Here is a 112,927-nt window from a genome sequence, read left to right as displayed (position 1 = left end):
AAGCAGGAAAGTGCACCCAAAATAGGGCGACTTGCCAGCAAAAATGGCCAGCACCTGCCGCAGCCTGGATCGTTTTACCGGTCCCAGCAAACGATACTCGCCGACCGAGACGCCCTGGTCGTTGATGAGGTCGAAGTTGCTGGCTACCAGCGCCACGCTTGCGTCACGCTGCATCTGTCCGAGCATTTCCTGGACCCGCCCCGGCAGCCACACGTCGTCCTGGTCCGACAGAAAAATATAGTCGCCGCGCGACAGCGAAATAGCCTTCTCAAAGTTCCTGACATGGCCGAGATTCGTTTCATTGCGATGCACATGAATCCGGGGGTCGTGATAAGCCTCGATGAGCTCGAGAGTCTTGTCGCTCGAGCGGTCATCGCATACCACAACTTCATCATCCGGACCGAGTTGCATCAGAATCGAATCCAGTTGTTCCCGAATATATTTTTCGCCGTTGTATGTGGCAATGCATACACTAATCATTTTCTGCTCCTCTCATTACATACGAAAACTCATAGAGAACAAACAGCAGAAAGAAGGTGCCAAAGAATCCAAAAATATAAGGATTGTAAAAACAGCTAATCACGAAGGAGCAATACAGCGCATAAAGCGCCGCCACTTCCCGTGCTGCGCGGGTGTTCCCAGGCGACCTGAAGGTGTCCAGCACGCCGGCCCAGATCGCACAGGCCGCCAGCAGACCCACCGTGCCGACCTTCATCAACAATCCCACAATACTCAATTCGTACGCGTACGGGGTATCCTGCGCCCGGATAAAGGTGGCATTCGAACCGAAACCGAGACCGAACAACGGGCTGTTCTTGAAGGCATCAAATAACGAAGCGAACTGCACCGAACGCACGTCATCGCTAACGTTGCGCCCCAAGCCGATCAGTTGCAAAGTGGTCGGGTCCACCGTCGGAACAAGCAGGAAGCTGCAAACGATTGGCAGCGCGAGCAGCAGAAAAATCGACCAATAGCTTTGCTCCACCTTCTTTACAAAGAGTAGGCAAAATGGATACAAGGCGATAAACGTGGCGGCTCCGAGCATGAGGCTTCGGGTATTCGTGGCCCATAGCGCTCCGAGGATCAACAGCGCCATTACATATTCAAGACGGAGCCAGCCGATCCGCACATTCGTCGGGCGGGTAACGGAAAAATACAATCCGATTAGCAATAAAAACGACGAACCGAAATAGATTCGATAAACTCCGTTATCCAGCGAAGGCGTGAAGAATACGAAGCGCGCGTCGTCGCCAGAGCCGACGTCCAATGCGTATTGGAACAGGTCCGAGACACTGCCTTGCATCTGGGGATACAATAGCAAAAACACATACAACGCTATGTGCAGAAGAGCAAAGGCACACAGAAAAGTCATCATCAACCGGCGCACCCAGATCCAGCCAACTGTATATCGGGTGAATTCGGTAGAGATCAGGAAAATTGCCAATGCCGCCAAAGGCGTCGCATCGGTGACCGCGTATGAAATGTTTCCGTGCGTCAGCGCCGGAATCAAAACCACCCATACGAGCAGAAAAATAGCCGCTCCGCAAAAGAGAGCGGCGTCCGTCAAGCGGCGGCTCGAATACTCGGCGACAAACACCACGATCGAGATCATGGCAAAAAGCGCAAAGAAAACCTTCCGCGAGCTTATGCCGAGCGCGGGCAGATCCTTCCCTGCTCCCAGCAGCAGCAGATCCAGAGTAAATAGCAAGAAAATTCCGTAGCGAATCTTCTTGTCAAGTAAGACTGAAATCATCTCGCTCATGACTATCGATAGGCTCCCATTCGGCCAACCAGGCCGTGCGCCGCACCGCGCATGCACTGCCAGACTGATTGCAGCGGTCGCTCATCCGAGATCACAGATGAGAGGAACACGACTATCATCGCCCGCAGCACATACAGGCGCTGAGCCAATGACAAAGACTCGTGAGCGAGGTGATAAACGCCATTTCTCATCTGGAAATAGCGTCGAATCCACCCGTACTTGTTCAATGAAATATAGCTCGACTCTTTGATTTCTTCAGAAAGCTCGTGCGGCATGCGGGCTCTCGAAGTCCCCAGGACCAGATATTTCTTGCGGGTCATTCGCCAGCACCAATTGTTATCGACATAATCGATAAACAATTCGTCATTAAACCGGTTTTCAGTGCCCCACACACTCAGATCCACCATGCATCCAGAAGTGATCAGCTGGGAAACCGGCTCGGTACCGTCACCGCTCCATTTAGAGATGCCAATTTTCCCGAAACGGACGAAAGGCGAAATCATTTCCTTCCCATCGCGCACATCGACCAGTTGCGGACCAATCGCGATGGCACGCGCATTTTTCGCCTGGTAGGCGAGCAACTCGCGCTCCAGAATCGGGATCATTTCGGCGGGCGGGGTGCTGTCCTGATCGAAGGAAATCAGGAAGCGATAGCCATTCTTCGCGCCATACTCACAGGCGAAGTTCAGCGCGGTCGCCAGGCCGACGTTCTCACCAGGGGATTCGACCTGGATCTTTTCTGCACCGGTGCAGGCCAGCTTCGCGACGTCCAGTCCACCGTTGTCGAACAGGACAATGCGCCCTACGCTGCCGCTGATGGCGTCAATCAACCCGCGCAGGCGCTCATGGTTGGGCTTGAAACAGATGATGATCGCAAGGATGTCACGAGTCATATCACTCATCGCTTCGCAAGAACACTCGCGCAACCACCATGAGCGCAATCAGATCAATTAGCACGCGGAACGTCCAGGCCATGGCGGCGCCGGGCACCCCCCAAAGCTTAAGGAGCCCGATGAGCACCGGCACATAAATGACCAGTTCGGTCATATGCAGAATAGCGGTCGGCCGGGCATTGCCCGTGGCTTGCACGGCAGCAAACGGCACCGCCGCGATGCCATTGAATAATAATCCGATTGCGAGAATCGAAACGGTCAGCCAGGCGTGCGATGCAAAACCCTTCCCAAGCCACAACCCCAAGCCGAATTTGGAACCCGCGCAAATCACAAGGCATATCGGCAGCAGCACAACCAACATCAGCTTCAGGCTGTTCGAATAGAGCCGGCGTGCGGTTGGCCGGTCGCTCGTCAGCGTGGCTGTCAGCCGGGGAAACAAGGCAGCAGTCAACGCTCCGGGGATCACCAGCACGCGAATGAGCGCCTCAAACGGCACCGTGTAGTAGGCAACCACGCCTGCCCCGAGCACGGCTGAAATGACGAAGCGGTCGGCCGTCACCATCAGCGGGCTGATGATATTCGACACAGTCATCCATGCGCCAAAGGAAAGCAGGCGCCGCATATTCTCTCTGCTGAACGGCGCGGTCAGCCAGCCTTCCGGCAGTCTGAGGTGAACGACCCAAGCATGGGCCAGCAGCACGATCACTCGGGCGAGGATCAAACTGGCGACCATCCAGACCAGCGAATTGCCCAACAGCAGCACGCTGAGCGCCGGCAGGCCGAAATTGGCGGCGCCAAGACCCATGCGCAGTATATTCACGGCGCCGAAGTCTTCGTACGCCTCAAGGATGCCGCGAAATCCTGTGGTCACGGTCGTCAACGGTATGCCAACTGCTGCGATCAGCAACGACACTAATGTGCTGGGCTGCAGGGCCGCGCTCACCTTCAGCCAGTGCGACGCCATTGGGCTCGCAAGACACGCGAGAATCAGACCACCCAGCACGCCGGTCACGGCGGTAAATCCGAGGCCGGTTTTGACGAGGCTTGGCAGTTGGGCGTGATCTCCCGCCGACCGGACGGCCGCAACCTGCTGGGTCAGCGCACGCCCTAGACCGAAGTCAAAAAGACTGAAATAGCCGATCAACGCCCAAATGAGCGTAAGCACTCCAAATGACTCGATCCCCACCCGGTGGATGAGAAAAGGAATCGTCACGGCCCCTAGCAATAGAGGCAGTCCCGTTCCGGCCAGATTCCAAAGTGTATTGCGCTTAAGAGACATCCCTACTCACCGCAGGCTTGACTCAGGCTCATGCCGAGCAGGTCTTTGGCGGAGAGTTTGGGTTCCGCAATGCCGTACTGTGCCAAGGGCCAATCGATAGCAACCTCGGCATCGTTCCATGCAATGCTCCGTTCATGCTGCGGGGCGTAATAGTCCGTGGTCTTGTAGAGGAAGTCCGCGGTTTCGGTGAGCACCAGGAAGCCGTGCGCAAGGCCCGGCGGCACCCAGAGTTGCCGATGATTTTCCTCGGTCAGCTCCACCCCCACCCACTTGCCGAACGTGGGCGAATTCTTGCGGATATCCACGGCAACATCAAAAGCCGCCCCTTGCGCCACACGCACCAGCTTGCCCTGTGGCTGTTCAATCTGATAATGCAGTCCGCGAAGCACGCCCTTGCTGCTGCGACTGTGGTTATCCTGAACAAAAGTCAGGTCGACCCCGGTCGCTTCAGCAAACGCTTTCTGGTTAAAGCTTTCAAAGAAAAATCCCCGCGAGTCGCCGAACACTTTGGGTTCGATGATCAATACGTCGGGAATCTCCGTGCGAATCACATTCAAGCTCATTTGACCGCTTCCGAAATAATTTGCCGCAGGTATTTGCCGTATCCGCTCTTCGACAGCGGTGCCGCCAGCTTCTCCACCTGTTCCGCGCTGATCCACTTGCTGCGATAAGCGATCTCCTCCGGACACGCCACCATCAGCCCCTGACGGTTCTGCAGCGTGGCGATGAAGCTGGCCGCTTCCAGCAGCGAGTCGTGCGTGCCGGTATCGAGCCAGGCATAGCCGCGGCCCATGATTTCGACTTCGAGCTGCGCCATTTCGAGGTAGCGGTTGTTGAGATCAGTGATCTCAAGCTCGCCGCGCGCGGACGGCTTGATGTCGGCTGCAATGTCGCAGACCTGACGATCGTAGAAATACAGCCCGGTCACCGCATAATGCGAACGCGGATTCGCCGGCTTTTCCTCGAGTGACAGCGCGCGGAAATTGTCGTCGAACTCCACCACGCCATAACGCTCGGGATCTTGCACGCGATAGGCGAATACCGTTGCGCCCGCATCCTTCGCGGCAGCCCGCTCGAGTTGCCGGACCAGATCGTGGCCGTGGAAAACGTTGTCGCCGAGGATCAGCGTAGACGGATCGTTGCCGATAAAGTCGCGGCCAATGATAAAAGCCTGCGCCAGTCCGTCCGGCGAGGGCTGCACTGCGTACTGAAGGTTGATACCCCAGTCGCTGCCGTCGCCAAGCATGCTGGCAAAACGGGGGGTGTCCTCCGGCGTGGAGATGACCAGAATGTCGCGAATCCCTGCCAGCATCAGTGTGGACAGCGGATAGTAGATCATCGGCTTGTCGTACACGGGCAGCAGTTGCTTGGACACCGAGCGGGTAATCGGATAAAGCCGCGTGCCGGAACCGCCGGCAAGGATGATGCCTTTGCGCATGGTACGAATGATCAGGAAAGGATCTGGTCGAGCAGGAAATGAATGCCCTGCTGCCAGTCCGGAAGGTGAATGTCGAAAGTCTCGCGCAGCTTCTCAGTATTCAGGCGCGAGTTGGCCGGACGCGGTGCGGGGAGCGGGTAGGCGGTAGCCGGAATCGCCTCGATGCGAGCCGGGTCCACCTTCAGTTCGATTCCGCGTGCCGCCGCGCAGCGCAGTACTTCAGTCGCATAGCCGTGCCAGGTGGTTTCGCCGGCGGCAGCCAGATGGTAGACGCCGGCGGGGAACGCTTCGCGCCGGCCGCGCAGCCAGTGGCGCGAGATAATCTGGGCAGTCACGTCGGCAATCAGGGCGGCGGTAGTCGGCGCGCCGAACTGGTCGGCAATCACGCGCAGGCTGTCGCGCTCGCGGCCCAGCTTGAGCATGGTCTTGGCGAAGTTGCCGCCGTGGGCGCCGGCCACCCAGCAGGTACGCAACACCAGCGCGGTCGCGCCGGACGCCGCAATGGCCTGTTCGCCGGCGAGCTTGCTCTTGCCGTAGACGGATTGCGGATCCACCGCATCCGCTTCGACATACGCACCGTCCTTGCGTCCATCGAACACGTAGTCCGTCGAATAGTGCACCAGCAGGCTGCCCAGCGCCTTGGCCTCGTCGGCAAGCACACCGGGCGCTACGCCGTTGATGGCGTAGGCGAGTTCAGCCTCGGTCTCGGCCTTGTCGACGGCGGTATAAGCGGCCGGATTGACGATGACGTCCGGACGCAATTCGCGCACGACACGGCGCAACTCGTCCGGCCGGGTCAGATCGCAGCCGGCACGGTCCACAGCCATCACGCGGCCGAGCGGCGCGAGGCTGCGCCGCAACTCGAAGCCGACCTGGCCGTTGCTTCCGGTGACAAGCAACGTGGGGATGCGCGTCACCTTAGGCTGCATATTGTTTCGCTACCCAGTTCCGGTAGTCACCGGACATCACATCCTGCACCCAGGGCTGGTTGTCCAGATACCATTGCACCGTCTTACGCAGACCCGTCTCGAAGGTTTCAGCCGGCTTCCAGCCGAGCTCCCGCTCGAGCTTGCGGGCGTCGATGGCATAACGCCTGTCGTGACCAGGGCGGTCCTTGACGAACGTAATCTGGTCGCGGTACGAACCGGAGGCCTTGGGACGCAGATCGTCGAGCAGATCGCACAGCGTGTGCACCACGTCGAGATTGGTCTTTTCGTTCCAGCCGCCCACGTTGTAGGTTTCGCCCAACGTGCCGCGCGCCAGCACTTCACGAATCGCTGCGCAGTGGTCGCCGACGTATAGCCAGTCGCGCACGTTCAGACCGTCGCCATAGACCGGCAGCGGCTTGCCGCCCAGCGCATTGGCGATCATCAGGGGGATCAGCTTCTCGGGGAAGTGATACGGGCCATAGTTGTTCGAGCAATTCGTGGTCAGCGTCGGCAGGCCATATGTATGGTGGTAGGCGCGCACCAGATGATCCGCAGCAGCTTTCGTTGCCGAGTACGGGCTATTCGGCGCGTACGGCGTCGTTTCGGAGAACTGCGGGTCCGTGGCCGACAGCGAGCCGAACACTTCGTCGGTCGACACATGCAGGAAACGGAACGCGGCCTTGTCGGCCTCGCCGAGACCATTCCAGTAGCTGCGGGCGGCTTCGAGCAAGGTGAACGTACCGACCACGTTGGTCTGCACGAAATCGGCCGGGCCATGGATCGAACGGTCAACGTGGCTTTCAGCGGCGAAATGCACCACCGCACGCGGCTTGTGCTCCGCGAACAAGGCATCCAGCGCCGAGCGGTCGCAAATGTCGGTCTGCGAGAAAATGTGCTTCGGGTTGCCCTGCAACGAACTGAGCGTATGCAAATTACCCGCATAGGTCAGCTTGTCGACGTTCAGGATCGCCTCATCCGACTGGCTCAGCCAGTCAAGCACAAAATTGGCGCCGATAAAGCCAGCACCGCCCGTTACCAGGACCATGGGGTTCCCTCTAGAAGTTCGTGATCGGTCGATTTTTCGTTCATACGAAATCGATCGCCGGATTTGGCAGCGAGTCGGCGCCGGCAATTCTGAGCGCCGAATCGTATCCGTCTCGATTTTTTACGAGGCCTCAATTATACGGCCGGATGGGGCGAAAACCAGAGCCCTAACAACTTGAAACAGCTTGACAAAGCTCGCTTCTGAAGGTCAAAAACAGACAAAAACACGCCCGAATGGCCGGCATTTTGCGCCGCAACAATACCTTACGCCGCCAACATCCACCCCAACGTCTCCCGAAACCCAATCGCCTCCACCCCCGGCACCAGCCCACGCAGCCTAGCGGGCGACCCCACCAACACCTTCACGTCGGTCTGCCTCACAAACGCCGGATTGACACGAATTTCCAGTTCATGCCCGGTGATTTCGCTGGCCATCGCCAGAATCTCGCGCAGGGTGTAAGGCTGACCCGTACAAACATTGACAATTTCGCCAGCCGCCGAGCTATCCAACAGCGCCTCATAGGCCCGCACCACGTACCGCACGTCCGAAAAATCCCGCGCCACGTCGATATTGCCCAGCGAGATCTCAGGTTCGCGCCGCGCGAAATGCTCCACGATCTTCGGCACCAGGAAGTTCGAGCTCTGGCCGCGGCCGGTATAGTTGAACGGCCTGACGACCAGGATCGGCAGCCGGTCGAACCATGTGCGCACCATCGATTCCATCGCCGCCTTGCTCGCCGCATAGTGGTTGACGGGCGCCACCGGGAAGCTCTCGTCAATCGCGTCGCTGGTGACGTTGCCGTACACATTCGCACTGCTCGCCACGAGCACTTTGCGTGGCGTATGGCCGACGTCCGCGCAGGCCTGCAGCAGATTCAGCGTACCCAGCACGTTGACGCGGTAGAAACCGAGCGGATCGTCGTGTCCGACAAAGCTGATCGCCGCCAGGTGCACGATGTAATCGGGCCGCACTTCGTCGATCACGCGCCGGCACTGTTCGAGCGAGGTGATATCCAGCCGGCGCCGCGATGGCGTCTCCGGCGCGCCCTCTCCGGCCACGGTTTCCGTGACTGCATGGCCGCTGGCAAGCAGATTGCTGATCAGCCAGCTGCCGGTAAAGCCGCTGGCTCCGGTAACGAGTGTTCGCGTCAGGCGCTCAGCATGTTTCGCTGGTTTCGTCGTTTGTTCGCTCACTCACATTCTCCGTTATGTAGCACGTCGCAATACCGTCGCATCAAACGGGCTATTATGTCACGCTACCATGTAGCTTCCTCCGCCTGTGCGTACCTGATTCCGCCCCAGATGACCGTTTCCAGTCCGTCGCATTCCGTACCCCTTGCCTTCGGTGACCTGCAAGGTTGCCGCACCCAGTTCCAACAGCTGCTCGCGAAGGCCGCGCCGTCGCCCGACACGCCGTTGTGGTTCGCCGGCGATCTCATTAATCGCGGCGGCGAGTCGCTCGCCACGCTGCGCGACATCATCGCATTTGGCGAACGTGCCAAGCCGGTGCTGGGTAATCACGACCTGCATCTGCTGTCGGTTTCTGCCGGCATCCGCAAATCGAAAAAGGGCGACACGATCAACGAGATTCTCGCCGCGCCGGACGCGGAAGACCTGCTGCACTGGATCCGTCACCGGCCGCTGGTGCATGTCGAGAACGGCATGCTGCTGGTGCATGCGGGCGTGCTGCCGCAATGGGATGCCACGCTGACGCTGGAACTCGCCGATGAACTGCAGCGCGCGCTGCGGGCGCCGAACTGGAAGGAAACCCTGGCGGGTCTGTACGGCAATGAGCCGAATCGCTGGAAGCCTGGCCTGAAGGGTATCGACCGTCTGCGGCTCACCTGCACCGCCCTCACGCGCATGCGCTTCTGCAATCTGGATGGCGTGATGGACTTCAGTACGAGCGGCGGTCTCAATTCGGCGCCGCCGGGTTTCATGCCGTGGTTCGACGTGCCGTCGCGCAAGACGGCCGACATCACGGTGGTGTTCGGTCACTGGGCCGCGCTCGGCCTGATGATGCGCGACAACCTGATCGGCCTCGATTCAGGCTGTGTTTGGGGTGAAAAGCTGTCCGCGGTGCGGCTCGCGGCCAACCCGGCTGAACGCACCCTCACCCAGGTCGAATGCTCGGGCTGCCGCGCCGTCATGGAATAAGCCGGTCAGGCTGAGTGCCCGCGCTGCTCGACGCCCTCGTCGAGCAGCGTCCGGTCCTGAGACTGAGACGCTACGACAGCCCGCAAACCCGCTGGGGTAGCGGCTCCGCTTTCAGACGCGGGCGCCGCGGCAGGAGCCAAGGTCGGCGCCACGACCGGTGCAGCGCCTTGCAGGCTGCGCAAAGCCGCCCCGATCGTCTGCTCCGCCTGCGCCGCCAGCATGCGCCGGTCGGCGCCCGGCGCCAGCGCCTCGCCCACATACACATGCGCCGTCAGCGGGGCGCCGCGCAGCAGCGCGTCGAGCGACTGGCCGAGCGACAGATCGCCGATATACGCGGGCGCCGTCGATTGCCGGCCCTGCGCGTCTTCATACATCAGGCAGACCGGCTGCACAGGACTGCCCGCCGAGACCGCCGCCTGAAACATATTGGCGTGGAACGGCAACAGCGTCAGACCGTCCGAGGTGGTGCCCTCCGGAAACACGCACATCAGCTCGCCCGCGCTCAGCCGGTCGGATAGCTCATGCATGATCCGCTTGGCGTCGCTGCGCTTCTCGCGCTGGATGAACACCGTACCCAGTTGCTGCGCGAGCCACCCCACCACCGGCCATTTGCGGATCTCGGCCTTCGAGACGAACGGCGTCGGCCGCCACGCGTTGATGACGTAGATATCGATCCACGAAATGTGGTTCGCCACCACCAGCGCGCCGGCATCGAGCCGCGCGCTGTCGTTGTGGACCACCAGACGCATGCCGCACAAACGCAGCATCTTTAGCGACCACGCGCGGTTGAGCGCTTCCCGCTCGGCGACGCTAGCGCGCGGAAAGCGCGTCGCCACTGTCAACATGCCGTGCAGCAGGTGCACGATCAGCCGGGCCTTGCGAAATGCGAGCTTCATGGTTGGAGCTTTCCGTGTCTGTCGGTAACGAGCGGGTTAGCTGGAATATCGGCAAGCGGCGCGGTCGCTGCAGAAAATCAACGCTGTTCGAACGCGACGTGCCCGGAGACGAGCGTCGCCCGCACGCGCGCCGGCAACTCGTAGCCGAGGAACGGCGTGTTGTGCCCCTGACTCTTCAATGCACGCGGCTCGACGCGCCAGTGGGCGTTGCGATCGAACACGCACAGATCGGCCGTTGCGCCCACCTCGATGCGTCCTGCGTCCAGCTTCAGCACGCCAGCGGGCGCGGCAGTGATGCGCTTGAGCGCCTGGGCCAGCGGCACGCCCGCCTCTTGCGCCCACTTCACCGTCAGCGACAGGAACAGCTCCAGCCCAGTCGCGCCCGGCGTCGCTTCGGCGAACGGCAGCAGCTTTTCGTCATCGTCGACGGGGGTGTGGTCCGAGCAGATCGCATCGATCGTACCGTCGGCGAGACCCACGCGGATCGCTTCGCGGTCGCGCTGCGAGCGCAGCGGCGGATCGAGGCGGAACTGCGCGTCGAAGTAGCCGATATCGAGGTCGATCAGGTGGATATGGTTCACCGTCACATCGCACGTGACCGGCAGGCCCTCGGCCTTCGCCGCGCGCATCAGTTCGACGCCCGCCGCCGAGGACAGATGCGACAGGTGCACACGCGCTCCGGTCACGCGGACCAGTTCGAAGATCGTGTGCAGCGCGATGGTCTCGGCCGCAACCGGTACGCCAGACAGCCCCAGCCGCGACGCCAGCGCACCGCTGGCAGCCACACCGCCCTGGCCGAGGTAGGCATCCACCGGGCGCAGCCAGACGGTGTAGCCGTAGGTGTTGGCGTACTGCAGCGCGCGCAGCAGCACCTTGGTGTCCCCCACGGGCACATCCGCCTGCGAAAAGCCGATGCAGCCGGCTTCGGTCAATGCAACCATCTCGGTGATGACCTGGCCTTTGAGGCCCACCGTGAGCGCGCCGAGCGGATAGACATGCGCCTGGTTCAGATTGTGCGCGCGGAACTTGAGCATTTCGACAAGCCCGGGTTCGTCGAGCACCGGATCGGTATCCGGCAGGCAGACGAGGCTCGTCACGCCGCCCGCGAGTGCGGCGGCCATTTCCGATTTGAGCGTCGCCTTGTGTTCGTAGCCCGGTTCGCGCAGCCGCGCGGCGAGGTCAACGAGGCCCGGCGCGATCATGAGTCCAGTGGCGTCGATCGTCTTCTCCGCCTGGAAATCCGCCGGTGCGGTGCCGAGCGCGACGATCTTCCCTGCCGCAATGAAAACGTCCTGCTGCTGTTCGGTGCCGGCTGCCGGGTCGATCAGCGTGCCGCCTTGAATATGAATCTTCATTGTTTTACTCAGTCGTTGTTGCCGGCCACGATGCCCATCACCGCCATCCGCACCGCAATGCCGAATGTCACCTGGTTCAGGATCACCGATTGCGGACCGTCCGCCACCTGCGAGTCGATTTCGACGCCGCGGTTCATCGGACCCGGGTGCATCACGATCGCGTCGGGCTTCGCCAGCGCGAGGCGCTCCGGCGTCAGCCCCCAGCTCTTGAAGTACTCCTGCGCCGACGGCAGCAACGCGCCGCTCATCCGCTCGTTCTGCAGACGCAGCATGATGATCACGTCGACGTCCTTCAGGCCTTCGTCGAGGTTGTGGAACACGCGCACGCCCATCTGCTCCAGACCGCCCGGCAGCAAGGTGCGCGGCCCGATCGCGCGCACTTCCGGCACGCCGAGCGTGGTCAGCGCGTGGATGTCCGAACGCGCCACCCGCGAGTGCAGGATGTCGCCGACAATCGCCACCCGCAGATTGGTGAAGTCCTTCTTGTAGTGGCGGATCGTGTACATGTCGAGCAGACCCTGGGTCGGGTGTGCATGACGGCCGTCGCCAGCGTTGATCACGTGCACGTGCGGCGCGCAATGCTCGGCGATCAGATATGGCGCGCCGCTCGAGGCATGGCGCACCACGAACATGTCGGCATGCATCGCGGACAGGTTGTTGATCGTGTCCAGCAGCGACTCGCCCTTGCTGGTCGACGACGCGTTGATGTTCAGATTGAGCACGTCCGCCGACAGGCGCTTCGCCGCGATCTCGAAGGTGGTGCGGGTGCGCGTCGAGTTCTCGAAGAACAGGTTGAACACCGATTTGCCGCGCAACAGCGGCACCTTCTTGACCTCGCGGTCCGTCACGCTGACGAACTGCTCGGCGGTATCGAGAATGTGCGTGACGATCTTGCGCGGCAAGCCTTCGATGGTCAGCAGATGCTTGAGCTCACCGTTCCTGGTGAGCTGCGGGTTGCCCTTCAGGAAGCCGTAGCGAAAGCGGTCCGGCGACGGGGTCGCGCCGGTGGTGTCCTGAGGAACCTGGGGATCCTGGGTAGAGGTATTCATGAAGGGGTACCTGATTCAATTTTAGTGCGCGCGCCGTAGCAAGCATTGCGCGCACCTCGCGCTCAATCGGCGCGTGCTTCGGTGTGAAACGTGAAACGCTCGCCGCCGCTGCTTTCGTCGCGCGCAAGCACGAGCGTCGCGTCGGCCGGTACGTCCACCACGCCGCCGACAAAGCGCGCCGCCACCGGCAACTCGCGGCCGCCGCGATCGGCGAGCACGGCGAGTTCCACCAAAGCCGGCCGGCCGTAGTCGTACAGTTCATTGAGCGCGGCGCGCACGGTGCGGCCGGTGTACAGCACGTCGTCGACCAGCACGATGCGGCGGTTATCCACTTCGAACGGCAACGAGGTCGGGCTCGCCTGCGCGTGCAGACCCTTCTTCGCATAGTCGTCGCGATGCAGCGCCACATTGACCACGCCGAAGCTGCCGACGTTCAGGTCGCGCGCCAGACGCTGCGCGAGCCACGCGCCGCCGCTATGGATGCCGGCCAGCACGGCGCCGTCCGGGCCGCCGAACTGGTCGCCATAAGCGGCACGAATCTGTTCGAGGACGGCGCGATACAGCGCCTCGGCGTCAATGGAACTCATGATCGTCGGAAAGTCCGTCTAGATATTGCTGGAGGATGATGCAGGCGGCTTCGGCGTCGAGCATGTCGGCGCGGCCGTTACCGGCGCGAATCTCGGCCTTCGCCTCGACCGACGAATAGCGCTCGTCGACCCACGTCACCGGCAGATTGAAGCGGCCGTTGAGCTGGTTGCCGAAGCGTTTAGCGAGTTGGGTCATTTCGTGGGGCGCGCCGTCGGGATGCATCGGCAAACCGACCACCAGCGCATCCGGCTTCCATTCGGCGATCAGCTTGCCGAGCGCCTCGAAGCGATACTCGCGGTTGCGGTTTTGCACCACCACGAGCGGACGCGCGCTTTTGGTCAGCGAATTGCCGACCGCCACGCCAATGCGTTTTTCACCATAGTCGAACGCCAGCAGCGTTGCCGCCCGTCCGGCCGGACTGCTCATGCGTGACCTGCTTCGCCCGAGAGCATGGAGAGGGAAATGCCGAGCAGCGCGAGGGCCGCTTCGAGACGCTCTTCAGCGGGCACGTCGAAGACGATCTTCGGATCGGCTTCGACAGTCAGCCAGCCGTTCTTCGAAATCTCTTCCTCGAGCTGGCCGGCGCCCCAGCCTGCGTGGCCGAGCGTGAGCAGGAAACGTTCCGGGCCGGTGCCGCTTGCCACCGCTTCGAGCACGTCTTTGGAGGTGGTCATTTCCAGACCGCCGGGCACCGACATCGACGAGGTGTACGGGCTGCCGTCCTTCGGGTAGTGCAGCACGAAGCCGCGCTCGGTTTGCACCGGGCCGCCGAAGTAAACAGGGACATGCAACAGGGGTTCGATCTCGAGCTTCAGATCGATGCGATTGAAGAGCGCCTCCAGATCGATATCGGTCGGCCGGTTGATCACCAGGCCGAGCGCACCGCGCTCGCTGTGATCGCAAAGGTAGACCACCGTTCCTGAAAACGTGGGGTCCGCCATGTTGGGCATGGCGATCAGGAACTGGTTGGTCAGATTGATGCGATCGGTACTCTTGGACATAGTTCGGATTTTAGCAAAGACGATGCGGAATGGCGGGCTTTGAGCGTGGGCAGATAAGGTTTGCCGCGATCCATGGACAGCGGATCATGTTGCCACTCTATCACGCGCTTACACGTTGCCGACGACGCGTATTCGGGTGCGCATTCAGGCATGCATCGGGTGGGCGTCCGCATAGGTATTCCGCAAGCGGGCGCGGCGCGCTCAACCTTGCTCGACCGCCCGCGTCAGCGCGGCTAGCGCGGGGCCGGCGGGCGGCGGCGCCACTCCCGCGGCAATCGTATGCAGCATGGCCCGCAGGGCTTCGGCGCCTTGCTCGAGCGCCCCCACATCGGGCACCCCGCCGCCCGGCGTCGCAATGCCGGCGTAGGCGCGCCGCCGCCATGCCAGCCCGAGCGCATCCGCCAGCAGCGCGACATGGCCGAGGCCCAGCGCACACGCCGCCGCGCCGAGCCGGTAGGCGGCGTCGCCCGCCTGCAGGGCTTCGCCCGGATCGGCCTTGTCGGGATGGCTGGTGTCGCGCGCGTGCTCGCCGAGCGCGACGATGGCCGCATCCCCAGTTTGGAGGAAATCTTCATACGCATGCGCATTGACGGTCAGCACGCCCAGTTCGCGCGTGCGCGCATCGCGCAAACCGGCGCCGAACCCCGGCTCCTGAGCCGCCCCCTCCTCCCACAGCGCCTCCGATTCCTGGGTGCCGGCCACGTGCCAGTCCACCGTCAAACCATAGTCGCGCAGCAACGCGACCGGTTCGGCGTCTTCAGCCGCCGCCCCGAACAAGGCATAGTCGCGCCACAGCAACGCCAGCGTCGAACGCACCAGTGAGCGCGAGGCCAACGGCAAGCCGCGTGCATGGTCCGCCAGCGCGAGGTTGCAACGGGCATGAAAGCGCCGTGCATCTGTGTCACCGACTAAGTGACCGCTCACCCGCAGCGAGTTGGCGCAGGCCGAGGCGAGACGCCAGAAGTCGTAAGGATCGGGGCCGGCGAGTTCGGCCAGGCAGGCATCGAGTTCATCGAGCGCGGCACGGGTCAGGGCAGCGACCGCAGCGCTAGCGGTGCCATCGCTCGAATGCGCCCGCAGGACCGGCAGCAAGGCGCGCTCGTAGCGGGCCCGCAAGTGCGCGAGGCGCTGCGCAGGTTGCGGGCTGAACGACACCGGCGGCAACGGCCTTGAGGCCAGCGCGAGATCTTCGAAGGTAACGGTGTAGCCGGGGGTGTGCCGGGAAATCAGCGCGTTGAGTGCGTGGTAATGCGCGAAGAGGCTCGGTGAGCAGGACAGCTCACGCAGGTTGTGCCGCCCGATTGCCGCCCGCAAATCGTTGAGGGCCGCGGCGAACAGGCCCCGCGCGTCGGACTCGTCGGGCGGCTCGGCGGCCGTCAGCGGCGACACCAGCAGCAGCGCATCCGCCAGCCGCTGCGCGCCGAGCCAGCCCGCTTCGCGCAACGCATGCACCGCCCGCAGCAGTGACGCCGCCGGGTTGGTGCGCTGCTCGAGCGCCAGTTGCGCTTCGGCGAGCGCAAGTTCCGCGGGACGGACCGACCCGCCACGCGGGTTCGGCAGTGCATCGAAAGAGCCGGGGGATGCGGATCGAGGGATCATGGGCAAGCGGCACGAACACTGACAGGCCGGCGCACGGCCGTGCGCGCCAAGAGGCGCCCGAGCCCGCGACAGTACGATGACGAACTACCGTTGCGACAGCGCACGGGCCGTTTTGCTCCGCGCTGCCGCGCCGCACGGCCGACGAGCGCGCTCACGCCGCCGTCGAAACGCGCGACTTTCCCGATGGTCAGATCTGGACCATCTCGAAGTCTTCCTTGCGGGCGCCGCATTCCGGGCAAGTCCAGTTAATGGGAACATCTTCCCAACGCGTGCCCGGCGCGATCCCTTCATCTGGCAAACCGGCTTCTTCGTCGTAGATCCAGCCGCAGATCAGGCACATCCAGCTTCTATATTCCATTCTTGTGTCGCGTCAAAAAGGGCGTTCAAACGAGAGCCATGATGGTACCGTGTTGCCGCCCCAATGCCTAGCAATCGAAAGTCGCCATGGTAGCGCGTTCGCGAGGCGCCGCATGCGACTCAGGACAAGGCGCCGCACAAGATACGGCACGATGCCCCCGTTCTGGGCATAAAGCCCCTTCGCGGATGCGAAAAAACGCCCCGGCCGCGCTTTAGGCCGCATAATTGAGCCGACTGCGCGCCCACAGTGCGCGCTTACATTCGCTCCTTTCCTGCCCACCATCTTCATGCCCAGCGACACTCCTCCGATCGTTCTCACCTTCGGCCTCTCCGATCCGACGGGCGCTTCCGGCCTGCAAGCCGACCTGATGACGCTAGCCAGCATGGGCTGCCACGGCGTCAGCGTGCTGACGGGCTACACTGTGCGCGATTCGGCGAGCTGCGACGAAGTCACCGGGCTGGACCCGGAAGTCGTCGCTACCCAGGCACGCATGCTGCTCGAAGATATGCCCATTGCCGCCTTCAAGGTGGGCGCCGCCACACGAGCGGAAGTGGTGAGCGCGATCGCCGAGGTCGTGGCCGACTACGACGACATCCCGCTGATTCTCGCCCCCGACTTCACGCTCGACGACGAGCACGTGCTTGCGGCGGACGAACTGCGCGAAGCGATTGCCGACCTGCTGGCGCCGCAGACCACCCTGCTGGTGGCCGATCACGCCACCCTGCTCGCGCTCGCCCAGCCGGACGGGGACGCCGAGGCGCCCAGCCTCGATGCCGCGATTTCGCATCTGCTGTCGCAAGGCTGCGAGTACATCCTGTCCACGGAAACCGGCACGCACCGCCTCGTCAATACGCTGTTCAGCGACGACGGCCAGTTGCGCCAGGATATGTGGGACCGCGGCCCGCACCGCATCATGGGCTTGACCGACACGCTCGGCGCGGCGATTGCCGCGTTGCTCGCGAATGGGCAGGATCCGGCCGAAGCCGTGCGCGAAGCGCAGGAGTATCTGTATCAGGCAATGCGCAGTGCATTTCGCCCTGGTATGGGTGCTTATTTGCCCGACCGGTTTTTCTGGGCGCGCAGCAGCGAAGAAGACACGCCGCTCGGCAGCGCCAAGGATGCGCCGCCCGGAGAAGCGCGGCATTGATAAACGCAAAAAACCCGCATCGCTGCGGGTTTTTTGTTTTGGAAAGCACGCCTTGCAGCGCGCTTCCCCATGCGTTTCGCCTGAAGCCTCGCGAGCGAGGCTCCCGCGAAATTACATGTCCATGCCCATGCCGCCCATGCCGCCGGGCATGCCGCCAGCCATCGGAGCATCTTCCTTCGGCAGTTCGCAAACCGCTGCGTCGGTCGTCAGCAGGAGACCTGCCACCGATGCTGCGTTTTGCAGTGCCGTGCGCGTGACCTTCGTCGGGTCCACGACACCAGCGTCAACCAGGTCGACGTACTCGCCGGTTGCTGCGTTGTAGCCGAAGTTGCCCTTGCCTGCTGCAACTGCTGCCACCACGACGCTGGCTTCTTCGCCGCCGTTCGTGACGATCTGGCGCAGCGGTTCTTCCATTGCGCGCAGAACGATCTTGATACCTGCGTCTTGATCGGCGTTAGCGCCCTTCAGACCAGCGATTGCCGTGCGAGCGCGGATCAGTGCAACACCGCCGCCAGCCACGATGCCTTCTTCCACTGCTGCGCGCGTTGCGTGCAGTGCGTCTTCGACACGTGCCTTCTTTTCCTTCATTTCGACTTCGGTCGCAGCGCCGACCTTGATCACTGCAACACCGCCAGCCAGCTTGGCCACGCGCTCTTGCAGTTTTTCACGGTCGTAGTCCGACGTAGCTTCTTCGATTTGCGTGCGAACTTGCTTCACACGTGCTTCGATGTTGGCAGCTTCGCCTGCGCCGTCGATGATCGTGGTGTTTTCCTTGCCCACTTCGATACGCTTCGCCTGGCCCAGTTCAGCCAGCGTTGCCTTTTCGAGCGTCAGGCCGGTTTCTTCAGCGATAACTTGACCGCCAGTCAGGATCGCGATGTCTTCCAGCATGGCCTTACGACGATCGCCGAAGCCCGGAGCCTTGACAGCAACCGTCTTCAGGATGCCGCGGATGTTGTTCACAACCAGCGTAGCCAGCGCTTCGCCTTCGACGTCTTCTGCGATGATCAGCAGCGGACGGCCAGCCTTGGCGACTTGTTCCAGGACCGGGAGGAGGTCACGAATGTTCGACACCTTCTTGTCGTGCAGCAGCACGAACGGGTTGTCGAGCACAGCAACTTGCTTGTCCGGGTTGTTGATGAAGTACGGCGACAGGTAGCCGCGGTCGAACTGCATGCCTTCAACCACGTCCAGCTCGTCTTGCAGCGACTTGCCGTCTTCAACCGTGATGACGCCTTCCTTGCCAACCTTGTCCATCGCTTCAGCGATACGGTCGCCGATCGACGAATCGCTGTTCGCCGAGATCGCGCCGACTTGAGCGATTTCCTTGTTGGTCGTGCAGGGCTTGCTGATCTTGCGCAGTTCTTCGATAGCGGCCGTCACAGCCTTGTCGATACCGCGCTTCAGGTCCATCGGGTTCATGCCCGATGCGACGTACTTCATGCCTTCGCGGACGATGGACTGAGCCAGAACCGTTGCGGTCGTGGTGCCGTCACCTGCGTTGTCGCTGGTCTTGGAAGCGACTTCCTTGACCATTTGTGCGCCCATGTTCTGGAGCTTGTCTTTCAGCTCGATTTCCTTCGCGACCGACACACCGTCCTTGGTGACCGTCGGGCCGCCGAAGCTGCGTTCCAGGACAACGTTGCGACCCTTCGGGCCCAGCGTGACCTTCACAGCGTTCGCGAGGATGTTCACGCCTTCAACCATCTTGGCACGGGCGGAATCACCGAATACGACGTCTTTAGCTGCCATCTTCTAACTCCTTGAATTCTTGGGATATAACCGGGTAAGTAGCGATTTTTCGCTTACTTCTGCACCACGGCCATGATGTCTTCTTCGCGCATCACGAGCAGTTCGTTGCCGTCGACCTTAACGGTCTGGCCTGCGTACTTGCCGAACAGGACGCGGTCACCAACCTTCACGTCGAGGGCGATTTGTGCGCCCTTGTCGTCACGCTTGCCCGGGCCGACTGCCAGAATTTCGCCTTGATCCGGCTTTTCTGCTGCGGCTTCGGGGATCACGATGCCCGACGCAGTCTTGGTTTCTTGATCCAGACGTTTGACGATCACGCGATCATGCAAAGGACGAAGGTTCATACATACTCCTCTCTTGATTGAGACTGAAGAACGCTGAGAAAACCCGGCTGGCAAAGCCAACCGGCGATGTTGTTAGCACTCTCGTGCAGCGAGTGCTAATTATATGGACGGGTGGTGACAAATTCAAGAAGGAAGGGGGGAGGAAATTTTTGCGGGGGTGTGGGGGGCTCGCGGGCGGCGGCTTCGGGGCCGAGCGAGCCGAATCGTCTGCGCAATCGCCTGACCAGGGTAATCCCTTAACACGCCCGGTTTTCGCTCACGACTCTGGATGGTCTGGGTCTGATTGTTATTGCGTGGATAAGTTCGATGCGCCTGCGGATCGCTTAATGATTCATCGTAGCCGTGGCGAACATCGCCCGGTAGTACGCCCGCCCTTGCTGCAAATGCCTGTCGAACGCGAAGCCGCGGGACAACATCTCGTCCATGTCTGCCCGCGTGATCTTCATCACATAGCCATGCTCGGTCACGACAAGCCGGCAATCGCCGTGTACCTCCGAAGCGCTGAACCATTTGCCCGGGTCAGCGTGACCAGACGGATAAACCTCGCCGTCACGTTCAACTTGCCAACGGCCATCAAGCAGAATCCAGAAGTCGCCGCCGTCCCGCTCGTGCTGCCCTGCTGACGCGCAATCCGCAACCACGGTGCCAGCCTGCGCCTCCCACTCGCGCGAGTGCTCAATCGTCCACTGCAACTGCTGCTTATCCAGACCCGTGAAAAACGGTGTCTTCCTGAGCAGGTACAAGTAAGTCGTCGATGCTTTCATGATGTTGCCCTCATCTCCAGCGTGGCCAGACTGGCCGCACCCGGCGGCCAGCATCAGCAACGCGAGCCAGGCGCTGCGAACCATGCGCCTGGCGTCCATCACGCGCTCACCTTAGCCGTGAGCAGATCGCCCATGCCGATCCGTTTCGCGAACTCGATCCGCACACGCTCCGAAACTTCCAACACTTCTTTCGCGCCGTCCCCAACAAAGTCGATCACCGAGCGCATCGGACGCAAGCCTTTGTCCAGCCCAACAATCCGTACCACCTCATCCGCGACGGCTTGAGGATCGGCGTGAGGTGGAGTGAGCTCAGTCAGACGGGCGCCGATCTGATCCATCACACCGTCGTAGCGGCTGTACTGTGCGGTCGTCGCGACGTCCGCAGGCTTGCCGGCACTCGGAAAGTGATCCGTGCCGCTCGTGAACGCACCTGGCACGACGATCGAAGTCTCCACACCGAAGCGCGCCAGTTCATACGACAAGGTCACCGCCAGCGAATCCATCGCGGCCTTGGCTGCACCATACGGGCCCATGAACGGAGGAAAACCGCCCTTGGTCGTCGTGCTGCTGATCCACAGTACAAGTCCGGACTCCTGAGCACGCATGTAGGGCAGCACCGCACGATTGACGCGCTGCGCGCCGAACAGATTGGTATCGAACACCTTCATCATTTCTTCAGGGGTGAACGCCTCCGACGGACCGACGACGAGGTGCCCCGCGTTCTGCATCACGACGTCGATACGGCCTTGTTCGCGAACGATCGTTGCAGTGGCGGCATCGGCCGATTCCTGCGAGAGGACATCCAGTTCCAGCGGATGCAGCTGGATGCCCTTTTCTTCGGCGAGCGCCCGCAGCGCGTCAGCGCGCGCCTTGTTGCGGCCTTCAACATCGCGCATCGTCGCGTACACGATATGCCCTGCTTCGGCTAGCGCCTGCGCGCTCAGCTTGCCAATACCCGTTCCTGCGCCTGTGACCAGAATGACTGATTTCATGATATTTCTCCGACTGTTTTCAGGTTCGTTCAAGAGAGTTTTCAGCTTCAGGCCACGCCGCCATTCGCACGCAGAATCTGGCCGTTGACCCAACCGGCGTCGGCGCTGGCGAGGAACGAGACCACCGCCGCGATGTCTTCCGGCTGGCCGAGGCGCTGCAACGGCGGCATGTTCGCGAAGGTCTTGATCTGCTCTTCCGTCTTGCCGTCGAGAAACAGCGAGGTCGCGACCGGGCCCGGCGCAACCGCGTTCACCGTGATATGACGGCCGCGCAATTCCTTCGCGAAGACATGCGTGAATGCCTCGACAGCGGCCTTGGTCGCGTTGTAGACCGCGTAGCCCGGCATGTTCAGCGCGAGCGTCGTGCTCGAGAAGTTCACGATGCGGCCGCCTTCGTTCATCCGCGCGGCGGCTTCGCGCAGCGTGTTGAAAGTGCCGCGCACATTGATGTTGAAGGTCTGGTCGTACAGCGCGTCGGACGTATCGGCGAGCGGCACGGTTTTCAGCACGCCGGCGTTGTTCACCAGCACGTCGATCTTGCCGAGTTGCTGTTCGGTCGCCTCGAACATCGCGCGGACTTCGGCGGCGTTCGCGACGTCTGCCTTCACAGCAATCGCCTTCGCGCCTTGCGCCGAGAGTTCGGCGACCAGCGCCTCGGCTTCCTTCGAACTCGACGCATAGTTGATGGCGACGGCAAATCCATCGCTGGCGAGGCGCCGCGCAACTTCTGCGCCGATCCCGCGTGATGCGCCCGTGACGATGGCAACCTGGCTGTTTTTGGTGATGGTCATGATGTGCTCCTTGTGGATGATTCAAGTGGTGAGTGGGTGAAACGAATACTCGACCATTCGAGGGCAAAGATAATTAGGATCAAACTGCTATCATCATTCCATTTACTTTAACAATAGGCGGGAGCGACCTGAGATGGACCGTTTCCAGGAGATGCAGGTGTTTATCCGGATCGCCGAGCGCGGCAGTTTTACCCGTGCGGCCGACGATCTGCAGATTCCCCGTGCCACGGTCACCAATCTGATGAAGCGGATGGAGGAGCGGCTCGGCGCGCGTCTACTGGAGCGCACCACGCGCACTGTCCGCCTGACGCATGACGGCGAGGCGTTCTATCGCCGCTGTGTGCGCCTCGTGGCCGATATGGAGGAAGCGGAGGGCTCGTTTCACAACGTCGCCCCGAAGGGACTGCTGCGCGTCAATGTGCAGGGGACGCTGGCGAAGCACTTTGTCGTGCCCGCCTTGCCGGATTTCGTCGCGCAGTATCCGGGCATCGAGCTTCACATCGGCGAGGATGACCGCCTCGTCGACCTGGTGCGTGAGGGCATCGATTGCGTGCTGCGGGCGGGGACACTGCAGGACTCGTCGATGGTCGGGCGGCGCGTCGCTTCCATGGCTCAGGTCACTGTGGCCAGTCCCGCCTATCTCGCGAAATTCGGCGAACCGGTAACGCTCCAGGCGCTCGAGGCCCATCAAGCGGTGAACTACATCTCGAGCGCCTCAGGACGGGCGTTGCCGATGGAATTCACAGTCGCCGGAGAAGTGGTCGAGATGCAGCTCCCGTCGATCGTCTCGGTCACCGGAGCGGATTTATACACGGGCGCCGCCGTGGCGGGTCTGGGCATGGTGCAGGTGCCCCGATACCGGGTGGCGAGTGAACTGTCTGCCGGAACCCTGAGGGTTGTGCTCGGCGATTTTCCGCCGCCGCCGATGCCCGTGTCGGTGCTGTATCCGCAAAACCGTCAGCTTTCGTCGCGGGTCAGAGTATTCGCGCAGTGGCTGCGCGATATCTTCGAAGCAGCGGGCTGAATGCGGGGAGATGCACCAGGTCACTGCGGCGGCCGTCACCTGGTGACTCGATCATGCCGCCAAACCCCTTACAGCGCGGCGGTGACGATCACTTCGACGCGAATCTCCGGCGCAGCCAACGCGGCTTCGCAAGTCGCACGCGCCGGCGTCGCGTCGCTAGGCACCCAGGCTTCCCATGCGGCATTCATCGGACCGAAGTCGCGAGCCATATCGGCCACCCAGATCTGCACGGACAACAGTCGGGTTTTATCCGTGCCTGCCGTTTTCAGATGCCCGTCCAGTTTGCTCAGGATCTCCTCGGTTTGCGCCTTCGCGTCGCCGTCGCGCGAGGTCGCCGTCAGGCCGGCAACGTATACGGTGCCGTTGTGGATCACGATGCGCGAGAGGCGTGGATTGGTTTCGAAACGTTGAATATCGCTCATTGCTGGTGTCTTTAAGGTGGGTGAAGAAACTCTACGGAGCCTGCTGTGCCTCGACTTGATTCCCCGCCTCTGCCGCTGCCGTTGCCGCGAAGCGTCCAATCCAGAATGCGTCGATATCGTGCGTGCTGCGGCCATCGCACACCAGCTCGGCCACCACGCTGCCGACAATCGGCCCAAGCTCGAACCCATGCGCGGAGAAGCCGAATGCGTGTACCAGCCCGTCATGGGTGGCGCTGCGGGAGATCACCGGAATGCCATCGGGCATGAAACCCTCGATACCGGCCCATGCGCGGTTGACTACCACATGCTGCGCCGCGAGCCGCAACGCCGTGACCGCGCGAAACGGCAATGCGTGGCCATCGCGCTCGGCCCATACGCCGCCCACCACGTGCCGCGCAAGACTCGGGACGAGCTCGCGCACGGTAGAGGCATCGACCATGACTTCGTGTGTGAAGCCGAGCGTTTGCAGATGCGCAACCCGTGCACGGCACGCCGCAAGTTCCGCCTCGCTCTCCGCCACTTTCAACTGGCCGGACGGGACGAAACCAGCGTCGTCGCCAATCAGTTCGGGTAACCGCCCGCATACGTCGCGCTCGAGCACGACCAGGCTGGCGCCGCGCCGTGCCAGATGCAGCGCACTCGACAAACCATGCAAGCCGCCGCCGATCACCACGACATCGGCCCCTGCGGCTCCGCTCGGGCTGTTCATCGTGCAGCGGCGTCGTGGGTTTCGGCGGACGTCTCGGCTGGCTGCGCCGCGCCCTGCAGCGCCGCTTCATGCGCGGCCGCGAGTTCGGCGAGCGTGACTGGCTTGATTGGCGGACGCACGCGGTAATACCCGACCTCGGCGGGCGACACGCCCCGCGCATCCGCGATCACCTCGGTCACGGTCAGTCCGCAAAGGCGGCCCTGACACGGGCCCATGCCGCAGCGGCCGAACGACTTCGCCTGATTCGGGCCGAGGCAGCCGAGCTTCACGAAGCTGCGCAACTGTCCTGCAGTCACTTCTTCGCAGCGGCAAATAGTGACCTCGTCCTCAGGAATACGATTGGCGTCCTTCGGCCGGTAAAGCGCATCGAGAAATGGGCGGATCTGCAGCGCCTCACGCAACGCCCGTGTGACCGGTGCGGCCAGCGAGTCACGTGTCGCGCGGCCGATGCGGCCGGCCCGATGCACGATCTCCAGTGCCGCGAGCCGCCCCTGTTCGGCAGCGGCCTGCGCACCGCCAATGCCGCGGCTGTCGCCCGCGACGTAAATGCCGGGCACATCGAGCTCGCCCCATGCGTCGGTGACGGGTACCCAGCACAATTGCGCATCGTCCCACTTATGTTGCGCGCGCAACGACCAGCTGATCTGCGTATTCGGCACGACGCCCTGATGCAGCAGCGCGACCTCCGCGGGAATGCGCTGCGCGTCGCCTTCGACAGTAAAGCGGACCGCGGCAAGCGCATCCGTGCCTTCGAGCGCGAGGTTCGTCGCGCCCTGATAAAACGGCACGCCGGCGCGTTTTAACGCGCGCATCAGCTTCAGCCCTTTCGCAAGCTGCCGCCACCCCTTCAGCGCGCTGCCCAGATGGGCGAGCGCACGGCGATAGTCGGCACTCGAGGTCGTATCGACGATGGCGCGGATCGGCACACCCGCGCGCAGATACTGCCAGCCGAGCAGATACAGCAGCGGCCCGCAGCCCGCCAGCACCACCGGCTGCGACGGCACGACTTCGGCGCTCTTCAGCAGAATTTGCGCAGCGCCGGCCGTCAGCACACCCGGCAGCGTCCAGCCCGGAATCGGAAACGGCCGCTCCATCGCACCACTGCACAGGATGATCGAGCCGGCTTGCAACGATTTCACCACGCCGTCCTGTACGTAATCGACGCTGTGCTCCGCGCTCACCTGCCATACCGCTGCGCCGCGTTCGTGTTTCGCACCGCTCGCGGCAAAGGCGCGTGCCAACTCGCTGCCCGCGGCATAATCAGGACCGAGAATGTCCAGGCGCCGCGCATTGGTCTGCGTGATGGCGCGATAGATTTGCCCGCCGGGGCCGGCCTGCTCGTCGAGCACGGTCACACTCAAACCACGTTGCGCCGCGACGGTTGCGGCGGCCATGCCGGCCGGTCCCGCTCCGACGATCACCAGGTCCACGTGATTAGCGTTCATCGCGCGCGCCTCCTGCCGACGTAACGAGGTCGTTCAATTCGCGCATGCCGAGTTGCGAACGAACCGCCATGCCTTCGGCGACCGGCACGAGACAGCTCTGCCGGTTCGCCACGCCGTCGATTTCGACCAGACATTCGAAGCACACGCCCATCATGCAATACGGTGCGCGTGCCGCGCCGCTCACCGGTGTCGTGCGAAAACGTTCGATCCCGGCCGCCAGCAAGGCCGCGGCGACGCTCACCCCTTGCGGTACCCGCAGCGCCTTTCCGTCGAACGAGATGTTGACGGTGCCGGTTGTGCCGTCTTTGGCCTCCCGGGGCAGCACTTTGAAAAGACTGTCAGTGGCCATGTGTGAATACCTTGTCGGTCTGCAAAAAGCGCTCGCCGGAGAAATGCTCGATGCCGGCAGGCGCGAGGTCTTTCGCGATCCACGGCGCAACGCGCAATGCATGCGCGGCCGCGAGCGTGACGCCGCTATGGCAGGTCACGACGTACGCACCGGGACAAGTGGATGACTGTTGATAGATCGGAAAGCCATCGGGGCTGAGCACGCGCAATGCTCCCCATGCGCGCACCAGCTTCACTTCGCCCAGCGCGGGGAAACTGCGCACGCCGCGCCATGCGATGTGGCTCACGACATCGGTGGTCACACCATCGTTGAAGCCGACGTCTTCCATCGAATCGCCGATCTGCACAGTTCCTTCGTCGGTTTGCCGCACATAGGTGGTGGGAAAATCGAGGAAATGCGCGACCCGCTCGGCGATCAGCACCTGCCCGCGGTTCGGTGCGACCGGCGCATGAATGCCTACCTGCTGAGCCAGCGCCCGATTGCCGAGTCCCGCGGCCAGCACCACCCGTCCCGCGTGAAAACGCTGTCCGCCCGCTTCGACGACAAAGCCGCTGCCATCGCGCTCGATACGCTGCGCCCGCACACCCGAGGTCATCTGCACGCCTCGCTTGCTGCATGCGGTATGCAGCGCGCGCAGCAACTTGAGCGGATTGACGTGACCGTCCATCGGCGAATAGCTCGCGCCGACCACCTGCGGACCCACGGCCGGCAAACGGCGTTTCAATTCGGCGTGACCGATCATCTCGAACGGATAGTCGCCGTCCAGATCGTCGCGAATCGCCTGCAGACGGGCCGCGCGTTCCTGCCACTCCGTGTCGCTGAAACAGAAATGGAAGCCGCCGGGTTGCTGCAGTTGCACGTCGATATCGGTTTCGTTGAGCAGGGCTTCGCGCAAGATCGGCCAGCGCGTCGCCGAGCCCCGCGTCCATGTCGCGTACGGCGACATGCCATAGCCCTTGCCCTGCACCCACACGAGGCCGAAATTGCCGCGTGAAGCCCGGAACGCGTCGTCGCCTTCGTCGAGTACGCCGACCTTCAGCCCTTCGCGGGCGAGTCCATAGGCGACGGCCGTACCGACCAGGCCGCCGCCAATCACCAGTACCTCGGAGGAGTTCATCATCTGTTTCAGTTTTTGCCGATCAGCACGCGATCGAGGCCGACAATGCGGTCCATCACCACCATCAGAATCCCGGTGCCGACGATCAGCACCGTCGACACCGAGGCGACCAGCGGATCGATAGTTTGCGCAATCTGGTTGTACATCGCCACCGGCAGCGTGGTGGTGCCGGGCGTCGCAACGAACACGGTCATTGTTAGTTCGTCGAAGCTCTGGATGAAGGCGAGCATCCAGCCGGCCGCGACACCGGGGAGGATCATCGGCAGAATCACGCGGCGAAAGGTGGTGAAGCGTTTCGCGCCGAGCGAGAGCGCCGCGCGTTCCGCGTCACGATCGAGGCCGGTGGCCGCCGCCAGCGTGAGACGCAGCGCGTAAGGAAAGATCACCGCCACGTGCGTGAGCGTCAGCAAAAAGAACGAGCCGGACATGCCCACCGTGGTGAAGAAGCGCAGGAACGCCACGCCGAGCACCACGTTCGGAATCATCAGCGGCGACAGGAAGAACGCCGACAACGCCCCACGCCCGGGGAAACGATAGCGCGTCAATGCCAACGCACTCGGCACCGCGAACAGCACTGCAACGCTTGCCGAGGCGAGGCCGAGACGCAGCGACAGCCAGAACGCGTCGATGATATCCGAGGCATCGGCGATCGCGCGAAACCAGCGCAGCGACAGACCCGTAGTGGGCATCGAAATGTAGCCCTTGTCGGTGAACGACACGGCGATCACCACCAGCAGCGGCGCGACGATAAAGAGCACGAAGAGCGTGTGATAACAGAGCGCGAGCCAGTTGTTTTTGCGCATGACGTCAGCCCTCGAAAACCGCGCGGAAGCGCCGCTCGATCCAGCGGTTGCAGCCGAGAATGATGACGACGTTCGCAATCAGCAACAACACCGCGATGGTCGCGCCGAGGGGCCAGTTCAGCGTGTTGAGGAACTCGTCGTAGGCTGCGGTGGCGGCAACTTTCAGGCGCCGGCCGCCCAGTAGCGCGGGCGTAGCGAACGCGGAGGCCGCCAGCGCGAACACGATGATCGAACCGGACAGCACGCCTGGCAGCAATTGCGGGAACACCACCCGGCGAAACACCGCGAATGGTTGCGCTCCCAACGAACGCGCGGCGTTTTCGACTTGCAGATCGAGCTTTTGCAGCGTGGCCCACACGGCGATCACCATGAACGGCACCAGCACGTGTGTGAGACCGATAATCACGCCGGTCATGGTGAACACCAGCTTGACCGGTTCGCTGGTGATGCCGAGCGCCTGCAGCGCCTCGTTAAGCAAGCCGTTATTGCCGAGCAGGATCGCCCAGCCCAGTGTGCGTACCACCACCGAAATCAACAGCGGCCCCAGGATCACAATCAGGAAGATCGAACGCCATGGGCTTTTCATCCGCGCGAGAATGATGGTCTCCGGCACGCCGAGCACCACGCACAGCAGCGTCACCGCCAGCGCCATGCCGCCTGTGCGCAGAAAAATCTCGTGGTAATAGCCGTCGCTCAATACCTCAACGTAGTTCGACAGCGTGAAAGTCGGCAACACGCCTTGGGTGCCGTCGAATGCGTGGAAGGACAGCACGGTCGTCAACAGCAACGGCACCAGCAGCAATCCGCAGAACAGCAACAATGCCGGGCCGGCGAGCAGCCATGGCGCGGCGTCGGCCCGACCGGCGTGCGAGCGCGGCGCGGCCTGTGCCGGCGCGGGGAGCGGGGAAGGCGAGGAATCAGCCATGGGTGGACTCCGCGAGGATGCGCACGGCGTCGTCGGACCAGTGCACGCCCACCGTTTCGCCTTCGCGCGGCGGCACGGTGCCGAGATTCGGCAGGCTCGCGCGCACCGTGCCGAGTGGCGTCTCGATCTGCAGCATCCAGTGGTTGCCGAGGAACAGACACGTCGTCACGCGGCCTTGCAGCGTCGCATCGGCGGTGGACGAATCGGTAAGCGCCACGCGTTCGGGCCGCACATAAAGCTGCACGTCGCCCTCGAAGCGGCGGCCGCCATGCGGCACCTTTATCACGTTGGCGCCGACCCGGACCACCGCGCAACGGTCGTTCATCTGCTCGACCGTACCGCGCAATGCATTCGTTTTGCCGAGAAAACCCGAAGCGAACACCGATTCCGGCTTCTCGTACGCATCGAACGGCGAGCCGGTCTGTACGATACGGCCGCCGTGCATGACTGCGATGCGATCGCTCATCGTCATCGCTTCCACCTGATCGTGGGTGACCAGGATCGTTGTAATACCGAGCTTCTTCTGGATCGCGCGCAGCTCCACGTGCATGTCTTCGCGCAGCTTCGCGTCGAGGTTCGACATCGGTTCGTCGAGCAACAGCACTTGCGGCTGAATCGCCAGCGCGCGGGCAATCGCGACGCGCTGGCGCTGTCCGCCGGACAGCTCACGCGGGTAGCGCTTGTCGAGGCCGGTGAGCCGCACCATCTCGAGCACTTCGGCAATGCGCGTGGCGCGTTCGCCGCGCGTCACGTTGCGCATGTCCAGACCAAAGCCGACGTTGTTGCCGACCGTCATATGCGGAAACAGCGCGTAGCTCTGGAACACGATGCCCATGCCGCGCTTTTCCGGCCGCTCACGCGTAATATCGGCGCCGTTCAGCAGAATCCGACCACGGGTGGGGTCGACAAAACCCGCGACCATCTGCAACGTCGTGGTCTTGCCGCAACCCGACGGGCCGAGCAACGAGACGAATTCGCCGCGTTCGATCAACAGATTGATACTGTCCACCGCATTGAAGTCGCCGTAGGCCTTGCCGAGGCCATCGAGAGTGAGGAAGCTCATGGTGTCATGCCTTACCGTTCGACGGTGCGATTCCAGCGATTGGTCCAGTCGACGCGCTTCTCGTTGACGTAAGTCCAGTCGGTCTTCACCAGCTTGTCGATCTGCTCCGGCGTATAGGGCACGGTCGCAGCAACCTGAGGCGTGAGCTTGGTGTTCTTGTTGACCGGGCCCCAGCCTTGCCCTTCGGCGAGCCAGGCTTGCACCTGAGGGGTCAGCAGGAACTGGACGAACTGTTGCGAGAGTGCCGCGATGTCGCTGTGTACGACCGGGCATGCCGCAATGAACATCGCGGGGGCGCCTTCTTTCGGATAGACGAATTCAACCGGGAAGCCGGTGGCCTTCAGCGCCGCGACGCGGCCGCTGCCCCATACGGCAAGGGTAATGTCGCCGTCCTGGAACATCTCCGTCATCTTGCCCGGCGACGGTTCCCATGCCAGCACGTTCGGACCGACTTCCTTCACGAGCGCCGTCATACCCGGATCGATGTCGTGATCGCTGCCTTTGCGCAAGCGCGCATAGGTGAGCAGGGTCTGCAAGCCGTAGGTGTTATTGATCGGCGGAATCGCGATTTTCTGGTGCAGGCGTTTGTCGGTCAGCACTTCCCACGAGTCGGGCTTGGGCAGGCCGGCCTTCTTAAAGGCTTCCGTGTTGTAGACGAGGCCGGTTGCGACGACGCCCACCGACGTCGCATTCGCATTCATTCTGGCGATGTCGTAAAGGTCCTTGTAGACCGGTGCATCTTGCAGCTTGTCGCAGAAGCCGAATTGCGTGGCCTGATACATCGGGCCGTCGTCCAACAGCACGACGTCGAGTTCTTCCTTGGACTTTTGCGCCTGCAGCTTGGCGAGCGTATCGGTCGAATTGCCGGGCACGTAGACAATCTTGACGTCGTGATTGGCTTCGAACGCCGGGATGATCTTTTTCTGAAACAGATCCTGCGTGGAACCGCCGTATGAACCGAGATACAGCGTCGGCGTCGCCAGCGCGGGCACCGAGCAAGCGGCGATCAGGGCAGCGGTTGCACCTCGCGCCCACCTCAAACGTGTAGCCATCTTTTTCTCCTCAGCAGCGCCCGTAGCGCACCAACTCAATCAGGGAAAGCACCCAGTTATCGCTCCGCCGTGTCGCGAATACGCTACCCAGCCAGCAGTCAAGTCAGGTTATTGAGAAAAAAAAGCAGCGGGAAATCGAATTTTTTCTGTGTCGTATAACATTCATGTATACATTTTCGAGCGGCAGCCCTGATGAAGATCCGGCAGTTGGAAGCGTTCAATGCAGTCATGGTGTGCCGTACCGTCACGCGCGCAGCGGAAATGCTGCACGTGTCGCAGCCCGCCGTGACACGGCTCATAAGCGATCTGGAAGAGAGCGCCGGATTTGTGCTGTTCGATCGCGCGCACGGCCGTTTGCAGCCAACACCGGAGGCGTTCGCCTTGCATGAAGAGGTGCAGCGTTCGCTGGTCGGCGTGGAGCGAATCGAGCGCGCCGCGCTGGAGATTCGTGCGTCGCAGCGCGGCATGCTGCAAATCGCGAGTGCGCCGGCGCTCGCCCTATCGTTTCTGCCTCGCGCGATAGCTGAATTCAGCACGTTACACACCGGCGTGGAGATTTCGCTCGCCGCGCACGCCTCGCACGCCGTGCTCGACATGGTGGTCGAACATCGCTGCGACGTCGGCTTTGTGATTCTCGCGATCAGTACGCCGAGTGCCCACGGCGAACTATTGATGTCGACCCGCATGGTCTGCGCTCTGCCCGCAACCCATCCACTCGCTGCGAAAGCCACTCTGGTGCCTGAAGATTTACGCAACGAGCCGTTCGTGTCGCACTGGCGAGGCCTGCAATCGCGCTATCAGATCGACGCGCTGTTCGCCTCGCATGGTGTCGAGCGCAAGCTGATAGTGGAAACGCAGACGTCCGCGGCCATCTGTTCCTTTGTCGCAGCGGGGATGGGGGTCGCGATTATCGATCCGGTCGCGGCGCTCGAGTATCGCGGCACGGATATCGTGTTCCGGCGCTTCGAGCCGGCGATCGGCACGGACTTCTCCGTGCTGTTGCCGTCGCAACGGCCGCCATCGTTGCTGGTGAAGAAGTTTCTGGCACATGTCCGGGCGTTTGCACACGCCCAGTTGCCACAGGATGCGTTGCTCTAGTATCTCGGTGGAAGCATCGCCTTAGAAGCCCGCGTCGATGACGATTTTCGTGCCGTCGCTGAAACGGTTGAGTCGAAACGCGTGCGGATCGACCAGCGGCGTGTCGTTGGTCACCAGATCCGCCATCAGCTTTCCAGCCGCCGGGCCGATGCCGAATCCGTGCCCCGAAAAGCCCGTGCCGATAAAGAGACCCGGTACGGTATCGACAGCGGAGATCACCGGAATCGCGTCTGGCGTCACATCCATGTAGCCTGCCCAGCGCTGCGCAATTCGCGCGTGCGCCAGATGTGGGAAGACCTTGATGAACTCGCGCAAGCCGGCGTCGGTGTACTGGGTGATCGGTTCGGGATCGAGCGTGCGCACCTGTTCGAAGGCGGTGGCTCGATCGAGCGCCCAGTGACGCGGACGGCGCAACTCATCGAAGAAGCGCGCTCCGATGCCGACACGCAGAGAACCCAACTGGCTTTTCAGCGCTTCGATGTATTTGAAGAACAGGCGAAATGAATCAGGCGTGAGATCGCTGTAGGTACGAAAGCCGAACGCTACCGTGTAGCCGCCGTCGGCACGCTTGCGAAACGCGAATTTCTTGTTGCTCGCGCTAACGGTCGGGCCGCCGTCGAGCGGCTCAGTGCGCAACACCGAAGCCTTGACCAGCAGTTGCGGCACGTCGACATCCAGGTTGCCGCAAAAGAGCCGCGACCAGGCTCCGCCCGCGACGACGGCACTATTGCAGCGAATCGTACCGTGCTCGGTAACGACCGCGCTGACGCGCCCCGCGCTCGTTTCGATGCCGCGTGCAGCACATGGCGTCAGAATCTTGACGCCGCGTTTGCGCAACGCATTGGCGATCGCCGGCGCCGCTTTTTGCGGCTCAGCGCGGCCGTCGCCCGCTGTGTAGAGTCCGCCTTTGAACGCTTTCGCCGCACCGGGCAGCAGCTCGGCAACGGATCGCCCGTCGATCTCGCGCGTGTCGAACGCGTCGCCCGCCAGGTTGCGCGCCTTCTCGAGCCAGACGCGATGATTGTTCATCATGCTGTCTTCGGCGGTCATGTAAAGGATGCCGCATTGATTGAAGCCGGTGTCGATACCCAACGCCGCGTCCATCTCCCGCCACAGCTTGAGGCTTTCGATGCTCAGCTGGAATTCGCGCATATCGCGGTGCGTGACGCGTACCCAGCCCCAGTTGCGGCTCGACTGCTCGCCCGCAATATGGCCTTTCTCGCAGAGCGCGACCCGCGCGCCTTTCTCGCTCAGATAAAGGGCGGTGCTCACGCCGATAATGCCACCGCCGATGACGACGACATCGACTTGCTCGGGCAAGGTGGTGTCGTCAGCGACAGTCTCTACTTTAGGTCCCATTATGTGTGGCGTCCTGCCTGTGAAGACTAGTTATGTTGATCGGCAATGCCGGTCCTGACCGAGGCGGCCGAATTGGACGAGACCTGTGCCCGGCGTTGCCGGCGCGCCCAACCCGCTTTGGAATCGCCGCGCGATGGATTCGCATGACGGTTGGTCCAGCGGTCAATGTGGTTGATCGCATGCGTAAGCGGCACGGTCAGGAGCAAATACACCACACCTGCCGCCACCAGCGGTGACAGGTTCGCAGTGTTGACCGAGGTGTTCTGGCCGATCGTGAACAGATCGCGTTGCGAGGTCAGAAGGCCGAGAAAATAGACCAGGCTCGAATCCTTGACGATCGAAATAAACTGGTTCGCAAGCGCCGGCAAGATGCGCCGCACGCCTTGCGGCACGATCACATGACGCATGCTGCTCCAGTACGTCATGCCGAGCGCCTGACAGGCGGACAGTTGCCCGCGTCCCACGCTTTGAATGCCGGAGCGGAAAATCTCCGCGATATACGCGGATGAAATCAGCCCAAGCGCGACAATTGCCAGCGGATAGGGATTGGGTCCGAAGATTGCCAGTCCCACAGGCGCGAGCCCTTGGCCGACCAGCAGGATCACGAGCGCTGCCGGCAGGCCGCGAAATACGTCGACGAACACCTGCGCGGGCAGCATCAACCAGCGCGTATGCGACACCGCCATCAAGGCAAGCACCATGCCCGCGACGATCCCCAGCACGGTCGAAAACACCGACAGCATCAGCGTGTTGACGAGGCCCGTGCACAGCAGCGACGGCAGCGACGAGATCAGCAACGGCCAGTCGAGAAAGTTCTGCAAGAAAGCATTCATGGTGCGCTCCTTGGTTGAGCGGCGGCGGATCAGGCCACCGGTCTTCGAGCGGTGAGCGGTGAGCGGCGAGCGGCCAGACTCGATCAGTTGCCGGACTTCATCGCGTAAGGCGGCAGGTTAGCGGGCTTAGGATAGCCCGGGTGGAACTGCAGGTACAGCTTGAGCCAGGTGCCGTCCGCGACCAGTTCGTCGATGGTCTTGTTCAGCGCTGCCTCGAGCTTCGTGTTGCCCTTGTGCACCGGGAAGCCGGCGGGCAGATTGACGGCGGAGATATCGAGCTTGTCCGCGATGTTCATTTGCGGATACTTGCCCTGCAAGCCTTCTGCGAGCGTTTTATCCACAAAGTAGCCGTCGATGTATTTCGAGCGCAGCGACAGGAAACCCGCGTTCAGGTTTGGAAAGCGCACGATCTGGGCACCCGGCAGGTAGCTGTCCGAATACGTGTCTTCGATGGTGCCCTGCACGACGCCGATCCGCTTGCCCTTCACCGATGACGGATCGCTCGTGATCGGGCTGTCCGGCAGCGTTGCGACGCTCAGCAGGCCGGTCAGATAGCCCTCCGAGAAATCGACCATCTTCAGACGCTCCTTCGTAATCGAAATCGAACCGGCGGCCAGATCGATCTGCTGGTTCGCCACGCTAGGCAGCAGTCCGCTGAAATCCTGCGCGCGGAACTCGGTGCTCAGGCCGAGCTTCGCCGCAATGGCGCGCAGCAATTCGACGTCGAAGCCCGTCATGTTGCCGTTGTCGATATACGAATATGGTTTGTTGTTCGCGTCCACACCGGCGACCAGCTTGCCGGGCGTCAGCGTGCCGACGTCATCGGCACGCGCGTTGCCTGCCAACGCGAGCGACAAGGGCACGACAACTGCAATGAGGCTGAGAAGATGGCGAAAACGCATGATGATGGGCTCCGTCGAAAAGACCTGCGATGAATACGTCAGGAAAGCGCGGCGCGCACGCGGCCGCTCCAGAGATCGTCGAATGTATAAAGCGCCGTGCCGACTGGCACGCTCAGACGGCTCGCCATGCCGGCCACACTGACCGGAAACGCGCCTTCGCCGAAGGCGCCCGGCATCGCATCGAGTCCGAGCATAGGCTTCACGACCCGCGCGCCCAGATAGCTCATCAGCGCCACGCCGTTGCCGTTGCAACCCAGCGCGTAATGAATGCCGTCCTGTGCGCCGATATGCGCGAGCTTGTCGCCCGTCATCGCGACATAACCCTTCCACGCGTGCGTGATGCGCACGTCGCGCAAGGCGGGCCACAGTTCGATCATCTTCGCGTGCAGCATCCTTGCCGCATCACGTTCGCTTACTTCGCGGATCGCCGGGCGCGAGCCGAACAGCATCCGCGTGCCGTCGGGCGACGGCCGCGTGTAGAACAGATTGCGCTTCGAATCGCTGATCATCCGCCGTCCCGGATTCAGCACGGCCATCAATCCGGGCGGCAGGGGTTCCGTCGCAATCTGGTAGCTCGCGACCGGCAGCACCCGCCGCGAGAAAAACGGCAGCAGACGTCCGGTGTAGCCGTTGGTCGCGACCAGCACATGCTTCGCTTCGATCTTGCCCCGCGTCGCATGAACCGTGAACCCCGCCGCGCCATTGCGCTCGATCCGTTCCACGCCCGCATGCGAATGCAAACTGGCGCCGCGCCGCCGGGCGAGTTCGCGCAGCGCCCGATGATATTTGGCTGTATGCAGCCCCCCGTATTCATCGACGAGAATCCCGCCGTAGTAGTAGTCGGAGCCGATTACCGCGTGCTGATCTGCGCGCGGCACGACACGCACCGTTACCCCGGTCTTGTCGTGCAACAGATCGCCCTGGCGGCGCAAACGCTCGAAGTGTCGCGGGGTGAAGGCGCCAAAGAAGCGGCCGGTGATCTGCAGATCGGCGTCAAGCGATTCGTCGGCAATCAGGCGTTTCAGATAGTCGAAGCTCGCCATCGATTCGCGCATCAGCCGTCCCAAACGTTCTGCCGGCACCCCACGGATCGCATTGGTCAGCGCGAGCTTCTGCCCGCTCGACACCATGCCGCCGCTGCGCGTGCTGCCACCGGCACCGATCTGCGCGGCATCGAGCACAGCGACACTCGCGCCGAGCCGCGCTGCTTCCGCCGCCGCCGACAAGCCGCAATAGCCGCTCCCGACGATCAGCACATCGACCTCGGAGGGCAACGCGTCACGAACCGTCTCGGGCGGCGCGGCGTCCCACCAGTACGGGGCCACGCGAAAATCGTCATGAAACAGCAAGGTATCGGAACGCATCGTGCACCGCCGGTGACAGGATGCAAGCCAGTCTAGGTTTTCGTCGCCCATCCGGTCAAATACCGCCAAAAACGCCTGCCATTCAATTTTGATATGGCAAGCTGAGGACCGGAGCAACCAAAGCCCCCGGGGCGAGCGGATGAATCAACGGCAAATCGAAGCGTTCAGGCTGGTCATGTTGCGCGGCTCGATGACCGCCGCCGCCGAGGAACTCGGCACGTCGCAACCGAGCGTCAGCCGCTTGATCGCGGAGCTGGAGGCGTCGACGGGACTGGCGCTATTCACCCGCAACGGCGGGCGAATTCAGGCCACCGACGCCGGCAGCGCGTTCTATCGTGAAGTGGACCGTAGTTTTGTGGGCCTCGAAAAACTCGCCCATTCCGCACGTGAAATCCGCCAGTTCGGCAGCGGCCGTCTGCGGCTCGTCGCGGCGCCGGTGCTGGCGTTGTCATTCGTGCCGATGGTGATCGAGCGTTTTCTTGCCGCGTATCCGCGCATTGCGATATCGCTGGAAATGCGCAGCGAAGGCACCATCCAGCGGTGGGCTTCGTCGGCGTATTGCGACATCGGCTTCGCCACGACGACACCCGATGCGTTCGGTGTGACGAGCGCGGAGTTATACCGCCTGCCCGGTGTATGTGCGCTGCCGGCCGGACACCGGCTGGTAGCGCACAAACGTATCCACGCACGCGACCTGCGCGGCGAAAGCCTGATCCTGCCGTCGTATGCGGACGACACGCGCTCGTCGCTGGATCGCGTATTGCGTCAGGCGGAAGTCAATCAGGTGCCGACGATCGAAACGCCTTACGGGGCGACCATTTGCGCAATCGTGTCGCGCGGCTTGGGGGTCGGCATCGTGAATCCGCTTGCGACCTTCGACGCCAATCCCACCAGGATCCAGTTCCGGCCGTTTTCCCCGGATATTGTGTTTCGTGGGTTCACAGTGTGTCCCCAGCGCCAACATACGACTCCTATCGTCGACAGTTTTCTGGAGATAGCAAACGACACGATGGCGCTGGAGGCAAAACGCTGGACGACATAGTGTGATTGCAGGAGGAGCACCAAGATCGCCGAACCCTTCGGGCGACCGCGGACCGGGCCACAGCAATTCGTGGCCCTCCTCCTGTTCGGTTAAAGACGGGCGACATCGACGATGGCATCGGCAAATGCCTTTGGCGCTTCCTGCGGCAAGTTATGTCCGATACCCCCATCGATATTCCGGTGTTGATACTTGCCGGTGAACTTCTTCGCGTAGGCGGCCGGCTCGGGATGCGGTGCGCCGTTGGCGTCGCCCTCCATGGTGATGGCCGGAACCGAAATGGCCGGCGCGCTCGCCAGATGCGCTTCGAGCGCGTCGTATTGCGGCTCGCCCTTAGCCAGCCCCAGCCGCCAGCGATAGTTGTGAATCACCACCGCAACGTGATCCGGATTGTTGAACGACTCGGCTGAGCGCTCGTACGTCGCATCGTCGAAATTCCATTTAGGCGATGCGAGACGCCAGATCAGTTTGTTGAAATCGTGGCGATTCGCTGCATAGCCCGCCTCGCCACGCTCGGTCGCGAAATAGAACTGATACCACCACGCCAGTTCTGCCTTCGGCGGCAATGGCGCCTTGTTGGCTTGCTGGCTGCCAATCAGATAGCCGCTCACCGACACCATCGCCTTGCAGCGCTGCGGCCACAGGGCAGCAATGATATCGACGGTGCGTGCGCCCCAATCGAAACCGCCAAAGATCGCCTGGTCGATTTTCAAGGCGTCCATCAAGGCAATGATGTCGACCGCGACCACAGCCTGTTGTCCGTTGCGCGGCGTATCCGCGGACAGAAACCGCGTCGAGCCATAGCCACGCAGATACGGCACGATGACCCGATAACCAGCGGACGCAAGCATGGGCGTCACCTCCGCGAAGCTATAGATATCGTACGGCCATCCGTGCAGCAAAATGACGACCGGTCCGTTCTGCGGGCCGGCTTCCGCATACCCGATGCTGAGTGTCCCCGCGTCGATCTGGCGAATGTTATCGAACGAAGCAACGCGCGCTCCAGACTGCACGCTGACCGCAGTGGGATTCGACTGCGCCTGCGCGAGTCCGCTCAGGCCCAACTCAAGCAAACTGATACCCGCTACTGTCGTCCCAAGCAGACGGCGACGTCGAATATTGATCTGATCCTTCATAGATAGTTATCCTTAAATATTAGTCAAACAGATGCCGTTCCTGATTAGCACATGCTCTTGAACAATTTTTCTCAGACTGACTTTTGTCTGATGCCTTTCAACACCAGCCTGGCTTCCAGCCCCCCACCCTGACGGTTATGCAGCGACAGCGTTGCATCCATCGCCAAGGCGAGTTGCCGCGCAATTGCGAGACCCAGCCCGGTGCCGCCCGTTCCGCGGTTGCGCGATCCTTCCAGCCGGTAGAACGGCTCGAACACCGCTTCGAGCGACTCGGCCGGAATCCCCGGCCCGCGATCGAGCACGCAAACCGTGACCTGTCCGTCCTGCCCGGCGGCAACGTTGATTTCCGCCTCCCCACCAAATTTCAGCGCGTTATCGACCAGATTGCCCACGATCCGCCGTAACGCCTGCGGGCGCGTCACCAGAGCAGCGTCGATTCGCCCATGCAGCGAAACGTCCTTGCCGGCATCTACATAGTCGAGCACGAGACTGTCGAACAGCGCATCCGGATCGATACGCAGCGGCGCCTCACTGGCGCCGTGCATGGTGCGCGCGTAGGTGACGCCTTCCTTGACCATCGTTTCCATTTCCTGCAGGTCCTGCTGCAGCTTGGCGCCCTGTGGGTTGTCGTCCATCACGTCGACGCGCAAACGCATGCGGGTAATCGGCGTTTGCAGGTCGTGCGAAATCGCCGCGAGGATTTGCAGGCGCTCGGTCATATACAACCTGATGCGGTCCTGCATGGCGTTAAAGGCCCGCGCCGCACGCGCCACTTCGTCCGGCCCGTCTTCGGGCAAGCGCGCCGCCTTCAGGTCGGGGCCTAGCGTATCGGCCGCGCGCGCCAACTGGCTCAACGGACGCGTCGCCAGCCGCACCGCCACCCAACAGCACGCGGCCAGCACCACCAGTTGCAGCACCAGCACCCACGACAACCACGGCGACAGCGGCGCGCCCGGCATGGGGTGGTAGTCGATCGTCAGCGGCGTACCGTCGCTCAACTGCAGATGAACCTGCAGGCGATCCGGGTCGCCCGGCACGGCGTTGGCGGTGAGCGGATAGCGCTTGCCGATGCCATCCGCGATGGATTGCGCCACCCTCGCCGAGAGCTTCGCATCCGGCGGCGCGCCAGCGACCCCGGGGCTCAGATTGAAGGTGTAGGTGCGCCGCGCCAGCCGCGGCAGCCATTCGGCCCGTTCGTTGGCCGGCAAATGATCGAGCAGCGCAACCGAACTGGTGACCTCGCGTTCGATGTAACCCATCATCACGTTCGTCATGGTCTGGTCCCGTTCGGTCATGGTGAGCCAGACCGACAGCGTTTGCACCAGCGCAAGGCTGACAAAGAGAATCAGCGCGAGCCTCGCGAACAGCGTGCGCGGCCAATGCAGCAATGCATTCAGCTTCATGAGTCACCTTCGATCATGGTCACGGCCGCGGAAAATACATAGCCTTCGCTGCGCAGCGTCTTGATGTAACGCGGCTCGCGCGCTACATCCTGCAGGCGCTGCCGCAAGCGGCTCACCAGTAGATCGATCGAGCGGTCGAACGGATCGGCCTGGCGGCCCTGGGTCAGATTGAGCAACTGATCGCGCGTGAGCACGCGCTGGGGATGATCGAGGAACACACGCAACAAGCGGTACTCTGCGCCGCTCAGAGCCACCATGGTGCCCTCGGCGTCGAGCAGATGGCGCGCGGTAGTATCGAGCCGCCAGTCGCCGAAGCCGATCATCGACGCCGTTTCCGTCACCTGCATGCCGGGCGGCAGCATCCGCGTGCGGCGCAACACCGAGCGGATGCGCGCCAGCAGTTCGCGCACCGCAAACGGTTTGGCGAGGTAGTCGTCGGCGCCCATTTCCAGCCCGACGATGCGATCTGTCTCTTCGCTGCGCGCGGTCAGCATCAAGACCGGCACCGCGCGAAACTTGCCAGCACGCAATTCCCGGCACAGCACGAGGCCGTCTTCGCCGGGCATCATCAGGTCGAGCACGATCAGGTCCGGCGCGCCCTGCTCGAGGACGCCGCGCATCTGCCGGCCGTTGGCGGCCAGCGAGACGCGCATGCCGTTCTTCTCGAGATAGGTGGCAATCAGCTCGCGAATTCCGCGATCGTCATCGACGATCAGCACATGGTCGGTGTTTTCCATCGATCGCTCAATCCTTCCGACGATTCACACGCACCCGGTTCACGTTGACCAGCGAACAGTGCACGGGGTGCGCCATTTCCGCTGCCAGGCCGCCTGCGAGAAAAGCGAGGATCGACATGAACCGTCTCATGCGTCCTCCACGACGGACAGGACTTGCAGCAGTTCCGGTACTCATAGCGCTCTCCGCGGTAGCAATGGCTGCTTTATAGCCCAGTCCGCACGGCGCTTTGTATCTCAGTGTATCTGGGCGCTCCGCTGACACAAAACATTGCACCCGGGCCGCCCCGGCGACACAAGCCAGATACGAACGGGCGTTCCAATGCATCCATGCCAGGCAATGGAATGCCCGCGCTCTTCCCTCCCTGAAAGGACACTGACATGCTCTCCCGACTCAAACCCATCGCTACCGTGGCCCTGCTCGCTGCAACCGTGGCTAGCGGCGCCGCGCTGATCGCCAGTCTCGTTGCAAGTCCTGCGGCCGATGCTGCCGCCAGTCCGGTTTCAAACCCGGCAAGCAACAGCAATACTGCACCCGAATTCACCGGCATCGATACATGGATCAATAGCAATCCTCTGACCATGCAGCAACTGCGCGGCAAGGTTGTGCTGGTCGATTTCTGGACCTACACCTGCATCAACTGCATTCACGTCATCCCCTACGTGAAGAGCTGGAATCAGAAATATAAGGACCAGGGTCTGGTGGTGGTCGGCGTCCACACGCCCGAGTACCCGTTCGAGCGCAACACCGACAACGTCAAGGAGGCCATCAAGCGCTTCGACATTACGTTCCCGGTAGCCCAGGACAACCGCTATGCAACGTGGAACGCCTACAGCAACCAGTATTGGCCTGCGTTCTATCTGGTCGACAAGAAAGGGCACGTGGTCTATACGCACTTCGGCGAAGGCGACTACGACGAGACCGAGGCAAAGATCAAGGCCTTGCTGGCGGAAAACCCGTGATTCGTATCGCAATGTATCTGCACATCGAGACGACACACAACATTGCAATTGCGTCGTTTCTCGACACAAGCCAGATACGTTCGCGGGTTTTAATGCATCAACGCCGGATGCGAGATGCAAGCAACACCGCAGAGTCTGCCTGGATTGCCGCTCTTGCTCCCCAAAACCCCGGCGCCTTCCTTCTAATTGTTTAGTTTACGGAGTACGACATGAAAACCTCAATGTTCGCTTTGGCCTTTGCTGCATTCGCTACGGCTGGCCTCGCTCACGCTTCCGATGTCGCGGCAACGACCGGTTCTCAAGCGGCCACCGCGCAGATTCAGTCATGGAACCCGAGCCAAACCGGCGCAACGCAGAAGACCCGCGCCGAGGTCCGCCATGAACTGGTGCAGGCCGAGCAGGATGGCGAACTCGCCAGTCTGCGCAAGCTGTATCAGGGCGGTTGATCATCCTGACGCCACGGGATGGATCCCGTTTCCCATATGTTAAGCAATCCTTATTCTTTTGTTTTGTGAAACCTTGAACTTTGAATGGAGTATGACCATGAAGCTGTTTCGATTGCTCGCCGTTGCCGCTGTTTTCGCCACCCCCATCGCTTCTTTCGCACAGTCGAATTCACCTGTGACGCGCCAGAGCGTACGCGAAGAACTCGTCCAGCTGGAGCAGGCCGGGTACAACCAGGCCAGCGATCAAACCCAATACCCGCGCAATATCGAAGCGGCCGAGGCACGCCTCCATGCTCAGGATCAAGCAGTGGTGAATTCCTCGTATGGTGCTGTGGCCGCAGGCACTTCCGACGCTGGCGCGCCCAACGCCGCGAAGGTCAGCCCCGGCCTCGGTTCCCTGTACGCGCATCGCTGAGAGCGGCGGCGCGGCGTGGGAACAGCCGCAATAGTTTGCCGAGGAGGTTCGCGCGGGTTTGACACCGCTACATGCATAGCGGCGCGCCGTGCGCATTTCCTCATCCATCACGCATGAAAAGCACACCAGAATTGCAGCGTGGCAGACTGCGTGGCATTCTGCGCGTTTTCTTCTGCACAACGTCCGGATAGATGCCGCCGCCCGCCAAGTCACGCACGAAAGAAGTTCAAGCTGCACCGGCCGATCCGCTACCGGTTACGGCGGCCGAGCGCCCAGACAAAGAACTGAGCGCTGAAACCTCCGCCCGCTTGCGCAACGCAAAGATTGTCGCGCTAGAAGGAGAGATATCGGATTTAACGGAAACCGAGATCACCGTGACGACCGGCGTCCAGCAGTCCGGCGGTGCGAACCACGCCACTTTCAAGGTGTTACGGTTCAAAGTATCGGGTGCATCGGTTGTACTGTACGCGGCGCAGCGCGGTGTCAATAATTTTGGTTTTACACCCGCGCCGATGCTTCTCTCGAACGGCGACCATGTTCGACTGGCGGTCGCTTCGGAGGCATTTTCGGGTGAGCAGTTTGTCTACGGACTTCTCGATCTCCGGAGCAAGCAGGTGTACGTCTCGTTCGCCCTGCGCAACATTGAGTCGCAACGCGGGATTGATTTCCAGGCAATTGACTGTCTGCCCCGGCTGCCTCGCGTGTGGAAAAGCAGCCGTTGGCGCGAAGGGGCCAAGGTCATCGCCTTCGCCGCAATGGCTATCGTTATCTGGACCTACATCGGACTGAACGACCCACGCGGCGGCGGCGAAACGACTATCGAACTGGACGGCTTCGTTGTTCTGGCTTGCGCGATCTATTTCGGCATCGCCGCAAACGCCGCGATCCGCTGGCATTACGGCTGGTTCACGCAACGTCAGCGAAATCTTGCCGCGGTGTTCGACGCGATGGGGGTGATCGCGCGAGGCCGGGACCGGGTTAGTGTGTTGCAGATCTGATCCCTGCCACTCCACGAACAATCAGCAGCACAGCCAGTCCGACGAGAACCACTCCAACGATTCGCGCGGCCCGTTCGCGGCCAGGCGCCAGACGCTCGGCGGTAATGCCTGCGGTCACGCCCGCCATCACCCGTAGGTCCATGACGCCAAGGACCAGAAGGGTCGCCGTCAAGCCGACACAGGCATAGTTGCAACGTAGGCCGAGACGGCAACCGTATCGCCATGCCGAGGCCATGCAACAAGACAACGCCGCGCCGCGCCCCAGCGCTTCATGACAGCGTGCCAGACAGCGAGCCTTCCACCTGGTGAACTGGAACGCTCCCGCGCCCAGGACAAGCAAACCGGTCGCCACCGGCACGGCGCGCGCCACCGCCGGCAGCCGCATCTCAAGCGTCATCAGGACGGCCCCCAACGCAAAGGCCGCCAGCCCCGACACGGCCCAAACAAAGAAATATCCCGCGCCCACCAGCAAAGTCAGATACCCGGGACGCATGTCGCCTGCCCTACCCGCTACGGCCTCACGATACCGCCATAGCGCAGGCACCAACGACGGCATCATCATCGCCACCATCATCACGACCCACATGCCGGCGAACGACGCCGCCGCGCGGACCCAAGTCCGCCCGCACATCGGCGCCCATGCCGCGGACATCCCCCAGGCGCCGGGCATCGGCATATCGCCCATCGCCGACATGGACAGGCACCAGACCGCCGTCGCAGCCACGCTGGCCGCGAACACCAGCCCTGCAACGCCGAAGAACCCGACAAACCGGGAGACCCCAAGCCGCGAGACCTCCCGCCCCCAGGCTACGCGAAGCGTATTCACGTCGCACCTCAACGCGTGCCGTACTCGTCGTGCCGCTTCCACCAGATGCCCGCTTCGTTGCGCCCCTTGGGAGCCCGGTCGAGCCACTGGTACATGCCCCAGACTCCATCCACGCCACGCGCATAGGTGGAGTACGTGTGATAAACCACCCCATCCTCGAGCACGAACGCGCTCATGCCGGGCCGGTCGCGCGCGTAGGTCTGCGGATCGGTTCCACAGTTCGCGGCAAACTGGGCGACCGGCGCGGGCGCCGGGTCCGCGTCCATCGCATGGCGGCCACGCTGGTAGTTGTATTCGACCTCGCCCTCGCGCTGCTGCGCCTCCGTGAACGCGATATTGAAGTCGAAGTTGAAATCGCTGCCGTACGACGACGCCCACGGAAACGTCCAGCCCATGCGCCGCTGGTACTCCTGCAGTTTCGCAAACGGCGCCCGCGACACCGCCGTCAGAGTCACGTCGTGATTGGCCAGATGAACGAAGATGCCATTGAACCCGTCTGCGATCGAAGAACACGAAGGGCAGCCAGCCGCGTAGTCGGGCCCAAACATAAAGTGGTAGACGAGCAGTTGCGAGCGCCCCTGGAACAGCTCGGCCAGCGTCGCGCTGCCCTGCCCGGTCTCGAACCGGTAATCCTTGTCGATCCGAACCCACGGCAGCGCCTGGCGCTGCCGCGCCACTTCGTCGCTGCGCCGCGTCAATTCTTTCTCCGCCTTGAGCAGTTCGAGCCGTGCGGCCAGCCAGGCTTCGCGGGTTCCAGTGCTGTGTGTCGTAGTCATGTTCGCCTCCATTAGGTGTCCTGCGTCGCATGTTCATCTGACGATACGACGGACGGGTGGTTGGTCGTGTTAGATTAGTTCCGGGCACCCAACGGCGGGAGTGACAAGTGTGGCGGGATTCGCATAGACCATGGACTCGCTAGTCACGGCCGCGGCCCGGGCGCTCGCGGCGGGCGATCCGCTCGGCGCCCTGAACCGGGTCGCCTTGCGCGACGATGCGGCGGCGCTCGCGCTACGCGGCATCGCCATGGCCCAGCTTGGCGACCTCGTGCGCGCCAAGGCGCTGCTGCGAAGCGCGGCGCGCGCCTTCGGTCCCAGGGAGGCAGTGGCCCGCGCGCGGTGTGTCGTTGCCGAGGCCGAGATCGCCCTCGTCTCGCGCGATCTCGGCTGGCCGGCCAAAGCGCTTAGCGCCGCCCGCGCCACGCTCGAAGCGCATGGCGACCAGGCGAACGCCGCGCATGCACGCTATCTCGAGGTGCGGCGCCTGCTCCTGATTGGCCACCTCGACGAAGCCGGACGCCTGCTCGCCGGACTCGACCCGGCTCCCTTCCCGCCTGCCTTGCGAGCCGCCCACGAGCTGGTCGTGGCCGGCCTCGCCATGCGGCGCCTGCACACGCAGACGGCACGCGCGGCGCTGGCCCGCGCCGGACAGGCCGCGCGCCACGCCGGAATTCCCGCGCTCAGCGCGGAGGTCAGCAGCGCGTCACATACCCTGAACACGCCCGCAGCCCGCCTGATCGCGCGGGGTGAGGAGCGGTTTCTGCTGCTCGACGAAGTGGAAGCGCTACTGGCATCGAAAGCGCTCGTTATCGACGCCTGCCGGTATGCGGTCAGCGAGGCCGGCAGCGTCGTGTCGCTGGCACGCCGCCCGGTCCTGTTCACGCTCTTGCGCACGCTGGCCGAAGCATGGCCAGCAGACGTGCCGAGGGACACGCTCGTCGCACGCGCCTTCCGGGCGAAACACGCCGACGAATCGCATCGCGCCCGCTTGCGAGTCGAAGTCGGGCGGCTGCGCACCATGTTGCGGGCGGTGGCGAACATCACAGCGACCAAGCATGGCTTTACGCTGCTGCCGCATGGCGCGAGCGAGGTGGTCGTGCTGGCGCGGCCTGTCGAAGAGAAACATGCGGCCGTGCTGGCCTTCCTCGCCGATGGCGAGTCGTGGTCCAGTTCCGGTCTCGCGCTGGCGCTCGGCGCGAGCCAGCGCAGCGTGCAGCGCGCGCTCGATTCGCTGGCGGCAGCCGGCAAGGTGCAGCCGTTCGGTCGCGGCCGTGCGCAGCGCTGGATGACGCCGCCCGTGGCGGGTTTCACGACCACCTTGTTACTCCCCGCTCCCCTGCCGTCTGAGTAGGATGAAATCCACGCAACCATTGGGAGGAAATCATGAAACGAGCCGCAGCCGAAATCATCCGCGAATACGGGCCCTTTCCGGGCGTCGAGAAGATAGGCGGGGTCACCTACGATGGCAAGCAGGTCTGGTTTGCCTCCGGCGAGACGTTGAACGCCATGGATCCGGTGAGCGGCGAGACGGTACGCTCGCTTGACGTGGCCGCGCATGCGGGCACAGCCTTCGACGGCCAGCACCTGTTCCAGATCGTCGAGGACCGCATCCAGAAGCTCGATCCAGAAACCGGCAAGGTACTCGCCACCATCCCGGCTCCCGGCGGCGGCGCCGATTCGGGACTCGCGTGGGCCGAAGGGACGCTCTGGGTCGGACAGCACCGGGACCGGAAAATCCACCAGGTCGATCCGCATACGGGAGCGATTCTGCGCACCATCGAGTCCAACCGCTTCGTCACGGGCGTCACGTGGGTCGACGGCGAGCTTTGGCACGGCACCTGGGAAGGCGACGAGAGCGAGCTACGGCGAATCGACCCGCGCACGGGCGACGTGCTGGAGCGGCTCGATATGCCCGCTGGCGTCGGCGTATCAGGGCTCGAATCCGATGGCGCCGATCAGTTCTTCTGCGGCGGCGGAGGCAGCGGGAAAGTGCGCGCCGTACGCCGGCCGGGGCATGGCTAATGAGGAAAACAAACCGATGAAAATATCCGCACTGAGACACATCCCCGCAGCGCTCTGGCTCGCCTCGCTGGCCGTTAGCGCATCCGCGAGCGTCACGCCCGCCGCTTCCACAGCCAATCCGCATTGGGTCGACGCCTGGGCAGCGTCGCCCGACTCGGCCGGGCCGCCGCTGGCCGCGAGCACGCTGCGCCAGGTGGTGCGGACCAGCATTGGCGGAGCGGCTGTGCGCATTCGCCTGTCCAATCTCTACGGCAGCGGCCCGATCACCCTCGGGCCCGTGCACATCGCGGCACATGCCAGCGGTTCATCCATCCGCCCCGGCACCGACCACGCCTTGACCTTCGGCGGCAAAACCACCGTAACGATCGCCAAAGGCGCCGAGGTACTCAGCGACCCGGCCGCGTTTCCGGTGAGCGCCCTCGAAGAGCTGGCGGTGACGTTGTACGTCGCACCCGGTGCGGGCGCGACGACCACCCATCTGCTCGGCCAGCAGACCGCTTTCATCGCGCGCGGCGCCGACGCTACCGCGGCGCTCTCGCTACCTGATGGCAAAGCTGCGGCCAAACCCAACGCCGATCCCGACGACAGCCGCTACTTTCTGACCGACGTCCAGGTTGCCGCCACGCCACAGGCGCACACGCTCGTCGCGCTCGGCGATTCCATCACGGACGGCGCAGGTTCGACTGAAGACCGCAACGCCCGCTGGCCGGACGCGCTCGCCGCGCGCCTGCACGCCGATCCGGCGTTCGCCACGGTGGCCGTCGTCGATGCCGGCATCGCCGGCAACCGCATCCTGCATAACGGCGCCGATCCCTTCCTTGGACCGAGCGCGTTGTCGCGTTTCGAGCGTGACGCCATCGACACCTCCGGCGTGCACTGGATCCTGCTGCTGGAAGGCATCAACGACATCGCTGCCGCCGACGTGCTGAAGACGCCGGAGGCGAACGTATCGGCCGAACAGATTATTGGCGGGATGAAAGTGCTGATCGCTCGCGCCCACGCAAAGCACCTGAAAATCTGGGGCGCCACGCTGACACCGTTTGCGGGCGCCAATGCACCGTTCTATACAGCAGCGGGCGAAGCAAAGCGCGCAGCGGTCAATCGCTGGATCCGCACCGCGGGCGCGTTCGACGCGGTAGTCGACTTCGATCAGGCGGTACGCGATCCGGCTCATCCCGATCGTCTCCTGCCTGCCTTCGACAGCGGCGACCATGTGCATCCGAACGACGCCGGCTACCAGGCGATGGCCGCCGCAATCGATCCGCATCTGTTCGCCGAAAACAAATAGGCCAAGCCTAAGCGGTGTGACGCCAGTTCCACCGCCGCTGCGCCGCAAACGCATCCGGCGGCGCCACCTCCAACGCTGCTAGCGCGCCGCCACCCGCATCCGCATCCGCAGCGTCACACGCTTGCGCGGATGCTCGAAGCGCAGCGGCGCTGCCGCACGCGCCACACCCTCACGCAGCGGCAGGGCGCTCACCTTGCTGCGGGCCTGATAGCGGCGCCGCACCAGGTACACTGGCCGCTGCTTCGACTCGTAGTAGATGCGCCCGATATATTCCCCCACGACACCGATGCCGATCAGCTCGATCCCACCCATGAACAGCAGCACGCACAACAGCGATGCATAACCCGGCACCGGATTGCCGAAAATCAGCGTGCGTCCGATCATGAAGCCGCCGTACCCAAACGCCACAGCGGCGATCACGAGACCGATATAGGTCCAGCAGCGCAGCGGCACAGTACTAAAGCCGGTGATGCCTTCGAGCGCGAAATTCCACAGCCGCCAGCCCGAGAACTTCGAATGCCCGGCACTGCGCGCTTCGCGTTGATACTCGACGATCACAGTCCGGTAGCCCACCCACGCGAACAGCCCCTTCATGAAACGGCGGCGCTCCGGCAAACGCTTCAGCGCATTGACCACCACGCGGTCCATCAGCCTGAAGTCGCCCACGTTCTCCGGCACCTTCAGATCGGAGAGCGCATTGTGGACGCGGTAGTACAGCGCGGCGGCGGTCCGCTTTGCGAACGAATCGCTGGCCCGGTTGCTGCGCTTCGCGGCGACCACATCCGCGCCGGCGCGCCAGTGTTCGATCATCACCGGAATCAGGCTGGGCGGATCCTGCAGGTCGGCATCGATCGGAATTACGGCGTCGCCGAGCGCTTCGTCGAGGCCCGCCGTCAGCGCAGCCTCCTTGCCGAAGTTACGGGTCAGATCCACCACCCGCACGCGCGCGTCCTTCGCGCTGACTGCGATGAGCTGCTCAAGTGTGGTGTCCTTGCTGCCGTCGTTCACGCAGACGATCTCGAAGCGAATCCCTTCAATCGCTTCGAGCACCGGAACAATCTGCGCAAAGAAATGGCCGACCGCCTCGCCTTCGTTATAGAAAGGCACGACCAGCGAAATCAGGTTTCTATTGTTATGGTGAGACATGTTGCCCCCTTCCCCGTTATCGTCTTGCAGCACGACGGACTCCTGCCGCTCCCGGGCAATCCGCCGCGTCAGCATCCACAGCGTCGCGATCATCACGAGCGGCATGAACTGGAACTTCAGTTGCGCCACCACGAAGACCCCTGCGATCGGCGCGAACCACAACCCCACCAACCACTCGCGCTCGTAGCGCTTCCAGCCGCGAGCCAGGCCATGCCGCGCATACCACGCGATCAGCACGCCCAGCCAGGTCAGGTCGTAGTCGAACAGATAGGGGCTGACGAGCAGGCTGGCGCAGACCAGCACGGCAGCGCGCAACGCATAGGAACAGTCACGCCCCCACGCATGGCAGACCGCTGCCGCTGCGGCCAAGGCCGCGACGCCCTGCGCGGCATAAGCCCATGCGCGCGGCACATGCGCCAGCGTCGCCATCGCAAACACAGTGGGAATGCGTGCGAGCGCCGCCCGGCCGGACTCGACGAGGCTGCTGATAAATCCCGCGTTATGGAGAAACGCCAGCAGCGTTGCCGTGCCGAACAGCAGCACGGAGACAGCGAGCAGCGTCGCCGCAGTCAGCGCCATCGCACCCAGCGCGCGCCACGAGCGCGAACACAACAGCGCAAGCGGCAGCAACACGGCCAGATGCGGCTTGATGCATAGCAATCCAAAACATATGCCGGCCAACACGGGACGGCGTCTAAGCAGCACCAGGCCCAGTCCAATCAGCGAGGCGGTCAGCAAGCCGTTTTGCCCGCACACCATCACCAGCGCCGAACCCGGAAACGCCAGTGCCAGCAGCACCGTTTGCCGGCCCGGGACGATCGCGCGCACCACACTGACGAAGAACGCCAGCGTGCCGCCGAGAAACGCAGCCGCCGCGATCTTGAACGGCAGCAGCGCCAGCGGATACACCACCAGCAGGAAGGTAGGCGGATAGAGCCACGGCAGGATGCCGGGGGAGCGCGAGATCGCCTCGGTCTCCACCGCCGTCAGCGCAACGAGGTTGTACGCATCGATCGCGTGACGATGCAAGGCCAGAAACGATGCGCTCCAGAACGGCAGGAAATCCAGCGCCAGCGGCCCGAAATCCGGCCGGTGCTGCCACTCGGCGCGATACACGTACACGGCGAGGAACAGTCCATAACAGGCCAGCGCCACCAACCCGTAGATCCGCAGCCGCTCGCTGTTGAGCCAATGTGGCCAGCGGGTGGCATGGGCGGTGTGGGCAGCGTGAGCCGCCCCGTAGACGCCCGGTGCCCGGCGCCGGGCGATCCGCATCACGTTCGACGAGAGCGGGTTCATCGCACACTCCCAGCATCGCTGCGTACGCGTTGCATGATCATCAGCAGCATTAGCAGGAGCACGACCGGGCCAACCTGCGGCCCTTGCGCCGCGCGGTTGAAAAATTCATAAAGCGGCAGGAGCCACGCGAGCACGAGCACGATCTGCTCGTAGCGATTCCAGCCGCGGCGCAATCCGGCTGCGACGAGGAAAGCGAGCGCGATGCCAAGCCACGCCAGTTCGTAGTGCCAGACGTAGGGATTGGCAATCAATGTCGCCACCGCCAGAATCGCCGCGCGCGCGGCGCAGTCCGACGTACGCCGCCACACGTCGTAGGCGGCCACTGCCGCAACCAGCGCAACGCCCGCCTGGGCGAGATAGGCCAGCGTCAGATCGAGGCCGGCCAGCCGGAAGGCGGCGAACGGCGTGGGCGAAGCGAGCCAGAAACGCACACCGTGTTCGAGTATGACGCCGCGCGCCAGGCCCGCGCTGGCGAGAAACAGATGCAGCGACTGCGTTCCGCACACCAGCACACTGAGCGCCGTGAACAGCGCCGCGGTGAGTGCCGCTACCGCGATCACACGCCATGCCCGCGCCGCGATCAGCACCAGCGGAAACAACAGCGCCATCTGCGGCTTGACGACCAGCAGGCCGATGCACAGACCCGCACGCACCGGATGGCGCTCGAGCCAGCGAACCGAGAAAGCAGCCAACGCTGCGGAGAGCAGCGAGTTCTGACCAAACGCCGCACACACGAATACGCACGGCGACGCCGCCACGACGAAGGCCGCCAGCTTTGCGTTGCCCAGCGCCTTATCAAGGCCCGAGACACGCCATACGCCGACGCAGAAGAGCGCCAGGCTCGCCGCCACGAACACAAAGAACGCCGCCCACAATGGCAGCAGCGCGAACGGCGTAACCAGCAACAGGAACATCGGCGGATACAGCCACGGCAGAAAGCCGCCGTGCTGATAGCTGGGTAGCAGCAGTTGCTCGAGCTTGCCGAACGCGGCATAGTCGTAGGCCTGTGCCGGCACGCCGTGCAGCATCAGATGCGAGGCCACCCAGAAGACCGAATAGTCGGTACCGGGCCGGTAGCTGCCATCAGTGAAGCCTTTGCTGCTCCACGCCCACAAGACGAGGATCGCCGCCTCGACCAGAAGCGCGAAGCCGCTATACACGACCAGCCGGTCGCGTGTCACCCAGTCACGTATGTGGCGCTCCGCGCAGTTCAATCCCCGAACCAGACTATCCATCATCCCCGCCTTGGTGTGCGCCGGAGGTCAGCCGGCGTATTCGATAGGTCTTTTTTTGTTTCGATTCCTAAGCATGCGATTGCATCTATCGCCTTGCTGGTCGCTTCATTGTTGTAGGAAAACAATTCAAGTTTCAAGTCCGATGTTTTTACGCGCGGGCGATCCTCGACAGCCAAACCTCCCGGTGCTGCCCAAAGCGCAGGCCTTATGTGGCTTACCGCACACGGGCTGCTCACAGCTGAGACACGTTGTGCGGACCGGTTGTTTGAATCGCCCTGATTTCTCGTGAATTCGCCGCCGCGCCGCACTCATGGAAAGTCCCTGGGCCGAGGCCGACATGCTGGCTGCATGCGCCTTTGCGGGAGCCTGGCTGGCCTCGCCCACCCTTCGACTTGTCTCAAGTTTGCGACAGACCGGGCACGAGCCGCGCGTCAGCGGCCCCTGGCAACGCAGAGGCCCAGCATTTACGCGGTTTTTCGCGAGCTGGCCCACGCCTTGCGTAGGAGTGAGCGCGGCAGTCGAAGACGCACCGTCCAGAAACAAACCGGACACCGCAGACAGGAGTTCCGACCAGACTCCATGCCTTAGATAAGCAGCAGAACACGGGGATAGAACATGAAGAACCACGCATTCGGGCGTATCACTGCACGCCCTGCGCACGAGCCGCTGAACTGGAAGCCGCTCGCTGCCGCATCGAAGCATTCCGGCGAGCCGGCCAGCCGCGCCGCCTTTATTTCACTGCCGGCGTGGCCCGGCTACCGTGACGCTGTCGCAAGGACCGCCGCTGGCAAAGCTGCCTGCCAGCAGCTTGCCTTATCAGTCGATGCCGACACAGATGCAGATGCGCTCGTATATGACGATCCGCCTCGGCACAGCGACTAACCCGCACCGTTTTTCCTGCAGTACCACCTTGCTGTACCTGTAGTCCCTTCCCCGAGGCCAATTCCGGCACAGGGTTATATCTGTAGTAGTCCTCTTGGAGACTGTCATGCAAACCATCCTCACGCAAGCCAAGCGTTTCATCCGCGACGAAAACGGCGTCACCGCCGTCGAATACGGCCTCATCGCAGCGCTGATTGCCATCGTCATCATCGGTTCGGTGAAGACACTTGGCACGAACCTGAACACGGTGTTCAGCACCATCGCCGCTTCGGTTTGAGCGTCCCGGCGGCGGACGACCACGCGGCACCCGTCGTCCGTCCGTCCTGCTTTTGCAGATGGGGTCCGCGCCGGCCCGACATCAAGGAGTCAATCGTGAATACAGCTCGTTCCGTTTCCCAGCTCGTTGCGTCGCAGCCGGTCGCGCCGACCCGCTTTTTCCGCGCCATCGCCAGGCTTCAGGTCTTTCTCGACGATGAAAGCGGCGTCACAGCCATTGAGTACGCACTGCTCGCCGCCCTGATTGCGATCGTGATCGTCGGCGCCGTAGCCGCGGCCGGCACCAATCTGAATACGCTGTTCAGCGACGTTGCAGCGTCGGTCTGAACCACCCAACGAGGTTCATGATGCCAGGCTTTCCGCTCCCGCCTCATCCGATACCCGCCTGCGTGGTGCTGCTCGCGATCATCACCGCGAGCACCGACATCGTGAGCCGGCGCATCCCCAACCCGATCATCGCCGCGGGGCTCGTCGCCGCGCTGCTGGTGCAGGGCTGGCTGCATGGACCGCTCTCCGGCAGTGCCATATGGCTCACCGGCGCACTCACCGGCTTTGCCGTGCTGTTGCCGTTTTATCTGCTACGCGGCATGGCCGCCGGCGACGTCAAGCTGCTGATGATGATCGGCGCGTGGCTAGGTGCGTGGCCAACCGTCCAGATCGCACTCGCTACGTTCGTGATCGGCGGCGTCTGGTCGCTGGCGCTGACTGTGCACAGGCGCCGCACCGGCCAGCTGCTCGGCAACCTCCTATACATGGTGGCGGGAGGCGCACGGCGCGGCTCGAACGCTGCCGCAGACCAGCCGGCGCCGTTCGCGTCGGTCGGCTCGTTGCCCTACGGGGTCGCCATTGCTGCAGGAACCCTGGGCGTGCTGTTCGCGAACCTGACATGAACACAGCGCGCCTTGCCAGCCTTTCACTCGTGTTTCGAGGAGTAACGTCATGAAGAACAGTCGTGCATTCATCATGCTGGCGATTGCCATGCTGGCGGGTCTCTCCGCAGTGGTATTCGCTTCCCGCTGGCTCGTGCAGACCTCATCGGGGGCGGTCACCCAGGTGGCGGTGGCCTCCGACGACATCAACCTCGGCGAGCCGCTTACCGGCGCCATGGTCCACACGGTCAACTGGCCCACCGACAGCATCCCGCCCGGCGCCTTCAGCGACCCGAAGACGCTCGACGGCCGCGTGCTGCGAGCCAGCGTGCAGCGCGGCGAACCCGTGCTCGAATCGAAGCTCGCGCCGGTCGGCACCAAGGGTGGCCTGTCCGCCGTGATCGGCGAAGGCCACCGCGCCATTACGGTGCGCGTCAACGATGTGGTCGGCGTGGCCGGCTTCGCACTCCCAGGCAACTACGTCGACGTGATCGTCAATACGCAGGAGCCGACTAACAAGAACGACACCCAGCAAAGCATCTCGAAGACGGTGCTGGAGAAGATCCTCGTGCTGGCGGTGGCTCAACAGGTCAATCGCGACGACACGGCGCCCAAGGTAGTCAACGCCGTCACGCTCGAGGTCACGCCCGATCAGGCCGAGAAGCTCGACCTTGCGCGCAGCGTCGGCACGCTCTCGCTGGTGCTGCGCAATCAGGTGGACGCCGACACGCTCGCCACCGCCGGCGCCACCAAGATGAGCTTGCTCGGCGCCTCGGCCCCCGTGGCAGTGTCCGCTCCTGTCGCCCCCCAACCCACTCGCGTGAAGTACGTGAGCCGGGCGCCGGTCAAACGCGACTGCATCGGCGTGCTGTCGGGCGTGAGCGGCAGCCAGGAATGCTTTTGACGGGCGCGGCGTAGCCGGAGCAAGAGACCAACCGGCGATGGCGCTGCGCGAGACCCAGACCCACACCAGACAACGAACGCGATCTACAGGATCCAGCAACGGGGGCACCACAACATGACTACGAAACCTGATTTCCCGTCCGGCCACACGCCGCGACGCACCAAGGCGAGCTGTGCGGTATGGGTCGCCTGGCTGGGCGCTGGCCTGCTGCTCGGCCAGATCGCGCTCACTCAAACCGCGCTCGCGCAGCACGCCCCGGACAACGGCACACCCGCCAAGGCGAGCGCCAGCGCTGCCCTGCCGATGGGCCGCGAACCGCTGCAGATGACCATCAGCATGGCGCCCGCACCCGGCAACGCCGCCGCTGCAGCCGCGCCCACCGGACCGCTGCACGGCCCGAACTGCACCGGCACGGTTCGCGGCGAAAGCACCGTGTTCGTACCGGTCGGCAAATCCACCCTCGTGCCGGTCAGCGAACCTGTGCGCAACCGCACACTCGGCAACCCCGCGATCGCCCAGGCCACCATGGTCTCGCCGCAAACGCTCTACGTACTCGGCGAATCGGTCGGCAGCACCAATATGATCGTGCAGGGACGCAGCGGCGCATGCCAGATCATCGACGTCGTCGTCAATGTCGACTCGGACGGCCTGCAGGCTTCGCTCACGCAACTGATGCCCGAAGAACACGGCATTCGCGTCTCCACCGCCGCCGACAACCTTGTACTGGCGGGCCACGTGTCGAGCGCGCAGGCGGCGGCAACGGCGGTCGAAATCGCCACTGTCTATAGCAGTCACACCAGTACGGACGGCGCCGCCAAGGGCGGTGGCGTGCTCAACATGCTGAGCGTGGATGCGCCGCAGCAGGTCATGCTCGAAGTAAAAGTGGCGGAAGTCGACAAGACGCTGATGAACCAGTTGGGCGCGTCGGTGAACATCCAGGGCGGCTTCGGGTCGTGGACCGGCGCGCTGGTGAGCAGCCTGCTCGCGGGTGTCTCGAGCGGCATCTCGGTCAACAAGAACAACAAGCTGCCCTTCCAGGTCTCGGTCGACGCGCAGAAGACCGACAACCTCGTGAAGATCCTCGCCGAACCGAACCTGGTGACGATCAGTGGCCAGGAAGCCACCTTCCTCGCCGGCGGCGAAGTGTTCATTCCGGTGCCGCAAAGCAGCAGCACAGGCGCGACCTCGATCGTGCTGCAGCAGGAAGACTTCGGGGTGGGCCTCAAATTCACTCCGACGGTGCTGGGCAACGGCCGCATCAACCTGAAGGTCGCCCCTGAAGTGTCCGAACTCTCGCCGACCGGCGTGACGCTCAGCGCGACCAATGTCAGCGGCGTGACGATCCTGCCGCTCATTACCACACGGCGGGCGTCCACTACCGTGCAGATGAACGACGGCGAAAGCTTCGCGATCGGCGGGCTGATCAGCAACAACATCAGCGGCGCGCTCAAGGCGCTGCCGGGGATCGGCGAGGTGCCCGTGCTAGGCGCCCTGTTTCGCAGCACGTCGTTCCAGCAGGACCGCACGGAGCTGGTGTTCATCATCACGCCGCACCTCGTCAGGCCGCAGCGCACCGCCAACCTGCCGCTGCCCACCGACAGCTTCACGCAACCGAAGGACGCCGACATCTATGCGACCGGCGACATGGAAGGCCGCGGCGGTGCGCCGAAGTCAGGCACGGGTACGCCTGCGGCTGGCAACCCAGCGACGCCTGCAGCGACACCTGCAACGGCTCCTGGCCCGGTTGCGGCGCCCGTGCCGGCACCGGCTCCCGCACCGCAAGTGCCGGTGAGCTCGAGCGAGGCGCTGCCCAACCCGCGCGAAGCACAGCAGGACATGGCCAACGCGAGCAGCGCCCACACCGCGCTCGATCATTGATGTGATGGACAGGGGAATCTCATGAAACTCGCAACCCTTCGCTTCGCGGCGCGCGCCGCACTGAGCGTCACGGCGTTCGTCGCACTCGGCGGCTGCATGTCCAGCTCGCCGATCTGGGACGCGCATTTCGGCGAGGCCGAAAAAGCCGTCACCCAGGCGCAGATCATCGATCCGCGGGCGGCCGAGCACACGCCGTCAGTTGACGGAATCGACGGCAAGGCTGCCGCCTCCGCCATGACCCAGTACGACAAGTCGTTCGCCCAACCCGCCACCAACACCAATCCGTTCGTGATCGGCGTAAGCACCGGCGGCAGCAGTGGTGGCAGCAGCGGTCAATAACCCTCGACAGCCTGGCGCAGACGATCATGATCGACATTCTTATCACCTCGAAAGACGCGACGCGCCTGTCCCAGGTCGTGCACATGCTCGGCGAATGCGGCGACTACCGCACCACCCGTGCGGCCGACAGCCCGTCGCTGTTGCTGGAGCGCGGCGACAGCCTCGATGCCTTCGATGTGCTGATCGTCGACGCCGCTTCGACCCAGGACGCGGAATTGCCGGTGGTGGCGCAGTTGTGCCAGAAGCACAAACACCTCTCCTGCATCCTGCTGACCCCGGATGTGTCGCCGCAGACCTTGATCGCGGCGATGCGCGCCGGCTTTCGCGACGTGCTTAGCTGGCCGCTCGAGCGGCGCGCACTCGGCGATGCGCTCGCGCGTCTCGAAGCCCAGTGCCTGAAAAGCCATACGCATACCACCGAGATCGTCTCGTTCATGTCGTGCAAGGGCGGTGTCGGCACCAGCTTCATTGCCGCCAATGTGGCCGACGCGATCGCCAGCAAGCAGCAAAAGCGCGTGCTGATGATCGACCTCAACCAGCTCTTCGCCGACGCCGCGTTCCTCGTGACGAACGAAACGCCACCGTCGACGCTGCCGCAACTGTGCTCGCAGATCGAGCGCATGGACCACGCGTTCTTCGACGCCAGCGTGCTGCATGTCAGCGACAACTTCCATATCCTCGCCGGCGCGGGCGACCCGGTGAAGGCGGCCGAGATCAAGGAAGACCGCCTCGAATGGATTCTCGGCGTCGCCGCACCGCGCTACGACTTCGTGATCTTCGACCTCGGCCAGACGCTCAATCCGAACTCGATGCTCGCGCTCGATCGCAGCAACCAGATCCACATCGTCCTGCAAGCGAGCATGCCGCATGTGCGCGCCGGCCGCCGGCTGCAGGAAATTCTCGCCTCGCTCGGCTATGCCGCCGACCGCACGCGGCTGCTGCTCAATCGCTATGCGCGCCACGAAGAACGCGCCCGCGACGCGATGGAGCAGGTGCTCGGCATGCGCCCGTATCAGGTCATACCGGAGGACGCTGCCGCGGTCTCCGAGGCGATCAACCAGGGCTTGCCGATCTCGAAGACAGGCCATAAGAGCGGCGTGTCGCGCAGCTTGCAGACGCTCGCCGCCAACATTGCCAGCCGGGCCGCCGGATCCAGCCCTGAGCGTGCCAAGGGCGAGTCGCTATTCGCAAGGATGCTCGGCCGTCAGGCGGCGCCGAAGCTTGAAATGCAACTGGACCAACAGGGGAAACATCATGTCGCTTCGTGAACAGATCTCAGCCCAACGCGTGCAGACCTTCGTCGAGCGCTCCGAGGCGGGCGGCACGCCGGGCACGATGGTGCGGGGGGCCTACCAGAAGCTCAAACGTGAGATCCATCTGGCGGTGCTGGAACGCGTCGAACTCGAACGGCTGTCGCGCCTGCCGCCCGACCAGGTGCGCCAGGAAATCGCCACGCTGATTGGACGGATCCTCGACGATCAGAAGGCGCCCGCCAACGATCTCGAACGCAAGCAACTGGTGGTCGACGTGCACGACGAGATGTTCGGCTTCGGTCCGCTCGAACTGTTGCTGCGCGACCCGACCGTCTCCGACATTCTGGTCAACACGTACCAGCATACCTATGTCGAACGCAAGGGACGGCTCGAACGCACCGACGTGACCTTCTATGACGACGCCCACCTGATGAAGGTGATTGAAAAAATCGTCTCGCGGGTCGGCCGGCGCATCGATGAATCGTGTCCGATGGTCGACGCGCGCCTGCCCGACGGTTCGCGCGTCAACGCGATCATCCCGCCTTCTGCCGTCGACGGGCCGCTGCTGTCGATCCGGCGTTTTGCCGTCAACCCGCTGCAGGTGTCCGACCTGATCGAGCTGCAGACGCTCACGCCACCCATGGCGGAAGTGCTCGACGGACTCGTGCGCGCCAAGGTCAATATCCTCATCTCGGGCGGCACCGGCAGCGGCAAGACCACGCTGCTGAACATCCTGTCGGCCTTCATTCCGAGCAACGAACGCATCGTCACGATCGAAGACGCCGCCGAACTGCAGATGCGCCAGGAACACGTGCTGCGCCTCGAAACCCGGCCGCCCAATATCGAAGGGCGCGGCGAGATCACGCAGCGCACGCTGGTGCGCAACGCGCTGCGCATGCGCCCCGACCGGATCATTCTCGGCGAAGTGCGCGGCGACGAAGCACTCGACATGCTCAACGCGATGAACACGGGCCACGAAGGTTCGCTCGCCACGATCCACGCGAACACGCCGCGCGACGCGCTCACACGCCTCGAAAACATGATCAGCATGGGCGGCCTTTCCTTGCCGACCAAGACGATGCGCCAGCAGATCTCATCGGCAATCTCGGTGGTCGTGCAAGCCACCCGCCTGACCGATGGCCGCCGCAAGATCATCAGCATTTCCGAGCTGACCGGCATGGAGGGCGACATGATCAACATGCAGGAGATCTTCACCTTCCGGCGCTCCGGCGTCGATGCAAACGGCAACGTGCGCGGCCACTTCTGCGCGACCGGGGTGCGGCCGAAGTTCGCGGAGCGCCTGCAAGGCTTCGGCGTCGTCTTGCCCGAGCGCGTCTACGACCCGGCGCGCCAGTTTGAAACCGCCTGAACCGCGCGAGCGGTTCAGGCGCCCGCACCCTTAGTATCTGGAGACTGGCATGGCCCCGATCTTCTATGCAGCCATCGTGCTTCTGTTCGCTGCCGTCGTGCTATCGATCGAGGGCGCGTACGAATGGTGGAACAGCCGGCACGGACCCGCAGCCAAGCGGGTCGAATCGCGGATTCGCGCGGTCTCGGCCGGTGGCCACCTGGGCAGCACGCGCCTGAGCATCCTCAAGGAGCGCCTGCTCTCCGAATCGTCGCTGCTCGACAAAGGGCTGCTGTACCTGCCGCGCGTACATGCGATCGACCTGTTCCTGCAGCAGTCCGGCGTGTCGTGGACGGTGGGGCGCCTGTTCGGCATCTGCGCCGTCATGCCGCCGCCCACGCTCGCGATCCTGCTGTTCGCGGGCCTGCCGTTGTGGCCTTCGCTCGGGGTGGCGCTGCTGAGCGCCGTGCTGCCGCTGCTGTACGTGCGCTATCGGCGCGGGCGGCGCCTGCGCAAGCTCGACCGCCAGTTTCCGGACGTCTGCGACATGCTGGCCCGCGCGCTGCGCTCGGGGCATGCGTTCACCGGCGCGATCGGCATGGTAGGCAGCGAGTTCGCCGAACCGATGAGCGGCGAGTTCCGCATCACCTTCGACGAGATCAATTACGGCATCTCGCTCAACGAAGCCCTCCTGAATCTCGCCACCCGTGTGCCGATCCGCGACCTGCGCTACCTGGTGATCGCCGTGCTGATCCAGCGCGAGACCGGCGGCAATCTCGCCGAGCTGCTCGACGGCATCACCTTGCTGATCCGCGAACGCTTCAAGCTGTTCGACAAGGTTCGCGTGCTGTCGGCCGAAGGGAAGATGTCCGCGTGGATCCTGGGGCTGTTGCCGTTCGGCGCCGCTGGCGTGATGGTGACAATCAATCCGGGCTTCCTCGACGTGCTGTGGCAAGACCCCGCTGGCCTGAAGCTGGTCTGGACCGTGCTCGGCACGATGGTGTTCGGCGTGTTCTGGATGCGCCACATCGTCAAGATGCGCGTATAGCGCCGCGTCATTTCTACGAGCCGTTCCTGTCGCACTGCTCATCATTGATACGAAGAGGTAGTCATGCAAACGCCAGATACGATGCACATGCTGATTCTGCTAGGCGTATTCGCCATTGTGTTCGCCGCGGCGTTCGGCGCGATGCATGCGTTTGCGCCACGCGACATGAGCCGCCGGATCGAGCAGGCCGGCGGCGCCAACGCAGCGCCCGCGGCCGCGCCGGGAACGGGCGCCGAATCAAACAGCGGCGAGTGGCTCGAAAAGCTCGCCGACATCTCGCGGCCGATCTCCCGGCTGTCGGTCCCGAAGGAGGGCTGGGAACGCTCGTCGCTGCGCGTGCGGCTGATGAACGCGGGCTGGCGCTCGCCTGGCGCGGCGCCGATCTACTTCGCCGCGAAGACCGCGCTCGCCATCGCCATGCCGCTCACCGCGATGCTGTGGCTGCTGCACACCGAGGTCGCGCGGGACACCTACGAACTCTCGGTGGTGCTGTTCACGCTGGGCGGTATCGGCTACTACCTGCCGAACCTGGTACTGGGACGCCGGATCGCGTGGCGCAAGCGCAAGCTGTTCGAAGACTTTCCCGATGCGCTCGATCTGCTGACCGTCTGCGTCGAAGCGGGCTTGAGTCTCGATGCGGCGCTGATGAAGGTGTCGGGCGAGATTCGCATCAACAGCCCCGTGGTGGCGAGCGAACTGGATCTGATGCTGCTCGAGATGCGCTCGGGGTTCACCAAGGAAAAGGCGCTGCGCAACTTCTCCCTGCGCACCGGCGTCGAGGATGTCGACTCGTTCTGCACGCTGCTGATCCAGTCCGATCGCTTCGGCACCAGCATCGGCGCATCGCTGCGCGTGCTCTCCGACACGCTGCGCACGCGCCGGCGCATGCGGGCTGAAGAACTGGCCGCGAAGATCGGACTGAAGCTGCTGTTTCCGCTGATGTTCTGCATCTTCCCCGCGCTGCTGGTGGTGCTGCTCGGGCCGGCGTTCATTCATATCTACCGGATCCTGCTGCCGGGCATGGCAGGGGCGTAAGGACACGGAGGGCCTATGAAACGGAATCGTCAAAGCGGGGCCGCGGTCGTCGAGTTCGCACTCGTCTTGCCGGTCCTGTTCCTCGTGCTGTTCGGTGCAGTCCAGTTCGGCACGCTGATGAACAACTATCTGCTGCTCACCGACGCCGCGTCGGTAGGCGCGCATCTGCTCGCTTCCGAGCGAGGCTATGCCACACCGTATTCCGATACCGAGGCTGCCATCCTGTCCGCCACCTCGACGCTGAAAAACACCTTGGCGATCACCATCAGCGTCGGCGGTACGACCTGCACGAGCGACACCGCCTGCGCGAGTGCGCTCGGCACCCAGACCCAGCCGCCGGCCACCGGCACCGAGGCGAAAGTATCGCTCAGCTATACGTTCAGTTCGCCGTTCAAAGGCGCCTTGTACAGCCTCAAGTCGATGATGCCAACGTCCCTGAGCGCCACCATGTCGGAGCTCGTGCAATGAACGCCAGCCTACTACCCGATACCACGCGCACGCCGTTGCGCGCCGCCTTGGCGAGACCCGCGGCGCGTCTGCGCAAAACCCAGCGGCCCGGCCGGCAACGCGGGATCGCCGCGATCGAATTCGCGCTGCTCGCGCCGCCCCTGCTCGTCATTGTCCTCGGCATGGCGCAGTTCGGCTGGCTGCTGGGCAACTACGTCATGGTGGCAAACGCCACCTCGTCGGCGGCGCGCTACTTCGCGTCGCAGCGCGGCAACAGCACACCGTATAGCACCACCAAGACCCAGGTGACCACCGCAGCCTCGTACCTGGTCACGGGAAATCTCTCGATCACCACGTATGTAAACGGCACGCAATGCACCACCGATACGGAATGCGCCACCGCGCTCTCGACTGCAGCGGGCGACCCGGCGACGGTGACGGTCACCTACAGCTCGTTTTCTCCGCTCTTCAAAGGCACGCTGGCCGGATTGGTCGGCATGCCCGCCTCATTGAATTCAACGATGATCGAGCGCGTGCAATGAACACGCCACGTCAATTTCCAGGCCGGAGGCCCTTCATGAACCAGAACCAAGCGCCACGCCGCTCGCGCGCCGGACAACGCGGCTCCATCTCGGTGATCGTCGCCCTGTCGCTGGTGGCGCTGCTGGCGTTCGCGGCGATTGCCGTCGACGTCGGTTACCTGATGTTCAGCCAGCGACGCCTGCAGGCCGCCACCGATGCCGCCGCCCTCGCCGGCGCGACGGACCTGTGGACCAAGAGCTGGGCCACCTCACAGGCGGATGCCCAGAATTACGCGGCCGGGCAAACCGACAGCAACAGCAACACGCTGCCCGGCAATGTCAGCGTGACAAGCACGAGTATCACGGGGCTCAAGCTGGCGAGCGTCACCTTGCCATATGCACAAGCCGCCTCGGGCTACAACGGTATCGAAGTGACACAGGTGGCGAGCGTGCCCACGTTCTTCGCGCGCGCCATCGGCATCAAGTCGGCGACTATCAGTGCATCGTCGAAGGCAGGCGCCGGCGGCGGCACCCAGGCCGCGCAATACAACGTGATGATCATCCTCGATACGACAGCGTCGATGAACGACACCGATAGCAACTGCAAGAATTCCCAGGGCACCGCGCTCAGCCGTGAAAATTGCGCCAAGGCCGGCGCACTCGAACTGCTGACGGGGTTGACTAACGCGGGCGATAACGTCGGCCTGATGGTGTTTCCGCCCATGACGTCGACTTATACATACTCCTGCTCGAAGTCTCAGCCCGGCACGGCGGGTAGTTATTCCGCCGTTGCGTCCGGCGCCAGCTCGACACTGGGCGGCTACGAGATTTCGTCTCCCGCCAGCGGTTTTCTCAGCAGCAGCGGCTCAGCCAATACCAGCTCTTCTGTGGTCCAGGCGCTCGGCGGCGGCAGTTGCAACGGCCTTTCTGCAATCGGCGGGCTCGGGACGTTCTACGGCGACGCGATCACCCAGGCGCAAAGCGCCTTGAGCACGCTGTCGGCGTCGCAAAACCCGCCGGGACAGAATGTCATCGTGCTGCTAAGCGATGGCGATGCGACCTCGAGCACGAAGCAGTTGGGCAGCACGTTCAGCAGCACGTACAACCAGGAGTGCCAGACCGCCATCAACGACGCGGCCACAGCCAAGGCCGCAGGAACAGAGATCTACACCGTCGCCTACATCGGCGGCGAGTCGTCCTCCGCGACCTGCAGCGACGGTACGGACAGCCTGTCGCCATGCACCACGATGCAGGACATCTCCAGCGGCTCCGCGTACTTTTACTCGGATACCTGCACCAACGCAGCGGGCGGCACCGCCAATCTCAGCACGATCTTCAAGCAGATTACCTACACGCTGACCAAGCCGCGGTTGATACCGGGAGACGCGGCCTGAAAAGGCAGGCATTAGCGGAGAAGGGAGCCGCTGCGCAGCCCGATTGGTTCGGGCTGCTTGCGTTTTCTGCCTGAGCGGCTGCAGGTCAGCGGTGAGGGTCAGCGGCGTGGCTCGGCCATCGGCCGCAGGTTCTGTGCTTTGCCCGCGGATGATGGCCTCACGCCACGGCGAGCGCGGTGGAACAGTTTCGGGGCGCGCAGCTTGCGAATTTTTTTCATCAGACGCCACAACGGCGAACTGTGCACCTGCGCCAGCTCGCTCTTGACCTCGGCCAGCGCGGCCCGCGTCGCGGCGAGCTCGGCATGCAGAATCGCATCGATACCCTCGCCGTCGATCAGAGCCACATCCACCATGCGCGACGCACGGCCGGCCGGGACCTGCGGCTGCGGCCAGTTCGCCGCCGCACCGAACGCCATCACCTGGGTGGCCTGCGCCAGCTTGCTGGTCCACAGCACCAATGCGTCCGGCTCGACGCTGCCGCTGGCCGCAAGGGTGCGTGCAAAGCTCAGGGCGTCGAGGTGCACCTGCAAGCCCTCGAGCGGCTCGAAACCATGCTGGCGTTCCGCACCCGCTTCGCCGCGCGCGCTGCGAAACGACGGGCGCAGACCGGTTAGCTCGCGAATCCAGCGTTCGGCGCCTTCGATATACGCGGGTGAATGGCCCGCCAGGTCACAATCGAACAGGGCATCGGCATGCGTTGCCGCGTCTCTTAGCGTCAGGATCCAGTGCGCCAGAAACGCCCGGTACGCCTGCAACGGCGCGATCGTCGCGACGTGCTCCTTGTAGAACGACAGGTACGACTCGACGATCTGCGCCTCCGTGCCGGCAGGCGGCACAGGCAACTCGACCTGCAACGCCGCGATCGTCCGCTGAACCAGCGGTACGTGCCGGTTCAGCGCCAGCACCACAAACGGTACGGCCACAAAATGCGCATTCCGGTGTGCCGCAAAAAGCTGCCAGCAGGACTGCCACTGCGAGATCGGGTTTTTCTCGACCACGATATGCACCGCGTCCGGAAAGGTGGCGCGAAACCACGCCAGCCGCCCGAGCGAGCGGCAGAATTTCAGCACCGGCACGCGGCCTTGCTGGTGCGCAGCGTCCAGCAGACCGCGCAGGTAGCGCTCGAGACGTTCGGCTCCCGGCGGCGCCTGGCCGTCGAAGCGGTCGATCGAAAACTCTGCCTCGTAGCCGGCAATGCCACCGGCACCGGGCTCGAGCAGGTGCGCAAACTCGGCGAAGTACGGCGCTTCGAGCGCCGGGTGACCGGAACGCCAACTGTCGGCGGTGCTGCTCGCAAGCTTGAGCGCATCGATGCTCGCCAGCATTTCATGCAACGGCTCGTAGTAGGCGGTGGCATCGTCGAGCTTACGAAAGCATGACCATAGCCATGTCCCCGCCGTCCTGTAGCCGGTATGGAGAAAGACGGCCTGGCGTTTTGAATTCATGGAAGCGGCGCTATGCGAGAGATGGGCTAAACGGCCGGCCACATGGGTCAATCCGGATGACGCGCCTGCTGATGGAGAACGTTTGCCGGTTCAAAAACCAGCGACGGCGCTGCGAACCAGCAGCAGTCTAGAACCGATGCGTATTATTAGAGTTACAGGTTCGTTTACAAACGTTTACTGGCGCAAACGTTTCCAACCCCGTAAATGGTTACGCGTGCATCGTCGTGGTGCAGATCGCGCTCACCTGTGACGTCAAATTCACTTGACGACGCCGGCGTCTCACTGAAAGAATGAAGCAGCCTGATGAGAGTGGGGCGGACTGCGCAATTGCAAGGCGGGCGTAGTCATTTAGTAATATTAACTATATTGTTCTGGGGAAAATCTTATGGCTATGCCGGCTCCAGACGGCGCATGTGCCGTAGCATTTTGGTCCACGCTACCCGAACCCGTGCGCCTCTCCGATCAAGACTGGTTTCGCGTACAGCATCTTTTCTCGAATCACGATATCAAGCGCGGGCGCCCTCGCCGCCCCGAGCGCGAAATTCTCGACGCCATCCTGTGGGTCGAGGCGAACGGCAACAAATGGCACCGGCTGCCCTGCAGTTATCCCCCCGCCCAGACCTGCTACGCGAAATACGTCGCCTGGCGGCGCGATGGGCTGCTCGAACAGGTCAAAGGTCTGCTCGCGTGCGCGCGCGACGATGCACAGAAATTTGCTTGACCCGAGTCTTCGCGCATAACCCGAAGGCGCGCTGTGCGCGTTGCGCGCAGGCATCTGGCCGTCGTTACGACCCGGCTGCCGCCGCACCTGGGAAAAGGACGCCAATGATCTGCTGGAGTTTCAGCGCGCAACTGCGTGCCTCGTCAGGTGCATTCGCCTGCATCGTCTCCAGCAGATTGACGAAGGTGGAGAGAAACGCATCGGCCACCGGCGTCTCGCGGGAATGCTCGCGCAAATAGGCGATGTAGCCAAACAGCAGTTTGATGAACTCGATCTGCTGAGCCGCAAATTGCTCATCGTCCAGGGGGATGGAAGCGGCGACAGCCGGTTCGCGCGTATGCAGCACGATGGGCAGGCGAATGAAAGAAGTGTCGCTCATGAAAGCAGGCCTCGTCAGCACAGGGGCCAGTGAAAATGGATCGGCCTGCGAACGCCCCGAGAGAGATGCGCTGCTATGCTATAAATGCCGAATGAGTTTGACGAATTCTGGCACTTTTTGATTTTTTCACTCAGCCTAACGCGCGTCAAGTGAATTTGACACCGCTTTTAGCTATCGAACACAATGAACGATTGGAACGCCCTATTCGACGAAGTCAAGACGAAGGGCCAGTTCGGTAGCGACGCCCAACTGGCAGACAGCCTTGGTCTGACACGGGCACAGATTTCAGCGTGGCGCACGGGCAAGTGCGACCTTGGCACCCTCACCAAACTCAAGCTGCTCGACGTGCTCGGTCACGCCGACGTGCGCGCGGCCGTCCTGAGCCTGTTGCCGGAAAAGAGCCGCGAGGAGCAGATTGCGCAGCATCTGCTGCTCGCCGAACGGGTCGCGCGTGGGACGAGGCCGGCTGCACAGGAAGAAGAGTCCGGGGCGCAGCCGCATGCACCCGAGGACAACCGGCTGCTCGCGGCCCTGCCCGCGGCCGATCGGGCTCGGCTTGTCCCCCATCTTGTGCCGATCTCCCTGCCCTTGGGCCATGTGGTCTATGAGCCGGGTGACCGGCTGAGCCATCTCTACCTGCCCACCACGGCGGTCCTGTCGATGCTGCGCGTCATGAACGATGGCGCTTCGGCCGAACTCGCGGTGATCGGCAAAGAAGGGCTGCTCGGCGTCGCCATGTTCATGGGCGGCGACACCATGCCGAGCCGCGCGGTCGTGCAAAGCGCAGGCAACGCCTACCGGCTCAACAGCGAAGTGGTGCGCAAGGAGTTCGCCCGCGGCGGGGCGGTCCAGCACCTGTTCCTGAGCTACCTCCATTCGCTGATTACGCAGATTGCGCAGACCGGTCTCTGCAACCGCCACCATTCGCTGACACAGCAGTTCTGCCGCTGGCTGCTGCTGACCCTCGACCAGATCGACTCGAATGAAATTCACGTCAACCCGGAGTTGATCGCGGGCCTGCTGGGGATGCGGCGCGCCAGCGTCACCGAAGTCGCCCGCGAGCTACAGCGCGCTGCCGTGATCCGATATCGCGGTGGCTTGCTCGAAGTGCTCGACCGCGCGGCGCTGGAACACCACGCCTGCGAATGCTATGGCATCGTCCGGCGCGACTATGACGGGCTGTTTAGCCGTTTTCTGATGCGTTGAGAAGTGCGCTACAGGAGGATCAAGCGTCGCCGGTGCCCAGCAGGTCGCCATGCTTGACGACTGCAGCGATCCAGCTATGCAGTTCGTGGCGCTCCATGTCTAGCAGAAGCTCGGGCAAGCCCTGCGCATCGGCTGCGCCCAACACGTTGTGCAAGGCGAGAAATGCCTTGGTTTGCGAATACATGACGTGGGAGAGACGCTTGCGCGCTTCGGGATGCGCCACGCCGGCCGCGTGCGTATCGATGATCGCGTGCGACAACTTTTCGCTGACATAGCTCAACGGCACACCCTGGCGGATTTCGCGAGAGACGTACGCCGGACCATTGGACGACAGGTTCAAGCTCACATCCAATCCTCAAATGATTGCAGACACATCGGGTTCACTTTATCGGCAGGCCTAATTACACGCGGGTGTCGTTCGGTCCAACCCGAAATACGGTCTGGCGCGATTTTCATGGACCTCCAGAGAGGCAGGCGTAGCGAGGGCGCCAGGTACAGTGCCGATAGACACGGATCGTACCCCCATTGACAGCAACGATCTGTGGATCGTTCGTCTACATTTGTGTCGTTTTGTCACTGACGCAACGCCGTCTCGCGGCGCCGACATAGTCCCACAGCCTCATTCCGGCGCAACTGCCCGGCTACAAGCATCGCTCGGCAAATTCTTAGATAATGCGCGCTGACGCCGCCGACACGGACGCACGACAAGTGCTGCGGCGGCGCGACAGCACCCGATGCTCCGTTCCGACACACACAATCTAGGGGATTTCTTGGAAACTACTGCTCCGGCCGGCCGCTCCTGGCTATGGCTCATCTTGCTGATACCGTATATCGCGCTGCTCTGGCTGCCGTTCTATAACGACACGCGCCCGTCGTTCGCCGGCTTCCCGTTCTTCTACTGGTACCAGTTCCTGTGGGTGCCGCTCACGTCCCTGCTGATCTACGTTGTGTACCGGGGTCTCAAATGAGCGATGCGATTCCAGTCAACCCGGTCGCGATGACCGTTTTCATTTTCTTCTTCGTGCTGGTCACGGTCGTGGGCTTCTTCGCTGCGCGCTGGAAGCGTGGCGACCTCACACAGTTGCATGAGTGGGGCCTTGGCGGCCGGCAGTTCGGCGTGGTCATTTCATGGTTCCTGGTGGGCGGCGACTTCTATACCGCCTATACCGTGATCGCGGTGCCGGCGCTGGTGTATTCGGTGGGCGCGTATGGCTTCTTCGCGCTGCCTTATACGATCATCGTCTATCCGTTCGTGTTTGCCGTGATGCCGAAGCTGTGGCAGATCGCGCATGCGAAAAACCACATTACCGCGGCCGATTACGTCCAGGGCGAGTACGGCGGCAAATGGTTCCCGGGGGCGGTGGCGCTGACCGGCATTATCGCGACCATGCCGTATATCGCGCTGCAACTGGTGGGCATGCAGGTCGTGATCAAGGGGCTCGGCGTCACTGGCGAACTGCCGCTGATCGTCGCCTTCGTGATCCTCGCGCTCTACACCTACACGAGCGGCCTGCGGGCGCCGGCGATGATCGCCTTCGTCAAGGACATCATGATCTACATTGTCGTGATCGCGGCAATCTGGCTGATTCCGTCGAAGTTAGGCGGCTACGGCCATGTGTTCGACGCGGCCGATACGTATTTCAAGGCCAAGGGCGGCGCGACAGGCATCATCCTCAAGCCGACCCAGTTCACGGCGTATGCATCGCTCGCACTCGGCTCGGCACTGGCCGCGTTCATGTATCCGCATACGATGACGGCGGTGTTGTCGTCCTCCTCCGCTGCGACGGTGCGCAAGAACGCGATTTTCTTGCCGGCGTACACGTTGCTGCTGGGCCTGATCGCGCTGCTCGGCTATATGGCGATTGCAGCCGGCGTGCATGTGAAGTCGGCTTCGGACGTCGTGCCGACGCTGTTCGGCACGCTGTTCCCGTCGTGGTTCGTCGGCTTTGCGGCGGCGGCGATTGCGATCAGCGCGCTCGTGCCCGCGGCCATCATGTCGATCGGCGCGGCCAACCTGTTCACGCGTAATCTGTGGCGTCCGATCGTGTCGCCGAACATGTCGTCCAGCGCCGAAGCCTCCACGGCGAAGATCGTCTCGCTGGCGGTGAAGTTCGGCGCGCTGCTGTTTATCGTGTTCCTGCCCACGCAGTATGCGATCGATCTGCAGTTGCTCGGCGGCGTGTGGATTCTGCAAATTTTCCCCGCTATCGTGTTCTCGCTGTACACGCGGCGCCTGAATACGCCGGGGCTGTTCCTCGGCTGGCTGGTGGGGATCGTGCTGGGTACCGGGATGGCGATTTCGCAGGGCCTCAAGCCTGTGTTCGCGCTGCATCTGGGCGATGCGACGTATCCGCTGTATATCGGCCTGATCGCGCTGACGGCGAATATCGTCGTGACCTTCGTGGTGTCGGTGGTGACGCCCAGGCGCGTGAGCGCTTAACGTCAAGGCGACGGGTGCTTGGCACCCGTCGCCTCCTACCTCAATGCTGCGGCTGGAACCCCGGCTTGCCCATCTGCCAGAGCGTGAACGCCCACTCGTCGGCCAGCAAATTGGCACGCTGCGACATGCTCGAACCCATCCCATGGCCCGCGTCGAAGTCGATGCGCAACAGCACCGGATGCCCGCTGCTGGTGGCCTCCTGCATCCGCGCCGCCATCTTCAGCATGTGCCACGAGGAGACACGCGGATCGTTCGCCCCGGTCGTGAAGATGATTGCCGGGTACGGCGTGCCGTCATGGATATGCGCATAGGCGCTCATCGCATAGAGACCATGGAAGCCAGCCTCATTCGACGAGGAACCCATTTCGGGCACGTTCGGCGGGCCGTTCGGCTCCGTCTCGAAGCGCAACGCATCGGATAGGCCCACATCGTCCATCACCACCCGGAACAGCGCCGGGTTGATCTCCATCGCACCGCCCATCACGATACCGCCCGCGCTGGCGCTATTCGCCGCGAGATACTTCGACTGCGTGTAGCGCTGGTCGATCAGGTACTGGGCGCTAGCGTTGAAGTCGAGGATGGTGTTGATCTTGGTGAGCTTCTGACCGGCACGGTGCCAGGCATCGCCATACTCGCCGCCGCCGCGCATATGCGACACTGCGATGATGCCACCCTGATCGAGCCACGCTTTCCACTGCGGACGGTATACCGGATCCATCGACACACCATAGCTGCCATAGCCGAACACGATGGTCGGATGCGAACCGTCGCGCTTGACGCCCTTCTGCGCGATGATCGACACCGGAATGCGCGTGCCGTCATAACTGGTGGCGAACTCGTCGTGTGCCTCGATATCGTCGGACTCCGTCTTCGACGGCGGAACCAGGCCGGTGTCGCTCGCCACATTGGTCTTCGGGTCGTAGGCGAATTCACGCGGCGCCTTCACCCAGCCCTGCATGCCGAACATCGCACCTGGCTGGCGCGGATCGGTCGTCAAGTCGACCACCGTGCCCGCAAACGGCAGGCTGATCGTCTGGGTTTCCTTGCCGTCGAACGATACGCGCTTCAACTGGAAGCTCGCCCCCGCCCGTTCGCTGATATACATCGCGTCGCTGCCCAAAGCGAAGGCGTCGATCACATTGGGGCCTTCGGGCACCACCACGTCGGCATGCGCGAGATCGGGATGCTCAGCCGGCACCGAGAGAATCTGGAAGCGTGCCGCGCCCTTCTCCGAGAGCAGATACAGCCGGTCGCCATGCAGACGCACGTCGGTCACCCCGTCTTCGGTCGAGGCGATCTTTTGCCACGGCGTGTCGGCGCCATGGATCTGATCGAGCCGCACGACATAGAAGATATTGGGGTTGTTGTCCATGTTGTGATTCACCACCGCAACGGCATACGGCGAATCGGGCGCCAACAGCACATAGGTGCCCTGCCCTTCGGCCACGTCGAGCTTCGGTGAGACACCGTGGCCGAACACGGCCTCGTCTCCATCGCCGCTGGTGTTCTGGCCGAGCACGTGGAGGTACGTCACGGCGTTGTACAGCATCTTCGACGGCGGCGTATCGGGGCCGGGTTTCGGATAGCGCAGATAGAAGAACGAGCGGTTGTCGTTGCGCCAGGAGACGACGCAGTCCTCCGCACGGTCGATGGTCTCGGCGAGATCGCTGCCGGTTTGCAGATCGACCACATGCAGCACGCTCTTTTCCGAGCCGCCTTCGGAGATGCCGTAGGCCACGTAACGGCCATCGCCCGACGGCGAGAACCAGTCGAGCGCGAAGTGATGCGCGCTATCTTTGGCGAGCTTGGCCGGGTCGACCAGAACGTGTTCCTCGCCCTGGAGGCTGTCGCGATACGCGAGCTTGGGCAGATTGGCGCCCGGCTCCAGCACTTCGTAGAAGATCCGCTCGCCGCGACGTTCGAAGTTGAAGCGATGCAGATCGCCGCCCATCAGGCCTTCGATTTGCTGCGCCAGCTCGGCGCGGCCGGGAATGGCGTCGAGCACCTTGCGGGTGTAGCCAGCCTGATCTTTCATCCAGGTCTGAACTTCAGGATCCTTCAGGTTCTCCATGTAGCGGTAGTTGTCGACTACCGGCGTACCGAAGTAGGTATCCGTCACCGGGCGCACCGGCGCCACCGGTTGCCCTTGCGCCGCCTGCGCCGCGGCGGAGGCGGCGAGCAAGGCAGCGGCAAACGTTACGGCCAGGAAAGACTGGGTTGGTTTCATTCGAGCTTCCAAAGGTACGAGGCGCCGCAAGATTACCGCGTCTTACGGCAAGCTGACTAGAGGTTCAAAAAAGCGCGGCTAGCGCGCTATTGCTTAGACTGAAAACCCGGCTCGCCCATCTGCCACAACGCGAACGACCACTCGTCGGCGAGTTCGTTGGCTGCTTGCGTGAGGCTGGAGCCAATCCCGTGGCCCGCGTCGTAGTCGACTCGTAACAGCACCGGCAGCCCGCTGCTGGTGGCCGCCTGCACGCGAGCCGTCATCTTCAGCATGTGCCACGAGGGCACCCGCGGATCGTTGGCGCCGGTCGTGAACATCACGGCCGGATACGGCGTGCCGTCATGCACGTGGGCATAGGCGCTCATCGAGTACAGGCCGTGAAAACCGCTTTCGGTCGCGGTCGAACCGAACTCCGGCACGTTCGGCGGTCCGTTCGGCGCGGTTTCGGAACGCAGGGAGTCCGAATCGCCGACGTCGTCGAGGACCACGCGGAACAGGCCCGGGTCGATCTCCAGCGCGCCGCCCATCACGATGCCCCCTGCGCTCGCACTGTTCGCCGCGAGGAGCTTCGGCTGCGTGTAGTGCTGATCGACCATGTATTGCGCGGACGCGACGAAGTCGAGCAGCGTGTTGATCTTCGTGAGCTTCTGCCCGGCACGGTGCCACGCGTCGCCATACTCGCCGCCGCCGCGCATATGCGAGACCGCGAGGATGCCACCTTGCTCGATCCACGCCTGCATGGTCGGATCGTAGTAGGGATCCATCGAGGTGCCGTAGCTGGCATAGCCCGTCACGATGGTGGGATGCGAGCCGTCGCGCGTCACGCCCTTCTTCGCGATGATCGACACCGGAATGCGCGTACCGTCATAGCTCACGGCAAACTCGTCGTGCGCCTCGATGTCGTCCGATTCGGTCTTGGCCGGCGGAATCAGGCCGGTATCGGTGGCGGCGTTGCTGTTCGGATCGTAGGCCAGCTCACGCGGCGCCTTGACCCAGCCCTGCAGGTTGAACATCAGGCCCGGCTCGCGCGGATCGGTGCTCAGGTCCGCCACGGTGCCCGCAAACGGCAGTTCGATCGTCTGGCTATCCTTGCCGTCGAACGACACGCGCTTTAACTGGAAGCTCGGGCCCGCCCGTTCGCCGAGGTAAATCGCATCGCTCGCGAGATCGAACGAGTCGATCACATTCGGGCCTTCGGGCACGACCACCTCGGCCTGCGCAAGATCCGGATGCGCGAGCGGCAACGACAGGATCTGGTAGCGCGAGGCGCCCTTGTCCGACAGGAGGTAAAGACGTTCGCCGTGCAAACGCACACCGGTCACGCCGTCTGCGGGAGTGGCGATTTTTTGCCACGGCGTGCGTGCACCATCGATCTGCGCAAGCGGGACGATGTAAAACGAATTGGGGGCGTCGTCCATGTTGTGGTTCGCCACCGCCACTGCATACGGCGAATCGGGCGACAACAACACATAAGCGCCCTGACCGTCCGGCACATCGACACTGGCGGAGACACCCTTGCCGAACACCGCCTCGTCGCCGGCGCCATCGGGATTCTGACCGAGGACGTGCAGGAAGCTCACCGCGTTGTAGTCGGTTTGCGAGGACGGCGTATCGGGGCCCATCTTCGGATAACGCATATAGAAGAAGGAGCGGTTATCGTTGCGCCAGGAAACCACGCTATCGGACGTACGGTCGATACGCTCGGCAAGCTGCTTGCCGGTGCTCAGGTCGACGATATGCAGCACGCTTTCTTCGGAGCCGCCTTCGGAAATGCCGTAGACCACGTAACGGCCGTCCCATGAGGGCGAAAACCAGTCGAGCGAGTAATGATGCGCGCGATCCTTCGCGAGCTTGGCCGGATCCACCAGAACGTGTTCCGCGCCGTTGATGCCGTCGCGGTAAGCCAGCTTGGGCAGATTGGCGCCCGGATCCATCAGCTCGTAGAAGAGCCGGTCGCCGCGGCGCACGAATTGATCGCGGCGCAGATCCTTGCCGCCCAACGAGAGAATGCGCTGGGCCAGCGCGGCACGTCCGGGAATCGCATCGAGCACCGTGCGCGTATAGCGCGCCTGCGCTTTCATCCAGCGCTGGACTTGCGGATCTTTCAGGTTCTCCATGTAGCGGTAGTTGTCGACTACCGGCGTGCCGAAGTAGGTATCCGTGACGGGTCGCACCGGTGCAACCGGAGGACCCTCAGCCGCGCGAGCGCCGGCGGAGGCGGCGAGCAAGGCGGTGACAAGCGTGACAGCAAGGAAAGACTTTGTTGGTTTCATTGGTGCTTCCTGAGTAACGAGGCGCCGCAAGATTACCGCGACTCGAGACTCGCCGACTAGAGGATTCATAAAACCTGTGCGCGAGGCTCAGCGCCGCGATCGCTTGTGGGTTTGCCTGGCGCGCTCGTGCGGCTGAAGAAAGCGCTCATCTTTAGCGTTCTCACTCGCACCCGTGCGAAATGCGCTCACTTTGATAGCGATGCTTGCAAGGATCGCGAGCGCCCCTAGCGTTTCAAGCAAAGCCGAGATCATTCACCTCTCCTTGGGCACATCAATCATGGCGCATAGGGATGGGTTCGTCGCGCGATACGCGCATCCCCATGCGCTTGCAAAGCGGCAGCGCTCTCTTGACGCTAGCTTGCCGGATTGCTCCAGTCGCTCAGGCCTTCTCTCACATTGAGCTCGATAAACGACGGCAAAGCGCGCAGCTTGCCGATATAAACCGCAAGGTGCGGCCACGCCAGGGCCTTGCGCGGCATGTTGCGCGACCAGCGCATCAGCATCACCGCGAGAAAATCTGCTGTACTGAGTTTCCCGCCCACCAGGTAGGCGCGGCCATCGGCAAGCAGGGCATCGAGCCTGTCCCAGCTTTGCTCGATCCGGCGCCGCGCGAGCGCCTGGACCGCTTCCGCACCCGCCGGGTCGCCGTCCTCACCCGCGTAGAACCAGTCGCGCATCGCCGGCAGGACCGTGTTGGCCATAAACACCATCAACTCCAGCCACTCGGCCCGTTCCGGCGAGCCCGGCGCCGGCGCGAGACCGGCAGCCGGATGGCGCTCGGCGAGCAGCATCAGCAAGGCGGTGGATTCGTGACGCGGCACGCCGTCGACGATCAGGGTCGGCACCCGTCCTGCCGGGTTCAGGCGCCGATACTCGGGGTCGTGTTGCGCACCCTCGTCGATATTGATCAGCCGCGCCTCGAAGGGAATCTGCGCCTCGATCAGCATCCAGTGAACCGCCATGCTCGCCGCACCCGGCGAGTAGTAGAGCGCGTACGTCATCGATTTACTCCGTTGGTTTGTTAGTTTGATCCATCTTGCGCGCCGCGGCATGCGTGCTTGCCCGGCGCAAACAGTGAGCCGCCTCAACGAGACGGCGCGGGCTACAGTGCGCGGCTGGCGCGCTCATGCTTCGATTCTGGGTGCACGATGATCGAGTCCGTTCTGGTGGTGCGTCAACCAGGACGCTTCGCCATTCGCCTCCACGTCAAAGATGATCTGTGCATCTATGATTGTGTAGAAGAAACACCGCTCGCCTTCCGGATGGACTGGAAAGCGATTTTGGCCGGTTAGTTGCGCATACAACTGGTTGTTCTGCAGCGTAATCATCATGACGACGCCGGGTCGCAGCTCGTAGTGGCCCACGTATGCCACCAATACAGCGGGATCAAGCGGCGTCTCGTGGCGAAGCGGCGGCATCGGCGTCAGCAAACGGCGAGGCGCGTTGCGCGAGCAGCGCCTCTATTTCCGCATCACCTGGAAAATGGGACATCTGCGGTGAACCCTCCGCAACGATATGCGACATCGGTATCACTCCCGGCAAATGCATCTAATGCGTTTTTCGACAATGCCCTTATCCTGGGGCATCATCGGCATCGGCTAGATGATCGGACAGCGTAAGGCGATTCGCAAGCGGATTCGCCGGCGCGATGGGCGTGAGACGCAAGCGCTTTCCCGACGCCCTGCGCGAATCGAATCGCATATGGCTCGAAGAAAATGACAGCACGTTCTTCGCGTCGTGGCTAATGGGCGAGACGCCCTGGCTGATGCTCGAGTACGGACACGCTCCGAGCGCAGCGCTCGCCGATCGGCTCGACCAACTGATCCGTAGCAATCTCGACAACCCCACTCGCGAACTGATGTGGGGTTCGCCCGGCACGCTGCTGGCCGCGTCCTTGCTCCACGAACGCACGCAGGACGAACGCTGGGCCGACCTGTTTCGCCGGACCGCCGAGCAACTCGCTTCCGAACTGAAGTGGTCGGAGCAGCACGGCTGTCACTACTGGACGCAGGATATGTACGGCACAGAGTCGACGTACATCGACGGCGTCCACGGTTTCGTCGCCACCGCACTGCCGCTGATACGCGGCCGGCATCTGCTAGACGCGGCCACCTGGAGCGAGTGGGAGCAGCGCATCGTCAATACGGTGCGGCAGACCGCGACACTCGAGAATGGCAAGGCGAACTGGCGCGCCTTCCTCGATACTCCCGAAGGCCGTACGCCGCGCAAGCTCATGCAGTTGTGCCACGGTGCGCCGGGTTTCATCGTCTGCCTCGCGCACCTGCCAAGCCGCGAACTCGATCCGCTGCTGCTTGCCGGCGGTGAAGCGGTCTGGAGCGCGGGACCGCTCACGAAGGGTTCGAACCTGTGTCACGGCACCGGTGGCAACGGTTACGCGTTTCTGGTCCTCTACCAGCGCACCGGCGACATCAAGTGGCTCGAGCGCGCGAGGGCTTTCGCGATGCACGGCATCGTCCAGACCGAGGCCGATGAGGCGGCCTATGGACAACTGCGCTATTCGCTGTGGACCGGCGACCCTGGTTTTGCCATCTATCTATGGGACTGCCTGCGCGGCACGGCTGCGTTCCCGACTTTGGACGTGTTCTATGGCGCGGCGAGCGGAACGGCCCACCCCTGAAATTTCACGATGTGGCATGAGTCGTTGCACTACAAAAAATCGTGGTGCATGGCACAAACCGGCCGTTTCGCAATGCCGTCCCACATTCCATAATCCGGAACAAACTCAATAACACATTGTTTTTAATGCATCTTTTTTAATACAACGATCCCGACATCGCCGCTTTTCCGGCGCCTCGCTCACGTAGACTCTTTTACATGAGCCGGCGTTCTGGACGGCTGGATCGAGCAGGCTGCGGCACCCGCCCCGCGAGATCCACCCCGGAACCGACCCGCGTCACGTACGCAGGTCAGCCACGGATTCGCATTTTTGATAATGATCGGGAGAGAAAAAATGGAAGGCTTTCGCTTTGGTTCGACGGAAGGATCGTTCTACATTTTGCCCGGCAAGGACGGCTGGGAAGCATCGTTCGGCAACACGAAGCTGGGCGCATTTGCCAGCCCTCAGTTGGCTGCTGACGACCTCGCACGGGGCGTCTGCTGTCCGCATCTGTCCGAAGCCGACACCTCGACGCTCGAAATCCCGGAGCAAATCTCCGACTGGGAAATCGTTCACATCTAAGCTGAGCGCCTAAAGCGGGACACGTTGACCAGCCCGCCAAAGCGCAGCGGGCGGACTGCACGGCACGTCATGATTGACGCTACCGCACAGCCCGCCCGCCGCATGTACTACCTCATGCTACCTGTAACTTCCAGCTAGCTTCTAACTTGGCTTACGCAACCGAGTCCACGATCTTGTTGAGCGTGGCGCTCGGACGCATGGCCTTGCTGGTCAGATCGACGTTCGGACGGTAGTAACCGCCGATATCCACCGGCTTGCCTTGCGCTGCAGCCAGCTCTTCGATGATCTTCGCTTCGTTGTCGGCCATCGCCTTCGCCACAGGGGCGAACTGCGCCTGCAAGGCAGCGTCTTCGGTTTGCGCAGCCAGCGCCTCGGCCCAGTACATCGCCAGATAGAAGTGGCTGCCGCGATTGTCGATACCGCCAACCTTGCGTGCCGGCGACTTGTCGTTGTCGAGGAACTTGCCGGTTGCCTGGTCGAGCGTCTTGGCCAGCACCTGTGCCTTCGGGTTGTGGTACGCGTTGCTCAGATGTTCGAGCGAAGCGGCCAACGCGAGGAATTCACCCAGCGAGTCCCAACGCAGGAAGCCTTCTTCCACCAGTTGCTGAACGTGCTTCGGCGCCGAACCGCCCGCACCCGTTTCGAACAGGCCACCGCCTTCCATCAGCGGAACGATCGACAGCATCTTCGCGCTGGTGCCCAGTTCCATGATCGGGAACAGGTCGGTCAGGTAGTCGCGCAGCACGTTGCCGGTGACCGAGATCGTGTCCTTGCCGGCACGAATGCGTTCGATCGAGAACTTCGTCGCTTCGACCGGCGTCATGACGCGGATATCCAGACCGTTCGTGTCGTGGTCCTTCAGGTACTGCTCGACCTTCTTGATGATCTGGGCGTCGTGCGCACGAGCCGCATCCAGCCAGAACACTGCCGGCGTGTTGGTCGCGCGGGCGCGGTTCACGGCCAGCTTGACCCAGTCCTGCACCGGCGCGTCCTTGGTCTGGCACATGCGCCAGATGTCGCCTGCTTCGACATTCTGCTCGAGCAGCACGTTGCCGGCTTCATCGCTCACGCGGACCACACCGTTCGCCTTGATCTGGAACGTCTTGTCGTGTGAACCGTATTCTTCAGCGGCTTGCGCCATCAGGCCGACGTTCGGCACGCTGCCCATCGTGACCGGATCGAACGCACCGTGCTTCTTGCAGTCTTCGATCACAGCCTGGTACACGCCTGCGTAGCAACGGTCCGGGATCACGGCCTTGGCGTCGTGCAGTGCGCCGTCGGCGCCCCACATCTTGCCGGACTCGCGGATCATGGCGGGCATCGACGCGTCGACGATCACGTCGCTCGGCACGTGCAGGCTGGTGATGCCCTTGTCCGAGTTGACCATCGCCAGATGCGGGCGCTGTGCGTACTGGTCCTTCATGTCGGCTTCGATCGCTTCGCGCGTTTGCTCCGGCAGATCCTTCAGGCGCGCATACAGGTCGCCGATACCGTTGTTCGGATTGAAGCCGACCTTGGCCAGCGCGTCCGCATGCTTGGTCAGCACATCCTTGTAGAACACCGAGACCACGATACCGAAGATGACCGGGTCCGAGACCTTCATCATGGTGGCCTTCAGGTGCACCGAGAACAGCACGTTGTTGGCCTTCGCATCGGCGATCTGCGCTTCGATGAAGCTGCTCAGTGCCTTCTTGCTGAGCACCGAGGCGTCGATGATTTCGCCGGCCTTCACTGCCGTCTTTTCTTTCAGGACCGTCTTGCTGCCGTCGGCGGCCGTCAGTTCGATCTTGACGCTGCCGGCTGCGCCGATCAGCGCGGATTTTTCGCTGCCGTAGAAATCGCCGCCGCTCATATGCGCGACGTGCGACTTCGAGTCCGCGGTCCATGCACCCATTTTGTGCGGATGCTTGCGGGCGTAGTTCTTGACCGACAGCGGCGCGCGGCGGTCCGAATTGCCCTCACGCAGCACCGGGTTTACGGCGCTGCCCTTGATCTTGTCGTAGCGTGCCTTGACGTCTCTCTCTTCGTCGGTCGTAGCGACGTCCGGGTAGGACGGCAGCTTGTAGCCCAGGTCGCGCAGTTCGCCGATCGCGGCCTTCAGTTGCGGCACCGAGGCGCTGATATTCGGCAGCTTGATGATGTTGGCTTCCGCACGGGTGGTCAGTGCACCCAGTTCGGCGAGATCGTCAGACCCCTTTTGCTCCGCAGTCAGATAGTCCGGGAACGCGGAAATGATGCGTCCGGCCAGCGAAATGTCGCGTGTTTCGACGGCGACGTCCGATGAGCGCGTGAAAGCCTTCACGATCGGCAGCAGCGAGTAAGTTGCCAGAGCCGGCGCTTCGTCGGTAAGGGTGTAGATGATCTTCGGCGATGTAGACATATCTGATGCTTTGCGTGATGAAATGAAAGACAGAGCGTTGGTGGCGCTGAGCCAACGAGGTTGCACAGTAAGAGACAGCGGACAAATACGCACCGGACTGCAGCGCGGCCCAAGGTACGACTTTTAAGGCGCGCCCGAGAGTATAGGCGTGTTTACCAGAATACGCTTCCGGAGCTTGACATCCGTGCCGGGATTCGGGTGGATTCCGCGGCCGCAATCCGGTGGGCTTTGGGCCAGTTTCCGGCCGGCCCATTCCCCGGCGCCACCGGCTGAAAGCGCCGTGTGGCGGGGCTCGGCGCGTGGGCACGCCAGCGCGGGCTGCCCGCACCACGGGCCCAGCCGGGCCCCGACCAGCCGACTTGCCGCCGACACCGGCAGTTCGTCAAGCGCTGAAACATATCCTTGCTGACGGCGCGAGCAATCCGAGTCGGATCCATTGCCGCGGGCATCGGCAACGGCCCGTGCCAGACTGAAAGGATCAGACGGGGTACGAATTGGAACACGACAAATTTCGCCGTGCAGGTTTGACGACGCGAGGTCAGGGAAACGCGGCACCGCGTTCGAGTGGCGGAGTACCCGGTCTATGTGAGGACTGTAGGCTTAGGACGTGAAGTTGCGGGACGCAGCGCCGCTGCTCTGCCGGGCGCATAGGTACATGCGCCCGGCAGGAGTCTAGCCTTCAACTACTGCACGAATCAGCCGTGTGCAGGCGTTGCCAGCAAGCCGCGCTTCTCCAGCATCGGCTCGACCGCCGGCTCACGACCGCGGAAGGTCCTGAAGGCCGTCGCCGGATCGATCGAATTGCCCACGCTGTAGATCCACTTCAACAAACGCTCGGCGGTGGCGCGGTCGAACGGATCGCCGGCCTCCTTGAAGGCGGCGTAACCGTCCGCTTCCAGCACCTCGGCCCACATATAGACGTAATAGCCCGCCGCGTAGCCGTCACCCGAGAACAGATGCTGGAAATGCGGCAGGTAATGACGCATGCCGATATCGTCAGGCACGCCGAGCTTTGCCGCCTGTTCCGCCTGGAACTGCGCGATATCCACCGGCGTCCTGTCGGTACGCGCGTGCAGGGCCATGTCGATCAAGGCAGGACCGACATACTTCACCGTCGTGAAGGCCTGATCGAAACGGCTCGCCGCATCCAGACGTTCGAGCAGTTCCACCGGAATCGCCTCGCCGGTTTCGACGTGGCGTGCGTGACGCAACAGCACCTCACGCTCCTGCGCCCAGTTCTCGAACAACTGCGACGGCAGTTCGACGAAGTCCGACAACACATTGGTGCCGGCCAGCCGCTCGTACTGCACGTTCGACATCAGACCGTGCAACCCATGACCGAACTCGTGGAACAGCGTGCGGATATCGTCGAAGCTCAGCAGCGTCGGCGAACCCTTCGCGAAGTTGTTGTTGTTCAGCACGATCGGCAAGGTGCCGCCGTTGCGACCCGACTGCGAGCGCAGGATGCTCATCCACGCGCCGCTGCGTTTGGTCTGACGCGCGAAGTTGTCGCCAATGAACACGCCGATCAATTTTCCTTCGGAGTCCATCACTTCCCACAGACGTGCGTCGGGGTGATAGAGCGCAATGCCGTGACGTTCCTTGAAACGCACGCCGAAGAGCCGCGCGGCGCAATCGAACATCGCGGCCTGCATTGCGTCGAGCGAGAAGTACGGCTTGACCTGGGCATTGTCGATGGCAAAACTCTTCTGCCGCACTTTCTCCGCCAGATAACGCCAGTCCCAGGCGGCGATCGGCGTCGGTTGGCCGAGCTCGGCCGCCAGCGCGCTCAGGCGTTCGCGGTCGTGCTTCGCCATTTCGATGGCCGGCTTCCAGGCGCGCTGCAGCAGTTCATCAACGGCCTCGACCGAAGGCGCCATGCGATCGGCCAGCTTGTAGTCGGCATACGTCGCATAGCCCAGCAGTGCCGCCTGCTCCTGCCGCAATGCCACCATCCTGGAAGCGACCGGGCGGTTGTCGTGCTCGCCCGGATGAGCGCCGCGTTCGCCGCGCGCGCGCCAGACCTGCTCACGCAGGTCGCGCCGCTCGGAGAACGTCAGGAAGGGCTCGGCCAGCGACGGCGACAACGTGATGACGTAGGTGCCTTCCGGCAACCCACGCTCGCGTCCCGCCTGCAAGGCAGCGTCGAGCAGGAACGACGGCAGGCCGGCACGCTCGTCGGGCGTGGCAAGCGTCAAGGCGAACGACGCTTCGTCGGCGAGGACGTTCTGGGCAAACTGCGTAGACAGCGCCGCCAGTTCCTCGACGATCGCGGCGAAGCGGGCCTTGTCCTGCGCGCCGAGCGTCGCACCGGCCCGCTCGAAGTCCAGATGGAAGCGCTCCAGCAAACGCACTTGCTCAGCGGTCAAACCGAGACTGGTGCGCCGCTCGTACAGCGCATGCAGCCGCGCGAACAACGCTGCGTTCTGGTAAATCGCGCTTTCGTGCGCCGCAACACGCGGCGCCATCTCGCGCTCGATTGCCTGCAAGGCCGGCGAAGTTTCGCTGAGTGAGAGGTTTTCAAAGAGCATCTGGATGCGGCGCAGCAACTGGCCGCACGCATCGAGCGCCGCCACCGAATTGCCGAACGTCGGCGCCTCAGGGTTAGCCGCAATGGCGTCGATCTCGCGCTGATGCGCAAGCATCGCGGCATCGAATGCAGGGGTGAAATGCTCGGGGCGGATCCGGTCGAACGGCGGTAAGCCGTAGGGTGTATGCCAGTCCTCGAGTAGAGGATTGGCTTCTTGCGAGAGGGACATGGGTGGTTTCCTTAACGCGGGGCCCCAATTCTATTCCTCGTCTGCAAGGCTTGCGATAAATGTCATAGAGGTCCGGTTCGATGCGCCATGGCGGTGCCGCCGTGCGGCGCGGCGCACGATTCAAAACGCATGATTCGAGCCTTCGCGCTAAGGTGTGGGTGGCGTTGCCACGACCTCGGGATACTCATAGTCGAGATATTCCGCGCCCTTGCTCACGCATTGAAACCCGGCTGACTCATAGAGAAACTGGGCGGGGTTGCCGCGGAACACATTCAAGGTCAGCCTCGCGAAACCTTGCGCGCGGGCATCGTCCATATAGTGATTGAGCAGTAGCCGGCCCAAGCCGCGTTGACGCAGTTCGGGCACGACGTGAATCGATGCGAGACACGCGGCGCCGTCGATGTTTTCCCAGAAGCAGTATCCAACCGGCACGCCGTCCTGGTCGACGACAGACATGCGCTCGAGCGCACCGGTCCATTGCCGCAGATGCGAGTGCATCGCGTCTTTCCAGCGCTGCTCATGCTCGGGCTCGATCGTCTGAATGTAATTCAGCTCGCCCTTGTAGACCATCGGGAGATCGGCAGGCCGCGCCTTTCTGACCACGTACTCTGGATTCACGGCGGCACTCCTGTCGCGGAACGTCTTGTTGGTCCGCGAGGATGGTGCGGACGCGGCATTCTATCTGCGAGCGAGGCGTCACGTTGCCGTGTTCAAAATTATCCGCAGCGCTGCACCCGTTCAAGTCGCCGTCATGATCAAGGCTCGGTGTCCCAGTAATCGAGTGAATTCTCTTTGCGTTGTATCGCCGCGAAGACCCGGCTGCTTGCATTGTCGCGCACGATGGCCTGGTACTTGTCCGAATCGGGATACTCGACCACCTCGGGGTCGTCGCGGGTGCTGATGGACAGGTACTTCAGAGGCGCAGACGAAGAGTTGATGAGCTGATGCGGGTAGTCCGGACCGGGCGGAATAAAGATCACATCGCCGCCGCGGATCGGCAGCAGTTCCCCGGCGACCCGCAAGGTGCCCTCGCCCTCGAGAATCACGAACATCTCTTCCTGCGCGTAATGAAAGTGATAGGGGCACGAGCGCTTGCCCGCCGCGACGATATCGATCGACGCGCCGAGTTTCGTGGCCGCCGTGCCCGCGGCGAGCCGCGTGCACATCGTGTCGTACAGCGGCGGCCGCACTTCGGAAGCCAACTCGGCGTCGTTGAAATTTCGGATCAGCTTTGCCGCCAGCTCTTTGACCTTGTCGTTCATGTCTCGTCTGCTCCCGGGATGAGTCAAAACCGTTGCGTGTACGCCGATTGACTGGCGGCTATTGTCTGATCTTTCCGGGCCGTGCGCCATCACCAATCATCAGATGAAAAGCGAGCTCCAGGCCGCACGATCGTGCGGGGCAACTTCACTTCCGGACGGACGCAGAAAAGCCATTGATGCGCGTCTTGCGACCAATATTGAGATACGTTTTCTTTTTTGCCAAACGTTTGCGTTTTGCATATCAAGTTCCCCCTTCCGCCTGCCGAAAACGCGTTCACAGCGTCGATGACACTTAAGGGAGCAACTTGTGAAGCAGCTGTTGTTTATCATCGCCCTCCTCGCCCTGGCCGGATGCGCGCAAATGCCGGCGAGCACCACGACGTCGGAGAAGCCGCCGGTCTCGACCGACATCATGAGCTTCACGATTCCGCCGGATGCGCTCGGCGCACGCGATCCGCAATTGACCGCCGTACTCACCAAGCTGGGTACGCTGGCGGCGGCGCAGAAGCAGCCCACCACGATTCTCGTGACCGCTCTCGGCCAGGACTTGCCGTACCTCAACCAGGCCATCTGGCGCGGCGTGCCTGCACAACACGCAGCGAAACTGAGTCTCGACAACCAGACGGCCGGTGCGAACCAGCCGTATAGCGTGTCGATCAAGCCAACGCCATAAGGAAGCCGAGTCTATGTATCGCCTACCCGTACTGGCAACGAGCCTGCTGCTGGCGACGTCTGCGTTCGCAGGCCAGCCCGCCAGCGCACCCCAACCGGCCGCCCCTGCGACCGCGCTAGTCATGCCCGCCGCACCTGCCGCGTCGGACAAGGTCTATCCGCCCCTGCCGAGTCTCGCCATGCTGCCGCCGGCGAGCGATGACGACGAGGATCCGCTACCCACCAGCAAACCCGCGCAGAGGAAAAAGAAGGCCCGCGTGCAGGAACGCAAGTGCGTGACGCCGGCCGCGCACATGGTGGTGTCCGATGCATCGCGCGCTTATCTCGGCGGCATCGAAAAGCAGCTCGATCTCGCGTTGGCCAGGTATGCCGCGCACGAGCCGTCAGTGCAGCGAGTCGCGCAGCTCCCTTAGTTCCCGCACTTGGTTCCTGCAGTCCCCTTTTACCCGCGAACGCCCATGGAGACTGGGCGTGATCGCGAACACGCAAGCACGCGGAGGCATGACTCGTGTCCAACTCACACCTTATCGCCGCGGCGCCCGCGCGCCGTCATCGCAGCCATGCCCTGTGGCATGGGTTTGCAGCATTCGCGCTGGCGCTGCTTTGCGGCGCAGCGCACGCGGACGATTGCTTTAACGAGGCGGCCGCTTACCAGGGTGTCAACCCGTCTGTGCTGCGCGCCGTCGCGTGGTTCGAATCGAAGGGCGACGCCGCTGCGGTCAACCGCAATGCCAACGGCTCGATCGATGTGGGCCAGTTGCAGATCAACTCCATCCACTTCGGCGATCTGGCCCGCCAGGGCGTGCCCCACCGCGCGCTCACCGATCCATGCGTGAACGTCTATGTGGCAGCGTGGCTCCTGAAGCAGAAGATGGTGAAGTACGGCAACACCTGGCGCGCCATCGGCGCCTACCACTCGGAATCGCCCAAACTGCGCGACGCCTACGCGCGCAGCATTCAGAAAATCCTCGTGACGTGGGGCGAATTGCAGGTCGCTTCGGCTTCGCCATAAGCACTGGCTTCGGGTAGCGAGCGGCAACGCCAGCGCCGAGCTGTCCGGCGGCATGGACACCCGCTGGGTGTTCCTGCGCCGGAATCATTCCATTTCGCCCGATTGTTTCGGAATCCTGCGTTCACTCAATGATGGTATGGGCCGGAGGGCACTGGCTCGGCCTGTGGCGCCGGCCCTGGCGCCTTGCTGGACTGATCCTCAGACATCGCCCTTGCGATGATGCGCTTCGCATCCGCACTGCTCGAATCGAGCACGAGCGCGTTGCCGGCGTTGTGCCACGCACAGGTCCAGCGGCCGATGTTTTCGCAGCCGCGTGCGACATCGAGCGCCACATCGCGTTGCTGCTCCCGATCCTGCAAATCTGCGCGCATGGCGAGCGCGTCGCGATTCTTCGGCTGTACGGCGAGGACGGCGGCGAGCCGTGCGTCTGCCGCGGAGAGGTTGTTTTTCTGCAGCATCACACGCACACCTTGCAGGTTCTTCTGCAGGTTCGCCAATGCGTCCGGCCGCGGGAATAGTGCCACCGGCGGCGCGGCAGGTTTGGCTAAAGCGGCTGGTGCCGACGCCGGCGACCTGGCTGTGGCGCCAGCCTGCGCCTGTGCAGGCGAACTCTGCGCCATCGCGCCCTGTGGTCCTGGAGCCGGCGCCCTGGCACCCTGCACGGCCAGCGTCTTCGGCACAGTCGCCTTGGGCATGCTGATGGCCGGCGCGCTCAACTTCGCGACGGGCTGTGTCGCGACAGGCGGTTGCGCAGCCACCACCAAACTCGCGGAAGTGGGCACGTGCGCCGGGCGCGCCAGATTCACTGCGGCTACCGAAGGCGCCCTGGACGGCGCAGGCGGGGCGACCAACGGCGCAGCCTGTTGGGCCGTGACTGCGCCGAATACCGCTTTCGGCGCCACCACGTTCACCTCCGTGCCAGGCCGGAGCACAAAATAGCCGGCCAGCGCGAGAGGCAGCAGCGCGACGGCCAGCAACACCACGATCCAGACCCAACGGTACGACCTCGGCGCACGCCACGGATCGTGCTTCGCATAAAAGCGATCGTCCTCGGCCCCTGCCGGCGTATGCCACGCCGCGGGCGCCGCCAGCTGCGGCACGTTCGAAACAGACGGGGGAGCCAGCCGGGCATTGGCCGACCCGGCGGCTGGTGGATACCAGCCGAGCGGATCGAGCTGGTTCGCACCACAGGAAGGACAGGACGGCAAACGGGCGGCTAGTGTCACACCACAGTGCCGGCACTGTGTCGAATCGTGCTGATCTGAAGTGATGTCGCTAAGCATTGGCCGAACCGCTAATCACATTGCGAGAACAGGCATGTGCGCATGCGCAACGTAAGCGCAATATGGTCTGCTTAAGCGCAAAGATCAATCGGCTATTTCGGCCAATTGGCGGAAGAATGAGATCGACGCGAAAAATGTTGCGCGACAGCGCACACAAATCAGCGCACACTGAGTTAATGCTCGAACATTTTGGCGAGCGCACATGCAAATGGGGAGTTCCATCATGGCAAAAGGTCAAATGCGCAGTAATCGCGAAGTCAAGAAACCGAAACAGGCGAAAAAGTCGACGCCCGCTACTTCGCCCACGGGAGCACCTCCCATCCGGGTAACGCCGGCATCGGCGACCACGCCAAAGAAGCATTGAGTCAAGAGCTCGCAGGAAACCTGGGCGCCACGCACCTGAGGTTTTAGCGTTGCATACGGCGAGCGGCGGACGAGACGGTCCGCCGCTCGCCGTTTTGCTTTGTGCCTCGTCTGCGCGTTTCGCCAAACCGGTTGCTCAAGCCCGGTTGATCCAGTTTGCCGCCGCTTTTCAACACGGCTATGCTGACGACGCTCGAACCGAACCGGCCACACTGGCCGCGTTGGCCAAATTGGCGAGCGGCGTCGAACCCAATGATCGTGAAACTCTGAATAACAAGGAGCAGGCATGTCGAGTACCGCCCTTTTCTTCACCGCCGCAGGCGTCGGGCTCGCAGTCGCGGCGCCCGTCGGACCGATGGGCATGCTGTGCATCCGCCGCACGCTTGCGGAAGGTCCGCAGACGGGCCTGGCGATCGGCATCGGCATTGCCAGCGGCGACGCAGTCTACGGCCTGATCGCCGCGCTAGGACTGGTCGGTCTTTCGCACTTCATGCTCGCTTACGACAGGCCGCTGCATTTCGCCGCCGGCCTGTTCCTGCTCTACCTCGGCCTGCGCGCGCTGCTGCAGAAAGCACCGGCCGACGCTGAGGCGGCCGATAGCCCGCTCGCCCGCAAAGGCTACGCCGGCACCGTGCGCGCCTATGCCAGCGCGCTGCTCCTGACTCTCACGAACCCGCAGACCGTCATCATGTTCGCGGCGCTCTTCACGACACTCGCGCCACGCGGCACGTTCTCCACGAGCGTCGCGCTGACCACCGTGTCGGGCGTGTTCTGCGGCTCGATCGCGTGGTGGTGCTGCCTCGTCACCACCGTGGCGCTGGCCCGGCATGCGCTCGGCAGCAAGCTGCGCCGCCTGATCGACCGCGGCGTAGGCATGGGCCTCGCTCTGTTCGGCCTCGTGGAGATTCGCCGGGCGCTCTAGGGCCTCTTCACGCGTATAGGCAGCCCTCGCAGGTTGCCGGCGTCCGGGCTCCCGGCGTCCGGGCTTCCGGCATGTAGGCGGCCCGGATGCCGGCCACCCTGACGACAGCAGCCTGAATGCCGTCACATGCAGCGGACACGCGTCCTCTCCAGTTTTGCGACAATAGCGCCTTTGCCGCGCCCGTTCGCGCCGCCGATCCCTCGTCCGCAACCCGGCACGCCGGGATCGACGGCGCGCTTCGCAAACCTCACACGACCGGCAGCGGTCTGCTCCATGTCACTCCCCCATATCGATCTTCTGTATTCGGTTTCCGGCCTGTTCGTGGGTTTCCTCGTCGGACTGACCGGCGTCGGCGGCGGCTCGCTGATGACGCCGATCCTGGTGCTGCTGTTCAACGTGCACCCCGCCACTGCAGTCGGCACCGATCTACTGTACGCCGCAGCCACCAAGGCGACCGGCACGCTCGTGCATGGCCTGAAGGGCTCGGTGGACTGGCAGGTGACCCTGCGCCTCGCGGCCGGCAGTGTGCCCGCGGCGACCATCACGCTGATCCTGCTGCACCGCTATGGGATGGATACACCCGGCGCAAGCCGGCTGATCCAGGTCGTGCTGGGCGCCGCCTTGCTGATTACCGCGGTGGCGCTGGTGTTCCGGCCGCAACTGGCCAAGCTCGGCGCGGGCCGGCAAAGCGCGCTCACGCAGGGCCGCACGCTCGGCTTGACCGTGCTGACGGGAGCAGTGCTGGGGGTGCTGGTGTCGCTGACTTCGGTGGGCGCCGGTGCGATCGGCGTGACGGTGCTGTTGCTGCTGTATCCGCGCCTGCCCACCACGCGGATCGTCGGCTCGGACATCGCGCATGCCGTGCCGCTGACGCTCCTGGCCGGCGCGGGCCACTGGCTGCTGGGCTCGATCGACTGGTCGATGCTCCTCTCGTTACTGGTGGGCTCGCTGCCGGGCATTGCGATCGGCAGCTTCCTGTCGGCGCGCGCCCCGGACGCCCTGCTGCGCAACGTCCTCGCCGCCACGCTGACGCTCGTCGGCGTCAGGCTGGTGCTGGCCTGAGGCGACTGCCGGCCGTGCGCCGGCGGCACTGCCTGGCGCGGGCCGTGGGCGGCCGCCCCGTCTGCGCGGACGGCGCCACGCGCAGCGCAAGGCCAGCGCGGTCGTCGCCTTACTTGAAGAAACGGCAAGTCAGGTCGGTTTCGAACTCCCGCACCCAATAGCCGGCGTCGTCGGCGCGATAAGACTGCGCCCAGCCGCCACGCCGCACCGTCACCAGCCGGCGCAGATGCGCGAGGTCGTCCGGATCGGGCGACCCGGTGATTTCAAAGTGCGCCGGCGCAAAGCCGTGCCGCGCGCACACCAGTTCGAAGGCTGCCCGATCGGTGATCGGCAGGTCTGTGTAGCGTTGAAAGGTCGTGTCCATTTCGGTTCACTCCGGGTTCACACCGGATCAGCTCCGGCTTTGCTCTGAATCCCAGCCTTTACACTACGCCTCCACCAGGGAAATTTGTGTGTCACAGCGCACCAGCGATCGCCGCGCTGCAGCGCGCGCCACAGCTCCGCTCGCATAACGGGTCCGCCCCAATGCAAAACGGGCCCCGGCGATTCGCCAAGACCCGTTCCGGGCGCCGCTGAGCGCTACGCTCGGGCGCTTTTTTCCATCATCAGGAATACCGTGCCCTCGCCTGCCGCGTCATCGCGCATCTGCAAGCGGGCAACGGCTGCCGTGGCGCGCGTTGTGCCGTCAAAGCCGGCTGGCCCCGACGGCCACGCGCGCGGCATCCATCAGTTAGGCAGCACCACCGTCAGCTTGTTCGCCACCGAGGTCACGCCGGCGACACCTTGCGCAACTTCACCGGCCTTGTCGACCTGGCCTTGATCAGGCACCGAACCCGTCAGCGTCACGGCGCCGCCGCGAGCCCGCACGGCAATGCTCGACACGTCGATACCCTGAGCCTTGGCGAGCGCGGAGCGCACCTTGAGACCCAGACTACGGTTCGCCTTCTTGACGGTCTTGGCGCTCGGGGCAGCCATTGCGCCGCTCGCCGTGCCCATTGCATCGCTTGACTGGGCATACGTGTTGCATGCGACCACCACCGCCACCACACCACCCAGCACCTTCAGAAAATCGACCGATTTCATGATTTCTCCTTTTTACTTCGGTTATGACCGCATGTATCAAGCGGCTTCGTTACGACTTCCGGCGGCCGTGACGCCGCACGCGACAAGGCGCGGCTGGGCGACGGCCGATTAAGGCTGCGACACGGGTGCGAGAGGCGAGAGAAACCGGCCTGCGCGATCAATGTGGATGCGCTGGCCAGCGTGCCGCGAAGTCCGCCAGCGCGCCCGGTTCTACTGTGTCGTGCCGGGTCACGCTGCGCAAACGTTGAAGCGCCGCAGCGATGCACAATTTAATCTACACGCGCGAGAAGCGCAAAGGGTTTAACGCAGGGCAGCGGCCCGGCGCGTAGGGTTCGGGAGGATGCAAGATGCATTTCCTGCACGCTTCATGCGACTTTGAGCGGCGCTTCAGGTGGGTTCCAGGCGCATTTCGCCCGGGTTTCACGCTCGCTTCATGCGAGTTTCACCTTTTGTTACGGGTTTGTCGCCCCCCGCCCAGCCGTACCTGCCGACACCGCGTCAATCTCATGTACCATCGGCGCGAGCACGCCGCTGCGGGCCTTGCCGCGGACCTCGGCTCATGCGCCTGTCATGCACGGGCCACGCCTCAAGTCACGCAATTGCCTGCCGTCACCGAACCACATTGTCGCCGTCACGCCTGCCCATGAAGTCTTCCACCGGCCGCAAACCTCCCCGCCTCGTCGCCCGTTTCGTGGCGATCTCGTGGCGCGACCTCGCGGTATCCTTCGGTCCGATCCTGCTGATCGCCGCCGCCGCCATCTGGGTCGCCGTACGCCTGATCCAGCCCGCCCCGCCCGACACCCTGACCATCACGACCGGTCCGCAGGGCAGCTCGTTCTGGAATGCCGCGCAGAAGTACAAGGCGATTCTCGCGCGCAACCGCATCACGCTCAACGTGCTGACCTCCGAAGGCTCGGCCGAGAACCTCAAGCGCCTCGCCGATCCGAACAGCAAGGTCGACGTGGGCTTCGTGCAGGACGGCGTCGCCCAGGGCCCGGTGCCCGATGGCCTGACGTCGCTCGGCAGCGTGGCCTACGTGCCGCTCGCGATCTTCTATCACGGCCCCACCGTCACCCGGCTCTCCGAGTTCAAAGGCAAGCGTCTTGCCATCGGCGCGGAAGGCAGCGGCACGCGTGAACTGGCGCTGGCGCTGCTGAAGGCGAATGGCATCGAGCCAGGCGGCGCCACCCAACTGCTACCTCTGTCCGGCGACGATGCGGCCAAGGCGCTGGTCTCGGGCGATGTCGACGCCGCGTTCCTGACCGGCGATTCGGCACAGCCGCCGGTGATGGGCAAGCTGTACCGCACGCCCAACGTGCAGTTCTACAACTTCACCCAGGCTGAAGCGTATGCGCGGCGCTTTCCCTACCTGACGCAGATCCATCTGCCGATGGGCGCATTCGATCTCGGCAAGAACCTGCCGCCGGCGCCGATCCAGATGGTGGCGCCGACCGAAGAGCTGGTGGCGCGCGACTCGCTGCACCCCGCGCTCTCCGATCTGCTGATCGAGGCGGCCCGCGAGGTGCATGGCAAAGCCAACGTGATGCAGCATGCCGGCGAATTTCCGGCGCCGCTCGCCCACGACTTCCCGATCAGCGACGACGCCGCGCGCTACTACAAGTCGGGCAAGAGCTTCCTGTACCGCATCTTCCCGTTCTGGATTGCGAGCCTCGCGGACCGCTTGCTGGTGGTCGTGGTGCCGCTGATCGTCTTGCTGGTTCCCGCGTTGCGGGTGGTGCCGTCGCTCTACGCATGGCGCGTCAAATCGCGTATTTATCGCTGGTACGGCGCGCTGATCGCGATCGAGCGCGGCGTGCTCGGCGAGACCTCTGCCGAGGAACGCCAGACGCTGCTGGAACGGCTCGATACGATCGAGGAATCGGTCAACGGTCTGAAGATGCCACTTGCCTACGCCGACCAGTTCTACGTGCTGCGCGAGCATATCGGCTTCGTGCGCGAACGGCTCTTGCACACACGCGACGCTCAGGCGGAGACTGGCCGGATGGACGGACAGGAGGATAGCGAGGCTGCGGTGCAGGAAAACCCGCGCTGAAACACATCGCACCTGCACACGGCCCCGGCTCCGCGTAAGATCACGTCAAACTGGATGGTTTAGCAGGCACGCGTAGCAGACGCCTGCGCTGCCCGTTCCGTCCAGATCCGAGCAATCCGGGAGAGACCTATGACCGATGGCATCGACGCCACGCAACCGCTGTGGTTTTACGACTTCGTCTCGCCGTTTACGTATCTGTTGCTCGAGCAACACGACAAGTGGCCGGGGTTTGAATTCGTCCCCACGCCGGTTGTCCTGAACCAGCTTTACGAGCACTGGGGCCAGCGCCCCGCCTACGGCGTGCCCCCCAAGCGCGTGTACATGTACCGCCACGCCCTGTTTCGCGCGGACCAGCTCGGCATTCCGTTCAAGATGCCGCCGGCCCATCCGTTCGATTCGACCAAGGCGATGCTGCTGGCGGTCGCGGTCAAGGCCGACATCCACTGCGTGCGGGATATCTTTCGCTTTATCTGGCGCGAGGGGCGCGATCCGTCGAGCGACGAAGGGTTCGCCGCGCTGTGCGAACGGATCGGTGTGCCCGACGGTCCCGAGCTGATCGAGCGCGAAGAGGTCAAGGCGCAACTGCTGCGCAATACCACCGATGCGATTGCATTGGGCGTATTCGGCGTGCCCACCTTCTGGCTCAACGACCAGTTGTTCTGGGGCGAGGATGCCCTGCCGATGGTGCTGTACTGCGCCCGCACGCCGAACTGGCTCGATTCGAAGGAAGTGAAGCGCATTAGCACGTTGCCCTCCGGGATCCAGGTTTGAGCCGCGCAGCGGATTGAAAGCTTAACGTCAGGATCCGGCGAGCCCATCAGGTGTGCTGACGGCCGGCGACTGACGTGCCCGCCAGCCGCCGCGTGCCGTGTGATGCCGGCCATACCGCGCCCGCTATGGCGGGCGCACGGCAAACGGGCCTAAGGTTATGGTCTTCGCGCCCTGCTTCGCGAGCCGTCCGGGTGGCGGCTCTCATGCGGCGCATCTTCTGAGTCTGACCCGCCCACCTGATCCATGGACGACACCGCCGCCTCCCTCGATATCTGGCTCGTGCGCGTGCTGCGTACGCTGCTCGTCGAGCGCAGCGTGACGCAGACGGCGCTGCGCCTCAACCAGACCCAGCCTGCCATCAGCACCGCGCTGCGCAAGCTGCGCGAAACGCTCAACGACCCGATTCTGGTGCGCGGTAAATCCGGCATGGTGCCGACCGAATACGGCGCCTCGCTGCTGGCGTCGGCGCAACAGGTGCTGCGCGAAGTGGACTTTGTGGCGACCCCGCATGGCGATTTCGATCCGGGCCGCTCGCGGCGCATCTTTCGGGTCGCGGCGCCCGACTATCTGAACGACTTTTTCATGCCGACCGTGATCGCACAGTTTCGCGAGGCGGCGCCGCATGCGCGTCTGGAAATCGATTCGCTCAATCCCACGCTCGATCATGCGGCGGCGCTCGATGCCGGCGAACTCGATCTGGTGATCGGCAACTGGCCGAAGCCCGATGCGCGCTTCGAGAAAAGCGATCTGTTCTCGGATACGGTGGTATGCCTGATGCGTGCGGATCATCCGCTGGCGCAGGCGCCGATGACGCGGGAGACCTACCTGGCAGCCCCGCATCTCGCGCCGACGCCGTATAGCGGCGCCAGCAGCGGCGCGGTCGATATCGGCTTCGCCAGGGCCGGCGCCGAGCGGCGCATCGTCACGACGCTGCCCTACTTCGGCCTCGTGCCGCAAGTGCTGCTGCAATCGGATCTGATCTTTACGACGACACGGCGCTTTGCGATGCACTACGCGAACATCCTGCCGCTCGCGGTGGTGGACGTGCCGATCCCGTTTCCGCGCATCAAGTGCTATCAGTTGTGGCATCCGCGGCCGGACCGGCCGAGCGATCTCGGCTGGCTGCGCACGTTGATGTCGCAGGTGTCGGAGCGGCTGGTGGCGCAGAAAGCGCGGCGGGTGAAGCGCGCGCCCGCGCTGTAGACGCCACAGGTGCTGTCCGGTGCAGACGCCAGGACGGCTGGAGCGGCGGGTGACGCGGGGAGAAGTGGGAAGGCTGTCGCGGCCGGGGCCGCTCGGAGACTCAGACGCTAGCGCAAAGGTCTCGCGGCGCGTGCGTCGTATGCTGCGAGCACCGCGAGCGCACCTGCAGCAACTCCGCGCACACGGCCACCGCGATCGACTGCGGCGCCTTGTCGACGATTCCCGCTACACCGATCGGGCAGGTCATCTCCGCGAGCCGGTCCAGATCGACACCCCGCTCGATCAGCCGGCGCTCGAATTTCACGCGCTTGGTCTTCGAGCCGATCATGCCGAAGTAGGTGAAATCGCGCCGCCGCATGATGCGCACGGCGAGCGAGAAATCGAGCGCGTGGTTGTGCGTCATCACCAGAAAATAGGCGCCGGCCGGCGCGTTGTCGACGATCACGTCGGGCGTGTCGGTCGGCTCGACCTGCACGTTGGCGGGCACCTCATCGGGGAACAGCTCGTCGCGCTCGTCGACCCATTGCACGACGCACGGCAGGCGTCCGAGCAAGGTGACGAGCGCGTGGCCGACGTGGCCAGCGCCGAACAGCACGATATGCATCGGCGCCGGGGGCGACGCAGCATCGCTGCTGCGCCGGCCAACCTGAACGAAAGAAGGTGCGTTCATCGCGAGCATTCCGGTGGGTCGCTTCGGTTATCGGTGGTTATTGACGCTTATTGGCGCGGCGCAGCCGTAGCCGCACGCACCGCGCTCACCGCCTTGAGGATCTCTTCGCTCGTCGCAGGCGCGTTCAGCGGCGGATTGACCTTGTAGTCGCCCACGCTCGCCACCGCATCGCGGATCGCAAAGAACACCGAGAACGGCAGCAGCAGCGGCGGCTCGCCGGTGGCCTTCGAACGGTGAATGCTGTCCTCGGCATTCTTGTTCTTGAAGAGCCTGACGCGGAAATCGGGCGGCGTGTCGTTCACCGTCGGGATCTTGTAGGTGGACGGCGCATGCGTCATCAGCTTGCCGTCGGCCTTCCACCACAGTTCTTCGGTGGTGAGCCAGCCCATGCCCTGGATAAACGCGCCTTCCACCTGGCCGACGTCGAGCGCCGGATTCAGCGATGCGCCCACGTCATGCAGCGCATCGGCGCGCAGCACGCGCATTTCGCCGGTCAGCGTGTCGATCACCACTTCCGAGACCGCCGCGCCATACGAGTAGTAGTAGAACGGGCGGCCCTGCAGCTTCGACTGATCCCAGTACAGCTTCGGCGTGGCATAGAAACCGTCCGACCAGAGCTGCACGCGCGCCAGATAGGCTTTGGCGATGATCTCTTCAAACGGCAGCACGGCCTCGCCGACCCGTACGCGGTCGTGTGCGAAGCGCACGCTGTCCGCGCTCACCTGGCCTGCGCCGAAACGCTCGGCGGCGAAGGCCGAGAGGCGCTCGCGCAACTGGCGTGCAGCGTCCTGCGCGGCCTTGCCGTTCAGATCGGAGCCGGTCGAAGCGGCGGTAGCCGAGGTGTTCGCCACCTTGCTGGTGTCGGTCGCTGTGACACGCACGCGGCTGAAGCTGATGCCGAGTTCGTGCGCGACGACCTGCGCCACCTTGGTATTCAGCCCCTGCCCCATCTCCGTGCCGCCGTGGTTCACCAGCACCGAGCCGTCGGTGTAGATGTGCACCAACGCACCGGCCTGGTTGAAGTGGGTCACGTTGAACGCAATGCCGAACTTCACCGGCGTGAGCGCGAGCCCCTTCTTCAGCACCTCGTTGTTCGCGTTGAACTCGCGGATCGCGGCGCGGCGTGCGCGGTAATCGCTGGTCGCTTCGAGTTCGTCGATCAGCTCGTGGATCACGTTGTCTTCGACCACCTGACCATACGGCGTCTGATTCCGTTCGGTCTTGCCGTACAAGTTGCGGCGGCGCACGTCGAGCGAATCCTCGCCGAGCGAACGCGCGATGTTGTCCATGATGTATTCGATCGCGAACGCGCCTTGCGGGCCGCCGAAGCCGCGGAACGCGGTGTTCGACTGCGTGTTGGTCTTGCCGCAGAAGCCATCGATCGTCACGTCGGACAGCCAGTACGCGTTGTCGAAGTGGCACAGCGCACGCGTCATCACGGGACCGGACAGGTCGGCGGAGAAGCCGCAGCGCGAGGTCATGTCGACGCTCACGCCATCGATCACGCCCTTTTCGTCGTAGCCGACTTCATACGTGTAGTGGAAATCATGGCGCTTGCCGGTGACCATCATGTCGTCGTCGCGGTCCGGACGCAGCTTCACCGGGCACAGCAGCTTCCATGCGGCAATCGCGGCACAGCAGGCGAACAGGCCCGACTGCGATTCCTTGCCGCCGAAACCGCCGCCCATCCGGCGGCACTCGACCTGCACGTTATGCGACGGCACGTGCAACGCGTGCGCCACCATGTGCTGCATCTCGGTCGGGTGCTGGGTCGAACAGTAGATGTGCATGCCGTCGTCGTCCTTCGGCACTGCGTACGAAATCTGCCCTTCCAGATAGAACTGCTCCTGGCCTCCGAGCAGCATTTCGCCGGCGTCGTGATGCGCTGCACGGGCAATCTTGGCGCTCGCTTCGCCGCGCGCGAGCTTCATCGGCGGCAGTACGTGCTGATTGGCGGCGCGAGCCTGCTGCGCGGTGAGGATCGCCGGCAGCTCTTCATAGACCACTTCGGCGCGCCGCGCCGCGAGGCGGGCCGCTTCGTGCGAGACGGCGACCACGATGAACATCGGCTGACCGACATACTGCACCAGGCCGTCGGCGAGGATCGGGTCGTCGCCGTGGATGATCGGGCCGACGTCGTTGACGCCGGGAATATCCTGCGCCGTGAAAACGGCGACTACGCCGGGTGTGGCGCGCACCTTGTCGAGCGACATCGAGACGATCTTCGCATGCGCCTTCGGCGACAGGCCAAGCGCGGCGTGCAACGTGCCGGCGAGCACGGGAATGTCGTCGGTGTAGGTCGCGCGGCCGCTCACGTGCAGATGCGCGGATTCATGCGGACGCGAGACATGCACCTGGGTGAAGTCGTCGAAATCCTGAGCGTCTTTCAGGAACGGTTCTGCTTGCTGATTCATTCGAATGGTTCTCCGTATCCGTGGGACGGCTTCAGGCGTTCGCGCCGGCGGCTTCTACTGCGCGCACATCGAGTGCGGACCTGGGCAGCGGATTGTGCGGGCGGGTTTCGAGCCAGAAGCGATACAGCGTGTTCTTGGCCGCGTCGAGACGGTAGTTGCTGGTGGCGCGCATGTCGCTCAACGGCGCGTAGTCGTTGCCGAGCGCGATCATCGCCGCCTGCGCGGTGGCTTCGTGCCATTCGGCATCGCGCAGCACCGCTTCGGCGTGGGTCGCGCGCTTCGAGGTGGCGGCCATGCCGCCGAAGGCAATGCGCGGCTCGCGGATCGTGTCGCCGTCAGCGATAAACGAGAACGCCGCGCACACCGCCGAGATGTCCGAGTCGAAGCGCTTGGAGAGCTTGTAGGTGCGGAATTGCAGGTTCTGGCGCGCGCCGCTGCGGGTCGGCACCTTCAGGCCGACCACGAACTCATGCTCGGCCATGTCCTTCTTCTGATACGCGAGGTACAGGTCTTCGAGCGGCATCTCGCGTTCGATCTCGCCTCCGCGCACCACCACATGCGCGCCGAGGGCGATCAGGCCCGGCATCGAATCGCCGATCGGCGAGCCGTTGGCAATGTTGCCGCCGAGCGTGCCGGCGTTGCGGATCGGCAGCGAGGCAAAGCGCTTCCACATCTCGGTCAGTTCGGGATAGTGCTTCGCGAGCGCTTCATAAGCCGTCTCGACGCTCACGCCCGCGCCGATCTCGATCCAGTCGTTCGTGACCGCGATGCGCTGCAAGGCTTCGATCTGGCCGACGTAGACGATGTTGCCCAATTCGCGCATCTGCTTGGTGACCCACAAGCCGATGTCGGTGCTGCCGGCGAGGATGCGCGTGGCCGGCTGCGCGGCCTTGATCTGTGCGAGCGCCTCGACCGTGCGCGGCGCGACGAATTGCTGGCCGGCGAATTCGTAGTGGAAGGTTTCGCCGCGCTTGAGCGTGGCGAGCTTGGCCGACAGCGCGGCGAGGTCGACCGGCGCCTTCGGCGCGGGCGCTTCGAACATGCGCACCGCCGCATCGACGATCGGCCGGTAGCCCGTGCAGCGGCACAGGTTGCCGGTCAGCGCGTTGCTGATGTCGTCGCGCGAGGGGACGGTCTTGTTGGCGCAGCTATGCTCGTGGCCGTGCTTTTCGTACAGCGACCACATCGACATCACGAAGCCCGGCGTGCAGAAGCCGCACTGCGAGCCGTGACATTCGACCATCGCCTCCTGCACCGGGTGCAGCGAACCATCCGGCTGGCGCAGGTCTTCGACCGTGAAGAGCGCCTTGCCGTCGAGCGTGGGCAGGAACTGGATGCAGGCGTTGACCGCCTTGAAGTTGACGCCACCGGCTGCGTCGCGCTCGCCGACCACGACCGTGCATGCGCCGCAGTCGCCTTCGGCACACCCTTCCTTGGTGCCGGTGCAATGCGCGTCTTCGCGCAGGTACTGCAGCACGGTGCGGGTGACAGGCGCGTCCTTGATCTCGCGGATCGCGTTGCGGTGGTAGAAGCGAATCGGCTGGGTCATGTCTCGTACTCTCGGGTTTTTCTGTGTCCGTGGGGACCATGCTGCAGTGACGGTTCGAACGCTATCACCGTCAATATTTGCAACCCATAGCCCGGAACACATGCGGGACATATCGTTGCGACGATAAGGAGATCAGTTTGGAGCAAAGTGCGCTTATACAGGGCGCATTTAATTACCGTATTTTTCTCATAAATACGCTCTTTTGGCCATGCGCACGGAAATCTCACCGTCCCCAGAGACGCTTACCGCGCCAAAACGCCCCCTTTATTTCGATCCGGCACCGTATTTTTATAGGGAAAATAATTAAGCAACTCCTGCAAGGGAATCGGTTCCATGGGAGAATCATGGCTCCCCGCCGTTTTCAAGTCTCGTTTTCCCCATGTCCGCCGACACAGCCACTCCGCGCAGCGAATTTGCGACCACTTTGCAGATCATTCCGGTCGTGTTTTTCACGTTTATTTGCTATCTGACCATCGGGATTCCGCTGGCGGTGCTGCCAGGCTACGTCCATGACGACCTCGGCTTCAGCGCGATCATCGCGGGGGCGGCGATCAGCGTGCAGTACCTGGCGACCCTCGCCTCGCGCGCCCTCGCAGGACGCTCGGCCGACACGCTCGGGCCCAAGCGCACGGTGGCAATCGGCCTGATCGGCTGCGGCACGAGCGGCGTGATGCTGCTGCTCGCCGTGTTGTGCGCTCACTGGCCGGCGCTCAGCCTGAGCTTGCTGGTGTTGAGCCGGCTGGTGCTCGGTTTCGGCGAGAGCCTGTGCGGGACGGGCGCGATTCTGTGGGGGATCGGGCGGGTCGGCGTGTCGCACAACGCGCGCGTGATCTCGTGGAACGGCATTGCCACCTACGGCGCACTGGCCATCGGCGCGCCGCTTGGAGTGGCAATTGCCCATCTGGTGGGCTATACGGCGCTCGGCATCGTGGTGATCGCGCTGGCGGCGCTTGGCTACTACCTTGCCCGGCACATCGCGGCCGTGCCGATCGTGCACGGCGAACGGATGTCGTACCGCAGCGTCTTCATGCGGGTATTGCCGCACGGCATCGGGCTGGCGCTCGGATCGGCCGGTTTCGGCTCGATCGCCACCTTCATCACGCTGTTCTACGCGGCGCGGCACTGGCCGAATGCCGCGCTCTCGCTGACCGTGTTCGGTACGCTGTTTATCGGCGCGCGCCTGTTGTTCGCCAATACGATCAAGACCTATGGCGGCTTCCGGGTGGCGATTGTGTCGTTCTCGTTCGAATGTGTCGGCCTGCTGATGCTGTGGCTCGCGCCCGAGCCGCACTTCGCGCTGGCCGGGGCCGCGCTGACGGGTTTTGGTTTTGCTCTGGTGTTTCCGGCGCTCGGCGTCGAAGCGGTCGGACTGGTGCCGCCTGCCAGCCGCGGTGCGGCGCTGTCGGCGTACTCGGTGTTTCTCGACCTGTCGCTGGGGATTACCGGGCCGCTCGCCGGCTATATCGCGGGCGCCTTCGGTTATGGGTCGGTGTTTCTGTTTGCGGCCACGGCCTCGGCGGCCGCCGTGGCGCTTTCGACCATGCTGTATCTGCGCAACGCCCGGGTGCCCAACGCGCCCGCAGCGACCTGAGCGTCCAGTCGCTGACAGGAATTACGGGAAATACACCTCATCGGTCGGCTGCGCGCCGCCGTTACCTTCGCGGGCGACCCGCCGCCCGACCACCAGGCCGGCATCGTAAGCCGCCTCGAGCGCCACGATGAGATGTTCGATATTGACGATGCGGAAGTCCGCAGTCGGTTTGGCGGTCGGTTCGAGCTTGTCGATGCCGAGGACGTCAGTTGCAATCGCCTGCAGAAGCGCGAGGCGTTCGTCGTAGATGGTATTGCTCATTTCGTACCCCCTTTACAGGCGGGGCGTGAGACCTCACATGAGAAATCACTGTTGCCCTGGTTGCCTTTGATTTACCTCATCAGACAAGTGTAATAATAGTAAGGAATGGAGAGCTTGGCACGTGGCGTGCAGTCGCAGCTCGGCGCCACATCCCATAAATCGACGGCAACCGCGTCAATCTGACGCGCAATTGCTGCAAAGTTCGGCTAACGGGGACACACCGTCCGGCGAGGGCAAGCCGGCGCATACCGGCCCGCGCCTACATTCAGCAGCTTCGCAACTAGCGCGCCGCCACGCCGCGCGCCCCACCCGACAGCGACTTCTCAAGCGCGGCCACCCCGGCCGGCAAATCGACCGCCACGCCGAGATCCAGCACGGTCCGGCCCAGCGCGTGGAGCGTGCGGAACAGGTTGTGTTCGCGGCACTGCTCGCCCATCTGGCCGATGCGCACGATCGGCAAGCCGAACGAGCCGGAGATTTCCACCTGGTGCTGGCGCGAGATATGGCCGCAGATATCGGCAGGACTCAGGCCTTGCGGCACCTCGATCCCGACCACCGAATTCAGGCGGCAGGCCGCCGGCGTATAAAGCTGCAAGCCGAGCGCCGTGATGCCTTCCTGCAGCGCGACCGAGCATTTCAGATGCCGCGCGAAACGCTTCTCCAGCGTCTCCGCACACACGAGGCGCAACGCCTCATGCAAGGCCAGCACGCCCGAGACCGGCGCCGTGTAGTGATAGCCGGCGTTGTGCCAGAAATTTTCCGCGAGCGAGGCATCGAGACACCAGTGTGCGTTCGGCGCCTTGCGGTTTTTGACGCGCTCCCACGCGGCGTCGGAGAAGGCGATCAACGAGACGCCCGGAATCGACGACAGCCCTTTCTGGCCGCCGGTAATCACCGCGTCGATGCCCCACGCGTCCATCTCGAGCGGCATGGTGGAGAGCGTACACACTGCGTCGACGATCACCAGCGCGCCCGCTGCTTTCGCCAGCGCGGCGATGTCCTTCAGATGATGATTGACCACCGTGTTGGACGTCTCGCCCTGCACGATCGTGACGATCTCGGGCCGCTCGCGGCGAATCGCTTCGGCCACCTCGTCGAGACTCGCCACGGAGCGATCCGCAACGTCGAGCGTCGACACCTCGGCGCCCACGCGCCGCCCCATCTCCGCCATCCGTTCGCTGAAAAAGCCGTTCTTGATGCTAAGCACGCGGGTGCCCGTCCAGGCCAGGTTGGAGATCGCCATTTCCATCGCGGCCGAACCCGGACCGGCCACGCCCAGCACCCACTTCGAGTGGGTCTGGAACACGTAGCGCGCCATCGTCTTCACCTGGCCGATCACCTTCACCATCGTGCCGCCCAGATGGTTGATGACGACCGTGTTGGCCTTGGCGACCGCGGCGGGAATCGGCACGGGGCCGGCGCCCATCATCAACAGCGGCTCTTCGGGGAGGATGGCGTCGAGCGATTCGACGTCCGGACAGGGTACGGGTGTGGACGATGTGGTCGGCATGATCTGATCGGTACGGAGGATGTCAAAGTGCAGCAGCGACCGAGTGTGCCTATGAATCTACCCATCAGGCATTCATCAAGGCAATCAGGCTGCTCAGATGCAAGCGGCCTCGCCAATTGTGACGCTGGCGAGGCCGCTGTACCGATCATTCACCGATCCGGGCGATTGTGCAAGTTCTTTGACAGTGCGTTTGACAATGCCAGTCGCCCGCGGCGCGGGCCGATGGCCCACGCTTACCCGCTCACGCGTTTACTTCACCGCGTGCTTGTCGAGTTTGCTGCCGGTGTCCTTGTTGTAGCGTTCGACATACTCCTCGATCAGCTTGCGCATGGCGCGGCCGATCTGGCGGTAGTCGGACTCGTTGAGGTTCGCGAGCGACACCCGGCCCGACGGATGCTGCGTGCCGAAGCCCTTGCCCGGCAGAAGCACCACCCGCGCCTCGCGCGCGAGCCGGAACAGCAACTCGCTCGGCTCGGTATTCTTGAGCAGCCACTCCACGAACTTGCGTCCGAACATCCGCTCGCCGAGAAACTCGATGTCGAGAATCGTGTAGTAGTCGACCTGGTTCGGATCGTCGTCTTCGAAGGAGATGCCCACCTCTTCGTACAGCGCCTGCTTGCGGCTGCGAATCAGGCGCTTCAACGCGTTCTTGTAGGCGTCCGGCGTATCCATCAACGAGAACAGCGAGAACAGCACCATCTGCACCTGCTGCGGCGTCGACAGGCCCGCAGTGTGGTTCAGCGCCACGGTTCGGCTGTCGGCCACCAGACGGTCGATGAACTTCAGCTTGTCCGGCTCGGTTGTAATCGACTCGTAGCGCGTGTGCAGTTCCTTCTTCACGTCCTTCGGCAATTCGCCGAGGAGGCGGTCGAGCACGTTGTCGCGATGCGTCGCGATGGTGCCGAGACGCCAGCCGGTCGCACCGAAGTACTTCGAATACGAGTACACCAGAATCGTGTTCTTCGGCGCGAGGGCGAACAGCGACACGAAGTCGTCGGCGAAGGTGCCGTACACGTCGTCGGTCAGCAGGATCAGGTCCGGGCGTTCCTTGACGATCTCGGCAATGTATTGAAGGCTCTCGTCGTTGATCTTCACCGAAGGCGGATTGCTCGGATTGACGAGGAAGAACGCCTTCACCATCGGGTCGCGCAGCTTGTCGAGTTCCTTCTTCGAATACTGCCAGCCGCTTTCCACCGTCGCTTCGAGATTGACGACATTGAGCTGATAGTCGTTCAGACGCGGAATCTCGATGTACGGCGTGAAGATCGGCATGCCGAGCGCGATCGTATCGCCCGCCCTGATCAGATGGTTCTCGCGCAGCGTGTTGAAGATATAGGTCATCGCCGCGGTGCCGCCTTCCACCGCGAAGATGTCGAACTCACCGACGAACGGATGCTTGCCGATCATCTCGCGGCGCAGGTACTGGCCGACGATGATCTCCGAGAGCTTCAGCATGCGATCCGGCACCGGGTAGTTCGAGGCCAGGATGCCTTCGCACATTTCATACAGGAAGTCGCCGGCCGACAGACCCAGTTGATCGCGCACGTATGAAACGGCGCCGCGCAGGAAATCGATGCCTGGCACACCTTTGTTTTCCCGCAGGAACAGATCGAAGCGCTCCGTGAGTCCGTCGCGGCGCGGGAAGCCGCCCACGCCCTCGGGCATGAATGCGAACGAACGCTCCGACTCGCGCATCGCGAAGAGCCCGAGTTGCCAGAAGCCGTGGCGCGGAATCGTCGCGAGGAAGTTCGGGTTGCCGCGCCCGGCGTTGAGCATCGACACGTTCGCGGCCCGCTCTACCGCGCCGCCGCCGGCGGCCTTGATCAGTTCGTCCTTCAGTTCGAACGGGCTGAGTGCGGCTAGCTTCGCCTGTTCGCTTTCACTTTTGTCTTTTGCCATGATGCGTTCTCCATTGCAAGGGTGAATACGCCGGCGGGGGCGCGCTCCTGCGCGCAGCGCCGGCGTGAAGGAATGAGGGTTGCGAGTCGTGCCTGTGAGACTGGACCCGCGTTACACGAGACCCACGACAAGCGGCCCGAGCAGCGTCAGCGCTACGTTGGCGATCGCGTAGGTGATGGCGAACGGCACGGTGGGCACCGCGCTTTCCGCCTTGTCGAGCACGCCGCCGAAAGCCGGGTTGGCGCTGCGCGAGCCGGACAGCGCGCCGGCCAGAATCGCGGCGTTCTTGTAACCGAGCACATAGCGGCCGAACAGCATGGTCAAGAGCAGCGGGAACAGCGTGACGAACACACCCAGCAGGAAGATCGTCATGCCGCTCTGCTTGACCGTCACCACCGCTTGCAGGCCGGAATTCAGCCCCACCACCGCGACGAAGGCGGCGAGCCCGAAGTCCTTCAGCAACTGCGAGGCGGCCGAGGGCAACACGCCATACATCGGATGCTTGCCGCGCATCCAGCCGAACAGCAGGCCCGCCAGCAGGCAGCCGCCACCCGAGCCGAGCGTGAGCGGAATCCCACCCACATTCAGAACGATCAGCCCGATCAGCAAGCCGAGTACAAGGCCGACACCCATGTAGATAAAGTCGGTCTTGTTGCTGTACGGCAACTCGTAACCGGCTGCATCGACAGCACGCTTGGTGTCTTTCGGCGAGCCGTAGAAGGTGATCACGTCGCCGTGTTCGAGCTTCGTTTCCGGCAGGATCGGCAGCGGCTGGCCGGCGCGTGTCGCGCCTTCGATATACACGCCGTGGCGCAGATCGCGGTCCACGTTCTGACGCACTTCGGCGATCGTCGTGTGATTCATGCCCTTGCGCGTGAACACGCCCTGGCGCGTCTGCATCACGACGCCAATGTCCTCGGCGTTGGCGATCTCGTTGCCGTTCGCGCCGAATGCGACCACCGCCTCACGGCGGCCTACCACCAGCACTTCGTCGTTGAGCTGCAACGTCAGATCGGGGGTCGGCTCCACGCTCTTACCGGCACGCTTGATCCGCTCGATCGTCAACATGTCCTGATGCAGGGTTTCGACTGCCTTGACCGTTTTCCCGGCGCTGACATCGATCTTGTACGCCCGCCCCACCACCTCCGGCAACGCCGACAACTGCCCTGGCGTCGTGGCCGGTGCATTACCGGCCAGTTCCTTCTCCGCCTCGATCGACGCCTCTCGCAAGCCCTGCCCCATGAACTTCGGCAGGATATTCACGCAGACGATGATCGCCCCGAGCGAGCCGAACACGTAGGTCACCGCGTAGGCGATCGCGACGTCGGACTGCAGCGACTTGATCTGGTCGGCCGGCAAACCGAGACGCGCAATCGCATCGCCCGCCGTGCCGATGATGGCCGACTGGGTCAGCGCACCGCCCGCAAGTCCTGCAGCGAGCCCCTTGTTGAGGTGAAACAGCTTCGCACACACAACCACCGTCACCAGCGCCGACACAGCAAGGAAGATCGCCATGGCGATTTCGCGCAGCGTCTTGCGGTTCAGCGAGTTGAAGAAGCCCGGTCCCGAGTCGTAGCCGACCGCGTAGATGAACACGGCGAACATCACCGACTTCACGCCGTTGTCGATCGTGACACCGGCCTGGCTGATCACCACGGCGGCGAGCAGCGAACCGCCCACCCCGCCGAGCTGGAACTTGCCGAATTTGATCTGGCCAACGTAGTAGCCGACCGCCAGGGAGAGAAATAACGCTATCTCCGGTGACTTATGAAAGATGTGGTGTAGCCAGTCCATCGTGCCCTCGCTATGAATGATGACCGTACTGCCTGATTTGAATGCCTGCGGACGTCGTGGCACTCCCGTCCGCGGCTCTGTGCTGCGCCTAGCCGAACTTCCCGGCCAGCCCGACAACCACGGGCCCCATCAACGGCAGCAGGATGTTGGAGAGCGCGTACGTGATCGTGTAGCCGATCACGGGCGTCGAATTGCCGGTCACACCGACCAGCGCGCTGATGGCCGGCGTGCTGCACTGCTGCCCGGCGATCGCACCGAGCAGCATCGGGGTTTCGAGTTTGAGAAACATGCGGCCGATCCATAGCGACAGGAGCCCGGGCACCAGCACCATCAGAATCCCGACGAACGGCAAGGCGACGCCGTACTCGCGAACCAGCTTGATCGCATCGGGGCCGGCGGAGAGGCCGACTGCGGCGATGAAGGTGGCCAGCCCGAAGTCCTTGAGGATCTGCGCCGCGGCGGACGGCAGCGAACCGACCAGCGGATAGCGCGAGCGGATCCAGCCGAACAGCAGGCCCGAGAGCAGGCAGCCGCCGCCCGTGCCCAGCGCCACCGACACCCCGCCGATGCGGCCGCCCAGATGGCCGATCGCCATACCGAGCAAGACGCCCAGCCCGAGGTACACGAAATCGGTCTTCTGTGTAGCGGCGAGCACATAACCGAGCTGGCGCGCGCCGCGCGCCACGTCGGCCTTTGCACCGACCAGCGTGAGCACGTCACCGCGGTTGAGTTCGGTGCCCGGCAAGGCGGGCACCCGTGTCTCGAGCCGTGTCACCGCGGCGATGTAGACGCCCCGCCCTTGCGCCGGGTCGGCCCGCTCGCGCAACTGGGCGACAGTGAGGCCGTCTGCCTCGCGCCGCGTCAACACCACGTCCACGCGTTCGACCGCGAGCGCGCCGAAGCGCTCGTCGGCTATTTCCGTGCCGAGAGCCGCGGCGGCCGTCACCAGCGCCTCGCGCCGGCCGGCCACCAGTGCGAAATCGCCGTCGGCGAGCAGCAAGTTCGGTTCGAGCGGAAGGCTCGCGCCGTTGCGCTCCACCTGCTCGACGGTCAGGTTGCAGCCGTAGCGTTGCTCGAGCGCGCCGATCGTCTGTCCCGCCGCCGGGCCAATGCGGAAGGCCCGGCTGACCAGCGCAGGCGCACCCATGCGCTGGCCTTCGTCGAGCGCGCCGTCGCCGCCCAGCTTGCGCCACACGCGTTGGGCGTCCTCGCGCAGATTGACGCGCAACAGCAACGGCGCGAACTGGCTGGTGAACAGCACGATGGTGATCAGGCCGAACAGGTAGCTGACGCTGTATGCGGTCACGATGTTGGCCTGCAGGCGCGCGGTTTCGGCGTCGGCGAAGCCCAGCTTGGAGATCGCCTCCGAAGCGGTGCCGATCACCGCCGACTCGGTGGCGGCGCCGGCCAGCAGTCCCGCCGCCGTGCCCGCATCGAGCCGCAGCGCGAACACCGCGATCATCACCAGCACCAGCACCGAGACGATTTCGACGATCGACAACAAGCCGTAGCGCCAGCCGCGCCCGATATTGGCGAAGAATTGCGGGCCACCGGTAAATCCCAACGCGAAGATAAACAGGGCAAAAGCAATGTTTTTTAGATCCGGGGCGAGCCGTGCACCGGTTTGCCCGAGTAGCAGCGCTACGATCAAAGTGCCGCAAACACCGCCAAGCTGGATTGGTCCGATCTTGAAGGAGCCAATGAAATATCCGAGAGCGAGACTCGCAAACAGCGCGATTTCCGGCTGCGACCTGAGCAATTCAACGATCATGTTGTAGTTCGCCGCTTTACCGTGGATTTATGACAAAAGCGAAAAAAATTGCCTCGAAATTTACAAAAACCGATTCTGCGCATTCGCTATGGACGCGACAAGCCCAACGCCTCGCACGCGTGACCTAGGTCATTCAATTAAGAATTTATTGCATCGTCATGAGGTGCCCGGCATCCAGACGGGCGATGCGGCAGTGCCGCGACAGCGGGCTGTACAAGCTGGATTGGAGATGCGCATCGATTCCTCGTGAAGTGGCCCAACCACCGGGAAATTCGCTTATATGGACGGCTCGCCCGTCAATTGCTGCTCGAATCAAGTGAATTCGGCCAATTCCCGATCCCTCTCAGATCGCTTAGACAACTTTGGGAAATTCCCATGAACCGGAATCATTCATCAAGTGAGTTCAATAGATATTGTAATTCCGTGTGATAGTCAATATTATTTTCAACAGACGCTGTAGTGCCCGTAGTACCTGTAGTACCGCTGGTCCGGACGATTCCTTGATTTGGCAGCTGTGCCGCTGGGTAAAACACCACCCGGTTTTCCAACAAGCACAAAAGGCGAATACCAATGAACCAGATTCATGCAATGCGCGTTTTCGTAAGAGTTGCGGAGACAGAGAGCTTCCGCCGCGCAGCCCAGCAACTCGCCGTGTCGAATGCACTTGTCACACGTTCGATCGCCACACTCGAAGCTCACCTTAAAACCCGGCTCATCAACCGCACTACGCGAAACGTCGCCCTCACCGAAGCCGGCACGCGCTACCTGGAGGGTTGCCGCGGTCTGCTCGAAGAACTCGACCGCCTCGAGAACGCACTCGGCGATACCCAGGCCGAGCCCGGCGGCACGCTGCGGCTGGTCGCCTCCGGCGCGCTCTCGTTGCTTTCGCTGACACCCTTGCTCGATGGCTTCCGCCGGCATTATCCGAAGGTCAACGTGCGCCTGACGCTGACCGACCGGCACGTGGACCTGATCGAAGAAGGTTACGACGTCGGCATCGTCACCGGTTTCTCGGCGCAGGGCCACGATCTGATCGAGCGGCCGCTCGGCACGCATTCGCTGGTGGTCTGCGCGACGCCTGGCTACCTGGCCGAGCACGGCACGCCTTATGCACCCGGGCAACTCGCGCTACATGCCTTCATCGGACTGCCGACTGAACAGCGCGGCGCCAACTGGCACTTTGCCGGGCCAGCGCAGCGCACCGAAGAAATCACGCTGCAACCCGTGTATTCGGTCAACAGCGCGATGATGGTGCGGCTCGGCGTGCTGGCCGGGATGGGCATTGCGATCCTGCCCTGGCAGATGGTGGCGGACGACCTGGCAAGCGGCGCCTTGACGCGCGTGATGGGAGACCACCGGGTGGACGATCCCGACGTCAAGGTGTCGATCGTCTATCCGAACCGCCAGTTCCTGCCGGCGAAAACGCGCTCGTTCGTCGAGCACACGCTTGCCTATTTCCTGCAGGCCACCGTTAGCGCCGGCGAGACAGCGCCGCCGGAGCCGACGCCCGCGCAAAACCTGACGCCACTCATGGGAGGTGAGCGGCGCACCAGCCTGCACGCGCCGCGCGACGATTAAACTAGCGGCATGTCCTCCGCGGAGAGCCTCATGCGCATGATCCTGTTCAGCAGCCGCCAGTACGACCGCGACACGTTTCACGAATCAAATGCCGCGTACGGGTACGACCTGCACTTTCAGGAATCGCATCTCGACGTCGAAACGGCGGTGCTGGCGGAGGGCTTCGAGGTGGTCTGCCCGTTCGTCAACGACCGCGCTGACGCCGCCGTCCTCGAGCGGCTGCATGCGGGCGGCACGCGCCTGATTGCGCTGCGCTCGGCAGGCTTCAATCACGTCGATCTGGCGGCCGCGCAGCGCCTGGGAATCGCCGTGGTGCGCGTGCCGGCCTATTCGCCGCACGCGGTCGCCGAGCATGCGGTTGGGCTGATCCTTGCGTTGAACCGGCGCCTCGCGCGTGCGGCAGCACGTACCCGCGAGGGCGATTTTTCGCTACATGGATTGCTCGGTTTCGATCTGCACGGCAAGACCGCGGGCGTGATCGGCACCGGGATGATTGGGCGGGTGTTTGGCCGGATCATGGCAGGCTTCGGCATGCAGGTGCTCGCATACGACCCCGGCACGCCGGCAGACGATCTGCTGGCGCTCGGCGCGCGCTATGTGCCGCTCGAGACGCTGCTCGCGCAAAGCGACATCGTCAGCCTGCACTGTCCGCTGGTGCCGGACACTTACCATCTGATCGACGAGGCGGCGCTCGCCAAGATGAAGCGCGGCGCGATGCTGATCAATACCGGGCGCGGCGGCCTCGTCGAAAGCAACGCGCTGATCGGCGCGCTCAAGAGCGGCCAGCTCGGCAACCTCGGGCTCGATGTCTACGAGGAAGAAGGCGGCCTGTTCTTCGAGGATCATTCGAACCTGCCGCTGCAGGACGACGTGCTGGCGCGTCTGTTGATGTTCCCCAATGTGATCGTGACCGCTCATCAGGCATTCTTCACTCGCGAGGCGATGAACGAAATCGCCCAGACGACGCTCGGCAATGTAGCGGCCTGGCGCGACGGCACGCCGCGCAATCTGGTGCCGGCGCGCGGCTAGCGGCTAGCCGCACGGGGCCAGCGCCGTGCTGACCTAGCGCGCTCCGGTGTCCATGGTCTGGCGAATCGCGGTGCGCGCGTCGTCAGCGGCACCGCACACTTCACGCAGCAAGGCCGCCTCGCGTTCCGCGACTTCCACCGGAAACCAGCGTGCCCCGGCTTCGGCCAGATAGCGCGCGCGATGCTGGCCGTTGCGGAACGCCACCACGCCCTCGTGCTCGAGCCTAAGCCAGCCCATCATGCCGGGCGCGCGGCGGGTCGACACCGTCACGTAAGGCATCTGCGGGATGCGCGGATTCTCCGGATCGAGAAACTCGCGAATGCCGCGCACCTTGCCCGCATGCCACTCGGCGACGGGTTTCAGCACATAGTCGGTGTTGTCGCGGCTTGCGCACTCGAGCAGCTTGCGGGCGTCGACCAACACGACCTGATGACGCGTCGCGTCGGCTACGAACACGCGCTTTAAGCGCACATGGTCGTACCACGGGTGTTCATACAGGGGAACGATCCATATCGGTTCAGCCATGGAAGGTTCGAGAAGGGGCGTGGGCGATGACATGAGCAATGACAAGTGCGGACTCGGCAGGCCGGTGCCCAGGCACCGACTCTGGCAAAAAGCGCTTACGCTACGGTTCGCTCATGAAGTATATGTGACAACGCCCGGCAATAATCAGTCAGCATAAAACGCATTCTGGCGGATGCAGCCAGTGAGGGAGACGACGATGACTTCAGAACACTTCGGCGAGTCCGTGAGGATCGAAGCGAACGATGCAAATGATGCAAATGATGCAATCGCCACGATCGTGCTCGAGCGGCCAGTATGCCGCAACGCGGTCGACCGCCCGACTGCCGACGCGTTGAGCGCCGCGTTCCGGCGCTTCGAAGCGGAACCGGCGTGGCGCGTCGCGGTGCTGTTCGGAGCGGGCGGCACCTTCTGCGCGGGCGCCGACCTGAGCGCGCTCGGCGACGACGCGCGCCGCAACGAACTGCATGCCGACGGCAGCGGCCCGGGACCGATGGGGCCGACCCGCATGGCCTTCACCAAGCCGGTGATCGCCGCGATTGCCGGCTACGCGGTCGCAGGCGGACTGGAACTGGCCGCGATGTGTGACTTGCGGGTGGTCGAGGAGGACGCGGTGCTGGGCGTGTTCTGCCGGCGGGTCGGCATCCCGCTGATCGACGGGGGGACGATCCGGCTGCCGCGGCTGATCGGGCTATCGCGCGCCCTGGACCTGATCCTGACTGGGCGCGCACTCGGTGCTCAGGAGGCCTTGGCATTCGGGCTCGCCAACCGGGTGGTGGCGACCGGCGCCGCACGCGCCGCGGCCGAGCAGCTCGCGGCGGAACTGGCTGCGTTTCCGCAAGCCGCGCTGCTGGCGGACCGCCGCTCGGCCCTCGAGAACAGCGTGCTCGACGATCTGCCGGAGGCGTTGCGTCGTGAAGGTGCAGGCGGTTATCAGGCGGTGTTCGCGGAAGGCGTAGCGGGCGCGCTGCGGTTTGCGAAGGGCGCCGGCCGCCACGGCGAGGCGCTGATGCCTGATGCCTGATGCCTGATGCCTGATGCCTGATGCCTGATGCCTGATGCCTGATGCCTGATGCCTGATGCCTGATGCCTGATGCCTGA

Annotated in this window: 110 protein-coding genes and 1 pseudogene (1 of these 111 cut by a window edge); 44 read left to right on the top strand and 67 right to left on the bottom strand. The window is 63.4% G+C overall.

The window, feature by feature from the left end; all coding sequences use genetic code 11:
- From BLQ92_RS29755 to BLQ92_RS29715, 9 genes are all read right to left on the bottom strand, one after another.
- On the bottom strand, nt 1–480 hold the 5' portion of the coding sequence (locus tag BLQ92_RS29755; protein ID WP_090690471.1) for a glycosyltransferase family 2 protein. 252 nt of this gene lie to the left of the window's left edge; the window shows 480 of its 732 coding nt (coding positions 1–480); it begins with the start codon at nt 478–480; its stop codon lies beyond the left edge, outside the window.
- Nucleotides 473–1,762, bottom strand: a complete 1,290-nt coding sequence (locus tag BLQ92_RS29750) for an O-antigen ligase family protein (protein WP_090690468.1) — start codon at nt 1,760–1,762, stop codon at nt 473–475. The genes BLQ92_RS29755 and BLQ92_RS29750 overlap by 8 nt, the downstream gene beginning before the upstream one ends.
- A gap of 2 nt (nt 1,763–1,764) precedes the next feature.
- The gene (locus BLQ92_RS29745; RefSeq protein WP_090690467.1) at nt 1,765–2,655 is read right to left on the bottom strand and encodes a glycosyltransferase family 2 protein; all 891 of its coding nucleotides are present in this window, start codon (nt 2,653–2,655) and stop codon (nt 1,765–1,767) included.
- Between the two features lies 1 nt (nt 2,656).
- Nucleotides 2,657–3,934 (bottom strand): flippase, encoded by a 1,278-nt coding sequence (locus BLQ92_RS29740; RefSeq protein ID WP_090690463.1) that lies wholly within the window; start codon nt 3,932–3,934, stop codon nt 2,657–2,659.
- Nucleotides 3,935–3,936: 2 nt separating this feature from the next.
- Nucleotides 3,937–4,497 (bottom strand): dTDP-4-dehydrorhamnose 3,5-epimerase, encoded by a 561-nt coding sequence (gene rfbC, locus BLQ92_RS29735; RefSeq protein ID WP_090690460.1) that lies wholly within the window; start codon nt 4,495–4,497, stop codon nt 3,937–3,939.
- The gene (rfbA, locus tag BLQ92_RS29730) at nt 4,494–5,372 is read right to left on the bottom strand and encodes a glucose-1-phosphate thymidylyltransferase RfbA (protein WP_090690457.1); all 879 of its coding nucleotides are present in this window, start codon (nt 5,370–5,372) and stop codon (nt 4,494–4,496) included. Before rfbA ends, rfbC begins: the two co-directional genes overlap by 4 nt.
- Nucleotides 5,373–5,383: 11 nt before the next feature.
- On the bottom strand, nt 5,384–6,301 hold the full coding sequence (rfbD, locus tag BLQ92_RS29725) for a dTDP-4-dehydrorhamnose reductase (RefSeq protein ID WP_090690454.1): 918 nt from the start codon (nt 6,299–6,301) through the stop codon (nt 5,384–5,386).
- Nucleotides 6,291–7,346, bottom strand: a complete 1,056-nt coding sequence (gene rfbB / locus BLQ92_RS29720) for a dTDP-glucose 4,6-dehydratase (protein ID WP_090690451.1) — start codon at nt 7,344–7,346, stop codon at nt 6,291–6,293. Before rfbB ends, rfbD begins: the two co-directional genes overlap by 11 nt.
- A 263-nt stretch (nt 7,347–7,609) precedes the next feature.
- Entirely contained in the window at nt 7,610–8,539 is a 930-nt protein-coding gene (locus BLQ92_RS29715; protein WP_090690448.1) for a GDP-mannose 4,6-dehydratase, read from the bottom strand.
- A 108-nt stretch (nt 8,540–8,647) separates the two neighbouring features.
- On the opposite strand from BLQ92_RS29715, the gene BLQ92_RS29710 reads away from it, so the two are divergent.
- Entirely contained in the window at nt 8,648–9,502 is an 855-nt protein-coding gene (locus BLQ92_RS29710) for a symmetrical bis(5'-nucleosyl)-tetraphosphatase (RefSeq protein WP_090690444.1), read from the top strand.
- Between the two features lie 5 nt (nt 9,503–9,507).
- Here the strand turns inward: BLQ92_RS29710 and BLQ92_RS29705 are convergent, their stop codons facing one another.
- The 8 genes from BLQ92_RS29705 to BLQ92_RS29670 form a co-directional block, all read right to left on the bottom strand.
- Entirely contained in the window at nt 9,508–10,398 is an 891-nt protein-coding gene (locus BLQ92_RS29705) for a lysophospholipid acyltransferase family protein (protein WP_090690441.1), read from the bottom strand.
- A gap of 77 nt (nt 10,399–10,475) precedes the next feature.
- A complete protein-coding gene (locus tag BLQ92_RS29700) occupies nt 10,476–11,753 on the bottom strand; it encodes a dihydroorotase (RefSeq protein ID WP_090690437.1) in 1,278 nt (425 codons plus the stop codon).
- A gap of 8 nt (nt 11,754–11,761) precedes the next feature.
- Nucleotides 11,762–12,802: an aspartate carbamoyltransferase catalytic subunit gene (locus BLQ92_RS29695; RefSeq protein ID WP_090690433.1), complete on the bottom strand. Its 1,041-nt coding sequence runs from the start codon at nt 12,800–12,802 to the stop codon at nt 11,762–11,764.
- 62 nt (nt 12,803–12,864) lie between these two features.
- Complete coding sequence (pyrR, locus tag BLQ92_RS29690; protein ID WP_090690429.1) at nt 12,865–13,389, bottom strand: bifunctional pyr operon transcriptional regulator/uracil phosphoribosyltransferase PyrR; 525 nt, start codon at nt 13,387–13,389, stop codon at nt 12,865–12,867.
- The gene (gene ruvX / locus BLQ92_RS29685; RefSeq protein ID WP_090690425.1) at nt 13,376–13,816 is read right to left on the bottom strand and encodes a Holliday junction resolvase RuvX; all 441 of its coding nucleotides are present in this window, start codon (nt 13,814–13,816) and stop codon (nt 13,376–13,378) included. Before ruvX ends, pyrR begins: the two co-directional genes overlap by 14 nt.
- A complete protein-coding gene (locus BLQ92_RS29680; RefSeq protein WP_090690421.1) occupies nt 13,813–14,391 on the bottom strand; it encodes a YqgE/AlgH family protein in 579 nt (192 codons plus the stop codon). Before BLQ92_RS29680 ends, ruvX begins: the two co-directional genes overlap by 4 nt.
- 201 nt (nt 14,392–14,592) lie before the next feature.
- On the bottom strand, nt 14,593–15,990 hold the full coding sequence (locus BLQ92_RS29675; protein WP_090690417.1) for a FimL-related protein: 1,398 nt from the start codon (nt 15,988–15,990) through the stop codon (nt 14,593–14,595).
- Nucleotides 15,991–16,177: 187 nt separating this feature from the next.
- Nucleotides 16,178–16,348, bottom strand: coding sequence for a rubredoxin (locus BLQ92_RS29670; RefSeq protein WP_008342674.1), 171 nt, complete (start codon nt 16,346–16,348; stop codon nt 16,178–16,180).
- 286 nt (nt 16,349–16,634) lie between these two features.
- On the opposite strand from BLQ92_RS29670, the gene BLQ92_RS29665 reads away from it, so the two are divergent.
- Nucleotides 16,635–17,495, top strand: coding sequence for a hydroxymethylpyrimidine/phosphomethylpyrimidine kinase (locus BLQ92_RS29665; protein WP_090690414.1), 861 nt, complete (start codon nt 16,635–16,637; stop codon nt 17,493–17,495).
- 111 nt (nt 17,496–17,606) lie between these two features.
- On the opposite strand, the gene groL is transcribed toward BLQ92_RS29665, so the two are convergent.
- The 5 genes from groL to BLQ92_RS29640 form a co-directional block, all read right to left on the bottom strand.
- The gene (gene groL, locus BLQ92_RS29660; RefSeq protein ID WP_090690410.1) at nt 17,607–19,247 is read right to left on the bottom strand and encodes a chaperonin GroEL; all 1,641 of its coding nucleotides are present in this window, start codon (nt 19,245–19,247) and stop codon (nt 17,607–17,609) included.
- 53 nt (nt 19,248–19,300) lie between these two features.
- On the bottom strand, nt 19,301–19,591 hold the full coding sequence (gene groES / locus BLQ92_RS29655) for a co-chaperone GroES (protein WP_007178996.1): 291 nt from the start codon (nt 19,589–19,591) through the stop codon (nt 19,301–19,303).
- A 323-nt stretch (nt 19,592–19,914) separates the two neighbouring features.
- Nucleotides 19,915–20,454 (bottom strand): cyclic nucleotide-binding domain-containing protein, encoded by a 540-nt coding sequence (locus BLQ92_RS29650; RefSeq protein ID WP_090690406.1) that lies wholly within the window; start codon nt 20,452–20,454, stop codon nt 19,915–19,917.
- On the bottom strand, nt 20,454–21,347 hold the full coding sequence (locus tag BLQ92_RS29645; protein WP_090690402.1) for an SDR family oxidoreductase: 894 nt from the start codon (nt 21,345–21,347) through the stop codon (nt 20,454–20,456). The genes BLQ92_RS29650 and BLQ92_RS29645 overlap by 1 nt, the downstream gene beginning before the upstream one ends.
- A gap of 47 nt (nt 21,348–21,394) precedes the next feature.
- Entirely contained in the window at nt 21,395–22,138 is a 744-nt protein-coding gene (locus BLQ92_RS29640) for an SDR family oxidoreductase (protein WP_090690398.1), read from the bottom strand.
- Between the two features lie 133 nt (nt 22,139–22,271).
- Between BLQ92_RS29640 and BLQ92_RS29635 the strand changes: the two genes are divergently transcribed.
- Nucleotides 22,272–23,162: a LysR family transcriptional regulator gene (locus BLQ92_RS29635; RefSeq protein WP_090690395.1), complete on the top strand. Its 891-nt coding sequence runs from the start codon at nt 22,272–22,274 to the stop codon at nt 23,160–23,162.
- A gap of 68 nt (nt 23,163–23,230) precedes the next feature.
- Here the strand turns inward: BLQ92_RS29635 and BLQ92_RS29630 are convergent, their stop codons facing one another.
- The 9 genes from BLQ92_RS29630 to BLQ92_RS29590 are packed head-to-tail and all read right to left on the bottom strand — an operon-like array spanning nt 23,231 to nt 31,047.
- On the bottom strand, nt 23,231–23,584 hold the full coding sequence (locus BLQ92_RS29630) for a RidA family protein (RefSeq protein WP_090690391.1): 354 nt from the start codon (nt 23,582–23,584) through the stop codon (nt 23,231–23,233).
- A gap of 31 nt (nt 23,585–23,615) precedes the next feature.
- On the bottom strand, nt 23,616–24,293 hold the full coding sequence (locus BLQ92_RS29625; protein ID WP_090690388.1) for an NAD(P)/FAD-dependent oxidoreductase: 678 nt from the start codon (nt 24,291–24,293) through the stop codon (nt 23,616–23,618).
- Nucleotides 24,290–25,738: an FAD/NAD(P)-dependent oxidoreductase gene (locus BLQ92_RS29620; protein ID WP_090690385.1), complete on the bottom strand. Its 1,449-nt coding sequence runs from the start codon at nt 25,736–25,738 to the stop codon at nt 24,290–24,292. The genes BLQ92_RS29625 and BLQ92_RS29620 overlap by 4 nt, the downstream gene beginning before the upstream one ends.
- Complete coding sequence (locus BLQ92_RS29615) at nt 25,728–26,087, bottom strand: (2Fe-2S)-binding protein (protein ID WP_090690381.1); 360 nt, start codon at nt 26,085–26,087, stop codon at nt 25,728–25,730. Before BLQ92_RS29615 ends, BLQ92_RS29620 begins: the two co-directional genes overlap by 11 nt.
- Nucleotides 26,077–27,204 carry an NAD(P)/FAD-dependent oxidoreductase gene (locus BLQ92_RS29610; RefSeq protein ID WP_090690640.1) on the bottom strand — a complete coding sequence of 376 codons (1,128 nt, stop codon included), beginning with the start codon at nt 27,202–27,204 and terminating at the stop codon, nt 26,077–26,079. Before BLQ92_RS29610 ends, BLQ92_RS29615 begins: the two co-directional genes overlap by 11 nt.
- An 8-nt stretch (nt 27,205–27,212) precedes the next feature.
- The gene (locus BLQ92_RS29605; protein WP_090690378.1) at nt 27,213–28,007 is read right to left on the bottom strand and encodes an ABC transporter permease; all 795 of its coding nucleotides are present in this window, start codon (nt 28,005–28,007) and stop codon (nt 27,213–27,215) included.
- Nucleotides 28,008–28,011: 4 nt separating this feature from the next.
- Nucleotides 28,012–28,932 (bottom strand): ABC transporter permease, encoded by a 921-nt coding sequence (locus BLQ92_RS29600; RefSeq protein ID WP_090690375.1) that lies wholly within the window; start codon nt 28,930–28,932, stop codon nt 28,012–28,014.
- Nucleotides 28,925–29,995 (bottom strand): ABC transporter ATP-binding protein, encoded by a 1,071-nt coding sequence (locus BLQ92_RS29595; RefSeq protein WP_090690371.1) that lies wholly within the window; start codon nt 29,993–29,995, stop codon nt 28,925–28,927. The genes BLQ92_RS29600 and BLQ92_RS29595 overlap by 8 nt, the downstream gene beginning before the upstream one ends.
- Before the next feature lie 11 nt (nt 29,996–30,006).
- A complete protein-coding gene (locus tag BLQ92_RS29590) occupies nt 30,007–31,047 on the bottom strand; it encodes an ABC transporter substrate-binding protein (RefSeq protein ID WP_090690367.1) in 1,041 nt (346 codons plus the stop codon).
- Between the two features lie 192 nt (nt 31,048–31,239).
- Between BLQ92_RS29590 and BLQ92_RS29585 the strand changes: the two genes are divergently transcribed.
- On the top strand, nt 31,240–32,145 hold the full coding sequence (locus BLQ92_RS29585) for a LysR substrate-binding domain-containing protein (protein WP_090690362.1): 906 nt from the start codon (nt 31,240–31,242) through the stop codon (nt 32,143–32,145).
- 21 nt (nt 32,146–32,166) lie between these two features.
- Here the strand turns inward: BLQ92_RS29585 and BLQ92_RS29580 are convergent, their stop codons facing one another.
- From BLQ92_RS29580 to BLQ92_RS29565, 4 genes are all read right to left on the bottom strand, one after another.
- A complete protein-coding gene (locus BLQ92_RS29580; protein ID WP_090690358.1) occupies nt 32,167–33,504 on the bottom strand; it encodes an NAD(P)/FAD-dependent oxidoreductase in 1,338 nt (445 codons plus the stop codon).
- 26 nt (nt 33,505–33,530) lie between these two features.
- Nucleotides 33,531–34,337, bottom strand: a complete 807-nt coding sequence (locus BLQ92_RS29575; RefSeq protein ID WP_244106381.1) for an amino acid ABC transporter permease — start codon at nt 34,335–34,337, stop codon at nt 33,531–33,533.
- Between the two features lie 83 nt (nt 34,338–34,420).
- Nucleotides 34,421–35,239: a substrate-binding periplasmic protein gene (locus BLQ92_RS29570; RefSeq protein WP_090690354.1), complete on the bottom strand. Its 819-nt coding sequence runs from the start codon at nt 35,237–35,239 to the stop codon at nt 34,421–34,423.
- A 38-nt stretch (nt 35,240–35,277) separates the two neighbouring features.
- On the bottom strand, nt 35,278–36,603 hold the full coding sequence (locus tag BLQ92_RS29565) for an NAD(P)/FAD-dependent oxidoreductase (RefSeq protein WP_090690351.1): 1,326 nt from the start codon (nt 36,601–36,603) through the stop codon (nt 35,278–35,280).
- 139 nt (nt 36,604–36,742) lie between these two features.
- On the opposite strand from BLQ92_RS29565, the gene BLQ92_RS29560 reads away from it, so the two are divergent.
- Entirely contained in the window at nt 36,743–37,645 is a 903-nt protein-coding gene (locus BLQ92_RS29560; RefSeq protein ID WP_090690347.1) for a LysR substrate-binding domain-containing protein, read from the top strand.
- 89 nt (nt 37,646–37,734) lie between these two features.
- Here BLQ92_RS29560 and BLQ92_RS29555 read toward each other — a convergent pair whose 3' ends face one another.
- From BLQ92_RS29555 to BLQ92_RS29545, 3 genes are all read right to left on the bottom strand, one after another.
- Nucleotides 37,735–38,778 carry an alpha/beta fold hydrolase gene (locus tag BLQ92_RS29555; RefSeq protein ID WP_090690343.1) on the bottom strand — a complete coding sequence of 348 codons (1,044 nt, stop codon included), beginning with the start codon at nt 38,776–38,778 and terminating at the stop codon, nt 37,735–37,737.
- Between the two features lie 71 nt (nt 38,779–38,849).
- Nucleotides 38,850–40,181, bottom strand: coding sequence for a sensor histidine kinase (locus BLQ92_RS29550; RefSeq protein WP_090690339.1), 1,332 nt, complete (start codon nt 40,179–40,181; stop codon nt 38,850–38,852).
- Nucleotides 40,178–40,918, bottom strand: a complete 741-nt coding sequence (locus BLQ92_RS29545) for a response regulator (protein ID WP_090690335.1) — start codon at nt 40,916–40,918, stop codon at nt 40,178–40,180. Before BLQ92_RS29545 ends, BLQ92_RS29550 begins: the two co-directional genes overlap by 4 nt.
- Before the next feature lie 378 nt (nt 40,919–41,296).
- Between BLQ92_RS29545 and BLQ92_RS29540 the strand changes: the two genes are divergently transcribed.
- The 4 genes from BLQ92_RS29540 (at nt 41,297) to BLQ92_RS29525 (ending at nt 43,737) form a co-directional block, all read left to right on the top strand.
- Nucleotides 41,297–41,878, top strand: coding sequence for a thioredoxin family protein (locus BLQ92_RS29540; RefSeq protein WP_090690332.1), 582 nt, complete (start codon nt 41,297–41,299; stop codon nt 41,876–41,878).
- Between the two features lie 209 nt (nt 41,879–42,087).
- A complete protein-coding gene (locus tag BLQ92_RS29535) occupies nt 42,088–42,324 on the top strand; it encodes a DUF4148 domain-containing protein (protein ID WP_090690328.1) in 237 nt (78 codons plus the stop codon).
- 91 nt (nt 42,325–42,415) lie between these two features.
- Nucleotides 42,416–42,739, top strand: coding sequence for a DUF4148 domain-containing protein (locus BLQ92_RS29530; RefSeq protein WP_425312521.1), 324 nt, complete (start codon nt 42,416–42,418; stop codon nt 42,737–42,739).
- 191 nt (nt 42,740–42,930) lie between these two features.
- Entirely contained in the window at nt 42,931–43,737 is an 807-nt protein-coding gene (locus tag BLQ92_RS29525) for a hypothetical protein (RefSeq protein WP_090690321.1), read from the top strand.
- On the opposite strand, the gene BLQ92_RS29520 is transcribed toward BLQ92_RS29525, so the two are convergent.
- Nucleotides 43,718–44,563, bottom strand: a complete 846-nt coding sequence (locus tag BLQ92_RS29520; RefSeq protein WP_244106380.1) for a DUF2182 domain-containing protein — start codon at nt 44,561–44,563, stop codon at nt 43,718–43,720. The two genes, BLQ92_RS29525 and BLQ92_RS29520, sit on opposite strands and share 20 nt — an antisense overlap.
- A gap of 8 nt (nt 44,564–44,571) precedes the next feature.
- Complete coding sequence (locus BLQ92_RS29515; protein WP_090690319.1) at nt 44,572–45,339, bottom strand: DUF899 domain-containing protein; 768 nt, start codon at nt 45,337–45,339, stop codon at nt 44,572–44,574.
- A 130-nt stretch (nt 45,340–45,469) separates the two neighbouring features.
- On the opposite strand from BLQ92_RS29515, the gene BLQ92_RS29510 reads away from it, so the two are divergent.
- Genes BLQ92_RS29510 through BLQ92_RS29500 form a run of 3 tightly spaced genes read left to right on the top strand, consistent with a single transcriptional unit; the run spans nt 45,470 to nt 48,649 of the window.
- Nucleotides 45,470–46,690 (top strand): helix-turn-helix domain-containing protein, encoded by a 1,221-nt coding sequence (locus BLQ92_RS29510; protein ID WP_090690316.1) that lies wholly within the window; start codon nt 45,470–45,472, stop codon nt 46,688–46,690.
- 32 nt (nt 46,691–46,722) lie between these two features.
- On the top strand, nt 46,723–47,361 hold the full coding sequence (locus tag BLQ92_RS29505; RefSeq protein ID WP_090690312.1) for a Vgb family protein: 639 nt from the start codon (nt 46,723–46,725) through the stop codon (nt 47,359–47,361).
- 16 nt (nt 47,362–47,377) lie between these two features.
- Nucleotides 47,378–48,649, top strand: coding sequence for an SGNH/GDSL hydrolase family protein (locus BLQ92_RS29500; RefSeq protein WP_244106379.1), 1,272 nt, complete (start codon nt 47,378–47,380; stop codon nt 48,647–48,649).
- 78 nt (nt 48,650–48,727) lie between these two features.
- Here the strand turns inward: BLQ92_RS29500 and BLQ92_RS29495 are convergent, their stop codons facing one another.
- From BLQ92_RS29495 to BLQ92_RS29485, 3 genes and pseudogenes are all read right to left on the bottom strand, one after another.
- Complete coding sequence (locus tag BLQ92_RS29495; RefSeq protein ID WP_090690632.1) at nt 48,728–49,795, bottom strand: glycosyltransferase; 1,068 nt, start codon at nt 49,793–49,795, stop codon at nt 48,728–48,730.
- A 282-nt stretch (nt 49,796–50,077) separates the two neighbouring features.
- Nucleotides 50,078–51,070, bottom strand: a pseudogene (locus BLQ92_RS29490) (glycosyltransferase family 87 protein); the annotation flags it as partial.
- 20 nt (nt 51,071–51,090) lie between these two features.
- Nucleotides 51,091–52,329 carry a glycosyltransferase family 87 protein gene (locus BLQ92_RS29485; RefSeq protein ID WP_090690309.1) on the bottom strand — a complete coding sequence of 413 codons (1,239 nt, stop codon included), beginning with the start codon at nt 52,327–52,329 and terminating at the stop codon, nt 51,091–51,093.
- A gap of 615 nt (nt 52,330–52,944) precedes the next feature.
- Between BLQ92_RS29485 and BLQ92_RS29480 the strand changes: the two genes are divergently transcribed.
- From BLQ92_RS29480 to BLQ92_RS29420, 14 genes are all read left to right on the top strand, one after another.
- Complete coding sequence (locus BLQ92_RS29480; protein WP_090690304.1) at nt 52,945–53,211, top strand: hypothetical protein; 267 nt, start codon at nt 52,945–52,947, stop codon at nt 53,209–53,211.
- Nucleotides 53,212–53,317: 106 nt separating this feature from the next.
- Nucleotides 53,318–53,488 (top strand): Flp family type IVb pilin, encoded by a 171-nt coding sequence (locus BLQ92_RS29475; protein WP_090690301.1) that lies wholly within the window; start codon nt 53,318–53,320, stop codon nt 53,486–53,488.
- Nucleotides 53,489–53,655: 167 nt separating this feature from the next.
- On the top strand, nt 53,656–53,814 hold the full coding sequence (locus tag BLQ92_RS29470) for a Flp family type IVb pilin (protein WP_090690629.1): 159 nt from the start codon (nt 53,656–53,658) through the stop codon (nt 53,812–53,814).
- Between the two features lie 17 nt (nt 53,815–53,831).
- Complete coding sequence (locus BLQ92_RS29465) at nt 53,832–54,377, top strand: A24 family peptidase (RefSeq protein ID WP_090690297.1); 546 nt, start codon at nt 53,832–53,834, stop codon at nt 54,375–54,377.
- 49 nt (nt 54,378–54,426) lie between these two features.
- The gene (gene cpaB, locus BLQ92_RS29460; RefSeq protein ID WP_090690294.1) at nt 54,427–55,260 is read left to right on the top strand and encodes a Flp pilus assembly protein CpaB; all 834 of its coding nucleotides are present in this window, start codon (nt 54,427–54,429) and stop codon (nt 55,258–55,260) included.
- Between the two features lie 114 nt (nt 55,261–55,374).
- On the top strand, nt 55,375–57,138 hold the full coding sequence (locus tag BLQ92_RS29455) for a type II and III secretion system protein family protein (protein ID WP_175772721.1): 1,764 nt from the start codon (nt 55,375–55,377) through the stop codon (nt 57,136–57,138).
- A gap of 21 nt (nt 57,139–57,159) precedes the next feature.
- Nucleotides 57,160–57,477 carry a hypothetical protein gene (locus BLQ92_RS40220; protein WP_175772720.1) on the top strand — a complete coding sequence of 106 codons (318 nt, stop codon included), beginning with the start codon at nt 57,160–57,162 and terminating at the stop codon, nt 57,475–57,477.
- 26 nt (nt 57,478–57,503) lie between these two features.
- The gene (locus BLQ92_RS29450; RefSeq protein ID WP_090690290.1) at nt 57,504–58,745 is read left to right on the top strand and encodes a CpaE/TadZ family protein; all 1,242 of its coding nucleotides are present in this window, start codon (nt 57,504–57,506) and stop codon (nt 58,743–58,745) included.
- Nucleotides 58,732–60,099 carry a TadA family conjugal transfer-associated ATPase gene (locus BLQ92_RS29445; RefSeq protein ID WP_090690286.1) on the top strand — a complete coding sequence of 456 codons (1,368 nt, stop codon included), beginning with the start codon at nt 58,732–58,734 and terminating at the stop codon, nt 60,097–60,099. Before BLQ92_RS29450 ends, BLQ92_RS29445 begins: the two co-directional genes overlap by 14 nt.
- Nucleotides 60,100–60,148: 49 nt before the next feature.
- Complete coding sequence (locus tag BLQ92_RS29440) at nt 60,149–61,126, top strand: type II secretion system F family protein (RefSeq protein ID WP_090690283.1); 978 nt, start codon at nt 60,149–60,151, stop codon at nt 61,124–61,126.
- A gap of 63 nt (nt 61,127–61,189) precedes the next feature.
- On the top strand, nt 61,190–62,161 hold the full coding sequence (locus BLQ92_RS29435) for a type II secretion system F family protein (protein ID WP_090690279.1): 972 nt from the start codon (nt 61,190–61,192) through the stop codon (nt 62,159–62,161).
- Nucleotides 62,162–62,176: 15 nt separating this feature from the next.
- Nucleotides 62,177–62,629 (top strand): TadE/TadG family type IV pilus assembly protein, encoded by a 453-nt coding sequence (locus tag BLQ92_RS29430; RefSeq protein ID WP_090690275.1) that lies wholly within the window; start codon nt 62,177–62,179, stop codon nt 62,627–62,629.
- Nucleotides 62,626–63,150, top strand: a complete 525-nt coding sequence (locus tag BLQ92_RS29425; RefSeq protein ID WP_090690272.1) for a TadE/TadG family type IV pilus assembly protein — start codon at nt 62,626–62,628, stop codon at nt 63,148–63,150. Before BLQ92_RS29430 ends, BLQ92_RS29425 begins: the two co-directional genes overlap by 4 nt.
- Nucleotides 63,151–63,185: 35 nt before the next feature.
- Nucleotides 63,186–64,523 (top strand): pilus assembly protein TadG-related protein, encoded by a 1,338-nt coding sequence (locus tag BLQ92_RS29420; RefSeq protein ID WP_175772719.1) that lies wholly within the window; start codon nt 63,186–63,188, stop codon nt 64,521–64,523.
- A 98-nt stretch (nt 64,524–64,621) separates the two neighbouring features.
- Here BLQ92_RS29420 and BLQ92_RS29415 read toward each other — a convergent pair whose 3' ends face one another.
- Nucleotides 64,622–65,968: a hypothetical protein gene (locus tag BLQ92_RS29415; RefSeq protein WP_143016685.1), complete on the bottom strand. Its 1,347-nt coding sequence runs from the start codon at nt 65,966–65,968 to the stop codon at nt 64,622–64,624.
- Between the two features lie 385 nt (nt 65,969–66,353).
- Between BLQ92_RS29415 and BLQ92_RS29410 the strand changes: the two genes are divergently transcribed.
- Nucleotides 66,354–66,689: a transposase gene (locus BLQ92_RS29410; RefSeq protein ID WP_218133051.1), complete on the top strand. Its 336-nt coding sequence runs from the start codon at nt 66,354–66,356 to the stop codon at nt 66,687–66,689.
- 64 nt (nt 66,690–66,753) lie between these two features.
- On the opposite strand, the gene BLQ92_RS29405 is transcribed toward BLQ92_RS29410, so the two are convergent.
- Nucleotides 66,754–67,068, bottom strand: a complete 315-nt coding sequence (locus tag BLQ92_RS29405; RefSeq protein ID WP_090690260.1) for a hypothetical protein — start codon at nt 67,066–67,068, stop codon at nt 66,754–66,756.
- Between the two features lie 183 nt (nt 67,069–67,251).
- On the opposite strand from BLQ92_RS29405, the gene BLQ92_RS29400 reads away from it, so the two are divergent.
- Nucleotides 67,252–68,274, top strand: a complete 1,023-nt coding sequence (locus tag BLQ92_RS29400) for a Crp/Fnr family transcriptional regulator (RefSeq protein ID WP_090690257.1) — start codon at nt 67,252–67,254, stop codon at nt 68,272–68,274.
- 19 nt (nt 68,275–68,293) lie between these two features.
- Here BLQ92_RS29400 and BLQ92_RS29395 read toward each other — a convergent pair whose 3' ends face one another.
- On the bottom strand, nt 68,294–68,620 hold the full coding sequence (locus BLQ92_RS29395) for a hypothetical protein (protein WP_090690254.1): 327 nt from the start codon (nt 68,618–68,620) through the stop codon (nt 68,294–68,296).
- A gap of 424 nt (nt 68,621–69,044) precedes the next feature.
- Here BLQ92_RS29395 and BLQ92_RS29390 point away from each other — a divergent pair, with 424 nt between their 5' ends.
- Together BLQ92_RS29390 and mctP are read left to right on the top strand one after the other, a co-directional pair.
- Nucleotides 69,045–69,242 (top strand): DUF3311 domain-containing protein, encoded by a 198-nt coding sequence (locus tag BLQ92_RS29390; protein ID WP_090690623.1) that lies wholly within the window; start codon nt 69,045–69,047, stop codon nt 69,240–69,242.
- Nucleotides 69,239–70,714: a monocarboxylate uptake permease MctP gene (gene mctP, locus BLQ92_RS29385; protein WP_090690251.1), complete on the top strand. Its 1,476-nt coding sequence runs from the start codon at nt 69,239–69,241 to the stop codon at nt 70,712–70,714. The genes BLQ92_RS29390 and mctP overlap by 4 nt, the downstream gene beginning before the upstream one ends.
- Before the next feature lie 40 nt (nt 70,715–70,754).
- Here mctP and BLQ92_RS29380 read toward each other — a convergent pair whose 3' ends face one another.
- From BLQ92_RS29380 to BLQ92_RS29365, 5 genes are all read right to left on the bottom strand, one after another.
- Nucleotides 70,755–72,941, bottom strand: a complete 2,187-nt coding sequence (locus BLQ92_RS29380; protein ID WP_090690248.1) for a prolyl oligopeptidase family serine peptidase — start codon at nt 72,939–72,941, stop codon at nt 70,755–70,757.
- 86 nt (nt 72,942–73,027) lie between these two features.
- The gene (locus BLQ92_RS29375; RefSeq protein WP_175772718.1) at nt 73,028–75,214 is read right to left on the bottom strand and encodes a prolyl oligopeptidase family serine peptidase; all 2,187 of its coding nucleotides are present in this window, start codon (nt 75,212–75,214) and stop codon (nt 73,028–73,030) included.
- Nucleotides 75,215–75,301: 87 nt separating this feature from the next.
- Nucleotides 75,302–75,466 carry a hypothetical protein gene (locus BLQ92_RS40215; protein ID WP_175772717.1) on the bottom strand — a complete coding sequence of 55 codons (165 nt, stop codon included), beginning with the start codon at nt 75,464–75,466 and terminating at the stop codon, nt 75,302–75,304.
- Nucleotides 75,467–75,567: 101 nt separating this feature from the next.
- Nucleotides 75,568–76,215 carry a glutathione S-transferase family protein gene (locus BLQ92_RS29370; protein ID WP_090690241.1) on the bottom strand — a complete coding sequence of 216 codons (648 nt, stop codon included), beginning with the start codon at nt 76,213–76,215 and terminating at the stop codon, nt 75,568–75,570.
- Between the two features lie 123 nt (nt 76,216–76,338).
- Nucleotides 76,339–76,644: a DUF3471 domain-containing protein gene (locus BLQ92_RS29365; RefSeq protein ID WP_090690238.1), complete on the bottom strand. Its 306-nt coding sequence runs from the start codon at nt 76,642–76,644 to the stop codon at nt 76,339–76,341.
- Between the two features lie 224 nt (nt 76,645–76,868).
- On the opposite strand from BLQ92_RS29365, the gene BLQ92_RS29360 reads away from it, so the two are divergent.
- Together BLQ92_RS29360 and BLQ92_RS29355 are read left to right on the top strand one after the other, a co-directional pair.
- Complete coding sequence (locus BLQ92_RS29360) at nt 76,869–77,852, top strand: lanthionine synthetase C family protein (RefSeq protein WP_175772716.1); 984 nt, start codon at nt 76,869–76,871, stop codon at nt 77,850–77,852.
- A gap of 333 nt (nt 77,853–78,185) precedes the next feature.
- Complete coding sequence (locus BLQ92_RS29355; RefSeq protein WP_090690230.1) at nt 78,186–78,413, top strand: hypothetical protein; 228 nt, start codon at nt 78,186–78,188, stop codon at nt 78,411–78,413.
- Nucleotides 78,414–78,564: 151 nt separating this feature from the next.
- Here the strand turns inward: BLQ92_RS29355 and BLQ92_RS29350 are convergent, their stop codons facing one another.
- From BLQ92_RS29350 to BLQ92_RS29335, 4 genes are all read right to left on the bottom strand, one after another.
- Complete coding sequence (locus tag BLQ92_RS29350) at nt 78,565–80,793, bottom strand: NADP-dependent isocitrate dehydrogenase (protein ID WP_090690226.1); 2,229 nt, start codon at nt 80,791–80,793, stop codon at nt 78,565–78,567.
- A gap of 695 nt (nt 80,794–81,488) precedes the next feature.
- Complete coding sequence (locus tag BLQ92_RS29345; RefSeq protein ID WP_090690223.1) at nt 81,489–83,552, bottom strand: M3 family metallopeptidase; 2,064 nt, start codon at nt 83,550–83,552, stop codon at nt 81,489–81,491.
- Between the two features lie 147 nt (nt 83,553–83,699).
- Nucleotides 83,700–84,170 carry a GNAT family N-acetyltransferase gene (locus tag BLQ92_RS29340; RefSeq protein WP_143016684.1) on the bottom strand — a complete coding sequence of 157 codons (471 nt, stop codon included), beginning with the start codon at nt 84,168–84,170 and terminating at the stop codon, nt 83,700–83,702.
- A 137-nt stretch (nt 84,171–84,307) separates the two neighbouring features.
- Entirely contained in the window at nt 84,308–84,814 is a 507-nt protein-coding gene (locus BLQ92_RS29335) for a cupin domain-containing protein (RefSeq protein WP_090690216.1), read from the bottom strand.
- Between the two features lie 361 nt (nt 84,815–85,175).
- Between BLQ92_RS29335 and BLQ92_RS29330 the strand changes: the two genes are divergently transcribed.
- From BLQ92_RS29330 to BLQ92_RS29320, 3 genes are all read left to right on the top strand, one after another.
- Nucleotides 85,176–85,487, top strand: a complete 312-nt coding sequence (locus BLQ92_RS29330) for a hypothetical protein (protein WP_244106390.1) — start codon at nt 85,176–85,178, stop codon at nt 85,485–85,487.
- Nucleotides 85,488–85,500: 13 nt separating this feature from the next.
- On the top strand, nt 85,501–85,899 hold the full coding sequence (locus BLQ92_RS29325) for a hypothetical protein (protein ID WP_090690210.1): 399 nt from the start codon (nt 85,501–85,503) through the stop codon (nt 85,897–85,899).
- Nucleotides 85,900–86,051: 152 nt separating this feature from the next.
- Entirely contained in the window at nt 86,052–86,498 is a 447-nt protein-coding gene (locus tag BLQ92_RS29320) for a lytic transglycosylase domain-containing protein (RefSeq protein ID WP_244106387.1), read from the top strand.
- A gap of 125 nt (nt 86,499–86,623) precedes the next feature.
- Here BLQ92_RS29320 and BLQ92_RS29315 read toward each other — a convergent pair whose 3' ends face one another.
- A complete protein-coding gene (locus BLQ92_RS29315) occupies nt 86,624–87,724 on the bottom strand; it encodes a hypothetical protein (RefSeq protein ID WP_143016683.1) in 1,101 nt (366 codons plus the stop codon).
- A gap of 706 nt (nt 87,725–88,430) precedes the next feature.
- On the opposite strand from BLQ92_RS29315, the gene BLQ92_RS29310 reads away from it, so the two are divergent.
- On the top strand, nt 88,431–89,066 hold the full coding sequence (locus BLQ92_RS29310) for a LysE family translocator (protein WP_090690203.1): 636 nt from the start codon (nt 88,431–88,433) through the stop codon (nt 89,064–89,066).
- 273 nt (nt 89,067–89,339) lie between these two features.
- A complete protein-coding gene (locus tag BLQ92_RS29305) occupies nt 89,340–90,128 on the top strand; it encodes a sulfite exporter TauE/SafE family protein (protein WP_090690199.1) in 789 nt (262 codons plus the stop codon).
- Between the two features lie 109 nt (nt 90,129–90,237).
- Here BLQ92_RS29305 and BLQ92_RS29300 read toward each other — a convergent pair whose 3' ends face one another.
- Entirely contained in the window at nt 90,238–90,492 is a 255-nt protein-coding gene (locus BLQ92_RS29300) for a hypothetical protein (RefSeq protein WP_090690195.1), read from the bottom strand.
- A gap of 362 nt (nt 90,493–90,854) precedes the next feature.
- Nucleotides 90,855–91,211, bottom strand: a complete 357-nt coding sequence (locus tag BLQ92_RS29295; RefSeq protein ID WP_090690192.1) for a BON domain-containing protein — start codon at nt 91,209–91,211, stop codon at nt 90,855–90,857.
- A 643-nt stretch (nt 91,212–91,854) separates the two neighbouring features.
- Here BLQ92_RS29295 and BLQ92_RS29290 point away from each other — a divergent pair.
- The 3 genes from BLQ92_RS29290 (at nt 91,855) to BLQ92_RS29280 (ending at nt 95,238) form a co-directional block, all read left to right on the top strand.
- On the top strand, nt 91,855–93,264 hold the full coding sequence (locus tag BLQ92_RS29290; protein WP_090690188.1) for a TAXI family TRAP transporter solute-binding subunit: 1,410 nt from the start codon (nt 91,855–91,857) through the stop codon (nt 93,262–93,264).
- A gap of 129 nt (nt 93,265–93,393) precedes the next feature.
- Entirely contained in the window at nt 93,394–94,035 is a 642-nt protein-coding gene (locus tag BLQ92_RS29285) for a 2-hydroxychromene-2-carboxylate isomerase (protein ID WP_090690184.1), read from the top strand.
- Nucleotides 94,036–94,278: 243 nt separating this feature from the next.
- A complete protein-coding gene (locus BLQ92_RS29280; protein ID WP_090690179.1) occupies nt 94,279–95,238 on the top strand; it encodes a LysR substrate-binding domain-containing protein in 960 nt (319 codons plus the stop codon).
- Nucleotides 95,239–95,338: 100 nt separating this feature from the next.
- Here BLQ92_RS29280 and xdhC read toward each other — a convergent pair whose 3' ends face one another.
- From xdhC to xdhA, 3 genes are read right to left on the bottom strand one after another with little or no spacing between them, the layout of a single operon-like run.
- Nucleotides 95,339–95,908 carry a xanthine dehydrogenase accessory protein XdhC gene (xdhC, locus tag BLQ92_RS29275; protein ID WP_425312520.1) on the bottom strand — a complete coding sequence of 190 codons (570 nt, stop codon included), beginning with the start codon at nt 95,906–95,908 and terminating at the stop codon, nt 95,339–95,341.
- Nucleotides 95,909–95,955: 47 nt separating this feature from the next.
- Nucleotides 95,956–98,322 (bottom strand): xanthine dehydrogenase molybdopterin binding subunit, encoded by a 2,367-nt coding sequence (gene xdhB, locus BLQ92_RS29270; RefSeq protein ID WP_090690172.1) that lies wholly within the window; start codon nt 98,320–98,322, stop codon nt 95,956–95,958.
- Nucleotides 98,323–98,353: 31 nt separating this feature from the next.
- Nucleotides 98,354–99,871, bottom strand: a complete 1,518-nt coding sequence (gene xdhA, locus BLQ92_RS29265; RefSeq protein ID WP_090690167.1) for a xanthine dehydrogenase small subunit — start codon at nt 99,869–99,871, stop codon at nt 98,354–98,356.
- Nucleotides 99,872–100,250: 379 nt separating this feature from the next.
- On the opposite strand from xdhA, the gene BLQ92_RS29260 reads away from it, so the two are divergent.
- Nucleotides 100,251–101,462, top strand: a complete 1,212-nt coding sequence (locus tag BLQ92_RS29260) for an MFS transporter (protein WP_090690164.1) — start codon at nt 100,251–100,253, stop codon at nt 101,460–101,462.
- A gap of 21 nt (nt 101,463–101,483) precedes the next feature.
- Here the strand turns inward: BLQ92_RS29260 and BLQ92_RS29255 are convergent, their stop codons facing one another.
- The 5 genes from BLQ92_RS29255 to aspT (BLQ92_RS29235) all read right to left on the bottom strand — a co-directional run bounded on the left by BLQ92_RS29255 (nt 101,484) and on the right by aspT (BLQ92_RS29235) (nt 108,697).
- The gene (locus BLQ92_RS29255) at nt 101,484–101,723 is read right to left on the bottom strand and encodes a DUF6900 domain-containing protein (RefSeq protein WP_090690161.1); all 240 of its coding nucleotides are present in this window, start codon (nt 101,721–101,723) and stop codon (nt 101,484–101,486) included.
- Nucleotides 101,724–102,003: 280 nt separating this feature from the next.
- Nucleotides 102,004–103,233, bottom strand: a complete 1,230-nt coding sequence (locus BLQ92_RS29250; protein ID WP_090690158.1) for a pyridoxal-phosphate-dependent aminotransferase family protein — start codon at nt 103,231–103,233, stop codon at nt 102,004–102,006.
- A 249-nt stretch (nt 103,234–103,482) separates the two neighbouring features.
- Nucleotides 103,483–105,132, bottom strand: coding sequence for a bifunctional aspartate transaminase/aspartate 4-decarboxylase (locus tag BLQ92_RS29245; protein ID WP_090690154.1), 1,650 nt, complete (start codon nt 105,130–105,132; stop codon nt 103,483–103,485).
- Nucleotides 105,133–105,243: 111 nt separating this feature from the next.
- Complete coding sequence (gene aspT / locus BLQ92_RS29240; RefSeq protein ID WP_090690151.1) at nt 105,244–106,926, bottom strand: aspartate-alanine antiporter; 1,683 nt, start codon at nt 106,924–106,926, stop codon at nt 105,244–105,246.
- Between the two features lie 88 nt (nt 106,927–107,014).
- On the bottom strand, nt 107,015–108,697 hold the full coding sequence (aspT, locus tag BLQ92_RS29235; protein WP_090690147.1) for an aspartate-alanine antiporter: 1,683 nt from the start codon (nt 108,695–108,697) through the stop codon (nt 107,015–107,017).
- Between the two features lie 570 nt (nt 108,698–109,267).
- Between aspT (BLQ92_RS29235) and BLQ92_RS29230 the strand changes: the two genes are divergently transcribed.
- Together BLQ92_RS29230 and BLQ92_RS29225 are read left to right on the top strand one after the other, a co-directional pair.
- Nucleotides 109,268–110,275, top strand: coding sequence for a LysR family transcriptional regulator (locus BLQ92_RS29230; protein ID WP_090690144.1), 1,008 nt, complete (start codon nt 109,268–109,270; stop codon nt 110,273–110,275).
- Between the two features lie 30 nt (nt 110,276–110,305).
- Nucleotides 110,306–111,304: a 2-hydroxyacid dehydrogenase gene (locus tag BLQ92_RS29225; RefSeq protein ID WP_090690140.1), complete on the top strand. Its 999-nt coding sequence runs from the start codon at nt 110,306–110,308 to the stop codon at nt 111,302–111,304.
- A gap of 33 nt (nt 111,305–111,337) precedes the next feature.
- Here BLQ92_RS29225 and BLQ92_RS29220 read toward each other — a convergent pair whose 3' ends face one another.
- Nucleotides 111,338–111,862 carry a plasmid fertility inhibition factor family protein gene (locus BLQ92_RS29220; protein ID WP_090690137.1) on the bottom strand — a complete coding sequence of 175 codons (525 nt, stop codon included), beginning with the start codon at nt 111,860–111,862 and terminating at the stop codon, nt 111,338–111,340.
- A gap of 163 nt (nt 111,863–112,025) precedes the next feature.
- Here BLQ92_RS29220 and BLQ92_RS29215 point away from each other — a divergent pair, with 163 nt between their 5' ends.
- Nucleotides 112,026–112,850: a crotonase/enoyl-CoA hydratase family protein gene (locus BLQ92_RS29215; RefSeq protein WP_090690136.1), complete on the top strand. Its 825-nt coding sequence runs from the start codon at nt 112,026–112,028 to the stop codon at nt 112,848–112,850.
- The last annotated feature ends 77 nt before the right edge of the window (nt 112,851–112,927 follow it).

The organism is Paraburkholderia phenazinium, from assembly GCF_900100735.1.
GTDB classification, from domain to species: Bacteria; Pseudomonadota; Gammaproteobacteria; order Burkholderiales; family Burkholderiaceae; genus Paraburkholderia; species Paraburkholderia phenazinia.
Note: the sequence above shows the minus strand (reverse complement) of the source record. Positions and strands in the feature narration are given on the sequence as shown.

Coding starts and splice junctions, on each gene's coding strand:
- BLQ92_RS29750 (WP_090690468.1), bottom strand. CDS start 1,762: ATGAGCGAGATGATTTCAGTCTTACTTGACAAGAAGATTCGCTACGGA.
- BLQ92_RS29745 (WP_090690467.1), bottom strand. CDS start 2,655: ATGACTCGTGACATCCTTGCGATCATCATCTGTTTCAAGCCCAACCAT.
- BLQ92_RS29740 (WP_090690463.1), bottom strand. CDS start 3,934: ATGTCTCTTAAGCGCAATACACTTTGGAATCTGGCCGGAACGGGACTG.
- rfbC (WP_090690460.1), bottom strand. CDS start 4,497: ATGAGCTTGAATGTGATTCGCACGGAGATTCCCGACGTATTGATCATC.
- rfbA (WP_090690457.1), bottom strand. CDS start 5,372: ATGCGCAAAGGCATCATCCTTGCCGGCGGTTCCGGCACGCGGCTTTAT.
- rfbD (WP_090690454.1), bottom strand. CDS start 6,301: ATGCAGCCTAAGGTGACGCGCATCCCCACGTTGCTTGTCACCGGAAGC.
- rfbB (WP_090690451.1), bottom strand. CDS start 7,346: ATGGTCCTGGTAACGGGCGGTGCTGGCTTTATCGGCGCCAATTTTGTG.
- BLQ92_RS29710 (WP_090690444.1), top strand. CDS start 8,648: ATGACCGTTTCCAGTCCGTCGCATTCCGTACCCCTTGCCTTCGGTGAC.
- BLQ92_RS29705 (WP_090690441.1), bottom strand. CDS start 10,398: ATGAAGCTCGCATTTCGCAAGGCCCGGCTGATCGTGCACCTGCTGCAC.
- BLQ92_RS29700 (WP_090690437.1), bottom strand. CDS start 11,753: ATGAAGATTCATATTCAAGGCGGCACGCTGATCGACCCGGCAGCCGGC.
- BLQ92_RS29695 (WP_090690433.1), bottom strand. CDS start 12,802: ATGAATACCTCTACCCAGGATCCCCAGGTTCCTCAGGACACCACCGGC.
- pyrR (WP_090690429.1), bottom strand. CDS start 13,389: ATGAGTTCCATTGACGCCGAGGCGCTGTATCGCGCCGTCCTCGAACAG.
- ruvX (WP_090690425.1), bottom strand. CDS start 13,816: ATGAGCAGTCCGGCCGGACGGGCGGCAACGCTGCTGGCGTTCGACTAT.
- BLQ92_RS29680 (WP_090690421.1), bottom strand. CDS start 14,391: ATGTCCAAGAGTACCGATCGCATCAATCTGACCAACCAGTTCCTGATC.
- BLQ92_RS29675 (WP_090690417.1), bottom strand. CDS start 15,990: ATGATCCCTCGATCCGCATCCCCCGGCTCTTTCGATGCACTGCCGAAC.
- BLQ92_RS29670 (WP_008342674.1), bottom strand. CDS start 16,348: ATGGAATATAGAAGCTGGATGTGCCTGATCTGCGGCTGGATCTACGAC.
- BLQ92_RS29665 (WP_090690414.1), top strand. CDS start 16,635: ATGCCCAGCGACACTCCTCCGATCGTTCTCACCTTCGGCCTCTCCGAT.
- groL (WP_090690410.1), bottom strand. CDS start 19,247: ATGGCAGCTAAAGACGTCGTATTCGGTGATTCCGCCCGTGCCAAGATG.
- groES (WP_007178996.1), bottom strand. CDS start 19,591: ATGAACCTTCGTCCTTTGCATGATCGCGTGATCGTCAAACGTCTGGAT.
- BLQ92_RS29650 (WP_090690406.1), bottom strand. CDS start 20,454: ATGGACGCCAGGCGCATGGTTCGCAGCGCCTGGCTCGCGTTGCTGATG.
- BLQ92_RS29645 (WP_090690402.1), bottom strand. CDS start 21,347: ATGAAATCAGTCATTCTGGTCACAGGCGCAGGAACGGGTATTGGCAAG.
- BLQ92_RS29640 (WP_090690398.1), bottom strand. CDS start 22,138: ATGACCATCACCAAAAACAGCCAGGTTGCCATCGTCACGGGCGCATCA.
- BLQ92_RS29635 (WP_090690395.1), top strand. CDS start 22,272: ATGGACCGTTTCCAGGAGATGCAGGTGTTTATCCGGATCGCCGAGCGC.
- BLQ92_RS29630 (WP_090690391.1), bottom strand. CDS start 23,584: ATGAGCGATATTCAACGTTTCGAAACCAATCCACGCCTCTCGCGCATC.
- BLQ92_RS29625 (WP_090690388.1), bottom strand. CDS start 24,293: ATGAACAGCCCGAGCGGAGCCGCAGGGGCCGATGTCGTGGTGATCGGC.
- BLQ92_RS29620 (WP_090690385.1), bottom strand. CDS start 25,738: ATGAACGCTAATCACGTGGACCTGGTGATCGTCGGAGCGGGACCGGCC.
- BLQ92_RS29615 (WP_090690381.1), bottom strand. CDS start 26,087: ATGGCCACTGACAGTCTTTTCAAAGTGCTGCCCCGGGAGGCCAAAGAC.
- BLQ92_RS29610 (WP_090690640.1), bottom strand. CDS start 27,204: ATGAACTCCTCCGAGGTACTGGTGATTGGCGGCGGCCTGGTCGGTACG.
- BLQ92_RS29605 (WP_090690378.1), bottom strand. CDS start 28,007: ATGCGCAAAAACAACTGGCTCGCGCTCTGTTATCACACGCTCTTCGTG.
- BLQ92_RS29600 (WP_090690375.1), bottom strand. CDS start 28,932: ATGGCTGATTCCTCGCCTTCCCCGCTCCCCGCGCCGGCACAGGCCGCG.
- BLQ92_RS29595 (WP_090690371.1), bottom strand. CDS start 29,995: ATGAGCTTCCTCACTCTCGATGGCCTCGGCAAGGCCTACGGCGACTTC.
- BLQ92_RS29590 (WP_090690367.1), bottom strand. CDS start 31,047: ATGGCTACACGTTTGAGGTGGGCGCGAGGTGCAACCGCTGCCCTGATC.
- BLQ92_RS29585 (WP_090690362.1), top strand. CDS start 31,240: ATGAAGATCCGGCAGTTGGAAGCGTTCAATGCAGTCATGGTGTGCCGT.
- BLQ92_RS29580 (WP_090690358.1), bottom strand. CDS start 33,504: ATGGGACCTAAAGTAGAGACTGTCGCTGACGACACCACCTTGCCCGAG.
- BLQ92_RS29575 (WP_244106381.1), bottom strand. CDS start 34,337: ATGAATGCTTTCTTGCAGAACTTTCTCGACTGGCCGTTGCTGATCTCG.
- BLQ92_RS29570 (WP_090690354.1), bottom strand. CDS start 35,239: ATGCGTTTTCGCCATCTTCTCAGCCTCATTGCAGTTGTCGTGCCCTTG.
- BLQ92_RS29565 (WP_090690351.1), bottom strand. CDS start 36,603: ATGCGTTCCGATACCTTGCTGTTTCATGACGATTTTCGCGTGGCCCCG.
- BLQ92_RS29560 (WP_090690347.1), top strand. CDS start 36,743: ATGAATCAACGGCAAATCGAAGCGTTCAGGCTGGTCATGTTGCGCGGC.
- BLQ92_RS29555 (WP_090690343.1), bottom strand. CDS start 38,778: ATGAAGGATCAGATCAATATTCGACGTCGCCGTCTGCTTGGGACGACA.
- BLQ92_RS29550 (WP_090690339.1), bottom strand. CDS start 40,181: ATGAAGCTGAATGCATTGCTGCATTGGCCGCGCACGCTGTTCGCGAGG.
- BLQ92_RS29545 (WP_090690335.1), bottom strand. CDS start 40,918: ATGGAAAACACCGACCATGTGCTGATCGTCGATGACGATCGCGGAATT.
- BLQ92_RS29540 (WP_090690332.1), top strand. CDS start 41,297: ATGCTCTCCCGACTCAAACCCATCGCTACCGTGGCCCTGCTCGCTGCA.
- BLQ92_RS29535 (WP_090690328.1), top strand. CDS start 42,088: ATGAAAACCTCAATGTTCGCTTTGGCCTTTGCTGCATTCGCTACGGCT.
- BLQ92_RS29530 (WP_425312521.1), top strand. CDS start 42,416: ATGACCATGAAGCTGTTTCGATTGCTCGCCGTTGCCGCTGTTTTCGCC.
- BLQ92_RS29525 (WP_090690321.1), top strand. CDS start 42,931: ATGCCGCCGCCCGCCAAGTCACGCACGAAAGAAGTTCAAGCTGCACCG.
- BLQ92_RS29515 (WP_090690319.1), bottom strand. CDS start 45,339: ATGACTACGACACACAGCACTGGAACCCGCGAAGCCTGGCTGGCCGCA.
- BLQ92_RS29510 (WP_090690316.1), top strand. CDS start 45,470: ATGGACTCGCTAGTCACGGCCGCGGCCCGGGCGCTCGCGGCGGGCGAT.
- BLQ92_RS29505 (WP_090690312.1), top strand. CDS start 46,723: ATGAAACGAGCCGCAGCCGAAATCATCCGCGAATACGGGCCCTTTCCG.
- BLQ92_RS29500 (WP_244106379.1), top strand. CDS start 47,378: ATGAAAATATCCGCACTGAGACACATCCCCGCAGCGCTCTGGCTCGCC.
- BLQ92_RS29495 (WP_090690632.1), bottom strand. CDS start 49,795: ATGTCTCACCATAACAATAGAAACCTGATTTCGCTGGTCGTGCCTTTC.
- BLQ92_RS29485 (WP_090690309.1), bottom strand. CDS start 52,329: ATGGATAGTCTGGTTCGGGGATTGAACTGCGCGGAGCGCCACATACGT.
- BLQ92_RS29480 (WP_090690304.1), top strand. CDS start 52,945: ATGAAGAACCACGCATTCGGGCGTATCACTGCACGCCCTGCGCACGAG.
- BLQ92_RS29475 (WP_090690301.1), top strand. CDS start 53,318: ATGCAAACCATCCTCACGCAAGCCAAGCGTTTCATCCGCGACGAAAAC.
- BLQ92_RS29465 (WP_090690297.1), top strand. CDS start 53,832: ATGATGCCAGGCTTTCCGCTCCCGCCTCATCCGATACCCGCCTGCGTG.
- cpaB (WP_090690294.1), top strand. CDS start 54,427: ATGAAGAACAGTCGTGCATTCATCATGCTGGCGATTGCCATGCTGGCG.
- BLQ92_RS29455 (WP_175772721.1), top strand. CDS start 55,375: ATGACTACGAAACCTGATTTCCCGTCCGGCCACACGCCGCGACGCACC.
- BLQ92_RS40220 (WP_175772720.1), top strand. CDS start 57,160: ATGAAACTCGCAACCCTTCGCTTCGCGGCGCGCGCCGCACTGAGCGTC.
- BLQ92_RS29450 (WP_090690290.1), top strand. CDS start 57,504: ATGATCGACATTCTTATCACCTCGAAAGACGCGACGCGCCTGTCCCAG.
- BLQ92_RS29445 (WP_090690286.1), top strand. CDS start 58,732: ATGTCGCTTCGTGAACAGATCTCAGCCCAACGCGTGCAGACCTTCGTC.
- BLQ92_RS29440 (WP_090690283.1), top strand. CDS start 60,149: ATGGCCCCGATCTTCTATGCAGCCATCGTGCTTCTGTTCGCTGCCGTC.
- BLQ92_RS29435 (WP_090690279.1), top strand. CDS start 61,190: ATGCAAACGCCAGATACGATGCACATGCTGATTCTGCTAGGCGTATTC.
- BLQ92_RS29430 (WP_090690275.1), top strand. CDS start 62,177: ATGAAACGGAATCGTCAAAGCGGGGCCGCGGTCGTCGAGTTCGCACTC.
- BLQ92_RS29425 (WP_090690272.1), top strand. CDS start 62,626: ATGAACGCCAGCCTACTACCCGATACCACGCGCACGCCGTTGCGCGCC.
- BLQ92_RS29420 (WP_175772719.1), top strand. CDS start 63,186: ATGAACCAGAACCAAGCGCCACGCCGCTCGCGCGCCGGACAACGCGGC.
- BLQ92_RS29415 (WP_143016685.1), bottom strand. CDS start 65,968: ATGAATTCAAAACGCCAGGCCGTCTTTCTCCATACCGGCTACAGGACG.
- BLQ92_RS29410 (WP_218133051.1), top strand. CDS start 66,354: ATGGCTATGCCGGCTCCAGACGGCGCATGTGCCGTAGCATTTTGGTCC.
- BLQ92_RS29405 (WP_090690260.1), bottom strand. CDS start 67,068: ATGAGCGACACTTCTTTCATTCGCCTGCCCATCGTGCTGCATACGCGC.
- BLQ92_RS29400 (WP_090690257.1), top strand. CDS start 67,252: ATGAACGATTGGAACGCCCTATTCGACGAAGTCAAGACGAAGGGCCAG.
- mctP (WP_090690251.1), top strand. CDS start 69,239: ATGAGCGATGCGATTCCAGTCAACCCGGTCGCGATGACCGTTTTCATT.
- BLQ92_RS29380 (WP_090690248.1), bottom strand. CDS start 72,941: ATGAAACCAACCCAGTCTTTCCTGGCCGTAACGTTTGCCGCTGCCTTG.
- BLQ92_RS29375 (WP_175772718.1), bottom strand. CDS start 75,214: ATGAAACCAACAAAGTCTTTCCTTGCTGTCACGCTTGTCACCGCCTTG.
- BLQ92_RS40215 (WP_175772717.1), bottom strand. CDS start 75,466: ATGATCTCGGCTTTGCTTGAAACGCTAGGGGCGCTCGCGATCCTTGCA.
- BLQ92_RS29370 (WP_090690241.1), bottom strand. CDS start 76,215: ATGACGTACGCGCTCTACTACTCGCCGGGTGCGGCGAGCATGGCGGTT.
- BLQ92_RS29355 (WP_090690230.1), top strand. CDS start 78,186: ATGGAAGGCTTTCGCTTTGGTTCGACGGAAGGATCGTTCTACATTTTG.
- BLQ92_RS29350 (WP_090690226.1), bottom strand. CDS start 80,793: ATGTCTACATCGCCGAAGATCATCTACACCCTTACCGACGAAGCGCCG.
- BLQ92_RS29345 (WP_090690223.1), bottom strand. CDS start 83,552: ATGTCCCTCTCGCAAGAAGCCAATCCTCTACTCGAGGACTGGCATACA.
- BLQ92_RS29335 (WP_090690216.1), bottom strand. CDS start 84,814: ATGAACGACAAGGTCAAAGAGCTGGCGGCAAAGCTGATCCGAAATTTC.
- BLQ92_RS29330 (WP_244106390.1), top strand. CDS start 85,176: ATGCCGGCGAGCACCACGACGTCGGAGAAGCCGCCGGTCTCGACCGAC.
- BLQ92_RS29325 (WP_090690210.1), top strand. CDS start 85,501: ATGTATCGCCTACCCGTACTGGCAACGAGCCTGCTGCTGGCGACGTCT.
- BLQ92_RS29310 (WP_090690203.1), top strand. CDS start 88,431: ATGTCGAGTACCGCCCTTTTCTTCACCGCCGCAGGCGTCGGGCTCGCA.
- BLQ92_RS29305 (WP_090690199.1), top strand. CDS start 89,340: ATGTCACTCCCCCATATCGATCTTCTGTATTCGGTTTCCGGCCTGTTC.
- BLQ92_RS29300 (WP_090690195.1), bottom strand. CDS start 90,492: ATGGACACGACCTTTCAACGCTACACAGACCTGCCGATCACCGATCGG.
- BLQ92_RS29295 (WP_090690192.1), bottom strand. CDS start 91,211: ATGAAATCGGTCGATTTTCTGAAGGTGCTGGGTGGTGTGGTGGCGGTG.
- BLQ92_RS29290 (WP_090690188.1), top strand. CDS start 91,855: ATGAAGTCTTCCACCGGCCGCAAACCTCCCCGCCTCGTCGCCCGTTTC.
- BLQ92_RS29285 (WP_090690184.1), top strand. CDS start 93,394: ATGACCGATGGCATCGACGCCACGCAACCGCTGTGGTTTTACGACTTC.
- BLQ92_RS29280 (WP_090690179.1), top strand. CDS start 94,279: ATGGACGACACCGCCGCCTCCCTCGATATCTGGCTCGTGCGCGTGCTG.
- xdhC (WP_425312520.1), bottom strand. CDS start 95,908: ATGAACGCACCTTCTTTCGTTCAGGTTGGCCGGCGCAGCAGCGATGCT.
- xdhB (WP_090690172.1), bottom strand. CDS start 98,322: ATGAATCAGCAAGCAGAACCGTTCCTGAAAGACGCTCAGGATTTCGAC.
- xdhA (WP_090690167.1), bottom strand. CDS start 99,871: ATGACCCAGCCGATTCGCTTCTACCACCGCAACGCGATCCGCGAGATC.
- BLQ92_RS29260 (WP_090690164.1), top strand. CDS start 100,251: ATGTCCGCCGACACAGCCACTCCGCGCAGCGAATTTGCGACCACTTTG.
- BLQ92_RS29255 (WP_090690161.1), bottom strand. CDS start 101,723: ATGAGCAATACCATCTACGACGAACGCCTCGCGCTTCTGCAGGCGATT.
- BLQ92_RS29250 (WP_090690158.1), bottom strand. CDS start 103,233: ATGCCGACCACATCGTCCACACCCGTACCCTGTCCGGACGTCGAATCG.
- BLQ92_RS29245 (WP_090690154.1), bottom strand. CDS start 105,132: ATGGCAAAAGACAAAAGTGAAAGCGAACAGGCGAAGCTAGCCGCACTC.
- aspT (WP_090690151.1), bottom strand. CDS start 106,926: ATGGACTGGCTACACCACATCTTTCATAAGTCACCGGAGATAGCGTTA.
- aspT (WP_090690147.1), bottom strand. CDS start 108,697: ATGATCGTTGAATTGCTCAGGTCGCAGCCGGAAATCGCGCTGTTTGCG.
- BLQ92_RS29230 (WP_090690144.1), top strand. CDS start 109,268: ATGAACCAGATTCATGCAATGCGCGTTTTCGTAAGAGTTGCGGAGACA.
- BLQ92_RS29225 (WP_090690140.1), top strand. CDS start 110,306: ATGCGCATGATCCTGTTCAGCAGCCGCCAGTACGACCGCGACACGTTT.
- BLQ92_RS29220 (WP_090690137.1), bottom strand. CDS start 111,862: ATGTCATCGCCCACGCCCCTTCTCGAACCTTCCATGGCTGAACCGATA.
- BLQ92_RS29215 (WP_090690136.1), top strand. CDS start 112,026: ATGACTTCAGAACACTTCGGCGAGTCCGTGAGGATCGAAGCGAACGAT.